Origin of the sequence: Stenotrophomonas sp. HMSC10F06, from assembly GCF_001807865.1 — a bacterium.
GTDB classification, from domain to species: domain Bacteria; phylum Pseudomonadota; class Gammaproteobacteria; order Xanthomonadales; family Xanthomonadaceae; genus Stenotrophomonas; species Stenotrophomonas bentonitica_A.
The window spans coordinates 61,666-174,616 of the sequence record NZ_KV791261.1 but is presented as its reverse complement, the minus strand read 5'-3'; the positions used below and the strand labels follow the sequence as shown (position 1 = coordinate 174,616).

General features: G+C 67.5%; 95 protein-coding genes and 2 tRNA genes (1 of these 97 cut by a window edge). 39 read left to right on the top strand and 58 right to left on the bottom strand.

The window, feature by feature from the left end; genetic code table 11:
- The 4 genes in view from HMPREF3113_RS05610 to pilG are tightly spaced (at most 43 nt apart) and all read right to left on the bottom strand, a layout consistent with a single transcriptional unit that may run on beyond the window.
- Positions 1-856, bottom strand: the beginning of a protein-coding gene (locus HMPREF3113_RS05610; RefSeq protein ID WP_019185136.1) for a methyl-accepting chemotaxis protein. Its footprint begins 1,181 nt before the window's first position; only the first 856 of its 2,037 coding nucleotides appear in the window; its start codon is at positions 854-856; its stop codon lies beyond the left edge, outside the window.
- 43 nt (positions 857-899) lie between these two features.
- Positions 900-1,430, bottom strand: coding sequence for a chemotaxis protein CheW (locus HMPREF3113_RS05605; protein ID WP_070471308.1), 531 nt, complete (start codon positions 1,428-1,430; stop codon positions 900-902).
- Positions 1,430-1,792 (bottom strand): response regulator, encoded by a 363-nt coding sequence (locus HMPREF3113_RS05600; protein WP_019185138.1) that lies wholly within the window; start codon positions 1,790-1,792, stop codon positions 1,430-1,432. Before HMPREF3113_RS05600 ends, HMPREF3113_RS05605 begins: the two co-directional genes overlap by 1 nt.
- Positions 1,793-1,810: 18 nt before the next feature.
- Positions 1,811-2,212, bottom strand: coding sequence for a twitching motility response regulator PilG (gene pilG, locus HMPREF3113_RS05595; RefSeq protein WP_019185139.1), 402 nt, complete (start codon positions 2,210-2,212; stop codon positions 1,811-1,813).
- Between the two features lie 259 nt (positions 2,213-2,471).
- On the opposite strand from pilG, the gene gshB reads away from it, so the two are divergent.
- Both gshB and HMPREF3113_RS05585 read left to right on the top strand, forming a co-directional pair.
- A complete protein-coding gene (gene gshB / locus HMPREF3113_RS05590; protein WP_019185140.1) occupies positions 2,472-3,422 on the top strand; it encodes a glutathione synthase in 951 nt (316 codons plus the stop codon).
- Positions 3,419-4,306 carry an energy transducer TonB family protein gene (locus HMPREF3113_RS05585; protein WP_070471306.1) on the top strand — a complete coding sequence of 296 codons (888 nt, stop codon included), beginning with the start codon at positions 3,419-3,421 and terminating at the stop codon, positions 4,304-4,306. Before gshB ends, HMPREF3113_RS05585 begins: the two co-directional genes overlap by 4 nt.
- Positions 4,307-4,334: 28 nt before the next feature.
- Here HMPREF3113_RS05585 and tsaB read toward each other — a convergent pair whose 3' ends face one another.
- The 4 genes from tsaB to mrcB form a co-directional block, all read right to left on the bottom strand.
- A complete protein-coding gene (gene tsaB, locus HMPREF3113_RS05580; RefSeq protein ID WP_070471304.1) occupies positions 4,335-5,042 on the bottom strand; it encodes a tRNA (adenosine(37)-N6)-threonylcarbamoyltransferase complex dimerization subunit type 1 TsaB in 708 nt (235 codons plus the stop codon).
- A gap of 5 nt (positions 5,043-5,047) precedes the next feature.
- The gene (locus tag HMPREF3113_RS05575; protein WP_070471303.1) at positions 5,048-7,105 is read right to left on the bottom strand and encodes a DNA repair helicase YoaA; all 2,058 of its coding nucleotides are present in this window, start codon (positions 7,103-7,105) and stop codon (positions 5,048-5,050) included.
- A gap of 69 nt (positions 7,106-7,174) precedes the next feature.
- A complete protein-coding gene (locus tag HMPREF3113_RS05570) occupies positions 7,175-7,702 on the bottom strand; it encodes a hypothetical protein (protein ID WP_070471301.1) in 528 nt (175 codons plus the stop codon).
- 15 nt (positions 7,703-7,717) lie between these two features.
- Complete coding sequence (gene mrcB, locus HMPREF3113_RS05565) at positions 7,718-10,159, bottom strand: penicillin-binding protein 1B (protein ID WP_070471300.1); 2,442 nt, start codon at positions 10,157-10,159, stop codon at positions 7,718-7,720.
- A gap of 96 nt (positions 10,160-10,255) precedes the next feature.
- On the opposite strand from mrcB, the gene HMPREF3113_RS05560 reads away from it, so the two are divergent.
- On the top strand, positions 10,256-12,355 hold the full coding sequence (locus HMPREF3113_RS05560; protein ID WP_070471298.1) for a glycosyltransferase: 2,100 nt from the start codon (positions 10,256-10,258) through the stop codon (positions 12,353-12,355).
- On the opposite strand, the gene HMPREF3113_RS05555 is transcribed toward HMPREF3113_RS05560, so the two are convergent.
- Together HMPREF3113_RS05555 and HMPREF3113_RS05550 are read right to left on the bottom strand one after the other, a co-directional pair.
- Complete coding sequence (locus HMPREF3113_RS05555; protein WP_070471296.1) at positions 12,352-13,914, bottom strand: hypothetical protein; 1,563 nt, start codon at positions 13,912-13,914, stop codon at positions 12,352-12,354. The genes HMPREF3113_RS05560 and HMPREF3113_RS05555 overlap by 4 nt on opposite strands.
- 29 nt (positions 13,915-13,943) lie before the next feature.
- Positions 13,944-16,097 carry a bifunctional (p)ppGpp synthetase/guanosine-3',5'-bis(diphosphate) 3'-pyrophosphohydrolase gene (locus tag HMPREF3113_RS05550; RefSeq protein WP_070471294.1) on the bottom strand — a complete coding sequence of 718 codons (2,154 nt, stop codon included), beginning with the start codon at positions 16,095-16,097 and terminating at the stop codon, positions 13,944-13,946.
- Between the two features lie 132 nt (positions 16,098-16,229).
- Here HMPREF3113_RS05550 and HMPREF3113_RS05545 point away from each other — a divergent pair, with 132 nt between their 5' ends.
- Positions 16,230-16,742 (top strand): hypothetical protein, encoded by a 513-nt coding sequence (locus HMPREF3113_RS05545; protein ID WP_070471292.1) that lies wholly within the window; start codon positions 16,230-16,232, stop codon positions 16,740-16,742.
- Positions 16,743-16,787: 45 nt separating this feature from the next.
- On the opposite strand, the gene hrpA is transcribed toward HMPREF3113_RS05545, so the two are convergent.
- Positions 16,788-20,891 carry an ATP-dependent RNA helicase HrpA gene (gene hrpA, locus HMPREF3113_RS05540; RefSeq protein WP_070471290.1) on the bottom strand — a complete coding sequence of 1,368 codons (4,104 nt, stop codon included), beginning with the start codon at positions 20,889-20,891 and terminating at the stop codon, positions 16,788-16,790.
- A 96-nt stretch (positions 20,892-20,987) separates the two neighbouring features.
- Between hrpA and HMPREF3113_RS05535 the strand changes: the two genes are divergently transcribed.
- The 6 genes from HMPREF3113_RS05535 (at position 20,988) to HMPREF3113_RS05510 (ending at position 27,566) form a co-directional block, all read left to right on the top strand.
- On the top strand, positions 20,988-21,539 hold the full coding sequence (locus HMPREF3113_RS05535; protein ID WP_019185151.1) for a Dps family protein: 552 nt from the start codon (positions 20,988-20,990) through the stop codon (positions 21,537-21,539).
- A gap of 160 nt (positions 21,540-21,699) precedes the next feature.
- Positions 21,700-23,505: a DNA helicase RecQ gene (gene recQ / locus HMPREF3113_RS05530; RefSeq protein ID WP_070471288.1), complete on the top strand. Its 1,806-nt coding sequence runs from the start codon at positions 21,700-21,702 to the stop codon at positions 23,503-23,505.
- 94 nt (positions 23,506-23,599) lie between these two features.
- Complete coding sequence (locus HMPREF3113_RS05525) at positions 23,600-23,998, top strand: CopL family metal-binding regulatory protein (protein ID WP_046272672.1); 399 nt, start codon at positions 23,600-23,602, stop codon at positions 23,996-23,998.
- 104 nt (positions 23,999-24,102) lie between these two features.
- On the top strand, positions 24,103-25,896 hold the full coding sequence (locus tag HMPREF3113_RS05520; RefSeq protein WP_070471286.1) for a copper resistance system multicopper oxidase: 1,794 nt from the start codon (positions 24,103-24,105) through the stop codon (positions 25,894-25,896).
- A complete protein-coding gene (locus tag HMPREF3113_RS05515; protein ID WP_070471284.1) occupies positions 25,893-26,954 on the top strand; it encodes a copper resistance protein B in 1,062 nt (353 codons plus the stop codon). The genes HMPREF3113_RS05520 and HMPREF3113_RS05515 overlap by 4 nt, the downstream gene beginning before the upstream one ends.
- A 99-nt stretch (positions 26,955-27,053) precedes the next feature.
- A complete protein-coding gene (locus tag HMPREF3113_RS05510; protein ID WP_070471282.1) occupies positions 27,054-27,566 on the top strand; it encodes a GNAT family N-acetyltransferase in 513 nt (170 codons plus the stop codon).
- Between the two features lie 18 nt (positions 27,567-27,584).
- On the opposite strand, the gene HMPREF3113_RS05505 is transcribed toward HMPREF3113_RS05510, so the two are convergent.
- The gene (locus tag HMPREF3113_RS05505) at positions 27,585-27,881 is read right to left on the bottom strand and encodes a TFIIB-type zinc ribbon-containing protein (protein ID WP_070471280.1); all 297 of its coding nucleotides are present in this window, start codon (positions 27,879-27,881) and stop codon (positions 27,585-27,587) included.
- Positions 27,882-28,033: 152 nt separating this feature from the next.
- Here HMPREF3113_RS05505 and HMPREF3113_RS05500 point away from each other — a divergent pair, with 152 nt between their 5' ends.
- From HMPREF3113_RS05500 to HMPREF3113_RS05490, 3 genes are all read left to right on the top strand, one after another.
- Positions 28,034-28,798 carry a CPBP family intramembrane glutamic endopeptidase gene (locus tag HMPREF3113_RS05500; protein ID WP_083298724.1) on the top strand — a complete coding sequence of 255 codons (765 nt, stop codon included), beginning with the start codon at positions 28,034-28,036 and terminating at the stop codon, positions 28,796-28,798.
- Between the two features lie 124 nt (positions 28,799-28,922).
- Positions 28,923-29,321, top strand: coding sequence for a response regulator (locus HMPREF3113_RS05495; protein ID WP_019185159.1), 399 nt, complete (start codon positions 28,923-28,925; stop codon positions 29,319-29,321).
- A 109-nt stretch (positions 29,322-29,430) separates the two neighbouring features.
- Positions 29,431-30,096: a DUF3011 domain-containing protein gene (locus HMPREF3113_RS05490; protein WP_070471276.1), complete on the top strand. Its 666-nt coding sequence runs from the start codon at positions 29,431-29,433 to the stop codon at positions 30,094-30,096.
- Between the two features lie 21 nt (positions 30,097-30,117).
- On the opposite strand, the gene HMPREF3113_RS05485 is transcribed toward HMPREF3113_RS05490, so the two are convergent.
- Positions 30,118-30,786, bottom strand: a complete 669-nt coding sequence (locus HMPREF3113_RS05485) for a lysozyme inhibitor LprI family protein (protein WP_070471274.1) — start codon at positions 30,784-30,786, stop codon at positions 30,118-30,120.
- A gap of 277 nt (positions 30,787-31,063) precedes the next feature.
- On the opposite strand from HMPREF3113_RS05485, the gene HMPREF3113_RS05480 reads away from it, so the two are divergent.
- Positions 31,064-32,539 carry a S41 family peptidase gene (locus HMPREF3113_RS05480; RefSeq protein WP_083298723.1) on the top strand — a complete coding sequence of 492 codons (1,476 nt, stop codon included), beginning with the start codon at positions 31,064-31,066 and terminating at the stop codon, positions 32,537-32,539.
- A gap of 27 nt (positions 32,540-32,566) precedes the next feature.
- On the opposite strand, the gene HMPREF3113_RS05475 is transcribed toward HMPREF3113_RS05480, so the two are convergent.
- The 19 genes from HMPREF3113_RS05475 to aspS all read right to left on the bottom strand — a co-directional run bounded on the left by HMPREF3113_RS05475 (position 32,567) and on the right by aspS (position 49,191).
- Entirely contained in the window at positions 32,567-33,181 is a 615-nt protein-coding gene (locus HMPREF3113_RS05475; RefSeq protein WP_070471269.1) for a DUF922 domain-containing Zn-dependent protease, read from the bottom strand.
- A gap of 85 nt (positions 33,182-33,266) precedes the next feature.
- Positions 33,267-33,342: transfer RNA gene (locus HMPREF3113_RS05470), tRNA-Lys, on the bottom strand.
- A gap of 72 nt (positions 33,343-33,414) precedes the next feature.
- On the bottom strand, positions 33,415-34,080 hold the full coding sequence (queC, locus tag HMPREF3113_RS05465; protein WP_019185214.1) for a 7-cyano-7-deazaguanine synthase QueC: 666 nt from the start codon (positions 34,078-34,080) through the stop codon (positions 33,415-33,417).
- Positions 34,081-34,155: 75 nt separating this feature from the next.
- The gene (gene queE, locus HMPREF3113_RS05460) at positions 34,156-34,854 is read right to left on the bottom strand and encodes a 7-carboxy-7-deazaguanine synthase QueE (protein WP_046272627.1); all 699 of its coding nucleotides are present in this window, start codon (positions 34,852-34,854) and stop codon (positions 34,156-34,158) included.
- 132 nt (positions 34,855-34,986) lie between these two features.
- A complete protein-coding gene (ybgF, locus tag HMPREF3113_RS05455; protein ID WP_070471266.1) occupies positions 34,987-35,793 on the bottom strand; it encodes a tol-pal system protein YbgF in 807 nt (268 codons plus the stop codon).
- A gap of 3 nt (positions 35,794-35,796) precedes the next feature.
- Positions 35,797-36,312, bottom strand: a complete 516-nt coding sequence (gene pal / locus HMPREF3113_RS05450) for a peptidoglycan-associated lipoprotein Pal (RefSeq protein ID WP_019185217.1) — start codon at positions 36,310-36,312, stop codon at positions 35,797-35,799.
- A gap of 64 nt (positions 36,313-36,376) precedes the next feature.
- Complete coding sequence (gene tolB, locus HMPREF3113_RS05445) at positions 36,377-37,696, bottom strand: Tol-Pal system beta propeller repeat protein TolB (RefSeq protein WP_046272625.1); 1,320 nt, start codon at positions 37,694-37,696, stop codon at positions 36,377-36,379.
- Positions 37,697-37,912: 216 nt separating this feature from the next.
- Positions 37,913-38,974, bottom strand: a complete 1,062-nt coding sequence (gene tolA / locus HMPREF3113_RS05440; RefSeq protein WP_019185219.1) for a cell envelope integrity protein TolA — start codon at positions 38,972-38,974, stop codon at positions 37,913-37,915.
- Entirely contained in the window at positions 38,964-39,392 is a 429-nt protein-coding gene (gene tolR, locus HMPREF3113_RS05435) for a protein TolR (RefSeq protein ID WP_019185220.1), read from the bottom strand. The genes tolA and tolR overlap by 11 nt, the downstream gene beginning before the upstream one ends.
- Before the next feature lie 23 nt (positions 39,393-39,415).
- A complete protein-coding gene (tolQ, locus tag HMPREF3113_RS05430; RefSeq protein ID WP_019185221.1) occupies positions 39,416-40,195 on the bottom strand; it encodes a protein TolQ in 780 nt (259 codons plus the stop codon).
- Positions 40,196-40,205: 10 nt separating this feature from the next.
- Entirely contained in the window at positions 40,206-40,649 is a 444-nt protein-coding gene (ybgC, locus tag HMPREF3113_RS05425; RefSeq protein ID WP_019185222.1) for a tol-pal system-associated acyl-CoA thioesterase, read from the bottom strand.
- A complete protein-coding gene (gene ruvB / locus HMPREF3113_RS05420) occupies positions 40,639-41,679 on the bottom strand; it encodes a Holliday junction branch migration DNA helicase RuvB (protein WP_070471264.1) in 1,041 nt (346 codons plus the stop codon). Before ruvB ends, ybgC begins: the two co-directional genes overlap by 11 nt.
- A 264-nt stretch (positions 41,680-41,943) precedes the next feature.
- Positions 41,944-43,794: a potassium transporter Kup gene (locus tag HMPREF3113_RS05415; RefSeq protein WP_167390318.1), complete on the bottom strand. Its 1,851-nt coding sequence runs from the start codon at positions 43,792-43,794 to the stop codon at positions 41,944-41,946.
- A 123-nt stretch (positions 43,795-43,917) separates the two neighbouring features.
- Positions 43,918-44,508 (bottom strand): Holliday junction branch migration protein RuvA, encoded by a 591-nt coding sequence (ruvA, locus tag HMPREF3113_RS05410; RefSeq protein WP_046274332.1) that lies wholly within the window; start codon positions 44,506-44,508, stop codon positions 43,918-43,920.
- Positions 44,509-44,518: 10 nt separating this feature from the next.
- The gene (gene ruvC / locus HMPREF3113_RS05405) at positions 44,519-45,040 is read right to left on the bottom strand and encodes a crossover junction endodeoxyribonuclease RuvC (RefSeq protein ID WP_019186142.1); all 522 of its coding nucleotides are present in this window, start codon (positions 45,038-45,040) and stop codon (positions 44,519-44,521) included.
- 129 nt (positions 45,041-45,169) lie between these two features.
- Positions 45,170-45,901: a YebC/PmpR family DNA-binding transcriptional regulator gene (locus HMPREF3113_RS05400; protein WP_070471262.1), complete on the bottom strand. Its 732-nt coding sequence runs from the start codon at positions 45,899-45,901 to the stop codon at positions 45,170-45,172.
- An 83-nt stretch (positions 45,902-45,984) separates the two neighbouring features.
- Complete coding sequence (locus HMPREF3113_RS05395; RefSeq protein ID WP_026070240.1) at positions 45,985-46,617, bottom strand: esterase/lipase family protein; 633 nt, start codon at positions 46,615-46,617, stop codon at positions 45,985-45,987.
- Positions 46,618-46,727: 110 nt separating this feature from the next.
- On the bottom strand, positions 46,728-47,261 hold the full coding sequence (locus HMPREF3113_RS05390; protein ID WP_046274331.1) for a GNAT family N-acetyltransferase: 534 nt from the start codon (positions 47,259-47,261) through the stop codon (positions 46,728-46,730).
- Between the two features lie 172 nt (positions 47,262-47,433).
- Positions 47,434-49,191, bottom strand: a complete 1,758-nt coding sequence (gene aspS, locus HMPREF3113_RS05385; RefSeq protein WP_070471260.1) for an aspartate--tRNA ligase — start codon at positions 49,189-49,191, stop codon at positions 47,434-47,436.
- A gap of 171 nt (positions 49,192-49,362) precedes the next feature.
- Here aspS and HMPREF3113_RS05380 point away from each other — a divergent pair, with 171 nt between their 5' ends.
- A complete protein-coding gene (locus HMPREF3113_RS05380; protein ID WP_102788160.1) occupies positions 49,363-50,313 on the top strand; it encodes a DUF3011 domain-containing protein in 951 nt (316 codons plus the stop codon).
- Positions 50,314-50,396: 83 nt separating this feature from the next.
- Here HMPREF3113_RS05380 and HMPREF3113_RS05375 read toward each other — a convergent pair whose 3' ends face one another.
- The gene (locus HMPREF3113_RS05375) at positions 50,397-51,032 is read right to left on the bottom strand and encodes a hypothetical protein (RefSeq protein ID WP_070471257.1); all 636 of its coding nucleotides are present in this window, start codon (positions 51,030-51,032) and stop codon (positions 50,397-50,399) included.
- Positions 51,033-51,194: 162 nt separating this feature from the next.
- Between HMPREF3113_RS05375 and HMPREF3113_RS05370 the strand changes: the two genes are divergently transcribed.
- Both HMPREF3113_RS05370 and ggpS read left to right on the top strand, forming a co-directional pair.
- Complete coding sequence (locus HMPREF3113_RS05370; protein WP_019186136.1) at positions 51,195-52,463, top strand: MFS transporter; 1,269 nt, start codon at positions 51,195-51,197, stop codon at positions 52,461-52,463.
- On the top strand, positions 52,460-54,772 hold the full coding sequence (ggpS, locus tag HMPREF3113_RS05365) for a glucosylglycerol-phosphate synthase (RefSeq protein ID WP_019186135.1): 2,313 nt from the start codon (positions 52,460-52,462) through the stop codon (positions 54,770-54,772). Before HMPREF3113_RS05370 ends, ggpS begins: the two co-directional genes overlap by 4 nt.
- 173 nt (positions 54,773-54,945) lie before the next feature.
- Here ggpS and blaL2 read toward each other — a convergent pair whose 3' ends face one another.
- Positions 54,946-55,848 (bottom strand): L2 family extended-spectrum class A beta-lactamase, encoded by a 903-nt coding sequence (gene blaL2 / locus HMPREF3113_RS05360; protein WP_070471255.1) that lies wholly within the window; start codon positions 55,846-55,848, stop codon positions 54,946-54,948.
- A gap of 205 nt (positions 55,849-56,053) precedes the next feature.
- On the opposite strand from blaL2, the gene HMPREF3113_RS05355 reads away from it, so the two are divergent.
- Positions 56,054-56,914 (top strand): LysR family transcriptional regulator, encoded by an 861-nt coding sequence (locus HMPREF3113_RS05355; RefSeq protein WP_070471254.1) that lies wholly within the window; start codon positions 56,054-56,056, stop codon positions 56,912-56,914.
- A 107-nt stretch (positions 56,915-57,021) separates the two neighbouring features.
- Here HMPREF3113_RS05355 and HMPREF3113_RS05350 read toward each other — a convergent pair whose 3' ends face one another.
- Complete coding sequence (locus tag HMPREF3113_RS05350; RefSeq protein ID WP_070425778.1) at positions 57,022-58,878, bottom strand: ABC-F family ATP-binding cassette domain-containing protein; 1,857 nt, start codon at positions 58,876-58,878, stop codon at positions 57,022-57,024.
- A 344-nt stretch (positions 58,879-59,222) separates the two neighbouring features.
- Here HMPREF3113_RS05350 and HMPREF3113_RS05345 point away from each other — a divergent pair, with 344 nt between their 5' ends.
- Both HMPREF3113_RS05345 and ybaL read left to right on the top strand, forming a co-directional pair.
- On the top strand, positions 59,223-61,616 hold the full coding sequence (locus HMPREF3113_RS05345) for a TonB-dependent receptor plug domain-containing protein (RefSeq protein WP_026070238.1): 2,394 nt from the start codon (positions 59,223-59,225) through the stop codon (positions 61,614-61,616).
- A gap of 259 nt (positions 61,617-61,875) precedes the next feature.
- Entirely contained in the window at positions 61,876-63,579 is a 1,704-nt protein-coding gene (ybaL, locus tag HMPREF3113_RS05340) for a YbaL family putative K(+) efflux transporter (protein ID WP_019186130.1), read from the top strand.
- Positions 63,580-63,585: 6 nt separating this feature from the next.
- On the opposite strand, the gene HMPREF3113_RS05335 is transcribed toward ybaL, so the two are convergent.
- The 4 genes from HMPREF3113_RS05335 to HMPREF3113_RS05320 form a co-directional block, all read right to left on the bottom strand.
- Positions 63,586-64,467 carry an AraC family transcriptional regulator gene (locus HMPREF3113_RS05335; RefSeq protein WP_070471252.1) on the bottom strand — a complete coding sequence of 294 codons (882 nt, stop codon included), beginning with the start codon at positions 64,465-64,467 and terminating at the stop codon, positions 63,586-63,588.
- 191 nt (positions 64,468-64,658) lie between these two features.
- Positions 64,659-65,960 carry an O-acetylhomoserine aminocarboxypropyltransferase/cysteine synthase family protein gene (locus HMPREF3113_RS05330; RefSeq protein WP_070471249.1) on the bottom strand — a complete coding sequence of 434 codons (1,302 nt, stop codon included), beginning with the start codon at positions 65,958-65,960 and terminating at the stop codon, positions 64,659-64,661.
- Positions 65,961-66,084: 124 nt separating this feature from the next.
- The gene (gene clpB, locus HMPREF3113_RS05325) at positions 66,085-68,670 is read right to left on the bottom strand and encodes an ATP-dependent chaperone ClpB (protein WP_046273851.1); all 2,586 of its coding nucleotides are present in this window, start codon (positions 68,668-68,670) and stop codon (positions 66,085-66,087) included.
- A 105-nt stretch (positions 68,671-68,775) separates the two neighbouring features.
- Positions 68,776-70,092 (bottom strand): retropepsin-like aspartic protease, encoded by a 1,317-nt coding sequence (locus tag HMPREF3113_RS05320; RefSeq protein ID WP_083298721.1) that lies wholly within the window; start codon positions 70,090-70,092, stop codon positions 68,776-68,778.
- 114 nt (positions 70,093-70,206) lie between these two features.
- Here HMPREF3113_RS05320 and HMPREF3113_RS05315 point away from each other — a divergent pair, with 114 nt between their 5' ends.
- The gene (locus tag HMPREF3113_RS05315; protein ID WP_070471244.1) at positions 70,207-70,917 is read left to right on the top strand and encodes a glutathione S-transferase; all 711 of its coding nucleotides are present in this window, start codon (positions 70,207-70,209) and stop codon (positions 70,915-70,917) included.
- A gap of 123 nt (positions 70,918-71,040) precedes the next feature.
- Here HMPREF3113_RS05315 and HMPREF3113_RS05310 read toward each other — a convergent pair whose 3' ends face one another.
- The 4 genes from HMPREF3113_RS05310 to HMPREF3113_RS05295 form a co-directional block, all read right to left on the bottom strand.
- Entirely contained in the window at positions 71,041-72,639 is a 1,599-nt protein-coding gene (locus HMPREF3113_RS05310; RefSeq protein ID WP_019186124.1) for a SulP family inorganic anion transporter, read from the bottom strand.
- A 204-nt stretch (positions 72,640-72,843) separates the two neighbouring features.
- Complete coding sequence (locus HMPREF3113_RS05305) at positions 72,844-74,565, bottom strand: ubiquinone-dependent pyruvate dehydrogenase (RefSeq protein WP_019186278.1); 1,722 nt, start codon at positions 74,563-74,565, stop codon at positions 72,844-72,846.
- A gap of 84 nt (positions 74,566-74,649) precedes the next feature.
- Positions 74,650-75,510, bottom strand: coding sequence for an XAC2610-related protein (locus HMPREF3113_RS05300; RefSeq protein WP_070471242.1), 861 nt, complete (start codon positions 75,508-75,510; stop codon positions 74,650-74,652).
- 35 nt (positions 75,511-75,545) lie between these two features.
- On the bottom strand, positions 75,546-76,028 hold the full coding sequence (locus HMPREF3113_RS05295) for a DUF3574 domain-containing protein (protein ID WP_070471240.1): 483 nt from the start codon (positions 76,026-76,028) through the stop codon (positions 75,546-75,548).
- A 246-nt stretch (positions 76,029-76,274) separates the two neighbouring features.
- Between HMPREF3113_RS05295 and HMPREF3113_RS05290 the strand changes: the two genes are divergently transcribed.
- The 4 genes from HMPREF3113_RS05290 to otsA all read left to right on the top strand — a co-directional run bounded on the left by HMPREF3113_RS05290 (position 76,275) and on the right by otsA (position 82,953).
- Positions 76,275-78,725, top strand: coding sequence for a TonB-dependent receptor plug domain-containing protein (locus tag HMPREF3113_RS05290; RefSeq protein WP_070471238.1), 2,451 nt, complete (start codon positions 76,275-76,277; stop codon positions 78,723-78,725).
- A gap of 240 nt (positions 78,726-78,965) precedes the next feature.
- Positions 78,966-79,724 carry a trehalose-phosphatase gene (otsB, locus tag HMPREF3113_RS05285; RefSeq protein WP_070427450.1) on the top strand — a complete coding sequence of 253 codons (759 nt, stop codon included), beginning with the start codon at positions 78,966-78,968 and terminating at the stop codon, positions 79,722-79,724.
- An 86-nt stretch (positions 79,725-79,810) separates the two neighbouring features.
- A complete protein-coding gene (locus HMPREF3113_RS05280) occupies positions 79,811-81,592 on the top strand; it encodes a glycoside hydrolase family 15 protein (RefSeq protein WP_070471236.1) in 1,782 nt (593 codons plus the stop codon).
- Positions 81,589-82,953: an alpha,alpha-trehalose-phosphate synthase (UDP-forming) gene (gene otsA / locus HMPREF3113_RS05275; RefSeq protein WP_070471234.1), complete on the top strand. Its 1,365-nt coding sequence runs from the start codon at positions 81,589-81,591 to the stop codon at positions 82,951-82,953. Before HMPREF3113_RS05280 ends, otsA begins: the two co-directional genes overlap by 4 nt.
- 71 nt (positions 82,954-83,024) lie before the next feature.
- On the opposite strand, the gene pgeF is transcribed toward otsA, so the two are convergent.
- A complete protein-coding gene (gene pgeF / locus HMPREF3113_RS05270; protein ID WP_070471233.1) occupies positions 83,025-83,804 on the bottom strand; it encodes a peptidoglycan editing factor PgeF in 780 nt (259 codons plus the stop codon).
- On the bottom strand, positions 83,804-84,799 hold the full coding sequence (rluD, locus tag HMPREF3113_RS05265) for a 23S rRNA pseudouridine(1911/1915/1917) synthase RluD (RefSeq protein WP_070471230.1): 996 nt from the start codon (positions 84,797-84,799) through the stop codon (positions 83,804-83,806). The genes pgeF and rluD overlap by 1 nt, the downstream gene beginning before the upstream one ends.
- Before the next feature lie 116 nt (positions 84,800-84,915).
- Between rluD and HMPREF3113_RS05260 the strand changes: the two genes are divergently transcribed.
- Together HMPREF3113_RS05260 and HMPREF3113_RS05255 are read left to right on the top strand one after the other, a co-directional pair.
- Positions 84,916-85,800 carry an outer membrane protein assembly factor BamD gene (locus tag HMPREF3113_RS05260; protein WP_026069896.1) on the top strand — a complete coding sequence of 295 codons (885 nt, stop codon included), beginning with the start codon at positions 84,916-84,918 and terminating at the stop codon, positions 85,798-85,800.
- A gap of 141 nt (positions 85,801-85,941) precedes the next feature.
- Positions 85,942-87,162 carry a lipase family protein gene (locus HMPREF3113_RS05255; RefSeq protein WP_070471228.1) on the top strand — a complete coding sequence of 407 codons (1,221 nt, stop codon included), beginning with the start codon at positions 85,942-85,944 and terminating at the stop codon, positions 87,160-87,162.
- Positions 87,163-87,188: 26 nt separating this feature from the next.
- Here HMPREF3113_RS05255 and HMPREF3113_RS05250 read toward each other — a convergent pair whose 3' ends face one another.
- From HMPREF3113_RS05250 to sucC, 3 genes are all read right to left on the bottom strand, one after another.
- Complete coding sequence (locus tag HMPREF3113_RS05250) at positions 87,189-88,823, bottom strand: NAD+ synthase (RefSeq protein WP_019183944.1); 1,635 nt, start codon at positions 88,821-88,823, stop codon at positions 87,189-87,191.
- Positions 88,824-89,159: 336 nt separating this feature from the next.
- Positions 89,160-90,035, bottom strand: coding sequence for a succinate--CoA ligase subunit alpha (sucD, locus tag HMPREF3113_RS05245; protein WP_019183943.1), 876 nt, complete (start codon positions 90,033-90,035; stop codon positions 89,160-89,162).
- 21 nt (positions 90,036-90,056) lie between these two features.
- Entirely contained in the window at positions 90,057-91,226 is a 1,170-nt protein-coding gene (sucC, locus tag HMPREF3113_RS05240; RefSeq protein WP_019183942.1) for an ADP-forming succinate--CoA ligase subunit beta, read from the bottom strand.
- Positions 91,227-91,559: 333 nt separating this feature from the next.
- On the opposite strand from sucC, the gene HMPREF3113_RS05235 reads away from it, so the two are divergent.
- Both HMPREF3113_RS05235 and HMPREF3113_RS05230 read left to right on the top strand, forming a co-directional pair.
- Positions 91,560-93,173, top strand: a complete 1,614-nt coding sequence (locus HMPREF3113_RS05235; RefSeq protein WP_070425791.1) for a sensor histidine kinase — start codon at positions 91,560-91,562, stop codon at positions 93,171-93,173.
- Between the two features lie 70 nt (positions 93,174-93,243).
- Positions 93,244-94,629 (top strand): sigma-54-dependent transcriptional regulator, encoded by a 1,386-nt coding sequence (locus tag HMPREF3113_RS05230; RefSeq protein WP_046273839.1) that lies wholly within the window; start codon positions 93,244-93,246, stop codon positions 94,627-94,629.
- 92 nt (positions 94,630-94,721) lie between these two features.
- Here the strand turns inward: HMPREF3113_RS05230 and pilB are convergent, their stop codons facing one another.
- The gene (pilB, locus tag HMPREF3113_RS05225; RefSeq protein WP_070471226.1) at positions 94,722-96,452 is read right to left on the bottom strand and encodes a type IV-A pilus assembly ATPase PilB; all 1,731 of its coding nucleotides are present in this window, start codon (positions 96,450-96,452) and stop codon (positions 94,722-94,724) included.
- Between the two features lie 134 nt (positions 96,453-96,586).
- Positions 96,587-96,976 carry a pilin gene (locus tag HMPREF3113_RS19090; RefSeq protein ID WP_070471224.1) on the bottom strand — a complete coding sequence of 130 codons (390 nt, stop codon included), beginning with the start codon at positions 96,974-96,976 and terminating at the stop codon, positions 96,587-96,589.
- 361 nt (positions 96,977-97,337) lie between these two features.
- Between HMPREF3113_RS19090 and HMPREF3113_RS05215 the strand changes: the two genes are divergently transcribed.
- From HMPREF3113_RS05215 to coaE, 3 genes are read left to right on the top strand one after another with little or no spacing between them, the layout of a single operon-like run.
- A complete protein-coding gene (locus tag HMPREF3113_RS05215; protein ID WP_070471406.1) occupies positions 97,338-98,597 on the top strand; it encodes a type II secretion system F family protein in 1,260 nt (419 codons plus the stop codon).
- A 7-nt stretch (positions 98,598-98,604) separates the two neighbouring features.
- Positions 98,605-99,468: a prepilin peptidase gene (locus HMPREF3113_RS05210; protein WP_046273837.1), complete on the top strand. Its 864-nt coding sequence runs from the start codon at positions 98,605-98,607 to the stop codon at positions 99,466-99,468.
- Positions 99,469-99,476: 8 nt separating this feature from the next.
- A complete protein-coding gene (gene coaE, locus HMPREF3113_RS05205; RefSeq protein WP_070471223.1) occupies positions 99,477-100,088 on the top strand; it encodes a dephospho-CoA kinase in 612 nt (203 codons plus the stop codon).
- A 58-nt stretch (positions 100,089-100,146) separates the two neighbouring features.
- Here coaE and HMPREF3113_RS05200 read toward each other — a convergent pair whose 3' ends face one another.
- The 7 genes from HMPREF3113_RS05200 to HMPREF3113_RS05170 all read right to left on the bottom strand — a co-directional run bounded on the left by HMPREF3113_RS05200 (position 100,147) and on the right by HMPREF3113_RS05170 (position 106,798).
- Entirely contained in the window at positions 100,147-101,469 is a 1,323-nt protein-coding gene (locus HMPREF3113_RS05200; protein ID WP_026069894.1) for a sensor histidine kinase, read from the bottom strand.
- Positions 101,470-101,473: 4 nt separating this feature from the next.
- Positions 101,474-102,151: a response regulator transcription factor gene (locus HMPREF3113_RS05195; protein ID WP_019183933.1), complete on the bottom strand. Its 678-nt coding sequence runs from the start codon at positions 102,149-102,151 to the stop codon at positions 101,474-101,476.
- A gap of 153 nt (positions 102,152-102,304) precedes the next feature.
- Entirely contained in the window at positions 102,305-102,793 is a 489-nt protein-coding gene (locus tag HMPREF3113_RS05190) for a hypothetical protein (protein WP_254427764.1), read from the bottom strand.
- Positions 102,794-103,043: 250 nt separating this feature from the next.
- Positions 103,044-103,937 carry a 30S ribosomal protein S6--L-glutamate ligase gene (rimK, locus tag HMPREF3113_RS05185; RefSeq protein WP_019183931.1) on the bottom strand — a complete coding sequence of 298 codons (894 nt, stop codon included), beginning with the start codon at positions 103,935-103,937 and terminating at the stop codon, positions 103,044-103,046.
- A gap of 146 nt (positions 103,938-104,083) precedes the next feature.
- Positions 104,084-104,479 carry a YybH family protein gene (locus HMPREF3113_RS05180; protein ID WP_070471221.1) on the bottom strand — a complete coding sequence of 132 codons (396 nt, stop codon included), beginning with the start codon at positions 104,477-104,479 and terminating at the stop codon, positions 104,084-104,086.
- Positions 104,480-104,770: 291 nt separating this feature from the next.
- A tRNA-Gly gene (locus HMPREF3113_RS05175) sits at positions 104,771-104,844 on the bottom strand.
- Between the two features lie 124 nt (positions 104,845-104,968).
- Positions 104,969-106,798 carry an autotransporter domain-containing esterase gene (locus tag HMPREF3113_RS05170; protein WP_070471219.1) on the bottom strand — a complete coding sequence of 610 codons (1,830 nt, stop codon included), beginning with the start codon at positions 106,796-106,798 and terminating at the stop codon, positions 104,969-104,971.
- 206 nt (positions 106,799-107,004) lie between these two features.
- On the opposite strand from HMPREF3113_RS05170, the gene thiS reads away from it, so the two are divergent.
- Genes thiS through HMPREF3113_RS05150 form a run of 4 tightly spaced genes read left to right on the top strand, consistent with a single transcriptional unit; the run spans position 107,005 to position 110,644 of the window.
- Positions 107,005-107,205, top strand: a complete 201-nt coding sequence (thiS, locus tag HMPREF3113_RS05165) for a sulfur carrier protein ThiS (protein ID WP_070471217.1) — start codon at positions 107,005-107,007, stop codon at positions 107,203-107,205.
- Positions 107,206-107,243: 38 nt separating this feature from the next.
- Complete coding sequence (locus HMPREF3113_RS05160; RefSeq protein ID WP_070471215.1) at positions 107,244-108,038, top strand: thiazole synthase; 795 nt, start codon at positions 107,244-107,246, stop codon at positions 108,036-108,038.
- Positions 108,038-108,772 carry a tRNA (guanosine(46)-N7)-methyltransferase TrmB gene (gene trmB, locus HMPREF3113_RS05155; protein ID WP_070471213.1) on the top strand — a complete coding sequence of 245 codons (735 nt, stop codon included), beginning with the start codon at positions 108,038-108,040 and terminating at the stop codon, positions 108,770-108,772. The genes HMPREF3113_RS05160 and trmB overlap by 1 nt, the downstream gene beginning before the upstream one ends.
- Positions 108,773-108,796: 24 nt before the next feature.
- Complete coding sequence (locus tag HMPREF3113_RS05150) at positions 108,797-110,644, top strand: SLC13 family permease (protein WP_019183925.1); 1,848 nt, start codon at positions 108,797-108,799, stop codon at positions 110,642-110,644.
- 196 nt (positions 110,645-110,840) lie between these two features.
- Here HMPREF3113_RS05150 and HMPREF3113_RS05145 read toward each other — a convergent pair whose 3' ends face one another.
- The gene (locus HMPREF3113_RS05145; protein ID WP_070471402.1) at positions 110,841-111,188 is read right to left on the bottom strand and encodes a Rieske (2Fe-2S) protein; all 348 of its coding nucleotides are present in this window, start codon (positions 111,186-111,188) and stop codon (positions 110,841-110,843) included.
- A 180-nt stretch (positions 111,189-111,368) separates the two neighbouring features.
- Between HMPREF3113_RS05145 and HMPREF3113_RS05140 the strand changes: the two genes are divergently transcribed.
- The 3 genes from HMPREF3113_RS05140 to mscL all read left to right on the top strand — a co-directional run bounded on the left by HMPREF3113_RS05140 (position 111,369) and on the right by mscL (position 112,932).
- Entirely contained in the window at positions 111,369-111,644 is a 276-nt protein-coding gene (locus HMPREF3113_RS05140) for a hypothetical protein (RefSeq protein ID WP_019183923.1), read from the top strand.
- A 108-nt stretch (positions 111,645-111,752) separates the two neighbouring features.
- Positions 111,753-112,460, top strand: coding sequence for a fumarylacetoacetate hydrolase family protein (locus HMPREF3113_RS05135; RefSeq protein WP_019183922.1), 708 nt, complete (start codon positions 111,753-111,755; stop codon positions 112,458-112,460).
- Positions 112,461-112,518: 58 nt separating this feature from the next.
- Positions 112,519-112,932, top strand: a complete 414-nt coding sequence (mscL, locus tag HMPREF3113_RS05130; protein ID WP_070471211.1) for a large-conductance mechanosensitive channel protein MscL — start codon at positions 112,519-112,521, stop codon at positions 112,930-112,932.
- Positions 112,933-112,951: the final 19 nt, after the last annotated feature.

Here is a 112,951-nt window from a genome sequence, read left to right as displayed (position 1 = left end):
TGCTGTCGCGCAGCATGTCCGCCGAACCGCCGGTCAGGGCAGCGGCCGAAGACTGCGCGGCGAACAGCTGGCGGGAGCTGGCCAGGATCGCGTCGGCGTCCTGCTTCATGGTGTCCCACTGCTTCTGCGACTGCTCCAGCGCGGCCAGTGCCGGGCCGTTGCGGACCGCGGCGATGCCCAGTTCCTCGTTGCCATTGCGCAGTGCGTCGAGCACCTGGGTGAACACGACCGAGTCGCGGGCGAGCGCATCGCCGGCGGCTGCGGCATTGGCGCCGCCGGCGCGCATTTCCGTCACCCGGCGGGCCATCGAGCCGACCACCACCACCTGCTGCAGCGCGTTGTAGACCTGCGAGGACGGCGCACCGCTGGCCGACATCGCGCGGACCACTTCGTTCAGCTGCGCCTGCAGTGCGGGCACGCCGTTGACGAAGTTGTTGGCATTGCCAGCCAGGGCCAGCACGGCCGGTTCGCTGGCGACCAGCTGGCCGGCGCTCTTGCCGAGCGGCTCCCAGGTCTGGATCAGCGTGTTCAGCGGCCCGGCGACATTGGTTTCGGTCCCGTAGCGACCCTTCAGGCCACTGACGGTGCTTTCGATGTCGCTCTTGGTCAGCTTGAACGCGGTGAACGCCTGGGCGTTGCCCGACACCGCTTCACGGCCCTGGTTGGCCAGCTGCTGCGAGAGCACCTGCAGGTTGGCGGCATCGGTACTGGCACTGGCCAGGCGACTGCCCTGCCAGGTCGCCACGCCGGTGTTGACGCCGAACACGATCATCGACACGGCCAGCAGGCCGAGCCAGAAATTGGTGCCCACCGAACCGAACTTGCCGGCCTTGGCGGATTCCGAAGCAGTACTCATCGTTCAACCTCGATCTTCAATACGGAGAGACAGGCGCCTGCGGTCAGGCCGCGGCCTGCCTGAATTCGGGGGTACGCGACAGCAGCGACAGCGAGAACACGCCCCAGTCATGGCCATCGCCATGGAAGGCGCGATCGATGAAATGTGCGTAGCGGCCGGTGGCCAGATCGCCGGCGACGATGTTCTGGTCCAGCTCGAAGCTGCGCTGGCCGAACAGTTCATCGATGGTCAGCGCCACGTCACCGCCGGCCTGGCGCATGATCAGCACGCGCTGGCCTTCCTGCTGCACGGTGCGCTCGCCTTCCAGGAAGAACTTCAGGTCGACCACCGGGAACAGGTTGCCGCGCAGGTTGCCCACGCCCAGCAGCCACGGCTGCGCGCCGGGCACCGGAGTGACCGGCGGCATCGGCACGATTTCCACCACTTCGCGGAAATCCGACACCAGCCGGCGCTTGCCGACCCGGTAACCGACGCCACGCCACAGGTCCTGCGAGAACTGCCGCTCGGGCAGCTGCACCGCATGGGCCAGGCTGCGCCGCTCATAGCCCTGGAGGATGTCGAAAGGAGAACGCATCAGACCACCAACTGGTTGATCCGCGCGATCAGTTCCTCCTCGCGCGGCGGCTTGACGATGTAGTCGGCCGCCCCCTGGCGCAGCCCCCACGCCTTGTCGGTTTCCATCGCCTTGGTGCTGACGATGACCACCGGGATATGTTTGGTGGCCGCGTCGCGCGCCATCGCACGGGTGGCCTGGAAGCCACTCATGCCCGGCAGGACCACGTCCATCAGCACCAGCTGCGGGGACTGCTCGCGCACGAGCTTGAGCCCGTCCTCGGCGTTGTCCGCTTCCAGGACTTCATGACCGGCCTTGGTCAACCATTGCGTGAACACCGCACGGTCGGTCGGTGAATCCTCGATCAGTACGATTCGAGCCATTGTGCCTTTCCCCCCTGGTCAGGCGTTGACGTATGTGCGGATGGCACCCAGCAGTTCTTCACGCGTGAATGGCTTGGTCAGGTACTGCTCCGAGCCGACGATGCGGCCGCGCGCCTTGTCGAACAGGCCGTCCTTGGAGGACAGCATGATCACCGGCGTGGCCTTGAACAGCTGGTTGCCCTTGATCAGCGCACAGGTCTGATACCCGTCCAGCCGCGGCATCATGATGTCCACGAAGATGATCTGCGGCTGTTGGTCGGCGATCTTGGCCAACGCCTCGAAACCATCGGTCGCGGTCACCACCTCGCAGCCTTCCCGCTTCAACAGGGTTTCCGCGGTCCTGCGGATGGTCTTCGAATCATCGATGACCATCACGCGCAGCCCTGCGAGTTCCCCACCCGCAGCCATGTATTCAGTCATTACCTTTCCCCAAGCTCGCGACGCTTGCGCTGATCCCCGGCGCCGCTGCGAAAGCGTATCTATATCCCAATACCGGCGCGCGCTTCAAGCACACCCACCGCGGCCCCGCCGCGAGCGGCCCCGCCGGTGCGCGGCACGCCCCTTTTGCGCAAACCCGGCCCGTTCCCCGGCCGGGCCGGACACTGCGTTCCGGCCCCCGGGGCAGGCATTGCCGGGCCATTGTCGCTACCATCATCGGCCTGCCCGCCAGGTTGCGACCATGCCGTTGAATGTCATCGTGGTGATGGACCCCATCGCCCATATCAAGATTGCCAAGGACACCACCTTCGCGATGCTGCTGGAAGCCCAGCGCCGCGGCCATGCCCTGCACTACGTCAGCCCCGGTGGGCTGGCCCTGCGCGACGGCCAGGCCATCGCCCGCACCGCCCCGCTGCAGGTGCGGGAGGACAAGAACGACTGGTTCACCCTGGGCGACTTCAGCCAGACCGTGTTCGGCCCCGGCCAGGTCGTGCTGATGCGCAAGGACCCGCCGGTCGATGCCGAATTCATCTACGACACCCACGTGCTCAGCGTCGCCCAGCAGGCCGGTGCGATGGTGGTCAACGACCCGCAGGGACTGCGCGACTACAACGAGAAACTGGCCGCCCTGCTGTTCCCGCAGTGCTGTCCGCCGACCCTGGTCAGCCGCCGCAACGCCGACCTGAAGGCCTTCGTGCTCGAACACGGCCAGGCCGTGCTCAAGCCGCTGGACGGCATGGGCGGCCGCTCGATCTTCCGCAGCGGCACCGGCGACCCCAACCTCAACGTGATCCTGGAAACCCTGACCGACGGCGAGCGCACGCTGGCCCTGGCGCAGAAGTTCATCCCGGACATCACCGCCGGCGACAAGCGCATCCTGCTGGTGGATGGCGAGCCGGTGGATTACTGCCTGGCGCGGATTCCGCAGGGCGACGAATTCCGCGGCAACCTGGCCGCCGGCGGCCGCGGCGAAGGCCGCCCGCTGAGCGAGCGCGACCGCTGGATCGCCGCCCAGGTCGGGCCGGAAATGAAGCGCCGCGGCATGCGCTTCGTCGGCCTGGACGTGATCGGCGACTACCTGACCGAAGTCAACGTCACCAGCCCGACCTGCGTGCGTGAGCTCGACGCCCAGTTCGGGCTGAACATCGCCGGCACCCTGTTCGACGCGATCGAGGCCGGCCTGCCGCGATGAGCGCCAGCGTCGCCCCGGTGCCGACGTGGCAGGCGCGCGAATCCCAGCGGCTGGGCGCGACCCTGACGCTGTCGGTGCTCGTGCACGCCCTGCTGATCCTCGGGGTCGGCTTCGCGGTGAGTGACAGCGCCCCGCTGGTACCGACCCTGGATGTGATCTTCAGCCAGACCCAGACCCCGCTGACGCCCAAGCAGGCCGCCTTCCTCGCCCAGGCCAACCAGCAGGGTGGCGGCGACCACGACAAGGTGCAGCGCCCGCGCGACAACCAGGCCGGGATCGTGCCGCAGGCGCAGGCCGGGCTGTCGCCGGTTCCGCAGCAGCGCCAGGAGGCGGCCAGCGTGCCGCCGCCGCAGACCCGCGTGGTCAACAGCCGCAATGGCACCGACACGGTTGCGGCAGCCCAGCCACAGCCGCTGCCCGAGCAGCCCCGCCCGGATGCGCCGATGACCGCGCGCGAGCAGCGTGACGTGGAGATGGCACGGCTGGCCGCCGAAGTGCACCTGCGCTCGGCGCAGTACGCCAAGCGCCCGAACCGCAAGTTCGTTTCGGCCAGTACCCGCGAATACGCCTATGCCAACTATCTGCGTGCCTGGGTCGACCGCGCCGAGCGTGTCGGCAATCTGAATTACCCCGACGAGGCGCGCGCGCGCCGGCTCGGCGGGCAGGTAGTGATCACCGTCGGGGTGCGCCGCGACGGCACGGTGGAAAGTGCCCGCATCCTGCAGTCCAGCGGCACCCCGCTGCTCGATGAAACCGCGCTGCGCGTGATCACGCTCGCCCAGCCGTTCCCGCCACTGCCCAAGACCGAGGATGCGATCGACATCCTGCAGGTCACCCGCACCTGGGTGTTCCTGCCCGGCGGGGAGCTGCGCGACGACCGCTGAGGGGGCGATAGCCGACCAACGGTCGGCTCTACCGGGCGGCCTTGGCCGCCCGCGCGGCCTGCTGTTCCACCAGGGTCAGCGCCACGTTGTTGCGCAGATACGCCGGCTCCACCAACTCCGGTGCCACGCCTTCGCCGCGCTGGAACGCCGGCACCGCCAGCGCAAGTACGTCCGACGCACGCGGCAATGCCTGCGCGTCCACGCCGGTCAGCTGATCGGCCAGCCGCGTGGCCAGCACGCCCTCGGCCGCACCAAAGCCAGTCCCCACGCCGAACCAGCGCGAGCCCCCGGGCAACACCACCTGCTCGGGCGCGCAGACGATTTCCTCGCCCTGCAACTGCCACTGCCCGTCGATCCGGACATGGCGCGCGGCATAGACCTCGCCCATGCGCGCATCAATGCTGGCCAGCACTTGATCGGCGTCCGCCGGCGCACGCAGCGCCAGCGCCTGCAGGGTGGAGACCGCGATCAGCGGGCGGTCCAGCGCCAGGGCGATGCCCTGGGCGATGGCGATCGCCAGCCGCACCCCCGTGAACGCGCCCGGGCCGCGGCCCAGTGCGATCGCATCCAGCTGCGAACGGGCCACCCCCGCCTCGGCCAGCAGCGCCTCGGCCCAGGGCAGGCTGAGTTCGGCGTGGCGGCGCGGCGCGATCTCGAAGCGCTCAGTGACCTGCCCATCCACATACAGGGCGACGGAGCAGGCTTCGGTGGCGGTTTCAAAGGCGAGCAGTTTCATGGCGGTCAGAACAGGGAAGTAGGAAAGTCATCGGTCGGCGGTACAGCCCGCACGGGCGGCGCAGCGACGGGCGCTGGTGCAGGCGGAGCGCCGAGGACGGGCCATTGTGGCGCAAAGAAGGCCTGCACATCGGCCAGCGAGCGGGTGCGACGGAACGGCGGCAGGGAATCCAGGAAGATCCGGCCATAGCCGCGGCTGAGCAGGCGCGGGTCGCACAGCACCAGCACCCCGCGATCGGTCTCGCTGCGGATCAGGCGACCCACCCCCTGCTTGAGCGCGATCACCGCCTGCGGCAACTGCTCGTCGCGGAAGGGATTGCCGCCATCGCGGCGGATCGCGTCCAGCCGCGCCTCGAACACCGGGTCATCCGGCGCGGCGAACGGCAGTTTGTCGATCACCACCACGCTCAGCGCATCGCCCACCACGTCCACGCCCTCGCGGAAACTGGCCGAGCCCAGCAGTACCCCATTGCCCGACTCGCGGAACCGCTGCAGCAAGGTCGCACGCGGTGCCTCGCCCTGCACGAACAGCGGCCACGGTGCATCGCGCAGCGCCTCGGCGGCTTCGCGCAGCGCGCGGTGCGAGGCGAACAGCAGGAACGCGCGCCCGTGCGAGGCCTCCAGCACCGGGGTCAATGCGCGGATCAAGGCGGTGCCGAAGCCACGCGCGGCTGGATCGGGCAGATCGGTCGGCAGGTAACACAGCGCCTGATGGGCCCAATCAAACGGGCTGGGCTGCAGCAGGCTGACCGGATCATCCAGGCCCAGCCGTTGGGAAATATGCTCGAAACCGCCGTCCACGGTCAGCGTGGCCGAGGTGAACACCCAGGCTGCCATCGAGCGTTGCCGATGCTCGCGCAGCGGGCCGGACACATCCATCGGCGTGCGCTGGCAACGGAAGCCACGCGGGGTCAGCTCGTACCAGAGCACCTCGGCCGGTGGCGGCGCCTGCTCAGGGTCGGTGTCGAAATCCAGCATCGGTGCGTCCTCACCGAGCCAGCGCGACAAGCGGGCGACGGCGTCCATCGCACGCGCATGGCAGGCATCCAGGCCGGGCGATGCTTCACGCACGCCCGCCAGCGCATCGCGCAGCTGCACCAGCGTGCTCATCGCCATGTCGAAGCCATCGCGCACCTGCGGCACGGTCAGCGCACGCCACTGGGTGCCGCGCGGCGGCAGCCCATCCATCGCCACGCGCAGGTCGCGCAGGGTCTGCTCGAGTGCGGCAGCCGGCACCTGCAACGCCGCCTGGGCACCGGCCACGCTGCGGCTCTCGGCCAGGCAGTCGCGCGCCAGTTCCTGCCACGGGCGCATGCCGAAGCCTTCACCGAAGAAGTTGGCGGCCAGTTCCGGCAGCTGGTGCGCCTCGTCGATCACGAACGCCTGCGCACCGGGGAGGATTTCGCCGAAGCCTTCCTGCTTGAGCGCCAGATCGGCCAGCAGCAGATGGTGGTTGACCACCACCACATCGGCGGCCTGCGCCCGCTGCCGTGCCTGCACGACGAAGCAGTCGTCCCAGAACGGGCATTCGGTGCCCAGACAGTTGTCGACGGTGGAGGTCACCATCGGGTACAGCGGCGAGTCTTCCGGCAGCGCGTCCAGCTCGGCCATGTCGCCGAATTTCGTGCGTCCGGACCATGCGAGGATCCGCTGGAACTGTGCGACCTGCTCGGGGGAGCTGAAGCGGGGTTCGCCGCGGGCCTGCTGCAATCGATAGCGGCACAGGTAGTTGGCACGTCCTTTCAGCAGCGCACTGCTGTGCCCCACGCCGAGCGCGGCACGCACCCGCGGCAGATCGCGGTGGTACAGCTGGTCCTGCAGCGCGCGGGTCCCGGTGGAGATGATGGTCTTCAGCCCGGACAGCAGCGCGGGCACCAGATACGCATAGGTCTTGCCGGTGCCGGTGCCTGCCTCGGCCAGCAGCACGTCGCGCTGGTCGAACGCTTCGGCGATCGCCGCGGTCAGGCGCAGCTGGGCCGGGCGCGGCACAAAGGCATCGAGCTGGCTGGCGAGCGCACCGCCCTCACTGAGGGCATCGCGGCTGGCGTGTGCGAGTTGGGACATGACGACAATGATAGAGGCTGCCGGGTTGCGCCCGGCGCTACGCCGTCACGCATCCGCTTTCGCGCTGCATCAGTAACGCATGATGCCCGGCACCGTGCAGCCTTCCAGCTGGGCATGCGCCGAGGCGGCATTCTCTTTTTCACCCCGGGCCAAGCGCGACTGTTCGATCGTCGCCCAATGGCGGCGGCACAGCGGGCCGGTCTTGGAGCCCAGCTCGACCGACTTGCGGGCGAAGGTTTCGGCAGCCGCCCACTCACCCTGCAGCAGCGCGATTTCGGCGCGGTCCTGCAGCACCGATGGATCCGAGGCCATGATCGCCAGCGCCTGGTCGAGCGCGGCCGCGGCGCCGGCCAGATCATTGGCCTGGCGGCGGGCCAGCGCGGCCTGGCGCAGATCTTCCACTTCGCTGTCGCGCAGTGGCTGCACGGCCAGTTCCTTGTCGTCGTTGCCGGCGGCGGCATCCACGGCCGCCAGGCGCTGGGCCGGCGTGGTGGTATCGACGGGCGCCTTCACCACCGGCGGCGGGGTGACGCAGGCGGCCAGGGCCAGGCAGAGCGTGGCCAGCGAAGCGGAACGGATCAGGAATCGGGTGGTCATGCAGGCTGGCCTTGATCAGGGTTGACGGGCGGGGGGGGTGGCCGGTGCATTCTGCGCCGGTTCGGGGGCGGGCTCGGGCTTCTTCTCCAGGCCGAACCAGCTGCGCCAGCCACCGCCTTCGCTCTGCTCGCCGCCCTCGCCTTCGGGCAACGCGCTCGGCGCGGCGCACGGGACGTAGGATGGGGTATACCCCACCACGAACGGGAAACGACGCGCGCCCGGGCAGCCTTCATCGGTGGTGGCGGTACCGCTGGCCTCCACGTACTGCCAGTCCAGGCCCTTGTTGCTCACCTTCAGGGGCGCGCTCGGCAGGCGCTGGAAGATGCCCGACCAGACCCGCATCGAGCCGGTCGCGCCATACAGCCCGGCCTGCTGGTTCTGGTCATTGCCCATCCAGATCACCGCCAGGTGGTCGCCGGTGTAGCCGGCGTACCAGCTGTCGCGACCATCATTGGTGGTGCCGGTCTTGCCCGCCGGCTGCAGGCGGCCCAGCCCATCGGCGTTGAGGCGCTGCGCGGTACCGCTGGCCACGACCTGCTGCAGGCCGATGCTGATCAGGTTCGCGGCGATCGAGTCGCCCTCCTGCGCCGGCGCCGGGGTCTTGTCGTAGCGCTTCATCAGCTTGCCCTGCGGATCGAGCACGCCACGCACCGCATGCAGCGGCTGGATTTCACCGCCGGAGGCCAGGAACTGGTACAGCTGGGCCATCGCATACGGGCTCTGATCGGTGGAGCCCAGGATCACCGCTGGATTGGGGTCGGCCTTGATCCCGGCCAGGACGTGGATCAACTGCGTGACCCGCTCCGGGCCGACCTGCATGCCCACCCGCACCGTGGCCTGGTTGTAGGAACTGGCGAGCGCGTCGATCAGGCGGACCGTGCCGTGGCTGCGGTTGTCCGCATTGCCGGGCGTCCATTGCTTGCCGCGGCTGAGCTGTACCGTCACCGGGGAATCGTCGACCCAGCTGGACAGCGAGTAGCGGTCCGGCTGCGCCAGCGCCAGCAGGTACACGAATGGCTTGAGCAGCGAACCCACCGGACGCTGCGCCTCGATGGCGCGGTTGAAGCCCGGCTCGGACACTTCGCGGCTGCCGACCACGGCAAGCACATCGCCGTTGTGGACGTCGGTCAGGACCAGGCCGGCCTGCAGCTCGGGGCGACGCTTGCTCTCCAGCGATTTGATCGTCTTGGTGACCGCGCCTTCGGCATACGCCTGGGCAGACGGTGCCATGCCGGTCATCACGCTCAGCCCGGCGCCCTGCAACACGGACTCCGGATAGTCGTGGCCGAGCTGGCGCCGGACCAGATCCACATAGGCCGGGAAGCGGTTGGCCGCGATAAGCCCCGGGGTCTTGGGGACACCCAGCGGCGCCTCGACGGCACGCTTGTACTCGGCATCGTCGATCAGATTGGCCTCGCGCAGCTTGCCCAGCACGAAGTTGCGGCGGTCCAGCGCGCGTTCGGGATTGCGGCGCGGGTCGTAATAGGACGGGCCCTTGACCAGGCCGATCAGCAGCGCGACGTGCTCGGTGTTGAGCGAAGCCAGATCACGGCCGAACCAGAATTCCGCACCCGAGGACATGCCATGGATGGCCTGGCTGCCGCGCTGGCCCAGGTAGACCTGGTTGAGGTAGGCCTCCAGGATGGTGCGCTTGTCGTAGCGCGCCTCCATGATCAGCGCGTACAGCACCTCGTTGAATTTGCGGGTGACGGTCTGCTCTTTGCCGATCCCGAGCAGGCCGCTGCGGGCCAGCTGCTGGGTCAGCGTCGAGGCACCCTGGCGGCTCTGGCCGCCGGAGCGCACGGTCACCCACACCGCGCGGGCGATACCGCTCAGATCGATACCGTGGTGGCGGCTGAAATCCTTGTCCTCCACCGCCTGCAGGCCGGTGACCAGCAGCTCGGGGGTTTCCTCGATGCGAACCAGCCGGCGCTCTTCCTGCTTCTGGCCGTACAGCGTGGCGATACGGGCCGGATCCAGGCGCGCGGCCTTGAGGGCCTTGCGGCTGTCGGGATCGCGCAGCGAGGCGATCGACCCACCGGACAGGCTCAGCTCGACGCGGCGCGGGGCGACCCGGCCATCCACATCGTTGTAGCCACGGCTGGAAATGACGAAGCGCCCGCCTTCCTGCGTGTACGTGGCCGGCGACTTGCCGATCCCGTCATCGCGGTAGGCCGACGCCGCCAGCTCGGTCTTGAGCGTGGCCGCATCCATGGCCACACCCGGCGCCAACGCCAGTGGGCGCGCATAGACACGGGTGGGAATCTGCCAGCGCAGCTCGCCGAAGCGCTGGGTGACCTGTTGGTTCAGGTACACGGTATAGGGGATCAGGAAGCCCAGCCCCAGCGCGACAGCCGCCATGCCCCAGGTGATCAACCGGCGCCGCCACAGCGGGCCGCGGCTTTCGGTGTCGTCGTCGAACTCGTCGATGTCGTCGGAATCGTAGCGTCGGGGCACGGGGATGCGAGAATATGAAGTCCGGCGAGTCTAACGCAGCCACCGCGAGCGGCGCGTTCTCCCGGGTTCCCCCGCTTAAGCTGGAGTTGCAACGGGATGTCGATGTCCTTGGCCGATGCTCGCTATTTCCTGAACCGCATGCTCGGCCTGTTCCGTCGCAGTCTGGCCAGCCTGCGCACCCGGGGCTGGCGCGCCACCTGGCAGCGCATCCGGGTCCATACCCAGGCCGTGCCCGCCCCGCGCGGCGCACCGCTGTTCCTGCCGGAGGCCACACCGTTCGCGCCGTTCACGGTCCCGGCCAGCGAGCGCCCGGTGGTCAGCATCATCATTCCGGTCTACAACCATGCCGGCCACACGCTGGCCTGCCTGCGGGCGCTGGCGGCCCACCCGCCGCAGGTCGACTGCGAGATCCTGGTGGTGGACGACGGCAGCAGCGACGAAACCACCGCCTGGATGCCGCAGGTCCGCGGGCTGCGCTATGAGGTGCGGCCAACCAACGGCGGATTCATCGAGGCCTGCAACGATGGCGTGGCCCGCTCGCGTGGCCAGTACGTGGTGCTGCTCAACAACGACACCGTGCCCCAGCCGGGCTGGCTGGATGCCCTGCTCGCCACCTTTGCTCGGGTGCCGCGTGCCGGCCTGGTCGGTGCGCAGCTGCTCTACCCCGATGGCCGCCTGCAGGAATCCGGTGGCGTGATCTTCCAGGACGGCAGCGGCTGGAGCTATGGCCGCTTCGAGTCACCCGAGGATCCGCGCTACAGCGCGCTGCGCGATGCCGACTACTGCTCCGGCGCGGCGTTGATGATCCCCCGCGCCTTGTGGGACCAGCTTGGCGGCTTCGATCTACGTTACAAGCCCGCCTACTACGAAGATACCGACCTGGCCTTCGCCGTCCGCGAAAGTGGCCACCGCGTGCTGGTGCAGCCGGCCAGCCGCGTGGTGCATGACGAGGGCACCAGCAACGGCACCGATACCGGCAGCGGGGTCAAGGCCTACCAGGTCCGCAACCGTGGGGTGTTCGCGGCGAAGTGGGCCAAGGCGCTGCAAGCGCAGCCGAGCGTGGGCAGCGTGCCCTCGCCGGCCCTGCTGCATCGCGCCCAGCGCCAGGTCCTGATCCTGGATGAAGAAGTGCCGCAGCCGGACCGCGACTCGGCCTCGCTGCGCCAGTACAACCTGATCCGGATGCTGCTCGACGAGGGCGTCCATGTGGTGTTCGTGCCGACCCGGCGCGAGCATGCCGGCGCCGCCACCGAGGCGCTGCAGGCACTGGGCGTGGAGGTCTGGTACGCGCCCTACCTCGACGGCGTGGCACCGTGGCTGCGCGCCAACGGCGCCCGCTTCGGGGTGGTGATGATGGTGCGCTACCACGTTGCCCACGAGTGCCTGCCGCTGCTGCGCAGCTTCGCGCCGCAGGCGCGCACCGTGTTCGACACCGTCGACCTGCATTACCTGCGCGAGCGCCGTGGTGCGGAGATCGCCGGCGATGCAGGCCTGCTGCGCAATGCCGAGCGCACCCGCGCACGCGAGCTGGCGGTGATGGATCAGGTCGATGTGACCGTGCTGGTCAGCGCGGCCGAGCGCGAGCAGCTGCGCATCGATGCGCCGGGCGCGACGGTGGAACTGATCTCCAACCTGCATGAAGTTGCAGGCGCGGGCCCCGACTGGGCCGAGCGTCGGGACCTGGTGTTCGTTGGCGGCTTCCGTCATCCGCCGAACCTGGATGCCATGCAGTGGTTCATCGGTGAGGTCTTCGCGCGCATCCGCGCGCAGCTGCCCGATATCCGGTTCCACTGCATCGGCGCAGCCGTGCCCGATGCGCTGCGCGAGCTGGCCGCGACCCAGCCCGGTGTGGACATCCATGGCTTCGTGCCGGACGTGGTGCCGTACATGGACGGCGTGCGCATCGCCGTGGCGCCGCTGCGCTTCGGCGCGGGGGTCAAGGGCAAGGTGAATCTCAGCATGGCGCACGGCCAGCCCGTGGTCGCCACCACCTGCGGCGTGGAAGGCATGCACCTGCGCGATGGCGAGGATGTACTGGTGGCCGATGATGCCGAGGCGTTCGCCCAGGCCGTGGTCCGGCTGTACCAGGATGAGGCCCTGTGGCGCCGGCTCTCCACTGCCGGGCTGCAGAACATCGTGGACCACTTCTCGCTGGATGCCGCCCGCGCCACCGTACAGCGGGTGTTCCTGGCCTAGGCTCCCGCGCCGCCACCGGCACTGCGCAGGCGTTCGGCAAATGCCGGCAGCTCGGGCAGGCCCGGCTGCCAGCGGCGCGCCTGCACCAGCGCCTGTTGCGCGAAGGTGATATCGCCCGAGCCAAGCCGCTCGCTGCCGATCGCCAACCAACGCTGCGCCAGCCGGCGCCTTGCCGCAGCCTGGCCTGCGTCGCTGGAGGACAGGGTCTGCCAGGCCTCCAGACAGGCTCCGGCCCCTAGTACCCGGTTCTCGCGCAGGCGATCCTCGAAACACTGCCGGCTCGCTGGCAACAACCGCTGCGCCGCCGCGCGAACACGCGGGTCCTGCGGCGCAACCCCCTGGGCCTCACGCAGCGCGTCGTAGGCACTGCGGCCGGGGGGATCCAGGAAATTGCCACGGCCCTCGGCCTCTTCCAGGCGCGTGAGCAGGCCCTGCAGCGTGCGTTCGCGCTGCGCCCGCGGCACCGCCGGGGTCTTCAACGCGGCCTGCGAACGACGCGCCTGCTCGATGGCATGCCGCGCCGTCTCCAGCGCGCGCGTGGAAGCGCCCAGCGTTTCAGCCTGCTGCACCGCCTGGGCCGCTTCGTCGAAACGGAAATTGCCGGCCAGCCGCGTCGCACGCGAGAGCTGCGCATCGGCCACCTGCTGCTGGCCGCGGTGTGCGGCAGGATCGTCGGGCAAGGCGGCAAGCACCGCGGCGAAGGCCTCCGCCGCAGCCTCCAGTTTCTGCCGGCGCAGCGCGGCTTCGCCTTCGCGCTGGCGCCGCTCCAGTGCGTTGTTCAGTGCCTCCTGGGTGGCCGGCAGATCGACATGTCCGGCGTCGAAGCCCCGGGCACTGCGCACGCGTTCGGCCGCGCGTGCGACATCGCCGCGCCCGGCCGCCGTGCGCGCCTGCTGGAGGAGGTCGGACAGCGCATCCTCACGCCCTTCCAGCGCACGCACCTGGTTGGGCGAGAGCGTGAGCACCTGCTGGAACAGCGGCAGCGCGCTGTCCGGGCTGCCATCGAGCCGTTGCGCCTGCAGGGCCGCTTCGGCGCGGCCGAGCAAGGCGCCGATCCCCGCGCGTGCCTGGTCGTGCGCGCGCAGCTGCTGCGCCACCGCGTCGGCTTCGCGCTGCGGCACCTGCAGCTCGCGCGCCAGGGCCAGCGCTGTCGTCGCGGCCGCCGGGTCGCCGCGTTCCAGTGCAGCACGCGCCTGCTGCAGTGCCGCCTGGCCGGTACGGGCCAGGCCGGTGCGTGCCTGCAGCCGGTCGTTGTCCAGCGCCAGCGCTGCTTGATAGGACTCACGTGCGCCGCTGCCGTCGGGCAGGGTCAGGCGGCCTGCGGCCAGCGCGCGATCGCCCTGGTCGAGCAGTTGCTCGATCTGCGGTTCATTCCAGAACCAGTTCGCCAGCGGCCGGCGCAACAGCGCCAGGGCCACGAACAGCAGCACGGCGATCAGCAACGCCCAGCGCCAGATGCGCTTGGCGTGGCGCGCCTGCACCCACCACCAGCGCCCCTCGCGGCGCACCCGCCGCAGCGCCTCGTGCGCGGCATCATGCCTGTCATCGTCCCGGCTCATGCCGCGAGCCTAGCGTGGGGCACGTGAGCTCAGCCTAGACGCCGGGCTTCGCTGACGCCGGGCAGTGCGTCCAGCTTGCCCAGCAGGGTGGAAAGCTGCCCGTAGTCGCTGACCTTCAGCCGCAGCCGCAGGTGCGCCCGGCCGCTGTTGCGGACGTTGTCGCTGTGGATGTCCAGGACGTAGGCATCCTCCTGCGCGATCAGGTTCGTGATGTCCTTGAGCAGCCAGCGCCGGTCGACCGCATCGACCACCACGTCCACTTCATAGCCACCGCCGGCCTGGCCCCACTCCACGGGAAGAATGCGCTGCGGGCTGGCTGCGGCCAGCCGGGCCAGCGCCGCACAGTCGGTGCGGTGCACGGTGACGCCACGCGCCCGCGTGAGGTAGCCGACGATCGGTTCGCCGGCCACCGGCTGGCAGCAGCGGGCCAGCTGCACCAGCAGGTTGCCCACGCCCTGCACGGTGAAGTTGGCACTGCGCACGCTGTCGCGCCGCGCCGTGGGCCGCGGCATCGCCGGCACCGCCGGCTGGCTGGCGGCCCGTTCGGCTTCCAGCAGCGCACGGCTGACCTGGTTCGGCCCGGTGTCGCCCAGCGCGACCTGGATATAGAGATCGTCGACGCTGTCGGCGTGGAACTTCTTCAACGCGATGGCAAGGTCGGCATGCTGCAGGCCGAGCCGCTTCAGCTCGCGCTCGAGCAGTTCGCGTCCGGCCTGCACATTGCGTGCGCGGTCCAGCTTGTGGAACCAGCCGCGCACCTTTTCACGCGAGCGGTTGCTGGCCAGGAAGCCACTGGAGGCCAGCAGCCAGTCTCGCCGGGGGTCGGCCTCCTTGCCGGTCAGGATCTCGACGCGGTCGCCGCTGCGCAGCCGGTAGGTCAACGGCACGATGCGGCCATTCACCTTCGCGCCGCGGCAACGGTGCCCGACCATGGTGTGCACGTGGTAGGCAAAATCCAGCGGCGTGGCGCCCTGCGGCAGGTCCATCACCTCGTCCTTGGGGCTGAGCGCGTAGACCCGGTCCTCGGTCAGCTCGGCATCCAGCGCGCCGGCCAGCTCACCGCCGTGCCCCTCCTGGGATTGCTCCAGCAACTGGCGCATCCAGGTGATCTTGCGGTCGAAGGCCTTCTCCGCACCCTTGCTGCCTTCCTTGTAGCGCCAGTGCGCGGCCACGCCGAGCTCGGCCTGGGCGTGCATGTCGTGGGTCCGGATCTGCACTTCGATGGTGCGACCTTCCGGGCCGACCACGGCGGTATGCAGCGAGCGGTAATCATTGGCCTTCGGGCGCGCGATGTAATCGTCGAACTCGCTCGGCACCGGCGCCCACAGCGCGTGCACCACGCCCAATGCGGCGTAGCAGGCGGCCACGTCCTCCACCATCACGCGTACCGCACGGATGTCGTAGAGCTGCTCGAACGCCAGCCGCTTCTTCTGCATCTTCCGCCAGATGCTGTAGATGTGCTTCGGGCGGCCACTGACCTCGGCACGGATGCCCTGCGCCAGCAACTCGCGCGACAGCGCCTTTTTGACGGCCTCGACATAGCGCTCGCGCGCCAACCGGGTTTCGTCGACCTCGCGGGCGATGCGGCGGTAGGTCTCCGGTTCGAGGTGGCGGAACGCCAGGTCTTCCAGCTCCCACTTCAACTGCCAGATGCCGAGCCGGTTCGCCAGCGGCGCGTGGATGTCGCGGGTGAGCTGGGCCAACGCGCGCCGTTCCTCCTCGGGCAGGCGATCGGCACCGCGCATGCGGGCCAGTTGGCGGGCGAGCAGGATCGGCACCACGCGCAGATCGCGGATGATCGACAGCAGCAGGCGACGCAGCCCCTCGCTGTTGCGACCGGCCTCACGCCCGGCATGCAGCGCCCAGACCTGGTCGGCCGCGTCCAGCCCGTCCAGCAGGCCGACCACCACCGGCTTGAGCGCACCGACCGGCAACGCGTCCAGCCCGGCGCGCAGCCACGGCAGATCGAACAGCAGGGTGGCCAGCAGCGCCGACTCGTCGGCCGACAGCAGCGACAGCGCATCAAGCGTGTCGGCCAGCACCGGCCAGCCCGCGCGCATGTCCAGATCGGCCTCGGGCTGCTGCCAGCGCTGCAGCAACGCCTCGCGCAGTTCGGTCGGCAGCGAAGCCACCGAGGGTCGGTTCAACAAGGCATCCAGGCCGGGGGCAGAAGCGCGGTTCACAGCATCGTACAGACAAGACAGAGGCCATCTACACTAGCGCCGCAGCGCCCCCCCGACAATCGCCGTCGCCTGCATGTGCACATGCCCGGGCGCTGGCACTACACTGCGGCCATCCCTAGGAGAGACCCTGCCATGCGCTTTTCCCGTCTGCGGTTGTTGGCCTGCGCGGCCATTGTGATGAGTGTGTCGCTGCCGGCGCTGGCCCAGCGCGTGGTGGAAGGCGATCTGCAGCAGCAGATGTCGCCGGCCGAGTTCAAGGCGGCCGGGCTGGAGAAACTCACACCGCAGGAACTGGCCGAGCTCAACAACTGGCTGCAGGGCAAAGTGGCTGCCCTGGCGGCCGATGCTCGCGAGCAGGCCCGCGAAGAGGGGCGCCAGGAAGTCATCGTGAAGAACCACGGTTTCTTCGATTTCGGCACCAAGGAGCCGATCAAAAGCACCTTGACCGGTGAGTTCCGCGGCTTCGGCAAGGGCCAGCGTTACGTGCTCGCCAACGCGCAGGAGTGGGAGCAGATCGACGACGCCCAGGTCGGTGGCGTCCGCCGCCAATCGCCCGAGGTCAGCATCGCTCCCGGCCTGGGCGGCGTGTGGTACATGCAGGTGCAGGGCGTCAACACCCGCGCCAAGGTCCGCCGCGTCAAGTAATCCGCACCCGGTTCCCCGTGCCGCACCGGCACGGGGGTTGCCGGATCAGGCCTTCTGCAGCGCGGCTACGCGCTGGGCCAGTTTCTTGGCCGAAATGCCGGTACGCGCCCCAAGCTCCTGGGCGAACAGCGAAACCCGCAGCTCCTCCAGGTCCCAGCGCAGGTCCTGCCACTGCGGCCGCTGGCGCAGGCCACGCGCGTCGGCCTGCGCCAGCGCCTCCACGAACGGACGCAGCTCCAGCATGCGCGCCTGATCGCGCGGTGGATCACGCTTGGCACGTTCGGTGCGCAGGATCATCGCGCGCAGATAGCGCGGGTACTGCGCCAACGCGTCGGCCGGCGTGTCACGCAGGAACCCGGGATGGACCAGGGCGGCAAGCTGCTGCTCCATGTCATCGAGGTTGCCACGCGCCCACCCCATCAGCGGCGCTTCCAGCTGTGGTTTGAGCTCGGCCACGTGGGCGAGGATGTTCTCGGCCAGCTTCAGGCGCGCCATCGCCTCACCGAACAACGCCTTGCCCGCCTCGGCACTGCGTTTGGCGAACGCGGCAGGGTCGCGGATATCACCCAGCCCGTCGGCCAGCACGGCATTCATCGCCGCATCGACCAGATCGCCCCGCAGCCGCTCCTGCGATTCGATCGCGGCGTACAGCAGCCCGGTCTTGGGCGGCACCGGCAATTGCTTGCGCGCCTGCTTGGCCTTGTCGGCCAGCGCGATCTCCATCAATCGACGAACCCCGAGCGGATGCTGTTCCAGCGCTTCGTTGCGGTCGGCGAAGATCTTCAGCGCTGCGGTCTCACCCTGATCGACCAGTGCCGGGTACGCCGGCACGCCGGCTTCGCCGGGCACCTGCAGCGGGATCGGGGTAGCCGGGAAATCGCGTAGCCCTTCCGCGGCAAGCGCACGCCCTGCGCGTGCGGCGAAGGCCTCACCGGCCTTGTCGCCGAAGCGGGCACGCAGCGCCTCCAGATCGCGCGAGGTCGCCAGCACCTTGCCGTCGGCATCGCGCAGGCGCAGGTTCATGCGCAGGTGCGGCTCCAGCGAGGCTTCGTCGAAATCGGTTGCGGCCAGCTTGGCACCCGTCGCGCGCGCGAGGAACCGCGCCAGTTCGCCCCGGATGTCATCGGCGGTCGGTTCGGCGAAGGCCTCGGCAAACGCGCGGCCAAAGTCCGGTGCCGGCACATAGTTGCGGCGCATCGCCTTGGGCAGGCTGCGGATCAATGCGGCGGCCTTGTCAGCGACGAAGCCCGGCGCCAGCCACGACAGCCGCGCCGGATCCAGCGCGTTCAGCAGGTGCAGCGGCACCTCCAGCGTCACACCATCGTCCTCGGCACCGGGTTCGAAGGTGTAATGCAGCGCCAGCCGCGCATCGCCCAGCGGCAGGTACCTGGGATAGCGCTCGGCATCGCTGCCTTCGCCCGGCAGCAGATCGGCCAGCGTCCACGACAGCGCCCGGCGCTTCTCCGGCGCCAGTGCTTTCCACCAGGTATCCAGGCCCATCGCCGAATGGATCTCGGCCGGTATCCGGTCCAGGTACCAGCGCGCCTGCCAGCCTTCATCGGCGACGATACCGGCGCGGCGCAGCTTGGCTTCTTCTTCGCGCGCCTGCTGCAGCACCTTGAGGTTGTCGGCCACGAAGCCGGCCCGGGTGTTGATCTCGCCGGTCACCAGGCCCTGGCGCACGAAGATGTCATGCGCCTCGGCCGGCGCGATGCGGCCGTAATGCACCGGTTTTTTCGGGGCCAGCACCAGCCCGAACAGGCTGATCTGCTCCGAGGCCAGCACCTGGCCCTGCGCACGCGACCAGTGCGGATCGAAGTGCTTGCGCAGCAGCAGATGCGGCAGTTCGTTGATGACCCAGTCCGGCTCGATCGCCGCGTTGGTCAGACCCCAGATCTTCTGGGTGTCCAGCAGGGTTGCAGTGAGCAGCCACGGCGGCGGCCGCTTGGCCAGGGCCGAGCCCGGGAACGGCAGGAAGCGACGCTGGCGCGGCGCCAGGAAATCGCCCTTGTCGCTGCGATGGCCGATCTGCGTGGGCAGGCCGGCGATCAGCGCGCAGTGCAGGGTCTGGTACGCCGCGGCGCGCACCTTGTCGCTGAACGCGCTGCGTGCCTCGGGATCGGCACCGTTGCCGGGCGCGGCCTTGTCCTCGGCAGGCGCCGGTTCGGATTTCCCTTCGCGGGCCAGGCGCGCGGCACGGTGCTGCTGGCCACGCGTCGCCTTGATCCTGGCCTCGTCATCGCGCGCCGGCGCCGGTGCAGAGGAACCGGCCAGCAGCGGCGCCAACGAGGTCTCTGCCGGCTCTTCATTCCAGCCCAGTTCTTCGCACAGCACGCGCAGTTGGCGATGCAGTTCCCGCCATTCGCGCATGCGCAGGAAACCAAGGAAATGCCGCCCACACCAGTCGCGCAGCTTGGACTGGGTGAGATCTTCGTGGGCCTGGCGGTAGCCGTCCCACAGGCGCAGCACGCCGACGAATTCCGAGCGCCCATCGGCGAACAGCGCATGTGCGTTGTCCGCGGCGGCGCGCGCTTCCGGTGGCCGCTCACGCGGGTCCTGGATGCCCAGGAACGAGGCGATCACCAGCATCGGCCGCAGGCAGCCCTGTGCCTGCGCGGCGACCAGCATGCGAGCCAGTTTGACGTCCACCGGCAGGCGCGCCATCTGGCGCCCGATCGGGGTCAGGCGGCGCTCGGCATCGACCGCACCCAGCTCACCCAGCTGCTGCCAGCCATCGGCGATGGCGCGTTCATCCGGTGCTTCCAGGAACGGGAAATCCTCGATCCTGCCCAGGCCCAGCTGCAGCATCCGCAGGATCACCCCGGACAGGCTGGAGCGACGGATTTCCGGATCGGTGAACTCAGGGCGCGACTGGAAATCCGCTTCGGAATACAGCCGGTAGCAAATGCCTTCGGAGACACGACCGCACCGGCCCTTGCGCTGGTTGGCGCTGGCCTGCGAGACCGCTTCGATATGCAGCCGGTCCAGTTTCTGGCGCGGGCTGTAACGCTTGATGCGGGCGAAACCGGGGTCGATCACATAGCGGATGCGCGGCACCGTCAGGGAGGTTTCCGCGACGTTGGTGGCCAGCACGATGCGCCGGTTGCTGCCCGGGTTGAACACCAGGTCCTGATCCTTCACCGACAGCCGCGCATACAGCGGCAGCACGTCGGTGCCGCGGTACTTGCGCCGCTCCAGTGCCTGGTGCGCATCGCGGATTTCGCGCTCGCCCGGGAAGAACAGCAGGATGTCGCCGCGCGGATCGATGCGGGTGATTTCATCCACCGCCGCGACCACTGCATCATTCACGGTGCGCTCGCCATCGCGGCCACCGTCGGCATCGCCGCCGCCCTCGCCTTCCAGCGGGCGGTAGCGCACGTCCACCGGGAAGGTGCGGCCTTCCACGCTGATCACCGGCGCATCATCGAAGTGCTGGGCGAAGCGCGAGGTATCGATGGTCGCCGAGGTGACGATCAGTTTGAGATCCGGCCGCTTCTTCAGCAGCTGCTTCAGATAGCCCAGCAGGAAATCGATGTTGAGGCTGCGTTCGTGCGCCTCGTCGACGATGATCGTGTCGTAGTTGGACAGCCAGCGGTCACTGCTGATCTCGGCCAGCAGGATGCCGTCTGTCATGAACTTGATGCGGGTATCGTCACCGACACGGTCGGTGAAGCGCACCTGGTAACCCACGGTGGTGCCCAGTTCGGACTGCAGCTCCTGCGCGACACGCGTGGCCACCGCTCGTGCGGCAATCCGCCGCGGCTGCGTGCAGCCGATCATGCCGGCGGTGCCACGGCCGGCGGCCAGGCACAGCTTGGGCAGCTGCGTGGTCTTGCCCGAGCCGGTCTCACCGGCGATCACCACGACCTGATGGTCGCGGATCAGCGCGGTGATGGCCTCGGCTTCACGCGCAATCGGCAGCTGCTCGTCCAGAGTGATGGCCGGCTGATTCAGCGCACGCGCTTCACGGCGCTGCACGGACGCCTGCAAGGCCTGCTCGAACGCCGCCGCCAGCCCCGCATCCGCCGGTTTGGCCCGCCAACGCGAGAGCATCCCCAGCAAACGACCGCGGTCGCGGCTCATGGCCCCGTTGATCGCGGCCTGCTGCTGGGCCAGGCGTGCTGCATGTGGTTTTTCGATAGCGCTCATCAATCGATTCGTTTAGAACTTTTGTTTACTACTGAAAGGGTAGTCTGATCTATTGTGAAGGCCATCCGATTCATCCCATCCATAAGGAGTTCTCCCATGGCGAAGACGACCAAGACCCCGGCAAAGCCCAAGACGGCCAAGCAGAAACTCGGCGCGGCGGCCCCGTCGGCCCCGAACATTGATATCGGGATCAAGGAGGGCGATCGCAAGAAGATCGCCGATGGACTGTCGGCCTTCCAGGCAGATGCGTTCACGCTCTACCTGAAGACCCACAACTTCCATTGGAACGTGACCGGGTCGATGTTCAACTCGCTGCACACCATGTTCGAGACCCAGTACACCGAACAGTGGGCCGCCCTGGACGACGTCGCTGAACGCATCCGTGCACTGGGCTTCAACGCCCCGGGCTCCTACCGCGAGTTCGCGGCCCTGACCTCGATCGCCGAGGAGCCGGGCCTGACCGACAGCGCGGACTGGCGTGAAATGGTACGCCAGTTGGTCACCGCCAACGAGGCCGTGTGCCGCACTGCCCGGAAAGTGCTGGATGTGGCCGACGATGCCGATGACGCACCGACCGAAGATCTGATGACCCAGCGCCTGCAGACCCACGAAAAGTACGCCTGGATGCTGCGTTCGCTGCTGCAGTAATCCCTCCGGGGGCCTTGCCCCTGCGGGATTTCCAAGGTTGCGCTGCGGCGCGCCCCCCTTGACTCCAAGGGGGGCTGCCTGGTCGAAGGGTGTCCCGCTTACGTTCACATCCGGAATGGGATGACCCGCCCCGGGGCGCCCAGCCCTGTAAACTACGGCGATGTCTTCCCGCCCCGCGCACGACCTGCTCAGCCGCATCTTTGGTTACGACGAATTCCGCGGTCCGCAGCAGGCGATCGTCGAGCATGTCGCCGCCGGCAATGACGCGCTCGTCCTCATGCCCACCGGCGGCGGCAAATCGCTCTGCTACCAGGTCCCCTCCCTGCTCCGCGATGGCACCGGCATCGTCATCTCGCCGCTGATCGCGCTCATGCAGGACCAGGTCGAAGCCCTGCGCCAGCTCGGCGTCCGCGCCGAATACCTCAACTCCACCCTCGACGGCGAAACCAGTGCCCGCGTCGAACGCGAACTGCTCGCCGGCGAACTGGACATGCTCTACGTCGCGCCCGAGCGGCTGCTCACCGGTCGCTTCCTGTCGCTGCTCTCGCGCAGCCGGATCGCCCTGTTCGCCATCGACGAAGCCCACTGCGTCTCCCAGTGGGGCCACGACTTCCGCCCCGAATACCGCCAGCTCACCGTCCTGCACGAACGCTGGCCCGACGTGCCGCGCATCGCGCTGACCGCCACCGCCGATCCGCCCACCCAGCGCGAGATCGCCGAACGCCTGGACCTCACCAACGCCCAGCACTTCGTCAGCTCCTTCGACCGGCCCAACATCCGCTACACGGTCGTCCAGAAGGACAACGCCAAAAGGCAGCTGCTGGACTTCCTCAAGGTCCACCGCGGGGCCGCCGGCATCGTCTACTGCATGTCGCGGCGCAAGGTCGAGGAAACCGCCGAGTTCCTGTGCAAGGAGGGCATGAACGCCCTGCCCTACCACGCCGGCCTGCCGCCCGAGGTCCGCGCCGCCAACCAGCGTCGCTTCCTGCGCGAGGATGGCATCGTCATGTGCGCCACCATCGCCTTCGGCATGGGCATCGACAAACCGGACGTGCGCTTCGTCGCGCATACCGACCTGCCCAAATCGATGGAAGGCTATTACCAGGAAACCGGCCGCGCCGGTCGCGATGGCGAGCCCGCCGAGGCCTGGCTCTGCTACGGCCTGGGCGACGTGGTGCTGCTCAAACAGATGATCGAGCAGTCCGAGGCGGGCGAAGAACGCAAAGCGCTGGAACGCTCCAAACTGGACCACCTGCTCGGCTACTGCGAATCCATGCAGTGCCGCCGCCAGGTCCTGCTGGCCGGGTTCGGCGAGACCTACCCGCAGCCCTGCGGCAACTGCGACAACTGCCTGCTGCCACCCGATGCCTGGGATGCCAGCGTCGCCGCCCAGAAGGCATTGAGCTGCGTCTACCGCAGTGGCCAGCGCTTCGGCGTCGGCCACCTGATCGACATCCTGCGCGGCGGCGACAACGAGAAGGTGCGCCAGTTCGGGCATACCGAACTGAGCACCTACGGCATCGGCAAGGATCTCGACGCCCGCACCTGGCGCAGCGTGTTCCGCCAGCTGGTCGCCTCCAGCCTGCTCGAGGTGGACAGCAGCGCCTACGGCGGGCTGCGCCTGACCGATGGCAGCCGCGAGGTGCTCAAGGGCCAGCGCAAGGTCATGATGCGCCGCGAGACCCCCAAGGCGGCCCGCGAGCGCGATCGCAGCGGCCAGCGCACGGGCCTGTCGGTGCTGCCGCAGGACCTGGCGCTGTTCAATGCGCTGCGGGGCCTGCGCGCCGAACTCGCGCGCGAGCAGAACGTGCCGGCCTTCGTGATCTTCCACGACAGCACCCTGCGCAACATTGCCGAACAGCGCCCCACCAGCGTCGATGCGCTGGGCCGGGTCGGGGGCATCGGTGGCACCAAGCTGGCCCGTTACGGCGACCGCCTGGTCGAGATCGTGCGCGAGGAAGGCTGATGCGCCGGGGCGGCCAGACAGACCTTGCTCCAGAGTTGAACCGCGTGTTCAGCCATAGGTGCGACCGTGCGGATTTGGCAGTAAGGTGAGCCCCATGTCCGCCAGTGGCCTGCTCCTGCGAGTCGTCCTGATGCTCAGCCTGTTGCTCAACGGGCTGAACGTGGCCATGGCCGGCCCGATGGCGCTCGCCCTGGCCGAGCCGGCCACCGCAAGCCGTGCCGCACCGCCCTGCCATGGTGATGCACCGGCGGCCGCCCTCCCGCATGACCACCACGCCATGCCCGGTGCCGCCAGCGGAGTGCAGGCGCCTCACGATGGCGACCACTGCAAGATCAAGGACTGCCTGCGCAGCTGCGCGCAGCAACCCAGCCTGACCGCCCAGGTCGCCTGGCTGGCCACGCCCCCCCCGCTGTCACTCGCCCCGCTGCCGGCCGCGCATCCGTCGCAACCGACACCGCCGCTGGACCGCATCACCCGCCCTCCGATCGCCTGATCCGCAGCGCTCTGCGAGCGCCTGCCTGATGCCCTGCCCGCATGGCCCCGCCTGCGGGCGTTGCCGGCACCCCGCGTGCCATTCGAATCGGATCCGGAGTTGCAATGTCTTTCCTTAAAACACCCGGCACGGGCACCCCGCCCATGCCGTCACGCCGCCTCTTCGTGCAGGGCGTGGCTGCCGGCGGCGTGGTCGCCGGTCTGGCCGCCACCGGCCTGAGCCCACGCGCCTTCGCGGCCGCCGGCCCCGGCCTGGCCGGTGCCCCGCAGGTGCTGAGCAGCCATGACGTGCAGCTGAGCATCGGCGAATCGCTGGCCAACTTCACCGGGCGCACCCGCCCGGCGATCACCGTCAACGGCAGCCTGCCGGCGCCGATCCTTCGCTGGCGCGAAGGCCAGACGGTCAACATCCGGGTGGCCAACACGCTGCAGGGGCACCCCACCTCCATCCACTGGCACGGCCTGCTGCTGCCGGCCAACATGGACGGCGTGCCCGGCCTGAGCTTCAACGGCATCGCCCCCGGCGAGGCCTACCAGTACCGGTTCACCCTCAAGCAGTCGGGCACGTACTGGTACCACAGCCATTCGATGTTCCAGGAACAGGCCGGCCTGTACGGCGCGCTGATCATCGACCCGCTCGAGCCGGCGCCGTACCGCTTCGACCGCGAGCACGTGATCGTGCTCTCGGACTGGACCGACATGGACCCCGGCGCGCTGTTCCGCCGCATGAAGAAGCTGGCCGAGTACGACAACTACTACAAGCGCACCCTGCCCGACTTCCTCCGTGATGTGCGCCGGGATGGCTGGGCCGCAGCCACCGCCGACCGCGGCATGTGGGGCCGGATGCGAATGACGCCGACCGACATCTCCGACATCAACGCCCACACCTATACCTACCTGCTCAACGGCACCGCACCGGCGGGCAACTGGACCGGGCTGTTCCGCAGTGGCGAGAAGGTGCTGCTGCGCTTCATCAACGGTGGCTCGATGACCTACTTCGATGTGCGCATCCCCGGCCTGAAAATGACCGTGGTCGCCGCCGATGGCCAGTACATCCACCCGGTCAGCATCGATGAGTTCCGCATCGCACCGGCCGAGACCTTCGATGTGATCGTCGAACCCAGTGGACAGGATGCCTACACGATCTTCTGCCAGGACATGGGCCGCACCGGCCATGCCGCCGGCACGCTGGCGGTCCGCCACGGCCTGCAGGCGCCGGTTCCCGAGCGCGACCCGCGCCCATTGCTGACCATGAGCGACATGGGCCATGACATGGGCCATGCCGGAAACGGTATGGCGGGTCACGACATGAAGGGCATGGAAGGTGGCTGCGGCGCGAGCATGGGCCACGGCGCGCACGGCGCTGATTCCAAGGCGCCGCGCCACCCGGCCAGCGAAAAAGGCAATCCGCTGGTCGACATGCAGAGCATGGCCACCGACCCAAAGCTCGATGATCCCGGCATCGGCCTGCGCGACAACGGTCGTCACGTGCTGACCTACGGTGCGATGCGCAGCCTGTTCGACGATCCCGATGGCCGCGATCCCGGCCGCGAGGTCGAGCTGCACCTGACCGGCCACATGGAGAAATTCAGCTGGTCCTTCGACGGCATTCCGTTCGCCAGCGCCGAACCGCTGCGCCTGAACTACGGTGAACGCATGCGCATCGTGCTGGTCAACGACACGATGATGCAGCACCCGATCCATCTGCATGGCGTGTGGAGCGACCTGGAAAACGCCGATGGCCAGTTCCACCTGCGCAAGCACACCATCGACATGCCCCCCGGCACCCGCCGCACCTATCGCGTGCGCGCCGACGCGCTCGGCCGCTGGGCCTACCACTGCCATCTGCTGTACCACATGGAAGCGGGCATGATGCGCGAAGTGAGGATCGAAGAATGAGCCGCGCTCCGCTTACCGCGATGCCCACCCTCAGCGCTGCGCTGCTGCTGGCCTTGTCCGCCCCGACGTGGGCGCAGTCGCATGCCGGCCATGCCACGGCACCGATCACGGCCGATGCGCCACCGGCAGATGGCGGCAGCGCCGATCACAGCCAGATGGACCACTCGACGATGGACCACGACAGCGCCGATCACAGCCAGATGGACCACTCGACGATGGACCACGGCAGCACCGATCACAGCCAGATGGACCATTCGACGATGGACCATGGCAGCGCAGATCACAGCCAGATGGACCATTCGACGAAGGACCACGGCATGCCGAAGCCACCCGCGCTCACTGAGCCACGCGAACCGATTCCGGTCGTCACGCCCGCCGACCGCCTCGCCGCGTTCCCTCCGATCGACCACGGTGCGATGGAGCATGCACCGGAGATCCACAGCATGCTGCTGGTCAACCGCCTGGAACACTGGGACGGCCAGCACGGTACCGGCCAGGCGTGGGAGGCCAGCGGCTGGGTCGGTGGCAACATCAACCGGCTATGGCTGCGCAGCGAAGGCGAGCGCGGTGACGGCCGCACCGAGTCGGCCAATCTCGAGGTGATGTACGGCCGCAGCGTCTCGCCGTGGTGGGACGTGCTGGTTGGCGTGAAGCAGGATTTCCGCCCGGCGGATTCGCGCACGTGGGCGGCGTTCGGCATCCAGGGCCTGGCGCCGTACAAGTTCGAGACCTCGGCCACGGCCTACATCGGCGAAGGCGGACAGTTTGCTGCGACAGTGGAAGTGGAGTACGAGCTGCTGCTGACCAACCGCCTGATCCTGCAGCCGCTGGTGGAAGCCACGTTCTCGGCCAAGGACGAGCCGGCGTACGGCAACGGTTCGGGACTCAACAAGGTCGAGGCCGGGCTGCGCCTGCGCTACGAGTTCAGCCGCCGCTTCGCGCCTTACATCGGCATCAGCCACGAGCGGCTGTTCGGCGATACCGCTGATTACCACGAGGTGGCCGGTGAGCGCGCGCGCGATACCCGCTGGGTGGCGGGCGTGCGCGTCTGGTTCTGATCCAGCGGCCGTGACAGGTTCCGGGTACCAAGGTGCCCGGAACCCCTGCCGCCTGCGCCGATGCCGTAAGCTGCCGACCCGCTCTGCCTGCCCTGCGCCATGACGTTGACCCTCCGCCGCGCCACCCTTGCCGATGCCGATGCGCTCTCGGCGATCGCCATCGCCACCTACACCGAGACCTTTGGCGATTCGTACCCGCCGCAGGATCTGCGTGATTTTCTGGACAGCCACTACGCGGTCGAGCCACAACGCCGCGAGCTCGCCGACCCACGCAATGCGGCGTGGCTGCTGGAAGACGGCGCACGTGTGGTGGGCTATCTCGCCGCAGGGCCGAACTGCCTGCCGCATGCCGATGCCGCCGAGGGCGATATCGAACTCAAACGTCTCTACCTGCTCGCCAGCCACCAGGGCGGTGGTCACGGCGCGCGCCTGATGGACGCGTTCCTGGCGTGGCTCGATCAACCGCAGCGGCGCACGCTGTGGGTCGGCGTATGGTCGGAAAATCTAGGTGCGCAGCGCTTCTATGCGCGCTATGGCTGCAGCAAGGTCGGCGAATACGATTTTCCGGTCGGCGACAGTGTCGACCGGGAATTCATCCTGCGCCGCGCCTGAGCACGGCACAGGCGCCTGTCAGAAGTCGAACAGGTCCGACAGGAAGCTTTCTTTTTTCTTCTTGCGGTAGCCGTGCTGGTCGCCGTACGGCTGCTGGCCCAGATGGCGGGTGTCACGGTGCTGCACGGCGGCCGGCGGCGGCGGAGCAGCCGCGCGTACCGGGGCCGGTGCTGCGGCACCGGCCGAGCGCTCGATGATCTTGTCCAGCTCGCCACGGTCCAGCCACACGCCACGGCACTGCGGGCAGTAATCGATCTCGATGCCCTGGCGCTCGGACATCTGCAGCGCTTGGGTCTTGCATACGGGGCATTGCATGGGCAGTTATCCAAGGGGCAAAGCCGCACTCTAGCCGGTCCCACCTGACCGTGGTGCAACGCGGCCATGACCGATGGCCCCCCGACCAATGCCCCATGCTGCCCGGCCTGTCCTCGCCAACAATCCACGCATCCCTGGATATGGAGCGTCCCATGCCGTCCTTCCGCCTGCCCACCTGGCTGGCCGCCTGCGTGGTCGTGCTGACCCTGGCCATCTCGATCAACCTGCGCGACCTTGCCGCGTGGCTGGGCGCACCGATCCCGAAACTGCCGATTCCCTATGGCGGCGCCATCCTCGACAACGGCCTGGGCGTGCTGCTGGTGCTGCTCGTGGCCGCGCTGCTGGTGCGGCCGGGGCAGCGCCTGAGTGCGCTGCTCGGGTTGCGCTGGAATGGCTGGCAGGGGCCGGCCCTGGCGCTGCTGGCGACGCTGCCGTGCTGGCTGGGTCTGTGGTGGCTGGGGGGATTCAATCCGACCCAGGATGTGCTCGCCCTGCTGATGCTCGGCGTGCTGTTTCCACTCGCCGAAGAGATCATCTTCCGCGGTTTCGGTTTCATCTTCGCGCACCGCCAGCAGCGTTGGCCGTGGCTGGCTGCTGCGCTGGTCCAGGCTGTCATCTTCGGCGCCATCCACTGGTGGTCGTTCGGCGGTGGCGGCAGCATGGCCCTGCAGGTGTTCGCCATCACCGGCATCGGTGGGCTGGTGTTCGCCTGGCTCAATACTCTGGACGATTACACCCTGTGGAGCGGGCTGGCCCTGCATGTCTCGCTCAACCTGGCCTGGAACGTGTTCGTGATCACCGAGGCCACGGCCGTCGGTTGGCCGGCTACCGTGCTGCGCCTGTCAGCAGCAGGACTGGCGGTGGCGCTGGTCTGGGCCTGGCACCGCCGCAGGCCCCGGTCCCTCACATCGGCATGAGCCACCCGAAGGCAGGTCACGCGGGGGGGGTTTACCTGGCATTTCGGTGCCGTCCACGGCCTCCTCACCGGCGGCCCGCGATACTTGCGCGCCCCTGTCCGGGGGTAAGCAGGAACCACGCTCCATGTTGTTGTCCAAGCACCATCCCGAACCCCGCGTGCTGTTGATCGAAGACACCGAAGACACCCGCGAACTGAGCCGCATGGCACTGGAAAGCCAGGCCTGCGAAGTCGTTGCGGTCAGTTCGGCGGAAGCCGCGCTGGGGCTGCTCCAGGCCGGCGAGCGCTTCGATCTGGTGTTCACCGATGTCTGCCTGGGCGCGGTCAGCGGCATCGAGGCCGCCCATCGGGTCAAGCAGGAACGGCCCGGGCTGCCGGTGCTGGTCACCTCGGGCCTGGAGCCTTCCGTCGTGGTGCCGCAGCTCGGCCCTGGCATGCATTTCCTGCCCAAGCCGTACAGCATGAGCGAACTGCTCGACGCGATCCGGGCCTGTTTCCAGCAACCGCTGGCGGCCTGCGCCTGAGGCGGCTGATCGGTTTGAACGGCGGGTGATCTTCATCCGGATTTCATGCCCGCGTGCCCATCGTCGGCGTCAGTGAAACGCGCTTCTTTTCCCTGCCGGAATCGACGTCATGCTTTTTCGTACGCTGCTGGCCACGCCCCTGCTGTTGCTGCTTCCGTTCGAGAACGCGCGTGCGGATGATTTCGTCACCTGCGAGAGCCGCGACAACCGCTATCAATCCTGCACCCTGCCCCGCGCCGGCTACGTCACCCTGGACCGCAAGCTGTCCGGTGCGGACTGCCGGCAAGGCCGCACCTGGGACTACGACCGCCGCGAGGTCTGGGTGGATGATGGCTGCCGGGCCTCGTTCCGGGTCCACGGCGGCAGCGACCGTGATGATCGCCACGATGATGACAACCACGACGCCAAGGTCGCCGCCGGCGTGCTGATCGGCGCGGCCATCCTCGGCGCGCTGGCGCACAACGCCAACAAGGATGACGCGCGCTACGACGACGACACCTACCAGGGCGCCCGGCATACCTCCTACGTACCCGGCTGGATGATCGGAGAATTCGAGGGCTACAACCCGACCTTCAATGCCGACATCCGCATGCGCATCGACAGCGATGGCCGGATGAGCGCGCAGACCGGCGGCCAGACGTTGAATGGCTGGGTCAACGGCGGCCAGCTCAACGTCGGCAGCAGCGTGTTCGATATTAGCCAGAGCCGCGACGGGTTCGTCACCACCGAGGTCGGCGACCGGCAGAACGAGGTGCGCTACCGCCGCGTGCGCTGAGCGACGCGGCGGTGGCCGGCATCACCGGGCGATCTGGCACTGCAGCGTGGTGCCGTAGAAGTCCAGGGTGGTCTGGTCGTCGTGGATACGCAGGTCGACGCCCTCCCGGCCCCAGCGGCCGCCATTGTTCTCGTCCTTGCTCACGGGCATCGGGAAGACGATCGCCTGATCGTTGCCCCAGCTGACCACGGCCGCGGTCGGGTCGATGTCGTTGTAGAACACCGCCGTCACCGGCTTGCTGTTGTCGTCGCAGCGGTACTCGACCTTCGCCGGCATCTGGATGCCGCCGCCGTTGATGGTCAGCTCGACCAGACGGGTCTGATAGGACTCGACCAGGCAGCGCTTGGGATCCACCGCGCGCGAACAGGCATCGCGCCCTTTGATCCAGCCACGCTGTTCGGCCGCGATGTCCAGCTCGTCCGGGCTGGTCTGCACGCGCTTGTAGAGCGCGGCCAGCTGACGGTCCAGCGCGGCCAGCCGTGGGTCGACGCACACCAGTTTCTCGGCCTCGGACTGTGCCTTGGCACAATCGAACGACGGGGACTGGGTCGCGGCAGCGGCAGGGTCGGCAGGCTTGGCCGCGGTGGGGGCCTCGGCGGTGGCCGACGGGCCCGCCTGATCGGCGGATTCAGGCTTGGAGCACGCCGCGAGCGCAAGCGCCCCCAGGCTCAGCAGGACGACACGTTTCATGGCACCTCCAACAGCAATCAGCTCAAAGACGGCCTATTGTGCGCGATCGCGTGCGTAGCGGGTGTATGCGGCGCCTCCTCCAGCCGACACGGTCCGCCAGGCGCAAGGATCGGCCCGTGGCGTCCTTCCCTGCGATGCTCATGGCGCTTCTCCGCCTCGACGTGCAGGTGTGCGCAGGGCACCGCTGCCACTACCTGCGAGGCGTCCCCTTGACTAAGATCGAGGGTGGACAGTCACGTGGAAGCCGGATGTGCCGGCCCGACTCAGGGAGGATGTGATGGCAACCATGCGATGGATGGCGGGCCTGTTGGCGGCGGTGGGCACGCTCTCGGCCAGTGGCGTGAGCGCGGCCGCGGCAGTGGATCGGGATGCCTGGCGGGCAGATTACGCGGTGCTCAAAGCAGCATTGCAGAGCGACTACGCGCACCTGGCCTGGATGGCCTCGCCCGAGAGCGGCGTCGATCTGCCGACCCTTGATGCCCGGGCACAGCGCGACCTCGCCGAGGCACGCAATGACGCCCAGGCCACCCAGGCGCTGCGCAGTTTTCTGGCCGGCTTCCATGATGGCCACCTAGCGCTGCTCGACCGGCTGGATGCAGGCGGCACGTCCCAGCCACCACGGGCTGTCGATCCGCGCACGCTGGGCCCGAGTGCCGGTTGCGCCGCGCTCGGGGTCGCCGATGAAGGCCGGCAGGACTTCAGCCTTCCGCTGGAAACACTGCCCGGCTACACCCCCTTGGACGGCCAGGCCGACCCTGCGCTGCGCGCCGGCATCCTCGCGTTGCCCGAGGGACGCAAGGTGGGCGTGCTTCGGCTGCACGAGTTCGATGCGCTGCGCTATCCCGGTCTATGCCACGCGCTGTGGCCACAGCTGCGCCATGCCGATTCCATCGGCGACATGCGCAGCGTGCTGGTGAACGGCTGGGTGGCCATGATCGCCGGCAGCCTGCGCCGGTTCCAGCACGATGGCGTCGATGCCGTGCTGGTCGATGTCGGCGACAACCCGGGCGGGGATGACAGTGGCGACACGCTTGCGCGGTTGTTCACCCCGCGGCCGGTCACGTCGGCCACGCTGCTGGTCAGTCAGTCCGCCGCAGGCAGGCCCTATCTCGACGAACAGTTCGAGCGACTCGACGATGCCCTGCGCCGCCATCATCCGGCCGCCACCGCCCGCCGCCTGCTGACGGCGGAGCGCGCCAGCTTCGATGCTTCGCGGCGTGCACTGAGCCTTCCAGCCTGTGACCTGTCCTGGGTGTGGCAGACCCAGCAGCCATGGAACGGCGGCCAGTGCCGCCGCCTGGTCGCGGCAGGCACCTCCGGTGGCCCGCTGCCAAGCCAGGCGGTGGATACGCTGGACGATTTCCTGATCGCCCACCGTCTCGACTGGGCACAGGACCTGCGCGCCCACTGGGGTGCGTGGGACGGGCCGGTCTACGTCATCACCAATGGCAAGACCGTGTCCTCGGCGGAGATGTTTGCCGCGCGCATGCAGGACAACCGCATCGCGCGCATCGTCGGCACCGGTAGTGGTGGCTACGGCTGCGGTTTCATGAGCGGCGCCCCATCGCGCGAGCTGCCCCACTCACACCTGCGCATGCGTATTCCGGACTGTGTCCGGTTGCGCGCCGACGGCACCGATGAAGTGGCGGGCATCGCGCCCGATCTACCGATCACGCCCCGCGCTGGCGAAGGGGCACGCGCACGCGCGCAACGACTGCTGGAGACCGTTGCCGAGGACATCACGCGGCACTGAGCCGCTCACTGCAGTGCCTCCTGCGCGCTAGAGACGCGCGCCCTGCGTGGCACCATGCTCGGTGATTTCGTCGTACTGTTTGTCGCGCGCGGCGTATTCATCGAGAACCGCTTTCCCGATGCGGTTGAGTTCCTCACCGAGCTGCGGGCAGCGCATCCCGCCGCCAACGGCGGCGAATCGTCGCTGGATGTCCTCGGCAGCCTGATCGGCATGCGCTGCATGGCCGTCTTCATGCACCCGCAGCGCCTGGCTGTAGCGCGCCCATTCCTGTTGCAGCGAGGCGGGCGCCGTGTCCGCGCCGGTCCAGCGCGGCAGCACCATGGTGGCCCTCACCTCCATGCGCACCTTGCCGAGTCTGCAACCTGCACCTCGTGGGGCATAGTCGAAGTTCCACCCCACGTACCAGTCCACGTGGCCGTGATGGCGCACGCCGTCCTTGCCGACGGGACCGTGCGCGTTCAGTGACGTGCGCAGTTCCTGCAGGGTGTCACCCTGCACGTCGTAGTAGGTGATCGTCAGATCCTGCGCGGCGCCCGCATCCAGGGCAATCAGCGCAAGGACCAGTGCAGTGCCACGCAGCAGCGCGTGGGGACGGAAGGTAGACCGGGGATGTGGGAGCTGGTTGTTCACGACGCGTTCCATGCAGAAGGACGGGGCTTGATGCGATCCGGGCCGAACGGGAGGCATGAAAAAGGCGACCTCGCGGTCGCCTTGATCATGGATGCAATGGTGGGCCGTGATGGATTCGAACCATCGACCAAAAGATTAAAAGTCTTCTGCTCTACCAACTGAGCTAACGGCCCATTGCATCCCCGACATGACGCCGGGGGTGCGCATTCTAACGCATCTTCGCGCTCATGCGTACCCGTCCGGCATCACACGTAGTGGGTGGGATCCGGTACGCCGGCATCCGTGAAACCCTGCGCACGCAGGCGGCAGGCGTCGCAGTGCCCGCAGGCGCGGCCCTGGTCGTCGGCGTTGTAGCAGGACACGGTCAGGCCGAAGTCCACACCGAGGCGAACGCCTTCACGCACGATGTCGGCCTTGCTCAGGAACTGCAGCGGCGCGTGGACCTGGATGCCCGCCCCTTCCACACCCGCCTTGGTCGCCAGGTTGGCCAGCGCCTGGAAGGCCTGGATGAACTCAGGGCGGCAATCGGGGTAGCCGGAGTAATCCACGGCGTTGACGCCACAGAAGATGTCGTTGGCGCCCAGCACTTCGGCCCAGCCCAGCGCGACGGACAGCATGATGGTGTTGCGGGCCGGCACGTAGGTGACCGGGATGCCCTCACCGCCCGCTTCGGGGACGTCGATATCATCGGTCAGGGCCGAGCCGCCGATGCTGCGCAGGTCGACGTTGACGGTTTTGTGGGCCACCGCGCCCAGCGCGCTGGCGACCGCCGCGGCGGCATCGAGTTCGGAGGTGTGGCGCTGCCCGTAGCGCACGCTCAGGGCGTGGACGGCGAAACCCTGCTCGCGGGCGATGGCGACGACGGCGGCGGAGTCCATGCCGCCGGACAGGAGGACGACTGCTTTCTTCATGGGGCTGTTTCCGGTGGTTTGCGGGGAACCAGCACGCTGTCCCGCGCCGGGTACATCAGGGAATGCCAAGGCGGCTTATCGGCCCGGCTCGTCATTCCACAGAAGCTTGTGCAGCTGCATCTGGAAGCGCACCGGCAGGCGGTCGGCGACGATCCAGTCGGCCAGCTCGCGCGGGCTGACCTCGCTCTTGCTCGGCGAGAACAACACCATGCTGCGCTCGTTGAGGCGATGCTCACGGACCATGCCACGGGCCCATTCGTAATCTTCGCGGCTGCACAGGACGAACTTGATCTGGTCGCGCTTGGTCAGCAGCGGCAGGTTCTCCAGGCGGTTGCGGGCCATTTCGCCGGAGCCGGGGGTTTTCAGATCGACCACCCGCGATACGCGCGGATCGACGGCGCTGACATCCAGCGCACCGGAGGTTTCCAGCGAGACGTCCAGGCCGGCATCGCAGAGCTTCTCCAGCAGCACCAGGCAGCGCTTCTGCGCCAGCGGCTCGCCACCGGTCACGCAGACGTGGTGCACGCCCTGGGCCAGCACCTCTTCCACGATCGCGTCGATGTCCCACCAGGTGCCGCCATGGAAGGCGTAGGCGGTATCGCAGTACGTGCAGCGCAGCGGGCAGCCGGTCAGGCGCACGAACACGGTCGGCCAGCCGGCGGTATCGGCTTCGCCCTGCAGGGACAGGAAGATCTCGGTGATCTTCAGTCGCGGCAGCGGGGACTGCACGATCTCACTGGGGAGTGCGGCGGCAGCGGACAGGGTCGTGGTCATGGCGGTGATTCTTGGGGGACGGCTTCGGAAACGACAACAGCCGGGCATGGCCCGGCACGGAAGACCGGGCAACGCCCGGTTGGCGATCAATCATTATACCGGGCCCGGCCGCCTCAGCGGCCCGGGGCGGGTTCAGCGGATCTGCTGGCCCAGCCGGATCGACTGCAGACGGTCCTGCGCGGTGCGCGCGGCGTCGGAGCCGGGGTACGTGGACACGACCTGTTCCAGGGTCGCCTGGGCCTGGTCGACCTTGCCTTCGCCATACTGCGACAGGCCGATCTTGAGCAGGCCACCGGACGCCTTGTCATGGGTCGGGTAGCGCGAGATGAGGTCGCGGAACTGCGCCTCAGCCAGCGGGAAATTGCGGGTGGCGTAATAGCTTTCGCCCAACCAGTACAGCGCGTTGGGGGTATAGACACCGTTGGGGTACAGCTCGAGGAAGCTCATGAACAGCTGCGCCGAGTCGTCGTACTTGCCGGCCTTGAGCGAATCGAAGGCGACATTGTAGGCCGTGCGCTCGTCGCCACTGGCAGCCAGGCTGCCGGCATCGCCGTGCACGGAGGGCGGCCGCTCGGAAGCGGCCGTTGCCGGTTTCGGGAGTGCAGCGGGGGCAGTCGCGGCTGCGGCCGGGGCGGCGGGAAGCACGGGGGCTCCACCTTCCAGGCGGTTCAGGCGGCTGTCCAGGTCCAGGTACTGGTCCTTGCCGGTCTGCTTGAGCTGCTCATTGTCGTGCTGCAGCTGCTCGACCTGCGACTGCAGGGCCTGCAACTGGGTACGCAGCTGGTTCAGCTGGTTGAGCATGTCCATGTTGGACTGGTTGTTGTTCGCCTGCTGCTCAAGCGCGCCGACGCGGTCGGCCAGACTCTGGCGCTGCGCATTGGCCGGTGCGGCAGCCACGAGGGCTGCCGCAACGATCATCGATAGAAATCGAAAGCGCATCTATTACTGAGCCGTGTACACGATCTCGACGCGACGGTTCTGCGACCAGCAGGACTCGCCCGACTCGGTGCAGACCGGACGCTCTTCACCGTAGGACACGACGGTCAGCTGCGAAGCCGAACCACCGTTGGCCTGCAGTGCCGAGGACACGCCGTTGCCACGACGCTCGCCCAGGGCCTGGTTGTACGCGCGCGAACCGCGCTCGTCGGTGTGGCCCTGCAGGGTCATGCGCGAGGACGGACGGTCACGCAGGTACTTGGCGTGGCAAGCCATGATGGCCTGGAATTCCGGCTTCACGTCTTCCTTGTCCAGGTCGAAGTACACCACGCGCTGGCGCAGGCAGGAGTCGGTATCCAGATCGCCCGGGCCGTACAGGCCGGAGGTGGACGGGCCGGTCGGAGCGGTGGTGCTGCCGGTATCAACCGGGGCAACAGGCGCTTCCTTGACCTTCTTGGAACAACCGGCCAGGGCGGCCACGGACAACAGGGAGACAAGCAGAACGCGGGTGGTCTTGTTCATGGCGATACCTTTGAGGCTCCTAAAGCCGGATGAGGGATGAATACGGCGAAATCTTAACACTCTGTTAGCGCTTTGTACGGTATGGCGACCAAGAAGGCTCACGAACATCACCGTCGGCCAGAACCAGCCGCTGGCGCACGCGCGCATCGGCCGAAACGGCATACAACACGCCACGACCACCCTCGCGGGCGGCGTACAACACCATGCTCGCGTTGGGCGCAAAGCTCGGCGATTCATCCAGCGACCCTGGCGACAGCGTGTTCCAGCGGGCCGAGCCCGTGCTGCTGTCCATCATCGCGATCTTGTAGGTGTTGCCACTGCCCTGGGCGACCACCAGCTTCTTGCCGTCGTAGGACAAGCTCGGGGTGGCGTTGTAGTTGCCCTGGAAGGTCACGCGCGAAGCGCTGCCGCCGCTGGAGGCCACCTGGTAGATCTGCGGGCGGCCACCACGGTCGGAGGTGAAGTAGACGCTGCTGCCGTCCGGGCTCCAGGTCGGCTCGGTATCGATGGCGAAGTGGTTGGTCAGCTGGGTCAGCTGCTTGCTGCCCAGGTCCATCACGTAGATCTCCGGGTTGCCGCTGCGCGACAGCGACAGGGCCAGGCGACGGCCGTCCGGGGAGAACGAGGGGGCGCTGTTGATGCCGCGGAAGCTGGTGACCAGCTCACGGGCGCCACTGGAGATGTTCTGGATGTAGATCGCCGAGTTGCCGCGTTCGAAGCTGACGTAGGCCAGCTTGTTGCCGTCCGGGCTCCAGCTGGGCGAGAGCAGCGGCTCGGCCGAGCGCACGATGGTCTGCGGGTTGAAGCCGTCCGAATCGGCCACCATCAGCGCATAGCGCATGGCATCGCCCTTGCCGCTGGCGGTGACATAGGCGATGCGGGTCCAGAAGGCGCCGCGGACACCGGTGATCTTTTCGTAGATGGCATCGGCCATCTGGTGGGCGACATCGCGCATGGCGTTGCCACGGGCGGTCATCGCCAGCCCGAGCAGGCGCTCACCCTTGGGCACGTCGTAGAGCTCGTACTCCACGCGGTAGGCACCGGCGCCGGCGTCCATGACCCGGCCGACGACGATGTAGTTCTGCTTCAGCGCGCGCCAGGTAGCGAACTGGATCTCGCTGCCACGGGTCGGTTTTTCGACGATCTGGGCTTCCGGCAGGTTGCGGAACTGGCCGGAACGGTCCAGATCGGCGCGTACCACGGCGGCCACGTCGGTCTGCGGGGCACCGGCCGAACCCTGGTAGGGCATCGGGACGACGGTGATCGGCGTGGCGGAGGCATTGCCGCCAATGATGTCGATATCCAGCCCCTTCTGCTGCGCCATGGCAGCAAAGGGCAACAACAGGGCCGCAACAACGGCAAGCCAGCGAGGCATTTTTTTCATGGAGCGCTCAATAGGGGAGAAACCAGAACGAGGGATAACAGGACCGCGGTGAACAGTTTCGCAATCATGAACCAAGGCAGTGTGAATTCCGAGTCACCGAGCGCACAAATCTCACGGCCCGTTAACCAACCGGCCGGATTCGGCGCGCTCCGCCCCCCAACTTGGCCATGAGCCCCTGTACAGCGTGCCGGCGGAACTTCACCGGACCGCCCGGGATCAATCCTGGGCGGTGAAGGTGAAGTTGATCGTGCGCGCGAACACCGATTCGAAACCGCGGTACGGCAACGGCTGGGCATTCAATACGGCGGCCTCGATCGAGCGGCGGCCGGCTTCGTCGAACGGGCAGCTGCCGCTGACCTTGGCCTGGATGACCTGCCCGCCCGGAATCTGGGTGATCGAGACCTGGCAGCGCTGGCCCAATGGCACCGAATCCGGACGCGTCCACTGCGCGGAGACCTTCTGCTGGATCGCGGCGGCGTACTTGGCGCTCAGATCGTCGCTGGTCCCGCCCGCACCGGCCGCCGGCTTGGCGGCACCGGTGGCACCGGCGGTGGAGGCCGAGGCATTGGCGGCACGCGCGGCGGTGACCTGGCGCAGCTTCTGCTCGGCCAGCTTGGCTTCGTTCTCGGCCTGGGCGCGCTTGCGGCGGATCTCGGCCAGCTTCTTGTCGCGCTCGGCCTCGGCCTTGGCGTCGTTGGCCTTCTGTTCCTGCTCGGCCAGCTTCTTCTTCAGCTCGGCCTCTTCCTGCTGCTTGGCCAGGCGCAGCTTCTGCTCGGCCTGTTCCTGGCGCTTGCGCTCGGTCAGGTCGATCTGTTCCTGGCGGCGCTTGGCTTCCTGCTCCTGTTTGGCCTTTTCAGCCGAGATCGCCAGCGCGTTGACCGCTTCCTGGTCGACCGTGTCGGGCTGGGCGATGCGCTCCTGCGCCTGCGACTGCTGCGGCGTCGGCGCGTCCTGCGGGCGCGGCTCGGGCAACGGCTGCGGCGGCGGCACGGTGTCTTCGGGAATGGGCTCGGGCTCGGCGACCGGTTCGGGCAGGTCCGGCAGCGTCTCGGAGGCGCGCAGGGCCTGGCGCGCGGCCGAGGCTTCGGAGGCGGACAGCTGCAGGCTGGCCTCGATGGCCGGATCGCCGGCGGCCGCTTCGGTGGTGCGTTGCGGCGACCACAACCAGGCGGCAATGAAGATCAGGGCCAGCAGCAGGTGCACGCCGAGCGCCAGCGCGATCGGCAGACCCCACTTCTCTTCAGGCTGACGCTGCGGTGGCAGGGCTTCAGCGTGCATCGGTCGCCAGGCCCACCTTTTCCACGTTGGCGCGCTTGATCACGTCCATGGCCGCGACCACCTTCTCATAGGCCACGGCCTTGTCGGCGGCAACGATCACGCGCAGGTTCTTGTCCTGCGAGGAAAGCGCGGACAGCTGGGCCTGCAGGCGGGCGGCATCCATCGGTTCCGGATCCTTGGCCTCGGGCAGCTTCAGGCTGAGCTGGCCATCCAGGCGGACGGAGACGATCACCGGATCCTGCTTGCTCTCCAGCGCCTTGGCCTGGGAGGTCGGCAGATCCACTTCAAAGCTCAGCGTGAGCAGCGGCGCGGTCACCATGAAGATGATGAGCAGCACCAGCATGACGTCGATGTAGGGCACGACGTTGATTTCGGATTTGAGCTTTCGGCGCTTGCGGCGGCCAATGGCTGCGGTCATGGCAGGACTCCTGTGCTGGGCGCTTACTCGTCGCCCGCGGTCTGACGCTGCAGGATCGAGCTGAACTCTTCTGCGAAGGTTTCAAAGCGCACCGACATGCGCTCCACGCGGGTGGTGAAGCGGTTGTAGGCCCACACCGCCGGGATCGCCACGAACAGGCCGATGGCGGTGGCGAACAGGGCTTCGGAGATACCCGGGGCGACCGAGGCGATACCGGCCTGCTCGCCGCTGTTGATCATGTCGTGCATGGTCACCATGATGCCGAACACGGTGCCGACCAGACCCACGTACGGGGCGGTCGAGCCGATGTTGGCCAGCAGCTCCAGGCTGCGCTCCATCTGGTCCACTTCGCGGGTATAGGTGGTGCGCATGGCGCGCTGGGCACCTTCCAGCTGGGCGCGGCCATCCAGGCGGCGCTTGTCGCGCAGGCGGGTGAACTCGCGGAAGCCCGATTCGAAGATCGCTTCCAGGCCACCGACCTGGCGGTTGCGGTCGGTCGCCGAGCTGTACAGCTTGCCCAGGTCCGCACCGGACCAGAAGCGGCTTTCGAACTCGTCGGCAGCGCGGTTGGCGGCGTTGAACACGCGCGCCTTGCGGAAGATGATCACCCAGCTGATGAACGAGCCGGCCAGCAGCAGCAGCACGATGATCTTCACCGGGATGCTGGCCTTGACCATCAGGTCCAGGTAGTTGATGCCACCGCCATGCGCGGCTTGGGCGACAGTCTGCGCCGCGGCGCTGGTGACTTCCTGCGGCAGCGCTTCGGTCACCGTGGCCTGCAGGGCCAGGAGCATTGCGATCATCCGTTGTTCCTCAGTATGCGGATTCTGGAAATTCGAGGTGTTTCAGCGCGGCATGCAGTGCATCGTCCATGCCACGCGGTTTGAAGGTGGCTGCATCGAGCGCGGCGATCTTCACCTGCGCGGTCAGCAGTGTTTCCTCGCCCCGGCACACGGCCTGGGCGAACACCATGCTGGCACGCTTGCACTGCACCAGCGTGGCGGTGACCGCCAGCGCATCGTCCAGCCGCGCCGGCTTGAGGAAATCCATGGTCATGCTGCGCACCGCGAACACCAGGCCATGGTCGCAGCGCATGCGCTCCTGACCATACCCCAATGCGCGCATCCATTCGGTCCGCGCCCGTTCCATGAAGGCCACGTAGCGGGCGTGGTACACGACCCCGCCAGCGTCGGTATCTTCCCAGTAAATGCGTGTCGGCCAACTGAATCGGGGCTCAACCCGGGGATCAACCGACATCCGGGACCTCCGCGAACAGGTCGGCCGGCGGATTCTTCGGCTTCAGGCCCATGTGCCGGTAAGCCTTGTGCGTGCACATGCGGCCCCGGGCGGTGCGGATCAGGAAGCCCTGCTGGATCAGATAGGGTTCGACCACGTCTTCCAGCGTGCCACGCTCTTCGGAGAGCGCGGCGGCCAGCGATTCGATCCCGACCGGACCGCCGTCGAAGTAATCGACCATGGTCCGCAGCAGGCGCCGATCGAGCTCGTCGAAGCCCTCCGGGTCGACCCTGAGCATCTGCATGGCGGCCTGGGCCACGTCCTGGTCGATGTGGCCGGCCGCCTTCACCTGCGCGAAGTCGCGTACCCGGCGCAGCAGCCGGTTGGCGATACGCGGCGTGCCACGCGAGCGCCGGGCGATCTCGGCCGCCCCTTCGGCGGTGCAGTCGATGTTGAGGATGCTGGCCGAGCGCCGGACGATCTTCGTCAGCTCTTCGGGCGTATAGAACTCCAGCCGATGCACGATGCCGAAGCGGTCGCGCAGCGGCGCGGTCAGCAGGCCGGCACGGGTGGTCGCACCGATCAGCGTGAACGGCGGCAGATCGATCTTGATCGAGCGGGCCGCAGGGCCCTCGCCGATCATGATGTCGATCTGAAAATCTTCCATCGCCGGGTACAGCACTTCTTCGACGACCGGCGAGAGGCGGTGGATTTCATCGATGAACAGCACATCGTGCGGCTGCAGGTTGGTCAGCAGCGCGGCCAGGTCACCGGCCTTCTCGATCACCGGCCCGGAGGTGACGCGCAGCGCGACCCCCAGCTCGTTGGCGATCACGTGGCTCAAGGTGGTCTTGCCCAGGCCTGGCGGCCCGAAGATCAGCACGTGGTCGAGCGCGTCGCCACGCGCCTTGGTCGCTTCGATGTAGATCGACAGCTGCTCGCGCACCGGCGCCTGGCCCAGGTAATCGGCCATGCGCTTGGGGCGGATGCTGGCGTCGGTGCCCTCGTCTTCGCGGGTGGCACCGGCACCGATGATGCGGTCGTCTGTCATGCGGCAATTATGCGGCAAAAGGAGCGCGATCCGCGTTCCAGGTAATGCCGGCCGCTGGCCGGCTCCGCACGATGCACGCTCCAGGTAGTGCCGGCCGCTGGCCGGCTCCACGCGATGCAGGGGTCACCGGGAGCCGGCCAGCGGCCGGCACTACCGGTTACGCATCGGAGGGGCACACCGAAGGTGCGGGGTTTTAAGTGGAAGGCGCCCGGGTCCCAAGGTCTGCGCAGCAAACCTTGGGCCGCAAGGGGCGATCCGGCGCAGTCAGATCTCCACCTGCGCGCCCAGTTCCACCAGCCGATTCCCCGGAATCCGGAAGAACCCGGTCGCCGGCGCCGCGTTGCGGTGCATCAGCGCGAACAGCTTGTCGCGCCAGATCGGCATGCCGCGGTTGGCCGTTGCCACGATGGTCTCGCGGCTGGCGAAGAAGGTGGTGTCCATCGGGTCGAAGTAGATCCCGCCGTGGTCGCACGAGCGCATCAGCGCCAGCGGTACGTCCGGGGTCTCCATGAAGCCGAAGCGCACGTAGATCCGATAGAACTCATCGCCCACCGACTCGATCTTCAGGCGCTGGCCCGAAGGCGCGTACGGCACCGGCAGGGTCACCACGTGCAGGAACACGTTGCGCTCGTGCAGCACCTTGTTGTGCTTGAGGTTGTGCATCAGCGCGTGCGGGGCCACCGAGGGGTCGGCGGTCAGGAACACGGCGGTACCCGGCACCCGCACCGGCGGGGCCAGCATCAGGCCCGGCAGGAAGGTGTCGATCCGGATGCCGTCCTTGCGGATCTCATCGCGCAGCAGCTCGCGGCCCCGGCGCCAGGTGCGCATCATGGTGAACAGCACGATGCCCAGCACCACCGGGAACCACGCGCCCTGCAGCAGCTTGGCGCCGTTGGCGATCACGAAGCCCAGGTCGATCACGAAGAAGATCACGCACAGCGGCAGGATCCAGTTGCGCGCCTTCGGCCACAGCGCGCGGGCGACCAGTGCCAGCAGCAGGGTGTCGATGAGCATGGTGGCCGACACCGAAATGCCGTAGGCCACGGCCAGGTTGGAGGAGCTGCGGAAGGCCAGCACCAGCCCGATCACCATCACCGCGATGCCCCAGTTGATGCCCGGGATGTAGATCTGGCCGATGGTGTCGTGCGAGGTGTGGGTGATGCGCATGCGCGGGATGTAGCCCAGCTGCATGGCCTGGCGCGAAACCGAGAACGCCCCGGTGATCACCGACTGCGAAGCGATCACCGCCGCCATCGTGGCCAGCACGATCATCGGGTACAGGCCCCACTCCGGCACCGCCTCGAAGAACGGATTCTTCACCGCTTCGGGGTGCTTGAGCACCAACGCGCCCTGCCCCAGGTAGTTCAGCACCAGGCACGGCAGCACGAAGTAATACCAGGCGTGGCGGATCGGCCTGGCGCCGAAGTGGCCCATGTCGGCATACAGCGCCTCGCCACCGGTCACCGCCAGCACCACCGCGCCGAGGATGAAGATGCCGTGCCAGCCGTGCTCCATGAAGAAGCGCAGCGCCCACATCGGGTTGAAGGCCTTGAGCACTTCCGGCGCATCGACGATGTTCCAGATGCCGATCGCCGCCAGGGAGATGAACCAGATCGAGGTGATCGGGCCGAACAGCTTGCCGATCTTGGCCGTGCCGAAGCGCTGTACGGCAAACACCGCCAGCAGCACCACCACGGTGATCGGCACGATGAAGTTGTGCAGCCCCGGGGCCGCGACCTCCAGGCCTTCGACCGCACCCAGCACGGAGATGGCCGGGGTGATCACGCCGTCGCCGAAGAACAGCGAGGCGCCGAAGATGCCCAGGATGCCCACCACGTAGGCCGAGCGCGAGCCGTTCCGCAGCGTGCGCTGGGTCAGTGCCATCAGCGCCATGATGCCGCCCTCGCCGTCGTTGTCGGCGCGCATGATGATGGTGACGTACTTGAGCGTCACCACGATGTTCAGTGCCCAGAACGCCAGGGACAGCACGCCCAGCACGGTGTCATGGTCGCTGTTGAGGCCGTAGTGCGGGGAGAACGCTTCTTTCAGCGTATACAGCGGGCTGGTGCCGATGTCGCCGAACACCACGCCGATGGCGCCGATCATCAGCGCCATGCCGCCGGCCGCCGGCGCGTGGCCGTGCGGGGCCTGGCCGTCGCTGTGCTGGGGGGAAGTGGTGGACATGAGGCTCCGGGCGGACGCGGTCGGTATCGGATCAGGAACAGGCGGGCGCGCGGCTCAGCGCAGCGCAGCCTGCAGGGCTTTGCGGATGACCGTGGCGACATCGTCGCCTTCGGCGTTGGCGTCGCGCGCCATGCGTGCAGCCTCGACCGGCTTGTAACCCAGCTGCTGCAGGGCCACGGTCGCCTCGGAGACCGGATCGGTGGCCGGTGCCGCGCCGGCGATGGGTGCCCCGCCGCCGCCGAAGTTGGCCGCGCGGTCGCGCAGCTCCAGCACCATGCGCTCGGCGGTCTTCTTGCCGATGCCCGGGATGCGGGTCAGCGCGGTGATGTCGCCGGCCTGCAGCATGCGCGCGAACTCGTCCACGCTGACGCCGGAGAGCACCGCCAGCGCGATCTTGGCGCCGATCCCGCTGACCTTCTGCACATCGCGGAACAGGCGGCGCTCACCCTCGCGCAGGAAACCGTACAGCGAGACGCTGTCTTCCTTCTGCGCGTAATGGGTGAACAGCGTGACCTCGCGGCCCAGCTCGGGCAGGTCGTAGAAGGTGCTCATCGGCGCCTCCAGTTCGTAACCGACGCCATTGACGTCGACCATGAGCCACGGCGGCGCCTTGTAGGCCACGATCCCGCGCAGACGACCAATCATGCAGTTTTCCTCATTTCCGGCTCCAGGCCTGGCGCGCATTGACGCCCAGGCGCAGCGCCGTGGCCCGGACATGGGCGTGGGTGATCGCCACGGCCAACGCGTCGGCGGCGTCGGCCTGCAGCTTGGTTTTCAGGTTGAGCATGAGCCCGACCATGTGTTGGACCTGTTGTTTTTCCGCGCCACCGCGGCCGACCACGGCCAGCTTGATCTCGGTGGCCGCGTATTCGCTGACCGGCAGGTCGCGCATCACCACGGCCGAGATGGCCGCGCCGCGGGCCTGGCCCAGCTTCAGTGCCGAATCCGGGTTGCGTGCCATGAACACCTTTTCGATGGCCACTTCGTCGGGGCGGTACTCCTCGACCAGGGCGGTCAGGCCCACCACCAGCAGCTTCATCCGCTGCGGGAAGTCGTCCGCGCCCAGCAGCACCAGCGGCAGGTGGTGGACATGCACCACCCTGCCGGCGGCGTCCACATCAATGATGCCCACCCCGGTGCGCTGCGAACCGGGGTCGATGCCGAGGATGCGTGTCATGCGGCACGCACACGGCCGCCCGCGGCCCGGAAGGGACACATGCGGCGGGGATAACAGGGAACGGCTGGAGTCATCATGGTCCGCATTGTCCGCTCACCGGTCGCGCAAAGCGACCGGTGAAGGGCCCGCTCAGGCGTAGGCGTCCGCGCCGAGATCGGCGTTGGAGAACACGTCCTGCACGTCGTCCAGGTCTTCGAGCATGTCCAGCAGCTTCTTGACCTGCAGAGCGGTGTCGCCCTCGACCTTGATGTCGTTGTCGGCACGGAAGGTGATTTCGGCATGGTCCGGCTTGAAACCGGCTGCTTCCATCGCGTCCTTGACGGCGTGATAGCTGTCGGCCGCGGTGAGCACATCGATCGCCCCATCTTCCGAGTAGACCACGATGTCGTCCGCACCGGCCTCGATCGCCGCTTCGGTGACGGCTTCTTCGTCCGCACCGGCGGCGAAGTGCAGCACGCCCAGGCGCTTGAACATGAAGGCCACCGAGCCTTCGGTGCCCATGTTGCCGCCGCACTTGCTGAACGCATGGCGGACATCGGCCACGGTGCGCACGCGGTTGTCGGTCAGGCAGTCCACGATCACGGCCACGCCACCGGGGGCATAGCCCTCGTAGCGGATCTCTTCGTACTCCACGCCTTCCAGCTCACCGGTCGCCTTCTTGATGGCGCGCTCGATCACGTCCTTGGACATGTTCGAGGACAGGCCCTTGTCCATGGCAACGCGCAGGCGCGGGTTGTTGTTGGGGTCGCCTCCACCGCCGCGCGCGGCAACGCCGATCTCGCGGATGATCTTGGTGAAAATCTTGCCGCGCTTCGCGTCAGACGCGTTTTTGCGGTTCTCGATGGAGGGGCCTCTACCCATGGGGTGACTCTCGTGCTTCTGTCAGGAACAGGGCGCGAATTCTACCTGATCCGCCGCCCCGCCCGTGTCACCACCCCGCCCGCTCAGGCGGCGTGGGCCGCATCATCGCGCCGGAACCGGCCATCGCGCAGGAAGGCGGCGGTCTGCCGCGCGGCATCGGGCGAGAACACCAGCCCGCTGTGGCTGGCCGGGATCACACAGTGGTCGGCCAGGCCCGGCAGCTGGGTCTCATCCAGCGCCACGGTGCCATCGGAGGCCTCGCCACAGGCGCCCAGCAGGCTGCCCAACCCATGCGGGACCGAGCCGGCGATCAGGCCGACCTGGGCCCTGCCCTCCCAGGCCGGCAGCCCATCGAGCAGCAGTTCCGAGCTGCGCCCCAGCGCCAGCGACCAGCCGTGATCGCTCAGGGAGCGGGCGGTCACGCTGCCGCGCAGTGGCGAGCCCAGGCAGACCACGCGCGACACCGGCAGCTCCGGGGCGCGCCGCAGGGCCTCAAGGGCGACCAGCCCGCCCAGGCTGTGGCCGACCAGCGAGACCGGACCACTGTCCTTGAGCCGCTCCAGCAGCTGCGGCACTGCCACCTCGGGACCACCGAACACGCTCGAATACCCGAAGGTATCCACGGTGAAGCCACGGGCGCGCAGGCGCCAGGCCAACGGGCCGACCCAGGCGCGTGCGTTCCAGATGCCATGCAGCAGTAAAACGGGGGGATTCATGATGTCAGCCTCGCCCATTGGGCGGGGCGCCTGCAGAAGGAAACAGCGTCATTAGACAAATGGGCCAGCCAACGGCAGGTGAAGCCGCTGCGGCCATGACGATGTCGTGCTCAGCCCGCCGTGGGCGGGCGGCGCAGGATGAACTCCAGGTCGCGCACGCTGCCGACCGGGAACTCGTAGGTGCCGACCTTGCTGAAGCCATAGCGGGCATAGAACCGCTGCGCGCCGAAGTTCTCCGACCAGACGCCCAGCCACAGCGTGCGCGGGCCTTCCCGTTCCAGCCAGGCCAGCGCGGTTTCGAACAGGCGGCTGCCCCAGCCGCAGCTCTGCTGGTCCTTGATCAGGTACAGCCGCTTGAGTTCGCCATCGCCGGGCTGCACCTCGGCATGCGGCAGGCCACAGGGGCCGGCGGCGGCATGGCCCACGGCGACGCCATCGAGCTCCAGCAGCCAGACCGCGTAATCGGGGTGTTCGAGGATGATGCGCTGGCGCTGCGCCGGGTACGCCTCATCCAGGAAGGCCTGCAGGTCTTCGGGCGGGTACAGGGAGCCGAAGGTTTCCACGAACGTGCGCGTGGCCAGCACCGACAGGGTCTGGGCGTCGTCCGGGGTGGCGCGGCGGATGGTATAGCGGCCTGGAGTCACGGCGGGAGCATCGGCATCGGCAAGAACCGCCAATTTACCTGAACGTGGCGGCGATGGCGCCCCCACCACCCACGAACCTGTCGATCCTGGTGGGCAGGATCCGCAGCAGGTACCGACCACCGGTCGGTACCTGCCACGTGTCGACGCCGACCGGGGGCCGGCGCGTCCCGGCTTATTCCTTGACGGCGCGCGGGCGGACCTGCACGTGCACTTCGGCCAGCTGCTCGTCCGGGATCGGCGACGGGGCGCCGGTCATCAGGCACTGCGCGCCGGTGGTCTTCGGGAACGGGATGACGTCGCGGATCGACTCGGTACCGGCCATCAGCGCGGCGATACGGTCGATGCCGAAGGCGATGCCACCGTGCGGCGGCGCGCCGAAACGCAGCGCATCGAGCAGGAAGCCGAACTTGCCCTCGGCCTCTTCGGCACCGATGCCCAGCAGTTCGAACACCGCGCTCTGCATGTCCGAGCGGTGGATACGGATCGAGCCACCGCCGATCTCGTTGCCGTTGAGCACCATGTCATAGCCACGCGACACGGCGGTCTTCGCATTTGCGCGCAGGTCGGCGATGTCGTCCACCGCCGGGGCGGTGAAGGGGTGATGCAGGGCGACGTAGCGCTGGGCTTCGTCGTCGTACTCGAACATCGGGAAATCGGTGACCCACAGCGGTGCCCAGCCGTCGGCGACCAGGTTGAAGTCCTTGCCGGCCTTCAGGCGCAGGGCGCCCATGAAGTCGGAGACCTTGTTGTAGCCACCGGCGCCGAAGAACACGATGTCCCCGTTACCGGCGCCGACATGGGCGACCAGCGCGGCGAAGGCTTCTTCGCTGAAGAACTTGGCGATCGGCGAGCTGACTTCGCCGCTCTCGCTGATCTTGATGTAGGCCAGGCCCTTGGCACCGTACTTGGCGGCATGCGCGGCGTACTCGTCGATCTGCTTGCGCGACAGGCTGGCACCGCCCGGGATGCGCAGCGCAGCCACGCGGCCGTCGACATCGTTGGCGGCCGCGGTGAACACCGGGAACTCGCTGGTCCTGACCAGTTCGGCCACGTCCACCAGCTCCAGCGCGATGCGCAGGTCCGGCTTGTCCGAGCCATAGCGACGCATCGCCTCGGCCCAGGTCATGCGCGGGAAGCTGGCGGCCAGCTCCACGTCCACCACTTCCTTGAAGATGGCGCGGATCATGGTTTCCACGAAGTCCTGCACATCGCGCTCGCGCACGAAGGCGAATTCCATGTCCAGCTGGGTGAATTCCAGCTGGCGGTCGGCACGCAGGGCCTCATCGCGGAAGCAGCGCGCGATCTGGTAGTAGCGGTCGAAGCCGGCCACCATCAGGATCTGCTTGAACAGCTGCGGGCTCTGCGGCAGGGCGTAGAACTCGCCCGGGTGCATGCGCGCCGGCACCAGGAAGTCGCGGGCGCCTTCCGGGGTGGCCTTGGTCAGGATCGGGGTTTCAATGTCCTGGAAACCGGTGGCGTCCAGGTGACGGCGCAGGGCCTGCACCAGCTTGATGCGGGTGCGCTGCATGCGCTGCATTTCCGGGCGGCGCAGGTCCAGGTAACGGTACTTCAGGCGGGTTTCCTCGCCCGGGTTCTCGTGCGCGTGGAACGGCAGCGGCTCGGCCTTGTTGAGGATGGTGATCGACGTGGCGATCACTTCCACGCTGCCGGTGCGGAGTTTGTCGTTGGCCGCATGCCGCGCACGCACCACGCCTTCGACCTGCAGCACGTCCTCGTAGCCCAGGCTGGCGGCCACGGCGAACACGGCTGCGTTGTCGACTTCCACCGTCACCTGCACGATGCCTTCATGATCGCGCAGATCGATGAAGACCACGCCGCCCTGGTTGCGGGCAACGTCGGTCCAGCCGGCGAGGGTAACGGTTTGGCCAATCAGGGTCTCGTCGACCAGGCCACAGAAGTGGGTACGCATGGGGGTAAAGCTCCGCAGGAGAGTGCCGGCGCCAAGCTGCGCCGGAAAGCCCGTTATTCTGCGGCCGCCAGCCCGGCGGGGCAAATCCGGGCGCCGCGGCCCGGCATCACGCGCTCTGAACCGGGGGCGTTCCTATAGTCCGCGCACCAACGACCGCACGGGGATGTCGCCATGCAACGCCGTCTGAGCACCGTTTGCCTCACCCTTGCCCTGGCCTGTATGGCCCCGGCCCTGCACGCCCAGATCAGCACCCGGGCCTATGCCCCGGAGAATCTGTCGCAGTTGTCCTCCTCCGACCGCAGCCGGGTCATCACCCAGGAATACGCCGACCAGTCCAATGGCCGCCGGATCCCGGATGACCAGCTGCGCTTCTACCTGGCCCAGGTCAACTCGGGCTGGAGCTTCTCACGCATCAAGCAGGACATCGCCACCTCGCTGCGCGGCAACGGCAACGGCGGCGGCTGGAATGGCGGCGGCAACGGATCCGGCAACAACGGCACGGTCCGCTGCGAAAGCCAGGACAACCGCGAGCGGGTCTGCAACACCGGCTGGCGCAGCGCCCGGCTGTCCCGGCAGATTTCAGGCACGACCTGTACCGAGGGCCGCAACTGGGGCTCGCGCAATGGCACCGTCTGGGTCAGCGGCGGCTGCCGGGCCGAATTCGTCGAGGGACGCGGCAATGGCGGCAACTGGGGCGGCGGTAGCGGCACCGGGGCGACCATCCGCTGCGAGAGCCAGGACAACCGCGAGCGGACCTGCAACACCGGTTGGCGCAACGCGACCCTGGTCCGCCAGATCTCCGGCACGGCCTGTGTCGAAGGCCAGACCTGGGGCGTGCGCAATGGCGCGGTGTGGGTCAACCGCGGCTGCCGCGGCGAGTTCGCCGAGGCGCGTGGCAACAGCGGCGGCAACTGGGGCGGCGGTGGCAACAGCAACTACAGCGTGACCTGCAGCAGCAACGACAAACGCCAGCAGACCTGCGCGTGGGATGACCGCCAGGGGCGCCCGGCACTGGTCCAGCAGCTGTCCGGCACGGCCTGCGTGGAGGGCCGCAGCTGGGGCTACAGCAATGGCAGCCTGTGGGTCAGCGGCGGCTGCCGCGCCCGCTTCGGAGCGCGCTGAGCGGCCCGGCCCTGCACCCGGTGCCGACCGTGGGTCGGCACCTTGCGGCGCCGGCCACCTGCGGCCGGCGTCGGGAGACCGGGTTACGGTGCCGGCGTCTCACTGCCCCACGGCGCCGGCGGCAACGCCACCGGCTTGGTCAGGTCGAACACCACCTGGAAGTGGCGCCCGCCCGGCCGGGTGAGCTCGTAGACGAAGCGCTGGTCGGGGTCTACTTCCATCGCCCAGGTGTTCTGCACGGAGGCCAGCATGTCGGCCTTGCGGAACATCGCCACCGAATCCGAATCCACCGGGAACGACTGGCGCTGCGCGGTCCCCGGCGGCTTGCTGTCACCACCGTACATCGTGACCGCATCCGGGCTGCCATCCTCGTGGCGGTGATCATGCTTCAGGCGCAGGCCGTTCTCGGTGCGGCTCAGCACCCAGGTGCGCGAGTGGTCGTCGCCGACATGGAACGGGATCCGCAGCTCGTGTGCCGGATCCTCGCAGCCACGTACATGCATCACCAGGCGCTTGCCCTCGAAGGGATCGGGCGCATCGGTGCGCGGTTCGTTGACCGCGATGCGGCCTTCGAACGCCTTGCCGCAGTGCGCGGCTACGGCGGACATGAAGGCATCGGACGGTGCCATCGACACCTCGTGCCCGACGGTGTCATTGGTGCCGCTGCAGGCGGTGATCGCCAGCGCAGTGACCAAAGGAAGAAGTTTGACTGCGTTCATGCCCCCACCCTAACGGGCGCGAGCGGGCAGCGCAAACCGCGCGCTTGATGCGACAGACAGGGTTGCCAACGCATCCGCGCCGCTGCAACCAGCGCTTCATTGCCCCTGTGTTATGGTCGGTCACGTGATTCGTTCGCCTTCTTCCCCACGAAGGACGCACGCGTGTTGCGGCTGACCGCCCTGCTCACCGGTGTGGCGCTGTTGCTGACCGGCAGCGGCCTGCTCGGGACATTGCTGGCGGTGCGCGGTGGTGAAGCCGGCTTCGGTGCCGGCACGTTGGGGTTGGTGATGTCCGGCTATTTCGCCGGGTTTTTCATCGGCACCTTCTTCGCCCCCTCGCTGATCGGCCGCATCGGCCATATCCGTGCGTTTGCCTTCTTTGCCGCCCTCGCCGCCATCGCGGTGCTGCTGCACCCGCTGTGGATCAATCCGGTGGGCTGGGGCGTACTGCGCATCCTCACCGGCATCGCCCTGGTCGGCCTGTACACGGTGATCGAGAGCTGGCTCAACGCCGAGCCCGACCCCCGGCTGCGCAGCCGCGCCTTCTCGCTCTACATGGTGGTCAATCTCTCGGCACTGGCCCTGGGCCAGGTGCTGCTGATGCTCGGCGACGCCGGCGCGACCTCGATGTTCATGCTCACCGCCATCCTGGTCTGCGCGGCGGTGTTGCCGGTCACCGCCACGCGGCTGCGCCCGCCGGAGATTCCCTCGGTGCCGCGCCTGAAACTGGCGCGCCTGTACGCGATGGCGCCGGTGGCGACCGTTGCCGCCGGCCTGTCCGGGCTGGCGATGGGCGCGTTCTGGGGCCTGCTGCCGGTGTACGCCGGCGAGGTCGGCCTGGATGGCAATGGCGTGGCCCTGTTCATGCTGACCGCCATCGCCGGTGGCGCGTTGCTGCAGTGGCCGCTGGGCCATATCAGCGACGGGCATGACCGCCGCACCGGGCTGGTCGCCCTCAGCCTGGCTGCGGCCGGCATCGCCGTCGTGGCGTCGCTGCCGATGATCCAGCTGCAGACCCATCTGCTGTTCGGCCTGTTCTTCTTCTACGGCGGGCTGGCCTTCGCCCTGTATCCCTTCGCCGTGGCGCACATGCTCGATTACCTGCCACGCGAAGACCTGCTGTCCGGGTGCTCCAGCCTGCTGCTGGTGCATGGCGTGGGCGCTGCGCTTGGCCCGGCACTGGCCGGTGCGGCCATGCAACGCTTTGGCGCGCCTGCGCTGCCGTTGTACTTCGCGGTGGTGCTGATGCTGCTGGCGTTGTTCACCACCGCGCGCCTGCTCAGTTTCCAGCGCCTGCGCACGCATCCGGTCGGGTTCCGGCTGATGCTGCGCACTACGCCCTCGGCCCTTGAGCTCATGCCCGAGACCGACACCGCACCGCCGGATCCCGATACCCCCCTCCCCTCTGACTCCGATAAGGAAGTGCATTGACTGTTTCGACACCGACCTCCCTCACTCCAACCCGTACACCGCCGGCGCCGCCGGCACCGCAACTGATCCTTGCCACCGATCTGGATGGCACCTTCCTCGCCGGCGATGCCGCCGCGCGCCATCGGCTCTACCGGCTGGTCGACCAGCACCCCGGCATCCGCCTGATCTTCATCACCGGCCGCGGCCTGGAAGCGGTGATGCCCCTGCTCTCCGATCCGGCCATTCCGCGCCCGGACTACGTAGTCTGCGATGTCGGCGCCACCGTCGTCGATGGCCACACCCTGCAGCCGCTGCAGCCCCTGCAATCGATGATCGACGCGCACTGGCCGGGTGAGCAGGTGGTCGCCGCGGCGATGCGTCCGTTCACCGCGCTGCAGCGCCAGGACGTGCCGCAGGAACGCCGCTGCTCTTACTTCTGTGATCCGGACACGCTGGCGCCACTGCGCTCGCAGATCCAGGCGGCCGCACAGGCGCTGGGCTGCGATGTGCTGTATTCGGCCGACCGCTATCTGGACATCCTGCCGCCGGATACCGACAAGGGCCGCACCCTGGCCGCGCTTGCGCGCCTGCTGGAACTGCCGCGCGACCGCATCCTGGTCGCCGGTGACACCCTCAACGACCTGTCGATGTATACCTCCGGTTTCCGCGGTGTGTGTGTCGGCGATTCCGAGCCGGCACTGACCGCCGCCACTGCCGATCTGGACCACACCTTCCACGCGCAGGCACCGGGGTGTGGCGGCATTCTCGAAGCGATCGAACATTTCCACCTGCTTGCCGATGACGATCCCTTCCTGCGCCCGCCGGCGCAGGCACGCGCAGACGGGGCGGACCTGGTGATGGTCTACCACCGCCTGCCCTTCGATGAAGTCATGGAAGACGGCGTGCTGGTGCAGCGCCCCCCGCGTTCGCCGAACGGCATCATTCCCTCCCTGCTGAGCTTCTTCGAAGGCGGCCAGAAAGGCTCATGGGTGGCCTGGGGCATCGATGAGCCCAAGCGCGGCCCGTTCCAGACCCACCTGCCGGTGGATGCCGAGCGCTACCCGACCCTGACCGCCGCGCGCGTGCCGCTGAGCAAGCAGGAAGTGGACATCTTCTACAAGCGCTTTTCCAAGGAAGCGTTCTGGCCGATGCTGCATGTGTTCTGGGAGCGCGCCAAGTTCCGCGAGGAAGATTGGCAGGTGTTCCTGAAGGTCAACCGCAAGTTCGCCGAGGCCACTGCCGCCGAAGCCGCGCATGGCGCGACGGTGTGGATCCACGACTACAACCTGTGGATGGTGCCGGCCACGCTGCGCGAGCTGCGCCCGGACCTGAAGATCGCTTTCTTCCACCACACCTACTTCCCCTCGGCCGATGTGTTCAACGTGGTGCCGTGGCGCCGCGAGATCATCGGCAGCCTGCTCAGCTGCGATTACATCGGCTTCCACATTCCGCGCCAGGTGGAAAACTTCGTGGACGTGGTCCGCGGTGCGATGCCGGCCGAGCGCCTGGCGTGGGAAAGCTGCGCCCCGCGCTTCCTCACCTACGGGTGCGCGGTTGGCCTGGACACGATGACCACGCGCCTGCGTGTGGGCGATCGCGAAGTCGCTCTGGGTGCACATCCGGTGGGCACCGACCTGCGCCGCATCCACAACGTGCTCGCACGCAGTGACGTGCGCAACGACATCTTCAAGCTGCGCCGCGAGATCGGCGCGCGCAAGCTGGTGCTCTCGGTGGAGCGCCTGGATTACACCAAGGGGACGCTGGCCAAGCTGGAGGCGTTCGAGCGCCTGCTGGAACAGCATCCGGATCGCCAGGGCAAGGTCACCCTGCTGATGATCTGCGTGCCGGCCGCGCGCGAGATGACCATCTACCGCACGCTGCAGAACCAGATCGAACAGGCGGTCGGGCGGATCAACGGCCGCTTCTCGCGGCTGGACTGGACGCCGGTGCGGTTCTTCGCCCAGGCGCTGCCGTTCGAAGAAGTGGTGGCCCATTACGCCGCCGCGCAGGTGATGTGGATCACCCCGCTGCGTGATGGCTTGAACCTGGTGTCCAAGGAGTTCGTCGCTACGCAGGGGATCGAGGGCAGCAACGGCGTGCTGGTGCTCAGCGAATTCGCCGGTGCGGCGGCCGAGTTGAAGGGGGCGGTGCTGACCAACCCGCATGACCCGGCCGACCTCACCGCTGGCCTGCTGCAGGCGTTGTCGATGCCCGACGAGGAAGCCACCGGACGCATGCGCCAGCTGTTCGGCAGCGTGGAGTACTACGACGTGGATCGCTGGGGCCGGGAGTTCCTGGAGGCCGTGCGCACCAGCCAATCCGAAGGCTGACGCGGGAACGGTAGTGCCGGCCGCTGGCCGGCTCCAAGCGGTGCCGGCTGCGGGCGATGCCGGCTTCATGGGTTGCCGGCCAGCGGCCGGCACTACGGCGTGCGCACCGACCAACGGTAGGTGCCTACCCTGTTCGCGCCGACCAACGGTTGGTGCCTCCCGGGCGGTATCGCCTACCCGGCCTGCCGCATGATGCCTTCGGCGATCACGGCCACCTGCCGCAGCACATCGTTGCGGCCGGCATCGTCCACCGTCGCGCCCTGCAGGTAGCTGGTCAGCACCCACGGCGCACCGCCGGCGAGCGGCCACAGGATGGCGATGTCGTTGGTGGTGTCCTCCCCGTTGCTGCCGGTCTTGTCGCCGACCCGCCACGCCTTGGACAAACCGGCACGCAGCCGCGCATCGCCGGTTTCGTTGTCGATCAACCAATCCGCCAGCTGCTGCCGCGAGGCAGGCTTCAGCACATCCCCGAGCACGAAGCGCTGCAGGCTGGCCGCCATCGCGGCCGGGCTGGTGGTATCGCGCGGGTCGCCGGGAGTGAAGCGGTTCATCTCCGGCTCGAGCCGATCATTGCGGGTCACCGCATCGCCATTGGCACGCAGGAACGCGGTCACCCCGGCCGGTCCACCGACCACCCCCAGCAGCAGGTTCGCGGCAGGGTTGTCGCTGGTGATCATCGTTGCCCGGCACAGGTCGCGCACGGTGACATCCTTGCCGATGTGTCGCGTCGTCACCGGCGCATGCGAGAGCATGTCCTGCTGGCGCACGGGGATGCGCTGGTCCAGCGGGAGCCTGCCCTGGTCGGCCAGATGCAGCACCGCAGCGGACAACACGAACTTGAACGTGCTGCACATCGGGAAGCGCTCGTCCTGCCGGTTGCCGGTGCGCCAGCCGGTGCCGGTGTTGAGCAGGGTCACGCCCAGGCGACCGCCGCTGGCCGCTTCCAGCGCCGCGAAATCCTTCGCCGCGACGGCAGGTTGCGGCGAGGGCAGCGGCGTCTTGGCGAAGGCGGTGGCGGCCAATGCAGAGGCGGCAGCCGCGCCGGTCCATTGCAGGAACTGTCGTCGAGCGATCATGGGGTTCTCCTTGGCGAAGGCCCGAGTATTGGCAGGTTGCGCGCCGGCCACCAGCGAGGATTTTCATCGGGAGCCATCAGCTCACCTAATACCACCGACTGAAGCACGCCTCCCAACCCCACGAAATCCGGTGTATCCGTGGTGATTGGCGTGCCGGCACCGCCCCGCGGTGCGATGATGCATCATCCCTGCTCACGGCTCGCCCATGCTCCGCCCCCAGCTGCCGCTCAATGCCCTGCGCGCCTTCGAGGCCGCTGCCCGGCACCAGAACTTCACCCGCGCCGCGCTGGAGCTGTGCGTCAGCCAGGCTGCGCTGAGCCATCAGATCCGGGCACTGGAGGACCGGCTCGGGGTGTCGCTTTTCACCCGCCTGCCGCGTGGCGTCGCACTGACCGACGAAGGCGCGCGCCTGTATCCGGTGCTCAACGAGGCCTTCGACCGTATCGCGGTGAGCCTGGACCGGTTCGTCGGCGGGCATTTCCGCGAGGTGCTGAGCGTGGGGGTGGTCGGCACCTTCGCCACCGGCTGGCTGCTGCCGCGCCTGGGGGATTTCAATGCGCGCCATCCGGATATCGAGCTGCGCCTGCAGACCCACAACAACCGCATCGACCTGGCCGGTGAAGGGCTGGACCTGGCGATCCGGTTCGGTGATGGCGATTGGCAGGGGCAGGTCAGCGAACCCGTACTGGATGCACCGTTCGCGCCACTGTGCGCGCCGGCGCTGGCACGTACGCTGCGGCAGCCGCGCGATCTGGCCAGCGTGCCGCTGTTGCGCTCCTACCGCAGCGATGAGTGGCCACGCTGGTTGCAGGCGGCAGGCGTACCGGAACTGGACGCCCGCGGCCCGGTGTTTGATTCGTCACTGACGCTGGCCAGTGCCGCCGCCGCAGGCGCCGGCGTGGCGCTGTTGCCGTTGAAGATGTTCGAGCAGGATCTGGCCCACGGCCGCCTGATCCAGCCCTTCGCGCAGACGCTGGAGCTGGGGCGGTACTGGCTGACGCGGCTTCGCTCGCGGGCCGAGAGTGATGCGGCGCGGCGGTTCCGGGAATGGCTGGCAGCCCGGTAGATCCACGCCATGCGCGGATGGCCGAACGTCGGAACGCACCTCATCCACGCATGGCGTGGATCTACACGGGATGCGGCACGACCAGCGTGCCGCATCGCCCGCCCCGATCAGGCGTCCAGCAACTCCATCCACGTCTGCTCGGCCTTGCTGAGCAGGGTGGCAGTGGCTTCGCGATCACGCCCAAGCACGGCCATGCGGGTCGCATCGGCGTAGTTCGACGGATCGGCCAGCTGGCGGTCCAGGTCGGCCAACAGCGCCTCCAGCTCGCCCACCTTGGCTTCCGCGGCGGCCAGCTTGTGCGGGTTGGCGGGCTTGCGCGCGGGCAGCGGCGGGGTCGGCGGTGCCGGCTCCGGAGCCGCCGCGGCCATCTTCTGCTTGGTGCCCTGCGCGGCGGGACGCGACCGCAGCCAGGCCGCGTACGCATCCAGGTCGCCATCGAACGGCTCGACCACGCCATCGGCCACGCGCCAGAAGGTATCGCAGACCAGGCCGATCAGATGGCGGTCATGGGAGACCATCACGATCGCGCCTTCGAAGTCGGCCAGCGCTTCAGCCAGCGCTTCGCGCATTTCCAGGTCCAGATGGTTGGTCGGTTCGTCGAGCAGCAGCACGTTGGGCTGCTGGTAGGCGATCAATGCCAACGCCAGGCGCGCGCGTTCGCCACCGGAGAATCCATCCACCGGTTCGAAGGCGCGGTCACCGGCGAAGTTCCACTTGCCGAGGAAATCGCGGAAGGACTGGTTCGGCGCGTCCGGGGCAAGGTCGCGGAAGTGCTCCATCGGCGACTGCCCTTCGTGCAGCGATTCCACCGTGTGCTGGGCGAAGTAACCGATGCGCAGGTCCGGATGCGCGGCACGCTCGCCACTGATCGGGTCCAGCTCACCCACCAGGGTCTTCACCAGCGTGGTCTTGCCGGCGCCGTTCGGGCCGAGCAGACCGATGCGCTGGCCGGCCTCCAGGCCGAAGCCCACGTTGTGCAGGATCACCGAATCGGCGCCGTAACCGGCCTCGACATGGTTCAGGCGGATCAGCGAGAACGGCAGCTTGGCCGGCGGGGCGAATTCGATGCGGAATTCGCGCTCGGCGCGCACGGCCTCGGTGCCGGCCAGCTTGGCCAGGCGCTTCATGCGGCTCTGCGCCTGGGCGGCCTTGCTGGCCTGCGCCTTGAAGCGGTCGATGAAGCTCTGCAGATGCGCGCGCTCGGCCTGTTCCTTCTCGTGGGCGAGCTGCTGCTGGCGCAGCTGTTCGGCGCGCTGGCGCTCGAAATCGGTGTAACCGCCAACGTACAGCTTGGCGCCGCCACCGTGCAGGTGCAGGGTGTGGGTGGCCACGTTGTCCAGGAACTCGCGGTCATGCGAGATCAGCAGCAGGGTGCCCGGGTACTTGAGCAGCCACTGCTCCAGCCAGAACACCGCGTCCAGATCCAGATGGTTGGTCGGCTCGTCCAGCAGCAGCAGGTCGCTGGGCATCATCAGCGCGCGTGCCAGGTTCAGGCGCACGCGCCAGCCGCCGGAGAACGAGGAGACCGCACGCGAGTGCGTCTCGGCCGGGAAGCCCAGGCCATGCAGCAGCTTGCCGGCGCGCGCTTCGGCGTCATAGGCGCCGATCTCGGCCATGCGCTGGTGGGCGGTGGCAACGGCTTCCCAGTCTTCACGTGCCGCGGCCGCAGCCTCTTCACGCATGACGGCGGCCACCTCGGTGTCGCCTTCCAGCACGAACTGCAGCGCCGGGTCGGGCAGCGACGGGGTTTCCTGGGCCACGCTGGCGATGCGGATCTTGCCGGGCAGATCGACGTCGCCCTTGTCCGCCTCCAGCTCACCCTTCACGGCGGCGAACAGGCTGGACTTGCCGGCCCCGTTGCGGCCGACCACGCCCACGCGGTATCCCGCGTGCAGGGTCAGGTCGACATTGGACAACAGCAGCCGCTCGCCACGGCGCAAGGCGAAGTTACGAAGGGAAATCATCTTGGGGGTCCATATAACGGAATGGAATGTGCTGGTGAGCACCTTTCCTGCGACGTAATTCTAGCGTTAACGAATACTTGACGGGCCCCGGGATGCGCGGCAGGCCTCGTTTCTCTCTCCCACGACCCTGCCCGCGCTTCCCCGGGACCCTCCTGTCAAATCCCCCGCCTCACGTAAATGGTTGCTGCTGCAACGTTTTTTGCGAAAACGGCAGACATTTGACAAGTGATGAATATCCCGTTAATCCGTCTATTGCGCACCGCAACAACCGCCTTCGCAGACCCGATCCTCGATGTCGTGATGTCGCTTTGGTGCAGCACCGCCACTACCGGAGCCACATCCTGATGAACCGCAAGACCAGTACGCTCGCCGCCGCCGTAGCTGTCGCGCTCGGTATGTCCAGCTTCGCCGCTACCGCCCAGGATGCGCCCGCCCGCACGGCGGCCAACACCCTGGACACCATCATCGTCACCGGCACCCGCGTGGCCGACCGCACCGTGGCCGAGTCGCAGTCGCCGATCGACATCATCACCCCCGAGGCGCTGCAGTCCACCGGCACCACCGAACTGGCCACGGCCCTGGCCCGCGCCCTGCCCTCGCTGAACTTCCCGCGCCCGGCCCTGACCGACGGCACCAGCGGCATCCGCCCGGCGCAGCTGCGCGGCCTCTCCCCGGACCAGGTGCTGGTGCTGGTCAACGGCAAGCGCCGCCACACCTCGGCCCAGATCAACGTCAACGGCAGCATCGGCCGCGGCTCCTCGGCGGTGGACATCAACGCGATTCCGATCGCCTCGATCGAGCGCGTGGAAGTGCTGCGCGACGGCGCCTCGGCGCAGTACGGCTCGGACGCCATCGCCGGCGTGATCAACATCGTGCTCAAGGGCTCGTCCTCCGGCGGCAGTCTGGCGCTGGATGCCGGCCAGTACTCGGCCGGTGACGGCAACAAGTACCAGCTCTCCGGCGATACCGGCATCGGCTTCGCCGACGGCCGTGGCAGCGTGCACGTGGCCGGCCAGATCATCCAGCAGGACGAAAGCAACCGCGCCGGTCCCTACCAGGGCACCACGCCGAACACGAGCAACTTCCCCAGCATCGGCCAGACCACCTTCGTGGTCGGCGATCCGCAGGTGGATGCGACCGCCGCCTCGGCCAACGCCAGCTTCCAGTTCAGCGACCACGTCTCGGCCTACGCCACGGCGATGGCCAGCAACCGTGACATCACCTCGTTCGCGTTCTACCGCTCGCGCAACCACCTCAGCCAGGGCGCGCTGCTGGCGCAGACCTACCCGGACGGCTTCGTGCCGGAAATCAACCAGTACTCCAAGGACCGCTCGCTGGTCGCCGGCGTCAAGGGCGATACGGACAGCGGCTGGAACTGGGATGTCAGCTACAACTACGGCGCCAACAAGATCGATTTCCACACCCGCAACAGCATCAACTACGCGCTCGGCGTAAACAGCCCGCGCTCGTTCTACGACGGCGCGCTGGAGTACACCCAGAACATCGTCAATGCCGATGTGACCAAGACACTGGACTGGGGCCTGGCCTACCCGGTCACGCTGTCCTTCGGCGGTGAGTACCGCAAGGAGAAGTGGGAGCAATCGGCCGGTGAACTGAATTCCTACACCGGCAGCGGTGCGCAGGGCTTCGGCGGCTTCACCCCGCTCAACGCCGTGGACGCCGACCGCGACAACTACGCCGTCTACGCCGGCCTGGAAGCCGACCTCAGCGACAAGTTTTCCGCCGGTGTCACCGGCCGCTACGAGGACTACTCGGACTTCGGCGACAAGTTCTCCGGCAAGCTCTCCGCACGCTACGCCTTCACCGACAAGGTTGCCCTGCGCGCCACGGCGTCCAGCGGCTTCCGCGCGCCGTCGCTGGCCCAGCAGAGCTACCAGGCAGTGACCAGCACGATCGTCAACGGCGTGTTCGTCGAACGCGGCACCTTCCCGACCACCAGCCCGGCCGCGCAGGCGCTGGGCGCCAGCCCGCTGAAGGCCGAGAGCTCGACCTCCTACAGCCTGGGCCTGGTGCTGCAGCCGGTGGACCGGCTGTACCTGACCGTGGATGCGTACCAGATCGACATCGATGACCGCATCGTGCTGTCCACCAACATCACCACCAATGACGCCGCCAATGCGCTGCTGTCCAACCTGGGGCTGCCGGGCGTCACGGCGTTCTCCTACTTCACCAACGGCGTGGACACCCGCACCCGCGGCGTGGATGCGGTCTCCAGCTACACCATCCCCTTCGCCGCCAGTTCGCTGGAACTGACCGCGGCCTACAGCTACAACGAGACCGAGGTGAAGAAGTTCATCGCCTCGCCGGCGGTGTTCGGCGCGCTGGGCATCACCCAGTCGCTGATCGGCCGCGATGAGATCGGCCGCATCGAAGACAGCTACCCGCGCGACAAGACCATCCTCAGCGGCACGTGGCGTTCGGACCGCTGGGACCTCAACCTGGCCGCCACGCGCTACGGCTCGTTCACCGTGCGCAACTCGGCCACCGCCCTGCGTGACCAGACCTACGACGCCTCGTGGGTGCTCGATGCCTCGGCCAGCTACAAGCCCAGCGAGAACTGGACCCTGACCCTGGGTGCGGACAACATCCTGGACGAGTACCCCGACCGCACCGTGGACCTGCAGAACTCCACCTGGGGCATGCTGCCGTACAGCAACTACTCGCCGTACGGGTTCAATGGTGCCTACGTGTACGGGCGCGTGACCTACAAGTGGTAACAGGGTAGTGCCGGCCGCTGGCCGGCACCACCGAACATCGCGGTCACCGCCTGAAAAACGCACATGCCCCGGTCCCCCGGGGCATGTGCGTTTGGGCCGCCGAAATGCCGGGATCTGCGCATTCATCGCAGCGCGCCTTCGCTGTCCCGGACAGCACATGACCTGACCACGGGGACATAGCAGCATTGCGGGCAAGGATGTTTGCCCGGACCGGCCGCATCGGTGAAAATCGGGGCACCCCCCATCTTTGCGAGCCCCGATGCACCATGACACCGACCTGATCAACATCGTTGCCGTTGGCCTTGGGCTCGCCTTCATCTTCGGCGCGCTGGCCAACAAGCTGCGTTTGTCTCCCCTGGTCGGTTATCTGATTGCAGGCATCTGCGTAGGCCCGTTCACCCCCGGCTTCGTTGCCGACCAGGCCCTGGCCAACCAGCTGGCCGAGATCGGTGTGATGCTGCTGATGTTCGGGGTCGGCCTGCATTTCTCGCTGAAGGACCTGATGGAGGTCAAAGCGATCGCCATCCCGGGTGCGATCGGCCAGATCCTGGTCGCCACGCTGCTCGGCTGGGGCCTGGCCGCGTTGATGGGCTGGCCGGTGATCTACGGCGTGGTGTTCGGTTTCTCGCTGGCCACCGCCAGTACCGTGGTGCTGCTGCGCGCGATGGAAGAACGGCGCCTGCTGGAAACCACGCGCGGCAAGATCGCGATCGGCTGGCTGATCGTGGAAGACCTGGCCTGCGTCCTGGCCCTGGTGATGATGCCGGTGCTGGCCGGCGTGTTCGGCCCCGATGCGGCCAATGAAACCCATACCGTCGGCAGCGTGCTGGCCAGCATCGGCTGGACCTTCGTGCAGCTGGGCCTGTTCGTGGCGGTGATGCTGGTGGTCGGGCGCCGGGTGATCCCATGGATCCTGGAACGCATCGCCGGTACCGGCTCGCGCGAGCTGTTCACCCTGGCCGTGCTGGCGATCGCGCTGGGCGTGGCATTCGGCTCGGCGATGCTGTTCGGCGTCTCCTTCGCGCTGGGCGCGTTCTTCGCCGGCATGCTGCTCAACGAATCGGAGCTGAGCCACAAGGCCGCCAACGATTCCCTGCCGCTGCGCGATGCGTTCGCGGTGCTGTTCTTCGTTTCGGTCGGCATGCTGTTCAACCCGGCCATCCTGATCGAGCACCCGTGGCAGGTGCTGGCCACCGCTGCGATCATCATGTTCGGCAAGTCCGCGGCCGCGTTCGTGATCGTGCGGGCCTTCGGTCATCCCACGGGTACCGCGCTGACCATCTCGGCCAGCCTGGCGCAGATCGGCGAGTTCGCCTTCATCATCGCCGGCCTCGGCGTGACCCTGAAGATCCTGCCGCCGACCGGCCAGGCCCTGGTACTGGCCGGCGCGCTGATCTCGATCATGCTCAACCCGCTGGTGTTCGGCCTGCTCGACCGCTGGCTGCTGAAGAACCAGGAAACCACCCCCACTGCGGTGGAGACCGAGCTGCCGCCCGGCCCCTCGCTGGACCTGCACGACCATGCCATCGTGATCGGCTACGGCCGCGTCGGCAGCGCGCTGGCGCAGGTCCTGCGCGACCGTGGCGTGCCGGTGATGATCATCGACGACAACAAGGAGCACGTCGCCGAGGCGCATGCGGCCGGCCTGCCGGGCATCCGTGGCAGCGCGGCCTCTGATCGCGTGCTGGCCGAAGCACACCCTGAGCGCGCCAAGATCGCCGTGCTGGCGATTCCGCAGCCGCTGGAAGCCGGTGAGACCCTGGCCAAGCTGCGCGCGCTCAATCCGGGCCTGACCCTGCTGGCGCGCGCACACAGCGATGCCGAGGTGAAGCACCTGCTCGCCCACGGCGCCGATGGCACGGTCATGGCCGAGCGCGAGCTGGCCTACTCGCTGGCCGAGATGGTGATGTCCACCCCGCCGTACCGCACGATGGGGCAGCAGCACAGCATTCCGGTGGTCTGACCGCCGCTACCCCACCGGCACGCAGATATCGGCGCGCAGGATGGCGTCGGGCACCTGTTCGGGGTCATCCAGGTAGTGGTAGTACAGCTCTGCATCGCGCAGCGTGTGACCACTGTCGGGCAGCCAGTCGCGTAGCAGGGCATCAGTGGCCGCTTCCAGGCCCGCGTAACTGCCCACATGGCGCAGCACGGCATACGAGCCGCCGCCCAGCGTCAACGCACGCAGCGGGGTCGGTAGCGCCTGCGGCGTGCACCCGAAGCCCATTGCGCAATCGAATACGCATTCCTGCGCCGGCGCATCGCGGTGGTCCGTCCGGGCGATGCCGATCAGCTGCTGCAGCTGTTCGACCCAGCCCTGCTCGGCGGCCCAGGTGAAGATCTCGCCGAACGCCTGATCCAGATCATCGAAGGCCCCTTGCGTGCGCAGCGCCACCACATCGAAGGGATCCAGCGTGGTCACCGTGACCTGCAACGGCACCGTCCCGTCTGCGTGATCGCCCGCCGGCAGCGCCAGCCGCTGCTGCCAGTGGCTGCGCAGCCCGGCATTCTCGCGAAGGCTGCTCGGCGTGGTATCCAGCGCCTGGCGACAGGCGCGGGCCAGCGCCTGTGGGCTTTCATAACCGACGTTCAAGGCCACCTCGGTCACCCGGCTGTCCGCCTGGCCGAGCAGCTGCAGCGCCTGCAGCAAACGCAGGCGCGCCACGGTGCGCCCGGGCGTTTCGCCGGTCAGCGCGCGGTACAGGCGATGGAAATGGAACGGTGACTGGTGCGCGATCGCAGCCAGTGCCTCCAGATCCGGCAAGGGATCGCCAGCACGCAGGCAGGCCTGCAGATGGGCGATGACGCGATCGATACCGTGGCGCTGGCGGACCTGGGCAATGCGGCGCATGGCGGGCTCCCTCTCTAGGTGACGCTCAGCGTGCGTCGTTCCACAGGCGGCCGCGTGGCCGATCTTGCGCAGTTGGGCGATCGTCGGCCGATCCTAACCCTGCCGGGAGAGCCACGCCATGGCAGAGAATCCCATGGCCAACGAAAAACCCCACGGCGGCCGGCCCGCACCGGCCGCCATGGGTCCTGCCACTACGCCTTGGCCAACGCCTGCTCCAGATCGGCGAGCAGGTCGTCGATGTGTTCGATGCCCACCGACAACCGCACGGTGTCTTCGCTGACGCCCGCCTTCTCCAGCTCGGCCGCATCCAGCTGCCGGTGGGTGGTCGAGGCCGGATGCGTGGCCAGTGACTTGGCATCGCCCAGGTTCACCAGGCGGGTGAACAGCTGCAGCGCGTCCAGGAAGCGCGCGCCGGCCGCGCGGCCACCGGGCAGGCCGAAGGTCAGCACGCCGGAACCGTGGCCGCGCAGGTACTTCTGCACCAACGCGTGCTCGGGATGATCGGGCAGCGCGGCGTAGTTGACCCACGCCACCTTGGGATGGCGCTGAAGGTGTTCGGCCACCGCCAGCGTGTTGGCGTTGATCCGGTCCAGGCGCAGCGCCAAGGTCTCGATGCCCTGCAGGATCAGGAAGGAATTGAACGGTGAGATGGCCGCGCCGGTATTGCGCAGCGGGACCACCCGCGCGCGGCCGATGTAGGCGGCCGGCCCGAGGGCGTCGGTGTAGACCACGCCGTGGTAGCTCACGTCCGGCTCGTTCAAGCGGCGGAAGCGCTGCTTGTACTCCGCCCAGGGGAAGCGCCCGGAATCCACGATCGCCCCGCCGAGGCTGGTCCCATGACCACCGAGATACTTGGTCAACGAATGGACCACGATGTCCGCGCCGAAATCGAACGAGCGCTGCAGGTACGGCGTGGCGACCGTGTTGTCCACGATCAGCGGGACGCCGTGCGCATGCGCGATCTTGGCCACCGCCTCGATATCGGTGATGTTGCCGCGCGGGTTGCCGATCGATTCGACGAACACCGCCTTGGTGCGGTCATCGATCAGCGCCCCGAACGCCTGCGGATCGCGGTAGTCGGCAAAGCGCGTTTCGATCCCGAACTGCGGCAGCGTGTGCGCGAACAGGTTGTAGGTGCCGCCGTACAGGGCACTGGCCGAGACGATGTTGTCGCCCGCCTCGGCGATGGTCTGGATCGCGTAGGTGATCGCGGCCTGGCCCGAGGCCAGTGCCAGTGCACCGATCCCGCCCTCCAGCGCGGCGATGCGCTGCTCGAGCACGTCCGTGGTCGGGTTCATGATGCGGGTGTAGATGTTGCCCGGCACCTTCAGGTCGAACAGGTCCGCGCCGTGCTGGGTGTCATCGAAGGCGTAGGCCACGGTCTGGTAGATCGGCACTGCCACCGCGCGCGTGGTGGGGTCGGGCCGGTAACCGCCATGCACGGCGATGGTCTCCGCGCGCCACTGTGATTCGGGACTGCCGTGTTCGGACATAGCGCATCGCCTCCAGGTGAATGCCGACGATACCGAACAAAAAACCCCCGCCGAGGCGGGGGTTCATGCCGAACACGCATGGTGTGAGGCTCAACGGTTATCAGGCCGCCGGTGCGCGCGGGGCTCAGCCCTTCACGAACACCAGCTTGCCCTCGGCCGCATCGACCCGGATCACATCGCCGTTGAGGAACTCGCCGGACAGGATCTTCTGCGCCAGCGGGTTCTCCAGCTGCGACTGGATCGCACGCTTGAGCGGACGCGCACCATAGACCGGATCGAAGCCGACGTTGCCCAGCAGCTGGAAGGCCTCGTCGCTGACCTCGATGCGCAGGCCGCGTTCGGCCAGGCGCTTTTCCAGGCCCTGCATCTGGATGCGGGCGATCTGCTTGATCTGCACCTTGTCCAGCGGGTGGAACACCACGATGTCGTCCAGGCGGTTGATGAATTCCGGGCGGAAGTGCGCCTGCACCACGCCCATCACCGCGGCCTTCATCTGCGTGTAGGCCTCCGGGCTGTCATCGCTGCTCATGTCCTGGATCTGGTGCGAGCCCAGGTTGGAGGTCATCACGATGACGGTATTGCGGAAGTCCACCGTGCGGCCCTGGCCATCGGTCAGGCGGCCATCGTCCAGCACCTGCAGCAGGATGTTGAACACGTCCGGATGCGCCTTCTCCACCTCATCGAGCAGGATCAGCGAATACGGGCGGCGACGCACCGCTTCGGTAAGGTAGCCACCTTCTTCGTAGCCCACGTAGCCCGGGGGTGCACCGATCAGCCGCGCGACGCTGTGCTTCTCCATGAACTCGCTCATGTCGATGCGGATCATCGCGTCGGCGCTGTCGAACAGGAACTCGGCCAACGACTTGCACAGCTCGGTCTTGCCCACGCCGGTCGGCCCCAGGAACAGGAACGAGCCGCTGGGACGGTCCGGATCGGACAGGCCCGCACGCGAACGCCGCACCGCATCGGAGACCACCTTGATCGCCTCCTCCTGGCCGACCACGCGGTTGTGCAGCACCTCTTCCATGCGCAGCAGCTTGTCGCGCTCGCCTTCGAGCATGCGGTTGACCGGGATGCCGGTCCAGCGCGAGACCACTTCGGCGATCTCCTCGGCGGTCACCCGGTCCTGGACCAGCTTGAACTCACTGGTTTCCACTTCCTGCGCGGCGGCCAGCTGCTTTTCCAGCTGCGGCAGCTGCCCGTACTGGATCTCGCTCATGCGGCCGAAATCCTGGCGGCGCTGCGCCGATTCCAGCTCCAGCTTGGCCTGTTCGATCTGCTCCTTGATCCGGGTGGCACCCTGCAGCGTCGCCTTCTCCGACTTCCAGATTTCATTGAGGTCGGAGAATTCGCGCTCCAGTGCATCGATATCGGTTTCCAGATCGGCCAGGCGCTGGCGCGAGGCGTCGTCCTTCTCCTTCTTGAGCATTTCGCGCTGGATCTTGAGCTGGATCACGCGGCGTTCCAGGCGATCCAGTTCCTCCGGCTTGGAGTCGATCTCCATGCGGATGCGCGAGGCGGCCTCGTCCATCAGGTCGATGGCCTTGTCCGGCAGCTGGCGGTCGGCGATGTAGCGGTGCGACAGCGTGGCCGCCGCGACGATCGCAGGGTCGGTGATTTCCACGCCATGGTGCACGGCGTACTTTTCCTTCAGCCCACGCAGGATGGCGATGGTGTCTTCCACGCTCGGCTCGCCCACCAGCACCTTCTGGAAGCGGCGCTCCAGCGCGGCATCCTTCTCGATGTACTTGCGGTACTCGTCCAGCGTGGTCGCACCGACGCAGTGCAGCTCTCCGCGCGCGAGCGCCGGCTTGAGCATGTTGCCCGCGTCCATCGCGCCATCGGCCTTGCCCGCACCAACCATGGTGTGCAGCTCGTCGATGAACAGGATCACCTGCCCCTCGCTCTTGGCCAGGTCGTTGAGCACGCCCTTCAGGCGCTCTTCGAACTCGCCGCGGAACTTGGCGCCGGCGATCAGCGCGCCCATGTCCAGCGAAAGCACGCGCTTGCCGCGCAGCCCTTCGGGTACTTCGTCGTTGATGATGCGCTGGGCCAGGCCTTCCACGATGGCGGTCTTGCCCACGCCGGGTTCGCCGATCAGCACCGGATTGTTCTTGGTGCGGCGCTGCAGGACCTGGATGGTGCGACGGATTTCCTCATCGCGGCCGATCACCGGATCCAGCTTGCCGCTCTCGGCACGCGCGGTCAGGTCGATGGTGTACTTCTCCAGCGCCTGGCGCTGGTCTTCCGCATTTTCCGACTGCACGGTCTCGCCGCCGCGCACCTTGTCGATGGCGGTTTCGATCTTCTTCCTGTCGGCACCGGCGGCGCGCAGCGCCATGCCCAGGGTGCCGCCATCGTCCACCGCGGCCAGCACGAACCACTCGCTGGCGATGAAGGCATCGCCGTGCTGCTGGGCCAGCTTGTCGGTGTTGTTGAGCAGCCGGTTCAGATCGTTGCCGATCGACAGGTTGCCTTCCTGCCCGGAGACCTTGGGCAGGGCCTCCAGGGTTTCATTCAAACGTTCGCGCAATACCGGCACGTTGACGCCGGCCTGGGCCAGCAGCGGGCGCGTGCTGCCACCCTGCTGGTCCAGCAGCGCGCTGAACACATGTACCGGTTCGATGATGTTGTGGTCGCGGCCCACGGCCAACGACTGCGCGTCGGCCAGCGCCTGCTGGAAACGCGAGGTGAGCTTGTCCATCCGCATGTTCTTGTCCTCGATGTAAACGGGGCTGGCCGTGCCAGCACTGTCCCTGAGATGCGGTTACGGGGGCGTGTTTCAAGGGTGGATGAGATGCCGATTCAGGCTTCGTCAGGCCCCTGGCGGGCGGCCCAGCAGGGGCGGTTCGGGCGGCAATGGCACCAGGCAGCCGATGCCGGCCGGCAGGTCCAGCGCCACGTCGTAGCCGCCGGTGACGCCGTAGCCGACCCGCCACGACGAGGGAAACAGATCCGGCGACTGGAAGGCGATATCCACCGGAATGTTCGCCAAGGTATCGGCCACCTGCAATGGCGTGCTGGCAGGCGCGTACTCGATGTCCTCCGCCCCGCGCGTGGTGATGACATTCTTGCGCTGGATTGCGGCGGCCGGCACCGACGAGCGTGGCGCACCACGCATCTGGAATGCCCCATTGAAGCCGGTGTCGACCAGCATGAGCGTGTTTTCGCGACCGCGGATCGGGTAGCGGGCCTGCTGGAACGGCCCCCACAACGAGGAGGTGAACACCATCCGCCGTGTGCAGGCGGCTGGAGTCTGCGTCCCGAGCAGGGTCAGCGTGTCACGGGAAAGGCGGACCCGTCCCAGCGCGCGCAGCACATCCAGGCCGATCAGGTTGAGCTCGCGCGTGGCTTCGCTGTTGAACGAGACATCGCGCACCCGCTGCCCGCCCAGCTCGATATCGATCGGTGCAGCCAGCCCCGCCTGCTGGATGTCGCCGTCGATGATGCGTGAGACCACGAAGTTTTCGGTCACTGTCAGGCCCAGCGATTCGGCCAGCGCGCGCGTGATGTGCGAACGCGGGGCGCCGGTATCGACGATGAAGGCAGCCTCCTGGCTGACGGGATGGCCGTCGCGCTTGCCGTGCAGGGTAAGCGTGACCGAGGGCAGCTCGTTGCTGAACTGGATCGGCACCGCCACCTCCTGCTCGCGCTCGGCAACGGGCGGCGCACTGCGCGGCCAGTCGGTGAACGCCGCGAATGCCGGGCGGGTGACATCGGGCACCTCATCGCCGGGCTTGAGCATCGGCACGATGGTGCGCTGGTAGTCCTCGCGCACGCGCAGCATCAGGCTTGCCCATCCAGCGATATCGCCCTCGATCAGCGCGTTGCCGGCCAAGGTGGATTCGCACAGGAAGGCCAGCCCCTGCAACGCAGGCGGCGCGTCACGGGTTTCGTCCAGGCACTGGCGTGCAGCCCGATTGGAGGCGGCCAGCTCACCACGGACGCGGTGATAGCCTGCCGCACCCAGGTGCCGGCGTGCGCCGGATACCCCGCTCATCTCGCGCAGCGTCGTCAGTTCCGCACGCAGCACTGCATCGCTGTAGCCGAAGCCATCGTGCAGGGCCACCGGGTCGGCCGCTACGGCAGCCGGCAACATCGCCACGCACACGCCCATCGCCCACATCCGCATCGCCTGCTCCCATCGACATCCCCGCCCGACCCTAGCACGGGAACCACGCTGTGCTCACGCCTGCTTTCGGCTGCGCGGGCCATGCTGGCCACCGGTTCCGCACGGAGTGGCTGCATGCATTACGAACTGTATTACTGGACCGGCATCCAGGGCCGCGGCGAGTTCGTGCGGCTGGCGCTGGAGGATGCGGGCGCGGGCTACACGGATATGGCGCGGGTCCACGGCGATGCCGTGATGCAGCCGTATCTGGACGGCAAGGTCGAGGGCCTGCAGCCGTTTGCCCCAACATTCCTGCGCACTGGCCGGCAGGTGATCGCCCAGGTCGGCGCGATCCTGGATCATCTGGGACCGGAACTCGGCCTGGTGCCCGATGCCAGTTCACGGCGGCAGCAGGCCCTGCAGTTGCAGCTGACCATCGCCGATCTGGTGGCCGAGGTGCATGACACCCACCACCCGATCGCGGCCTCGAAGTACTACGACGACCAGAAACACGAAGCCAAGGCGCGCGCGGCGTCGATGCGCGCCGAGCGCATGCCCAAGTTCCTCGGTTACTTCGAGAACGTGCTCAAGCACAACGGTGGGCGTCATCCGCTGCGCGAGCACTCCTATGTCGATCTGTCGCTGTTCCAGCTGCTGAGCGGGCTGGAGTACATGTTCCCGCGCCGCATGCAGGCCCTTTGGCCGACGCTGCCGCAACTGCGCGCCCTGAAGGACCGGGTGGAAGCCCGGCCCAACATCGCCGCCTATCTCGCCTCGGAACGACGCCTGGCGTTCAACACCAACGGCATCTTCCGGCATTACCCGGAGCTGGATGGCGAGCAATGATGCCGGGCCGGCCGCTGGCTGGCTGGCTGGCTCCGCAGCAGACTCGCCCCATTCGGTAACTCACGACCGTTGGTCGTGAGCACAATGAAACGCAGCCGGCCAGCGGCCGGCACTACGAGAGCGCTACGTGCGTTCTGAAGGCTGCTTCTGCAGCGACAACAGCGCCAGCAATCCGGCCAGTGCCACGTACGCGCCAGTGAACTGCCAGCTGATGATCTTCGGCAGGCCCTCCAGCTGCCACGGCAGATAGATGCCACCGCGCGGATCCACCGAGTGGATCAGGCCGAACAGGGTCAGCACCGCCGCCACCAGCAGGAACCCGGAGGCGCGCAGCAGCTTCCCATCGATCATCGCCACCACCGCCGCGATCCACAGCATCGAGGTGATGATGAAGCCGTTGCCCAGGGTGAAGATCACCGCCAGCTCCGGCAGGCCATGCCCGTCCAGCGTAGTGGTCATCGCCGCGAGCTGTTCCGGGGCTATCCAGCCCGGGGCCTTGATCGCCAGCAGGTAGGCCACCGAAGGCAGGAAACCGAGCACCATCGCGCCGGCGTGCTCGCGCGGCGTGGCCTGGAAGGCCTGGGTGGTGATGTCGATCGCCACGTACACGATGATCGGCGCCAGCACGGCCAGCGGCAGCCACTGCACCAGCCCGGAAATCACCCCCAGCATGCCGCCGATGCCGACGAACAGACCGGTCAGCAGCGTGTAACCGCTGCGCGCGCCCATGTGCTTGTAGGCCGGCTGACCGATGTACGGCGTGGTCTGTGCGACGCCGCCGCAGAACCCGGCCACCAGCGTGGCGACGGCCTCCACCAGCAGGATGTCGCGGGTGCGGTAATCATCACCGGCCGCACGCGCGCTTTCGGAAACGTTGATGCCACCGACCACCATCAGCAGGCCGAACGGCAGCAGCAGCGGCAGGTAGGTGATCGCGGTCGGCAGGCCGTCGATGAACCCCAGTGTCGGCCAGGGCAGCACCACCTGCGGCGGTACCCACTCAGGCACCTTGAAGCCCGGCGCACCCAGGCCGGCCAGGCCGAGTCCGTAATACAGGATCGTGCCGAACACGAAGGCGACCAGCACGCCGGGCGCGCGGATCGGCAGTTTGCGCTTGGCGATCAGCACGTACAGCAGCAGGCCCAAGGTGACGAAGCCGACGACCGGCGAGCGCAGCGTTTCCAGCAGCGGCAGGAAGCCCATCAGCACGATCGCGATGCCGGCGATCGAGCCGAGCAGCGAGGCGCGCGGCAGCGCGCGGGTCACCGCCTCGCCGAAGAACGACAGGATCACCTTGAGCACGCCCATGATCACCAGCGAGGCCATGCCCAGCTGCCAGGTGGCGATGGCTGCATCGTGCGGGGCCAGGCCCTGGCCCTTGAAGGCGAGGAAGGCCGGGCCGAGCACCAGCAGCGCCATGCCGATGCTGGTCGGCGCGTCCAGGCCGAGCGGCATCGCGGTGACATCATCGCGACCGGTGCGCGCGGCCAGGCGGCGCGCCATCCAGGTGTAGAGCACGTTGCCGACCAGCACGCCGAAGGCGGTACCCGGGAACATGCGGCCGAACACCACATCCGCGGGGAACTGGAAAATGCCGACCAGGGCCATCGCGATGAAGCCGAGGATGGACAGGTTGTCGACCACCAGGCCGAAGAAACCGTTGAGATCGCCGGCGACGAACCAGCGGGGGCGTCCGGTGGGGACGGGAGCGGAGGCGGACATGCGCGGGGGCGGCCATGGGGAGGGGGTAGCCGATGGTAGGGCCTCGCCGCCCCCAGTAACAGGCACACCGATGGAACGCCGGGATGTATGGCTCATCGCATACGCGATTGCCTCCGGGCAGAGCCGGCCGCGGGCCGGCTCCTTCAGAATGCTTCGGGCAATGGCGGGAGCCGGCCAGCGGCCGGCACTACCGGAGCGTGGGGATCAGGGCTTGTTGAGGAAGTTGTTCGCCAGCAGGTCCCGTACATCCCCGACCCGCCCGCTCAGCAGCGCCTTGGCCGCGTACAGGGCAGTACCGGCCACCTGCTTGGCTTCCACCTGCGGCGGCATCACCAGCTCGGTCGGGCTGGTGTGCACGTCCAGCAGCGCCGGGCCGGGATGGGCCAGGATGTCCTGCACGGCCTGCTCCAGGTCTTCCGAGCGGGTCACGGTGCGGCCGTAGAACCCGATCACCTCGGCCAGGCGGCCGAAGTCAGGGTTCTTCAGGTCGGTGTAGTTGTCCAGCAGGCCTTCGACCTTCTGCTCCAGCTCGACGAAATTCAGCGAGCTGTTGTTGTAGACCACCACCTTGATCGGCAGGTTCTCCTGCACGGCGGTGAGCAGGTCGCCCAGCAGCATCGCCAGGCCACCATCACCGGACAGCGAAATCACCTGGCGGCCCGGGTAGGCCTTCTGCAGGCCCAGCGCCTGCGGCATCGCGTTGGCCATCGTGCCGTGCAGCAGGCTGGTCAGCGTGCGGCGGCGCCCATTGACGCGGATATGGCGCAGGATCCAGACCATCGGCGAGCCGCCATCTGCGGTAAAGAGCGCGTCGTCGGCAGCGTGGCGGTCGATCAGGGCGGTGAGATGCTGCGGGTGGATCAGCTCGCCCTCGCCCGGCTGCTCTTCCTTGGCCCGCGTGGCCAGCGCCTTCTCGCGGTGCTCCATGCACTCATCCAGGAAGCTGCGGTCCTCGCGTTCGGGCAGCAGTGGCAGCAATGCCTCCAGGGTCGGGCCGATATCCCCCACCACGCCCAGATTCACCGGATGCCGGCGGCCCAGATGGCTGCCATCGCGGTCCACCTGGATCAGCGTGGCCTTGTCCGGGTAGTACTGGCCCCACGCGAAGTCCGCGCCGAGCAGCAGCAGCGTGTCGCAGGCCATCAGCGTGTGATACCCGGACTCGATGCCGAAGATGCCGGTCATGCCCATGTTGTACGGGTTGTCGTACTCCACGAAGTCCTTCGCGCGCGAGGTATGCGCGATCGGTGCCTTGAGCCGGGCACCCAGCGCGACCAGGGCATCATGCGCATGTTCGCAGCCCGCACCTGCGTAGATGCCGATGCGCTTGCCCTCGCCGATCAACGCGGCGATGCGCTGCAGTTCATCGTCCGACGGGCGCAGCACCGGCTGGGTGTAATGCACCGAGAACGGCACATCGTGCTTGACCTCCGCTTCGCTGATGTCGGCCGGCAGGATCACCACCGCCACACCGCGGCGGCTGATCGCCGCCTGGCACGCCAACGTCACCACGCGGCGCGCCTGCTCGGCGCTCTGCACCTGCTCGCAGAACACGCTGCAGCTGCCGTACACCGCCTTGAAATCGACTTCCTGCGGGAACTCCATGCCCAGCTCGGCGGTGACCACCTGGCTGGCGATCAGCACCATCGGCGCGCGGTTGCGGTTGGTCTCGAACACGCCATTGATGAAATGCAGCCCGCCCGGGCCGCACGAGCCGGCGCAGGCGGTGAGCTGCCCGCTGATCAGCGACTCGGCACCGGCGGCAAACGCGGCCACTTCCTCATGCCGCATGTGTACCCACTCGATCTCGCTGTGATGGATGGCATCGGTGACGTAGTTGAGGGTATCGCCGACGATGCCGTAACAGTGACGGACACCGGCGGCCTGGAGGGTCTCAACCACGATCTCGGCAACGCGCTTGCTCATGACATGCTTCCACGACGAGGGGGAAGCGTCAGCCTAGTCCCGGGCAAGTGACACTCGTGTGGGCTTACGCGTGCCGGCGCTGGGTCACGGCTGCGTGTTCACCCAGCCCAGCACCGCGCCGCGCGTGGGGTGGTCATAACTTACCTGCACCCAGCCATCGCGCTCATCGAGCAGCTCCACGCGGTCATCGCGCACCAGATACCGCGGGGTCGTGGCATCACCGGGCTGGCGGTACAACGGCAGCCGCGCCACCATCACATGCCCGGAAATGCGCAGCAGCGGCGAGCCGGCGCGCGGTGCCTCCAGACCATCGCCGATCGCGGTCTCCAGCACGTTGCCTTCAGGATCGAAGGTGCTCCAGACCGCCAGGGGACCGCTGTCGGCGGTCTGCTTCACGAACACGTACGGCTCGAGCAGATCGTCGAGCATCAACATGCGCTCGGCGCGGTACAGGTACAGGCGACCGCCGTCGTAGCGGTACTGATCCACGTACCACATCGGCCCGCTGCGGCAGCTGCTGCTCAGGGTGCGGTTGTCTGCCTCCACCGTCAGCCCCATCAGGTCACCGCACTGCGCGCGGTCGTTCGCGATGGGCGCCAGCGCCACCAGTTCCTGTCGCGCCGGAGCGTAGCGGTACACCGCGACCGCTTCGTTGACCATGCCGACCGCGGCGCGCGCGACCAGCTCCGGGTGACCATCGAAATCGACATCCTCGGCGGACAGGCGTGCGTTGCCGTCCGCGTCGGTCACCCCCGGCAGCACCTGACGCTTGCCCGACGGGGCCAGTACGACGGCAATACCGCCGTCGTCCTGCAGCGTCGCCTGCACCTGCACGCCGCCAGCCACCTCGAGCAGAAGCCGGGCCCGGGCGCCGTCCTGCGCGTGCGCGGACGCTGCCGCCGCGCCCATCAACACCGCGGCCAGCATCGCATTGCCGTGTTTCATCATCGCTCCGTGCAGCGCCGCTACGGCGCCCTGGGTCAGAACGATACTTCAACCGCCTGCTGCGCCCACAGCACCGACTGGTGGCCGGTGGCCTGCTTCCATGCCAGCCGGATCGCTTCGATGTCGGCGCGGCGCTGCGGGGTGTTCTCGTGCAACACCACCAGCACCTTGGTGCGCAGGCGGTTCGGTTCGGCGGCGCCACGGAACAGCCACTGGCCGTAGGCATCGAACACGGTCAGGCCGTCCGGGAAGCGCGGGGTGACTTCCTTGTCGAGGAAGGCGCGCCACTGCGCGTCACTGATGCCCTCGGTCTGCGGGCGGTCGGCCACGCCGGTTTCTTCGCCCACGCCGAAATACAGCTCGCTGCGGACCCAGCCGGCCGCAGCGTCCGGGCGCGCGGCGTCGCCCTGCAGGGTCGCCGTGGCGGCGGCTGGCGGAGTGGGTTTGGCGGCCGGGGCAGCGGTGGCACAGCCGCTGGTGGCCAGGACCAGGGCAATCAGGATGGCGCGGAACGACATGGACAACTCTCCGGAAACTCGGGGACAGGCAGGGGGAAGGAGCGTGCCGGACATCCCGGTCCGGCGCAGATCGCCAATCGCTATCTGCTGATAACCACCCCGATGGGACTTGCGTCACACAGGGACATCACGCGAAGATAATATATCGCTTCATCCGGATGGATTGGTAGTGCCGATCGTGGATCGGCAACGCCGGCTCCTCCCCCCTCCCCCCGCCCCTCCCCTCGTCGTCCCGCTGGAGTCCGCATGTCCCGTCCGTCCGCGTCGCGCCTTGGCCTTGCCATCGCGCTCGTCCTTACCTCCCCCCTGCTCGCCCAGGACGTACTTGCGCAGGACGCGCCGAACACCGCCAAAACGCTGGACACCGTGATCGTCACCGGCACCCGTGCCGTTGACCGGACCGTGCTGGAATCCACCTCGCCAGTGGATGTGCTCACCGCCGAGGACATCCGCAAGGCCGGCGTGGTCAATGGCGAGCTGGGCAGCGCCCTGCAGGCGCTGCTGCCCTCGTTCAATTTCCCGCGCCAGTCCAACTCCGGCGGTGCCGACCACATCCGGGCCGCCCAGCTGCGCGGCCTCTCGCCCGATCAGGTGCTGGTGCTGGTCAACGGCAAGCGCCGCCACAGCAGCGCCCTGGTCAACACCGACAGCAAGATCGGCAAGGGCACCACCCCGGTCGATTTCAACGCGATCCCGGTCAGCGCGATCAAGCGCATCGAAGTGCTGCGCGATGGCGCCGGTGCGCTGTACGGCTCCGATGCGGTGGCCGGCGTGATCAACGTGATCCTGGATGACGCGCCGGAAGGCGGTGCATTCGAAGCGAGCTTCGGCGCCAACCACACCGACCTCAAGCCGATCGACCGCACCCTCACCGACGGCCAGACCAGCTACGCCAGTGCCAAGGTCGGCACCCGCCTGGGCGATGAGGGCGGCTTCCTGCGCGTGGGCCTGGAGCTGAAAAATCATGAAGGCACCAATCGCGCCGGCTTCGACCAGATCCCGCCGTGGGACCAGACCCCGACCAACCTTGCGCTGCAGGGCAAGCGCAACTACGTGCTCGGCGATGGCAAGACCAAGGACCTGAACGCCTGGTACAACGCGCAGCTGCCGTTCGGTGAAACCTCCACGTTCTACAGCTTCGCCACCTTCAACCAGCGCGACAGCGAAGGCGCGAACTACTTCCGCTATCCGGACAGCGACGCCAACTGGGCGCAGATCTACCCGAACGGCTACCGCCCGATCTCCGAGGGCGAAAACCGCGACGTACAGGCCGTGGCCGGCGCGAAGGGCCAGTGGGGCGAGTGGAACTACGATGCGAGCCTGGATTACGGCATCAACACGTTCACCTACCGCCTGCGCAACTCGCTCAACGCCTCGCTGGGCCCGACCAGCCCGACCCGGTTCAAGACCGGTGATTACCGCAATGAGCTGACGGTCGCGAACGTCGACCTCGGCCGTGTCTTCTCGCAGGGCGAGAGCATCACCCACAGCCTTGGCCTGGGCCTGGAAGCGCGCCGCGACCACTACCAGACCCGCCCGGGTGATCCGACCAGTTATGCCGCGGGTCCGTTCACCGATCGCCCGACCGGCTCGCAGGCCGGTGGTGGCCTGACCCCGCAGGATGCGACCTCGCTCTCGCGCGATGTCGCCAGCGCCTACGCCAGCCTGTCCAGCCAGTTCGGTGAGCATTTCTCAAGCGATCTGGCCGCACGCTACGAGCACAGCGATGATTTCGGTGGCGAGCTCACCGGCAAGCTGGGCCTGCGCTACGAATTCACGCCGGCCTTCGCGCTGCGCGGTGCGATCTCCAACAACTTCCGTGCCCCGTCGCTGGCACAGATCGGCTACGAATCCACGTCCACCGGCTACAACGCGGCCGGCCAGCTGGTGCAGGGCCGCGTGCTGTCGGTGAACAATCCGATCGCGCGTGGCCTGGGCGCCACCGACCTGAAGCCGGAGAAGTCGCTCAACACCAACCTGGGTTTCACCAGCCGTATCGGCGAGCACTTCGATGTCTCGCTGGACTTCTTCCAGATCGACATCGATGACCGCATCGCACTGTCGGAAAGCATCACCGGTGATGCCCTGACCGACTACGTGCAGCAGCAGTTCGGCGTGGCCGGCCTGCAGAGCGCCAGCTTCTTCGTCAACGCCGCCGATACCCGCACCCGCGGCGCGGAACTGGTGAGCAACTGGCGGCAGTCGCTGGGCGATGGCGAGCTGGTGCTGACCGGCACCTACGCCTACACCAAGACCACGCTGAAGAACGTGCTCGCCACCCCGCCGGGACTGCTCGCGCTGGACCCGGACTACGTGCTGTTCGGCGTGGAAGAGACCAATACGCTGACCGATGCCACCCCGCGCACCCGCGCCGCGCTGGCCGCCAGCTGGGCCGATGATCGCTGGTCGCTGAGCAGCCGCCTGAGCCGCTATGGCAGCGTCACCCGCGTGTTCAACTTCGGTGATGGCTATATTCCGCGCCAGACCTACGGGGCCGAGTGGCAGCTGGATGCCGAGGTGGAATACAAGATCACCCCGCAGTGGAGCGTGGCGCTGGGCGGGCAGAACCTGACCGACAACTACTCGGATCTGTCCAACGACGATATCTACTACTTCGGCAACCTGCCGTATGACGTGCTGTCACCGATCGGTAGCAATGGTGCGTATTACTACGGGCGCGTGCGGTATACGTTCTGACGAGGTGCAGCCGACCAACGGTCGGCTCTACCGGGTTTGTGCAGCCGACCGACGGTCGGCTCTAACGGGTTTGTGCAGCCGACCAACGGTCGGCTCTACCGGGTTGGTGCAGCCGACCGACGGTCGGCTCTACCGGGTTGGTGCAGCCGGCTGACCGTCGGCTCTACCGGTGGTGAACGGGAGGATGCGTGGGTGATGCCATGACCTGGCGATCACATCCACGCTGGCATGTTGGTCACCATGGCCAACGACTTCCCCCAACGTCCGCCGCCGCCGCTGCTGGACGATGCCTGTGCGCTGTTCCTGGACGTGGATGGCACCCTTATCGAATTCGCGGACGACCCCGAGTCGGTCGCGCTGCTGCCGGATGTGCGTGAGGCGATCGGGCGCATCAGCGACCGCCTGGATGGCGCGGTCGCGCTGATCAGCGGCCGACCGCTGGCGCAGCTGGACAAGCTGTTTGCGCCCCTGAGCCTGCCCGCCGCCGGCCTGCATGGCCACGAGCTGCGCAACCACGAGCAGCGCGCGCAGAGCAGTGATCCCTCCGCCGATACCAGTGAGTGGCTGCACGCCCTGCACCAGCAGGCGATGCGGTTCGCGCACGGCTACCCCGGCGTGCTCGTTGAAGACAAGGGCCGCAGCCTGGCCCTGCATTGGCGTGGTGCTCCGCATGCCGCCAATGACGTGCGTGCGTTTGCCGAACGGCATATCCGCGGGCATGGCGGCTATCGGCTGCAGCCGGGCGACCATGTGATCGAATTCCTGCCTGAGGGCAGCGACAAGGGGCGTGCGATGCGGCAGCTGATGCTGCAGCCGCCGTTCCGTGATCGCATGCCGGTGTTCGTCGGCGATGACCTCACCGATGAATTCGGCTTCGGCGCGGCCAATGACCTGCATGGCTGGAGCGTGCTGGTCGGTGCGCGCGAGCCGAGCGATGCGGTGTTTTCGCTGCCGACGATACGCAGCGTCCACGCCTGGCTTCGCGAGAATGCCTACTGATGCCTTGACCCCAAGGCCCCCTGACGCCGCGCGCAGGTCTCCCCCACCGGTGTGCCGCCGCGGCATGACACGAGACTTCCTGCATCATGAGCGAACCCGATCTGAATCTGGGCGTGGTCGGCAATGGCAGCTTCGGCGCGCTGATCGACAAGCACGCGCGCGTCGTCTGGAGCTGCCTGCCGACCTTCGACGGCGACCCCACCTTCTGCGCCCTGCTTGGCCCCAATCAACAAGAGGGCGGTGACTTCGGCATCGAGCTGGAGGACATGGTCGAGAGCGAACAGAGCTACCTGACCAACACCGCCATCCTGCGCACCGTGCTGCGCGACAAGCATGGCGGCGCGCTGGAAATCATCGATTTCGCGCCGCGCTGGCGCCAGAACGACCGCTTCTACCGGCCGGTCAGCCTGATCCGCCAGGTCCGCCCGCTGTCCGGCAACCCGCGCATCATCGTGCGCGCCCGGCCACTGGCCGACTGGGGCGCGCGCGTTCCCGATTCGACCTGGGGCAGCAACCACATCCGCTGGGTGCTGCCCGACCACGTGCTGCGCCTGACCACGGATGTGCCGCTGCGCTTCGTGCGCGACGGCCTGCCGTTCGTGCTCAACCACCCGGTGCACCTGGTGCTGGGGGTGGACGAATCGCTCAACCGTTCGCTCAGTGGTTACGTGCAGGAATCCTTCCAGCGCACGCGCGACTACTGGCGCGAATGGGTGCGCTATCTGTCCATCCCGCTGGAATGGCAGGACGCGGTGATCCGCAGCGCGATCACGCTGAAACTGTGCCAGTACGAAGACAGCGGCGCGATCATCGCCGCGATGACGACCTCCATTCCCGAAGCGCCCGGCAGCATCCGCAACTGGGATTACCGCTATTGCTGGCTGCGCGATGCCGCCTTCGTGGTGCGTACGCTCAACCGCCTCGGCGCCACGCGCACGATGGAGCAGTTCCTGGGCTACATCTTCAACCTGGCCACCGCCGATGGCAGCCTGCAGCCGCTGTACGGCATCAGCTTCGAGGCCAAGCTGGAAGAAAGCGAAGTCCCCTCGCTGTCCGGCTACCGCGGCATGGGGCCGGTGCGCCGCGGCAACCTGGCCTGGGTGCAGCGCCAGCACGATGTCTACGGCAGCGTGGTGCTCGCCTCCACGCAGCTGTTCTTCGATCGCCGCCTGCAGGACCCGGGCGATGCACACACCTTCGCGCGGCTGGAGCCGCTCGGCGAGCAGGCCTTCACCCTGCATGACGTGCCCGATGCCGGGCTGTGGGAGTTCCGCGGCCGCACCGAAGTGCATACCTACACCAGCGCGATGTGCTGGGCCGCCTGCGACCGCCTGTGCAAGATCGCGGTGCGACTGAAGCTGGATGATCGCGCCACCTACTGGCGCGAGCGAGCCGACATCATCCATGCGCGGATCATGCGCGACTCGTGGAGCGAAGCGCTCGGGCACTTCACCGATACCTTCGGTGGCCACCGCCTGGATGCCTCGTTGCTGCTGCTGGCCGACATCGGGTTCATCGACGCCACCGACGCACGCTTTGTCGCCACCGTCGAGGCGATCGGCCGCGATCTCAAACATGGCAACGCGCTGTACCGTTACGTGGCGCCGGATGACTTCGGCGAACCGGAAACCAGCTTCACCATCTGCACCTTCTGGTACATCGATGCGCTTGCCGCGATCGGTCGCCTGGACGAAGCGCGCGAGATGTTCGAGATGCTGCTGGAGCGCCGCAATCACCTGGGCCTGCTCTCCGAAGACCTGGCCTTTGACAATGGCGAGGCCTGGGGCAACTTCCCGCAGACCTATTCGCACGTGGGCCTGATCACCGCCGCCATGCGCCTGTCGCGCAGCTGGCAGGAGGCATCATGAGCCGCCTGGTCGTCGTGTCCAACCGGGTCGCCGTTCCCGGTGAATCCCGCGCCGGCGGCCTGGCGGTCGGCCTGCTCGCCGCGCTCAAGGAACGTGGCGGCCTGTGGTTCGGCTGGAGCGGCAAGTCGGTACGCGACAACAGCGGCACGCTGCACGAGCAGGTGGACGGTGACATCCGCTACGTCACCATGGACCTCAACAAGCGCGACGTGGACGGCTACTACAACGGCTTCGCCAATCGCACGCTGTGGCCATTGCTGCACTTCCGGCTGGACCTGGTCGACTACGACCGCGGGACGCGCGAAACGTACCGCCGGGTCAACGCGCTGTTCGCCGAGAAGCTCGCCCCGCTGCTGCGCGAAGACGACATCGTCTGGATCCACGATTACCACCTGATCCCACTCGCCTCGCTGCTGCGCGAGCGTGGCATCGGCTGCCGGATCGGCTTCTTCCTGCATGTGCCGATGCCCTCGGCGGACCTGCTGCAGGCCATGCCCGACCACCTGCGGTTGTTCTCCAGCCTGTACGCCTATGACCTGGTCGGCTTCCAGACCCAGCGCGATGCGGACCGTTTCCAGTCCTACGTGCGCCTGTTCGGTGGCGGCCGGGTGCTGCCCGATGGCGAGCTGGAAGCGCCCGGTGGCCGACGCTTCCGCGCCGCGGCCTTCCCGATCGGCATCGATACCGAGTTCATTGCGCGGCAGGCCAAGGCCGGGGCGAACAAGCCAGCGGTCAAGGACCTGCGCGGCAGCCTGCGCAATCGCCAGCTGGCGATCGGCGTGGACCGGCTGGACTACTCCAAGGGCCTGCCCGAACGCTTCCAGGGTTTCGAGCGGTATCTGGAACGCCACCCGGACCAGCATGGCTCGCTCACGTATCTGCAGATCGCCCCGGTATCCCGTGGCGATGTCACCGAGTACCGGCAGCTGCGCGGCCAGCTGGAACAGATCGCCGGCCACATCAACGGCGGGCATGCCGCGCCGGACTGGACCCCGCTGCGCTACGTCAACCAGAACTTCACCCATGCCACCCTGACCGGCTTCTACCGGGCGGCGGCGGTGGGCCTGGTGACCCCGTTGCGCGACGGCATGAACCTGGTCGCCAAGGAATACGTCGCCTCGCAGGATCCGGAGAATCCGGGCGTACTGGTGCTGTCACTGCTGGCCGGCGCTGCCGATGAACTCAAGCAGGCACTGCTGGTCAATCCACATGACCTCGATGGCGTGGCCGATGCGATCGCCACGGCCGCGACGATGCCGCTGAAGAAGCGCGTGGAGCGCTGGCAGGCGATGATGGACCACCTGCGCACCTACGACATCAATCATTGGCGGCAGACGTATCTTCACGCCCTGGAAGGGTGATGCCGCCGGGCTACCGGACGCGCGTACGGTAGTGCCGGCCGCTGGCCGGCTCGTCACGATCGTTCAGACGGTCACGGCGCGATCCACCCCAGGGTCGCCATGCGCCCGGTGCGGCGGTCGCGCCGGTGCGAGTAGAACCGCTGCGGATCGGCCAGCGTGCAGTACTGCCCGCCACTGATGCTGGCCGGGTCCAGCCCGGCGGCCTGCAGGCGCCGGCGGGCCAACGCGTACAGGTCGACCTTCCAGTGCCCCGGCCGTGTTGCCACGAATGCCGCCGCAGCGCCCTCGTCGCGCTCCGCGAAGGCCTCGAACACGTCCTCGCCGATCTCGTACAGCGCCGGCCCGGCGGCCGGCCCGAGCCACGCCTGCAGCTGCGCGGGCGGGGTCTGCAGGGCGGCCACGGTGGCCTCCAGCATCCCATCGGCCAGCCCGCGCCACCCGGCATGGGCGGCGCCGATCTCACCGCCATCGCGCGCGGCGAACACCACCGGCAGGCAGTCGGCGGTGAGAATCGCCAGCACCACGCCCGGCACCGAGGTCACGGCGGCATCGGCAGTCGGTTCAGCCTCCACACCCGTGGCGGTCGGCGGCGCGGTGAAGCGGCGCACGCCGGTGCCATGCACCTGGCGCAGCCAATGCGGCGCCGAGGGCAGGCCCAGCCCGGGCACCAGCAGGTCACGGTTGCGCTGCACCTGCGCCGGGTCGTCACCATCGGCCGAGTACCGGTTGCCCATGTTGAACTGGTCGAACGGCGCCACCGAACCGCCCGCGCCGAAACGCAGGGTGGTCAGCGCATGAACCCCGCTCGGGGCCTGCCAGTCGGCGCGCAGCACGGGCACGGTGGCGTCCATCAGCGGCGGTTGCGTTCCTGCTCGGCGAAGCGCTTGCTGTCTTCGCGCAGGGCGTGCAGCAGGGCCTGCATGTCAGCCGGCGGCGGCGCGCTGTTGGTAATCTTCTCACCGGTGATCGGGTGCACGAATTCCAGCGTTTCAGCGTGCAGCGCCTGGCGCTTGAAGCCGCGCAGCTCGGCGACCAGTTCATCGCTGGCGCCCTTGGGCAGCTTCAGCGCACCGCCATACAGCTGATCGCCGATGATCGGGTGACGCAGGTGCGCCATGTGCACGCGGATCTGGTGGGTACGGCCGGTTTCCAGGCGGCACTCCAGCGCGGTGTGCGCACGGAAACGCTCGCGCAGGCGGTAATGCGTGATCGCTTCCTTGCCGTCTTCGCGCACGGCCATGCGGATGCGGTCGCGCGGGTGGCGGTCGATGCCGGCGGTCGCGGTGCCGCCGGAGACCAGCGCACCCACCACCACGGCCAGGTACTGGCGGTGCACTTCACGGGCGGAGAGCTGCTCCACCAGTGCGGTCTGCGCCTGGATCGTGCGGGCGATCACCATCACGCCGCTGGTGTCCTTGTCCAGGCGATGCACGATGCCCGCGCGCGGCAGCACCGACAGCGAGGGGTTGCGGAACAGCAGCGCATTGACCAGGGTACCGGTCGGGTTGCCCGCGCCGGGATGGACCACCAGGCCGACCGGCTTGTTGATCACGAACACGTGCTCGTCCTCGTACAGGACCTCCAGCGGGATGTCCTCCGGCTCGGCATGGGTCTGGGTGTCGAGCACGACATGCAGGCTGGCCACCTCGCCGCCGCGCACCGGGTCGCGCCCGCGCACGGTGTCGCCGTCCAGCAGGACGTCCCCGGACTTGATCCACTCGGTCAGCTTGGACCGGGAGAATTCGGGGAACAGCTCGGCCAGGACCGCGTCGAAACGCCGGCCGGCGGCGGTATCGGGCACGATGGCCTGGCGGGGGGAATCGGAATCAGCAGGGGTATCGGACATGGGGGAACACCGCAATAGGGACAATTTTGGGGTCCGGCCGACCAGTTTCAGTCGCGGGACAGGCCACTAGGCTATCATCGACCCTTCGTATTCCAGCCGCGTCCCGCCCTGACCCCATGATCCGACGCTCCGTTATGCTGTCCGCGCCCGTCCGCCTCGCCGCCCTGATGCTGGTGCTGCTCTTCGTCGCCACCGGCTGTCACCGCGGCACCAAGGGCAAGAATCCGGATGAAGGCCTGCCGGTCGAAACGCTCTATGAGAAGAGCCACAAGCTCATGGAAGGGGGGAACTGGAGCGGTGCCGAAGCCAGCTTCCGCCGCCTGGTAGCCCAGTACCCGTATGGCCCGTACACCGAGCAGGCCATGATCGAGAGCGCCTACGCGCAGTACAAGGCCGGCAAGCACGATGACGCGGTGTCCAGCGTGGACCGCTTCATCCGTACCTACCCGACCCACCGCAACATCGCCTACATGTACTACCTGCGCGGCCTGGCCAATGGCAACCGCGACACGGTCTTCCTGCGCCGCGTCTGGTCGCTGGACCCGAGCCGCCGCGACCTGTCGAGCCCGCGCCAGGCCTATGCCGATTTCACCATCGTCACCGAGCGCTACCCCAACAGCCGCTACGCCGCCGATGCGCGCCAGCGGATGATCGCCCTGCGCGACGTGTTCGCCCAGTACGAGCTGGACAACGCCCTGTACTACCTGCGCCGCGAGGCCTACGTCTCGGCCGCCGGCCGCGCCAACTTCCTGCTGGAAAACTACCCGCAGAGCGCGTTCCAGTACGACGCCGTGGCCGCGCTGGGCGAGGCCTACACCCGCCTGGGCAACAAGACCCTGGCCGACGATGCCCGCCGCGTGCTCGAGCTGAACCAGCCCGACCACCCGTGGCTGCAGGGCAACTGGCCGAAGTACCCGTGGATGGTCCGCAAGCTGAACCCGTTTGCCGGCGAGAAGTCCGCCAGTACCGGCGAACGCAACGCCACGATGAATCGCAAGTAAGACAAAAAAGGCCCCGAAAGGGGCCTTTTCCGTCAAGGGACGTTTCCCAAGCCGCTCCTTCTGGGACTGGCATCTCAGCGCCAACGATCCGCGCTATTCAGACTGACACCTCACGGCCACACCCGCCCGCAAGGAGTCTGCATGATGCTCAAGATCGTCCATCTGCGCGCCGCATCCCTCGTGTTCGTCTCCGCCACCCTCGGCCTCGCCGCCGGTGCAGCCGGTGCAGCCGGTTCCACTGCGCCGTCGCAGGCAGGCGATCTCATCTCGGCCGAGTCCTATCAGGCCAGTTGGGTGCCTTCCCGGGCCGCCCGTGCCTACAAGCTGAGCTATCGCACCCCCGACCACCACGGCCACCTGGCCCAAGGCACGGGTCTTCTGTACCTGCCAGCGGGCACTGCACCCCCCGGTGGCTGGCCGGTCGTCTCCTGGGCGCATGGCACCCAGGGCGTTGCCGATCACTGTGCGCCATCGGTTTCCGGTCCCTTCCAGCCCGAGCGCGATGGCCGCTTCCTCGACCAGTTCCTGGCCCGGGGCTACGCCGTGGCAGCCGCCGACTACCAGGGGCTGGGCAGCCCCGGCGAGCATGCTTATCTCCACGTCGGGACCGCTGCGCGCAACACCATCGACATGATCAAGGCCAGCCGTCAGTACCTCGGCCCGGCGACCCTCGCCCCGCGCTGGGTCTCGGTGGGCCACTCCCAGGGAGGGGCGGCCGCGCTCGCCGCCGGCCATATCGGGCCTGGCTACGGCGGCCCGTCGCTGGAGTACCGGGGCAGTTTCACCACCGGCACCCCCACTGCCGTGGAACTGACCGCACTGGTGATGAAACCTGACAACCTCACAGCCAATCCCGGCGCGCTCAATGCGTACCACGCCTACCTGCTGGACGGTCTGCTGCAGCTTGCGCCACACATCGACCAGGTACTGTCCGAACACGGGCGCGCACGCGTCGCGTTGGCCCGCCAGCACTGCCTGGGTGCCCTGAGCACGCTGCTGGAAGGCGCCAATACCGGCGACATGTTCAGCGCGCCGCTGTACACCGTGCCTGGCATCTGGACGCTGCTGCACGATTATCTGGGCGTGCCACGGCGCGGCTTCAGCCAGCCATTGATGCTCGGCCACGGGCGCCAGGACCGCGATGTGCCCTATGTCACCACGCTTCTGTACGCCGCTGGCCTGGCGCTGCGCGGGGAACCGGTCGCGTTCCGCGCCTACCCGGTCGATCACCGCGGCACGCTGGACGCAGCGGCAGCCGATGGCCTCGCCTTCGTGCGCGCGCGCCTGGAGGCCGGCGCGCCGGCCTACGACGCGTTGGAAGAAATCACCGCACTGGAAGCGTTGCTGGATACGTCACCGTAGCCGGCAATCGCTCCTCGCCAGGCAGCTCAGCCCTTGTACCCGTTACTGATCGGGTACCGCCGCTCACGCCCGAACGCCCGGCGCGAGACCTTCGGCCCCGGGGCTGCCTGGTGGCGCTTCCACTCGCTGGTGCGCACCAGGCGCAGCACACGGTCCACCACCTCGGCGGCGTAGCCGGCGGCCACGATCTCCTCGCGTGACTGCTCCTGGTCCACGTAGCGGTACAGGATGCCGTCCAGCACGTCATAGGCCGGCAGCGAATCCTGGTCGGTCTGGTTGGCGCGCAGCTCGGCCGAGGGCGGGCGGGAAATCACCGCCGGTGGGATCACCGGCGCACCGCCTACGGTGTTGCGCCACTTGGACAGGCCGAACACCTCGGTCTTGTACAGGTCCTTGAGCGGCGCATAGCCACCGCACATGTCGCCGTAGATGGTGGCGTAGCCGACCGCATACTCGCTCTTGTTGCCGGTGGTCAGCAGCAGCCCGCCGAACTTGTTGGACAGCGCCATCAGGATCACGCCGCGGCTGCGCGACTGCAGGTTCTCTTCGGTCACATCCGCCGCCTGCCCCTCGAACATCGGGCCCAGCGCGGCCATCAGGCCTTCGAACACCGGCTCGATCGAGACCGCTTCCAGCGTCACGCCCAGCGCGCGGCACTGTTCGGCCGCCAGGTCGTTGGACATATCCGCCGTGTAGCGCGACGGCAGCCGCACCGCGGTGACGTTGGCCGCGCCCAGCGCGTCCACCGCCATCGCCAGCACCAGCGCCGAATCGATGCCGCCGGACAGGCCCAGCCAGACCTTCTTGAAGCCGTTCTTGCGGCAGTAATCCTGGATACCGCGGGTCACCGCACGCCAGGCCAGCGCGTCCATGCTCTCGTCGCCATCGTCGATCCACTCGCGCGGCAGGAAGCGGCGCGCACCCGCGTCGTAATCCACGACCAGCCACTGGTCGGTGAAGGCCGCGGCGGCCGGGTGCACCGTGCCATCCCCATCGGCGACCACCGAGGCGCCATCGAACACCAGCGCGTCCTGGCCGCCCACCACGTTGAGGTAGGCGATCGCGGCCCCGCTCTCACGGGTACGCTCGGCCAGCAGCGCGTCGCGCTGGGCGTGCTTGCCGCGCTCATACGGGGAGGCATTGGGCACGACCACCAGCTGTGCGCCGGCGCGGACGGTATCGGCCAGTGGTTCGGCGAACCACAGGTCCTCGCAGACCAGTACACCGACCGGCACGCCCTTCAGTTCGAACACGCAGCTGCCGCCGTCCGGATCGACATCGAAATAGCGGCGCTCATCGAACACCGCGTAGTTGGGCAGCTCGCGCTTGCGGTAAGTGTGCTCGACCTTGCCGTCGCGCAGCACGCTGGCCGCGTTGTAGACCACCGCGCCGGCTGCCTGGGGCCAACCGACCACGGCCGCGATCCCCGTGGTGGCCGCCGCGATGCGCTCCAGCGCCTGCTGGCAGTCGTACAGGAAGCCCGGGCGCAGCAGCAGATCCTCCGGCGGGTAGCCACTGATCGCCAGCTCGGGGAACACCACCAGCTCGGCACCGTACTCATCGCGCGCCTCGGCGATCATCGCGATGATGTTGTCGGTGTTCTGCGCCACCGCGCCAACCGGGAAATCGAACTGCGCCAGGGCAATGCGGAGCGACGTCATGGGGTTCCAGCCTGTAGGTGTACTGCGCTCATTGTAGTGCCGGCCGCTGGCCGGCAACCACGCATTCGGCGGCAGCACGATGCGGCGCCGGCCAGCGGCCGGGACTACGTGGTGTGCGTACCGAACAACCGTGGGGACCTATCGTCACGGTGTCGCCTTGAACGCAGAAAGGCCGCCCGGAGGCGGCCTTTCTGGTTGGTGCAGCCGACCAACGGTCGGCTCTACCGGTAGCTGACCAACGGTCAGCTCTACGGGCAGCTGACCAACGGTCAGCTCTACCGGCGGCTGACCAACGGTCAGCTCTACCCACGAGTCGGCCGCGGTGCGGCCGGCGTTTTATTTCACCAGCTTGGCGATGGCAGCGCCCAGGTCGCCCGGCGAACGGACGGTCACGACGCCAGCAGCTTCCATGGCAGCAAACTTGCCTTCGGCAGTGCCCTTGCCGCCCGATGCGATCGCACCGGCGTGGCCCATGCGCTTGCCGGCCGGAGCCGAGGCGCCCGCGATGAAACCGACGACCGGCTTCTTCACGTGGTTCTTGATGTACTCGGCACCGGCTTCTTCAGCGTCACCGCCGATTTCGCCGACCATGATGATGCCTTCGGTCTGCGGATCTTCGTTGAACAGCTTCAGGCAGTCGACGAAGTTCAGGCCGTTGATCGGGTCACCACCGATGCCGATGCAGGTGGACTGGCCCAGGCCGACTTCGGTGGTCTGCTTGACCGCTTCATAGGTCAGGGTGCCCGAACGCGACACGATGCCGATCTTGCCCGGCTGGTGGATGTGGCCCGGCATGATGCCGATCTTGCACTCACCCGGGGTGATGACGCCCGGGCAGTTCGGCCCGATCAGCACGGTGTCCGGATGCGAACGGGTCAGCACGTTCTTGACGCGCAGCATGTCCAGCACCGGGATGCCTTCGGTGATGCACACGATGACCTGGATGCCGGCAGCCGCCGCTTCCAGGATCGCATCAGCCGCGTACGGCGGCGGCACGTAGATGACCGAGGCATTGGCGCCGGTGCTCTGCACGGCGTCGGCAACGGTGTTGAAGACCGGCAGGTCGATGTGGGTGGTGCCGCCCTTGCCGGGGGTCACGCCGCCAACAACCTGGGTGCCGTACTCGATCATCTGAGTGGCGTGGAAGGTGCCCTGCTGGCCGGTGAAGCCCTGCACGATCACCTTGGTGTTCTTGTTAATCAAAACAGACATGGGAATTCCTTGGTGTCGGGATCAGGCGGCGTTCTTGACAGCTTCAACGATCTTCTTGGCGCCATCGTTGATGTTGTCAGCCGGGATGATGGCCATGCCGCTGTCGCGCAGCAGCTGCTTGCCTTCTTCCACGTTGGTGCCTTCCAGGCGCACCACGACCGGAACCTTGACGCCCACTTCCTTCACGGCCGCGATGATGCCTTCGGCAATCATGTCGCAGCGGACGATGCCGCCGAAAATGTTGACGAAGATGCCTTCGACCTTGTCCGAGGACAGGATCAGCTTGAAGGCTTCAATGACACGCTGCTTGTTCGCACCGCCGCCCACGTCCAGGAAGTTCGCCGGCTCGCCGCCGTTGAGCTTGATGACGTCCATGGTGGCCATGGCCAGGCCGGCGCCGTTGACCATGCAGCCGATGTTGCCGTCCATGGTGACGTAGTTGATGTCCAGCTCCGAAGCGATCACTTCGGTCGGATCTTCCTGGGTCTTGTCGCGCATGGCGACCAGGGCCTTCTGGCGGAACGCGGCGTTGTCGTCGCTGTCGAACTTGCCGTCCAGCGCGTACAGGTTGCCGTCGTCCAGGATGGCCAGCGGGTTGATTTCAACCAGGGCCAGGTCCTTTTCGTTGAACAGGCGGTACAGGTTCACCATGATGTTGGCGAACTGGCCGGCCTGCTTGGCGGTCAGGCCCAGCTTGAAGCCGAAATCACGGCCGTGGTAACCCTGCACGCCTTCAACGAAATCAACGTTGAGCGAGTGGATCAGCTCGGGGGTTTCAGCGGCGACCTGCTCGATCTCCACGCCGCCTTCCGAAGAAGCGATGTAGGTGATGGTCTTGGTGCCACGGTCAACCAGCACCGACAGGTACAGTTCCTTGACGATCTCGCCAGCGGTGGTCACCAGCACCAGGTTGACCGGCAGTTCAACGCCGGCGGTCTGGTAGGTGGCCATCTTGGTGCCGAGCATCTTGGCCGCAGCGGCCTTCACGTCGTCGGTGGTCTTGCAGAACTTGACGCCGCCAGCCTTGCCGCGGCCGCCAGCGTGGATCTGCGCCTTGACCATCCAGGGGCCCTGGCCCAGGGCGTTGGCAGCGTCAACCGCTTCGTCCGGGGTAGCCGCGACCTTGCCGGCCGGAACGGGAATGCCGTACTCGGCAAGCAGCTGTTTTGACTGGTATTCGTGGAAATTCATGCGTCACCGTGGGAATAGGAACGACCGCACGCATCTCCAAGGCTCCCTCACGGGGGCGCCGGTAAGGACCGCGGCGGGCCCACTATTGTGGACGACCCGGCGCGCAGGCGCAAAGAAGCCAGTGGCAAGACACCGGCCAGGCACCGTTTTCAGCGCAATTTCAGACAGTTGCGGCAGGTGCCGGAAACAGCCACCCGGGTCGCCCGCGGCACGCCCGCGCAGCCTGCAGGCACCCGCACGCGGTCCGGCCTTCACACACCCCACCCCGGCCACTGGCCCCCAAACCCGGCCGGACCCCCTACACTGCCCCCATGCCAGAAGGGGAGTTCCGGCGTGTCACCCAGTGCTTCATTGATCGACCGCATCGAATCGATACCGCGGCGCGAGCTGTATTTCTTCGCGCTGTACCGCCTGCTGATGGCCACCGTCATCGGCGCGCTGCTGTTCAGCCCGCTGAGCGGCCTGGTGGGAACCGCCGACCACCCCCGGCTGGCCACGTTCGTGGCCAGCGGCTATCTGGCGGTGGCGGTGCTGGTGCTGCTGTTCGGCCGCAACGAGCGCTGGCTGCGCACCATCGTGGTGTGGAGCGTGGCCGCCGACATCATCGCCGCCACCCTGCTCGCCCATGCCCTGCCCGGGGCCAGCGCGGGCATCTCGATGTCGTTGCTGTTCAATATCGCCGCCGCCGCGACGCTGCTCCCATTGAGCATGGGGCTGGGCCTGGCCGCGGCCGCCAGTGCCGCCACCGCCGGCGAGTATCTCTGGAAACAGATCGAAGGCGGCGACCCGACCCGCACGCTGGCCGAACTGGCCATGTTCGTCACCAGCTACCTGGCCATCGCCTTCATCAGTTACCAGGTCGGCAACCGCGCCCGCATGAACCAGCAACTGGCCAACCAGCGCGGCGATGAAGTGGCCAACCTGTTCCAGATCAACGAACTGATCATCCGCCGCATGCGCACCGGCGTGATCGTGGTGGACGGGGCCAACCGCATCACGCTGGCCAACGAAGCGGCCTCCACCCTGCTTGGCGATGCCGACGGCAACAGTGGCAGCGGCCGGCTGGAACTGGGCAGTGCCGCGCCCGAGCTGAGCCGCCGGCTGCTGCGCTGGCGCAATGGCTGGACCAATGAAGAGATGCCCCTGCAGCTCTCGCCGGACCAACCCGAAGTGCAGCCACGCTTCGCCCGCCTGCTGGCCGGCAGCGACCTCACCCTGGTGTTCCTGGATGACTCGACCGTGGTCTCGCGGCGTGCCGAGTCCTTGACGCTCTCGGCGATGGGACGCTTCTCGGCCAGCCTGGCCCATGAGATCCGCAACCCGCTGGCAGCGATCAACTACGCCGCGCAGCTGCTGGAAGAATCCACCGATATCGGCGACACCGACCGCCGCCTGCTGCAGATCATCAACCAGCAATGCCAGCGCACCAACGGCATCGTCGAAAGCGTGCTCGGACTGGCGCGGCGCGAACGCGCCAACCCGGAGAACGTGGACCTGGCCGCGTTCGTGCGCCGCTTCGTACTGGAGTACAAGCAGGGCCTGTCGCTGGAAACCGACAGCGTGGAACCGATCATCAGCGAGACCTCGGTGCACGCGCTGGTCGACCCGCGCCACCTGCACCAGATCCTCACCGTGCTGGTCCACAACGCGCTCAAATACGGCCGCGTGGCCGATGAGCCGGCCCGCGTGCGGCTGCGCGTGGCGCGCCAGGAGCGCACCGCCATCATCGATGTGATGGACCGTGGCCCGGGCATTCCCGAGACGGTCGCCAGCCAGTTGTTCCGTCCCTTCTTCACCACCTCCGAGCACGGCACCGGGCTGGGCCTGTATATCGCCCGCGAGCTGTGCCGCGCCAACCAGGCACGGCTGGAGTACGTCTCGGTGCCTGCCGGTGGCGCCTGTTTCCGGCTCGTGCTGGCCGGCCCGCACACGATGATGGCCGGATGAGCGGCGCATACCCGGTCGCCTCCGTCAAACATTTGTCGCCAATGACCGCCCTCGGCTATCTTCCTTCCTTATGAATGACACCCGCAGCGCCCTCGTCGTCGATGACGAGCGTGACATCCGCGAACTGCTGGTACTGACCCTGGGCCGCATGGGCCTGCGCATCAGCACCGCGGCCAACCTCGCCGAAGCCCGTGAACTGCTGGCCAGCAACCCGTACGACCTGTGCATCACCGACATGCGCCTGCCCGACGGCAACGGCATCGAGCTGGTCACCGAGATCGCGCAGCACTACCCGCGCACGCCGGTGGCGATGATCACCGCCTTCGGCAGCATGGACCTGGCGGTGGAAGCCCTGAAGGCCGGCGCCTTCGATTTCGTCAGCAAGCCGGTCGACATCTCGGTGCTGCGCGGCCTGGTCAAGCACGCGCTGGAACTCAACAACACCGAGCGCCCCGCCCCCGCACCGCTCGCGCCGGAACAGGCCGCACGCCTGCTCGGCGACTCACCCTCAATGGATGTGCTGCGCGCCACCATCGGCAAGGTCGCGCGCAGCCAGGCGCCGGTCTACATCCTTGGCGAATCCGGCGTCGGCAAGGAACTGGTCGCGCGCACGATCCACGCGCAGAGCGCCCGTGCGCCCGGCGCCTTCGTGCCGGTCAACTGCGGCGCCATTCCGTCGGAACTGATGGAGAGCGAATTCTTCGGCCACAAGAAAGGCAGCTTCAGCGGCGCGCATGCCGACAAACCCGGCCTGTTCCAGGCGGCGCATGGCGGCACCCTGTTCCTGGATGAAGTGGCCGAACTGCCGCTGCAGATGCAGGTCAAGCTGCTGCGCGCGATCCAGGAGAAATCGATCCGTCCGGTCGGCGCCGCCACCGAGGTGCCGGTCGACGTGCGCATCCTCTCGGCCACGCACAAGGACCTGGGCGAACTGGTCGAAGATGGGCGCTTCCGCCACGACCTGTATTACCGCATCAACGTGATCGAACTGCGCGTGCCGCCACTGCGCGAACGCCGCAGCGACCTGCCCGCACTCGCCGCCTCGATCCTGGCCCGGCTGGCCCGGACCCACGGCCGCCCGACCCCGCTGCTGGCGCCCTCGGCGCTGGACGCCCTGGCCCAGTACCACTTCCCCGGCAACGTGCGCGAGCTGGAGAACATCCTCGAGCGTGCCCTGGCGCTTGCCGAGGAAGACCGCATCGGTGCCAGCGACCTGCGCCTGCCCCAGCACGCGCCGCGCTTCGGGGCCGGCAGCGCGCCCGCCACCCAGGAAGAAGCCGTGGTCGACCTGCCGGCCGGCAACGGCGCCCTGCCCTCCTATATCGAACAGATGGAGCGCACCGCGATCCAGAAGGCGCTGGAAGAAAACCGCTGGAACAAGACGCGTACCGCAGCCCAGCTGGGCATCACCTTCCGCGCGCTGCGCTACAAACTGAAAAAGCTCGGCATGGAGTAGCGCCACCCCATGGGTGGCGACCCAGCATCCGCCAGCCCAGAACCAGAAAGGCCCGCTTGCGCGGGCCTTTCCGTATCAGCCAACCGCGCTGATCAATCCTTGGTGACCCGGTTGATCTCCGCCAGACCCGTCACCCCGGCGGCGGCCTTGGCCAACGCGGACTGGCGCAGATCGTTCACCCCGGCCTGCTGCGCGGCCTCGGCGATCTGCAGCGCATTGCCACCGGCCAGCACGATCGTGGAGATCTCGTCGGTCATCGGCATCACCTGGTAGATACCGGTACGGCCCTTGTAGCCTTCGGTGCACTCATCGCAGCCGACCGGCTCGAACAGCTTGATGCCCGCGTCCAGCTGGGCCTGGGTGAAGCCCTCGGCCAGCAGCGCGTTGGCCGGCAGCTCCACCGGGCGCTTGCAGTGGTTGCACAGCCGGCGCGCCAGGCGCTGGGCGATCACCAGGGTCACCGAGCTGGTGATGTTGTACGGCGCGATGCCCATGTTCATCAGGCGCGCGATGGTCTGCGGGGCATCGTTGGTATGCAGCGTGGATAGCACCATGTGGCCCGTCTGCGCCGCCTTGATCGCAATCTCGGCCGTTTCCAGGTCGCGGATTTCGCCGACCATGATGATGTCCGGATCCTGGCGCAGGAACGAGCGCAGCGCCGCGGCGAACGTCATGCCGCGCTTGACGTTCTGCTGCACCTGGTTGACGCCGGGCAGGCGGATTTCCACCGGATCTTCGGCGGTGGAAATGTTGCGCGTCTCATCGTTGAGGATGCCCAGCGCGGTATACAGCGAAACGGTCTTGCCCGAGCCGGTCGGGCCGGTGACCAGCACCATGCCGTACGGCTTGTGGATCGCATCCAGGAACAGCTTCTGCTGCGCCGGCTCATACCCGAGCTTGTCGATGCCCAGTTTGGCAGCGCTGCCATCGAGGATACGCAGCACCACCTTCTCGCCGAACAGGGTCGGCAACGTACTGACGCGAAAGTCGATCTGGCGGGTCTTGGAGAGGTTGAGCTTGATGCGCCCATCCTGCGGCACGCGCTTCTCGGCGATATCCAGCTGCGCCATCACCTTCAGGCGCGCGGCGATGCGCTGGTTGAGCTTGACCGGGGCCTTGGCCACGTTCTTGAGCAGACCATCGATGCGCAGGCGCACGCGATAGTCGTCTTCGTAGGGTTCGAAATGGATATCCGAGGCGCCCTTGCGGATGGCGTCGATCAGGACCTTGTTGATGAATTTGACGACCGGGGTGTCATCGCCCTTGGCGTCGATCCCCGCATCGGTGGTACCGCCTTCTTCGTCGCCGGCCGAGACATCCAGGTCGCCCATGTCATCGTCGCCGCCGCCCAGCGCCGAGCCCAGGGTGTCCTGGGTGGTCTGCCACTGCTCCAGCGTGCGGCGGATCTGTTCCTCGTCCACCAGGATCGGCTCGACCACCAGGTTGGTGTGGAACTTGATCTCATCCAGCGAATGGGTCGGGTTGCTGGTGCCCACGAACAACCTGCCACCGCGCTTGAACAGCGGCAGCACGTGGTGCTTGCGCAGCAACTCCTCGCTCACCAGCTTCATGGCGTTGTGGCTGCTGTCGAACGCGGACACGTCCAGCAGCGGCATGCCGAACTCCAGCGCATTGGCGGCCGCCAGCTGTGCGGCGGTGACGAGCTTCTTCTCCGCGAACCACTGCGGCAGCGGCTGCCGGGCGGCAGTGGCGTCGGCCATGGCGGTGCGGGCGGCGGCTTCGTCCAGCGCGCCGTCCTGGACCAGGCGGCGGGCGATGCCGGTGATGCCGACGAGGTTGGCGGTGGCGGCGACAGTGTTCATGGGATGGGCTCGATCAGGTCGGATCTAGAGTAGCAACACAGCAACCTCGATGGTCGCAAATAAAAATGCCCGCGATTGCTCGCGGGCATTTCATAAAACGTAGGCACGGACAGTCGACAACTCAGCCCAAAGGGTCAGTCCTTCTTGGCCTCGCCTTCCAGGTCCGCGCAGTTCTTACCGTTGTAGACAGCAGATGCAGTGACCTTGCATTCCCAAGTGATGGGATCAACACCGGTGGCATCGAACTTAGGTGTCAGAGTTACGGTCGTCTTCGTGTCACTCGAAACGCCGGTCAGGACGCCTTCCTTGCAGATCGTTGCATTGACGTTAGTGCAAAGATCGCGCTCAGAGCTGTGGTTCTCGGCAACCTTGATCTTCTCACCAGCAACATTGCCGATGGCCTGGGTGACCTTCGACTTGGCAGTGTAGTTGCGGTACTGCGGCAGCGCGATGGCGGCCAGGATCGCGATGATCGCCACGACGATCATCAGTTCGATCAGGGTAAAGCCCTTCTGCTTCTTCATGTGTACATCCCCTAGAGATAGATAAGGTGTAGGGCACTGGGCCGTCGCCATGCCGGCAAGCCGGTTGAGCGGGGCGGGCGCCCTGTGCGGGTGGATCGAAGCAGGTTGCATGCCAACTGGACCAGCAATGCTCCCCAGCATTCCCCGGCGCAATGATGGCAGCAATCCTCCGGATTGGAACCCCCCGCGCAACAAATTGCGACGGACCCGGCAATGTGACCGGCTGCGTCACCTTCTGACCCACCCGGTCCGGCCCGCCCATCGCTTCGGGGCACCCCGAAGGACTGCCCAGCGCCAACGGAACCGGCTACCATGCCGCGAGATAGCCCGCCTGGGGATGGCGTGGCTGGGGAGCCAGAAAATGTCTGTCAGCCGTAGTGCGATCAAGAAAGAGCCCGTGGTCCGCAACACCATGGAGCTGCAACCGTTTGTCTGGGTGGGGACCGACAAACGCGGCGTCAAGATGAAAGGCGAGACGCCGGCCAAGAATGCGAACCTGCTGCGCGCCGAACTGCGCCGCCAGGGCATCACGCCCAACGTGGTCAAGCCCAAGCCCAAGCCCCTGTTCGGGGCGGCCGGCAGTGCGATCAGCACCAAGGATATCGCCTTCTTCAGCCGCCAGATGGCGATCATGATGAAGTCCGGCGTGCCGATCGTCAGCTCGCTGGAGATCATCGGCACGGGACATAAGAACCCACGCATGCGCAAGATGGTGGAGAGCATCCGCACCGATATCGAGGGCGGCTCCTCGCTGCACGAGGCGATCAGCAAGCACCCGGTGCAGTTCGACGAGCTCTATCGCAACCTGGTCCGGGCCGGCGAAGGCGCCGGTGTGCTGGAAACGGTGCTCGACACGGTGGCCAACTACAAAGAGAACATCGAGGCCCTGAAGGGCAAGATCAAGAAGGCGCTGTTCTACCCGACCATGGTCATCGCGGTGGCGCTGATCGTCAGCGCGGTCCTGCTGATCTTCGTGGTGCCGCAGTTCGAAGACGTGTTCAAGAGCTTCGGTGCGGACCTGCCCGCCTTCACCCAGCTGATCGTGGCTGCCTCGCGCTTCATGGTGGCGTGGTGGTGGTTGATCCTCTTCATCGTCATCGGCGCGGTCGTGGGGTTCTTCTTCGCCTACAAACGCTCGCCCTCCATGCAGCACGGCATGGACCGCTTCATCCTGAAGGTGCCGGTGATCGGCCAGATCATGCACAACAGCTCGATCGCCCGGTTCGCCCGGACCACGGCGGTGACCTTCAAGGCCGGCGTGCCGCTGGTGGAGGCGCTGGGCATCGTGGCCGGCGCCACCGGCAACAAGATCTACGAGGAGGCCGTGCTGCGCATGCGCGACGACGTGTCCGTCGGCTACCCGGTCAACATGGCCATGAAGCAGGTCAACATCTTCCCGCACATGGTGGTGCAGATGACCGCCATCGGCGAAGAGGCCGGCGCCCTGGACACGATGCTGTTCAAGGTGGCCGAGTACTTCGAGCAGGAGGTCAACAATGCGGTCGATGCCTTGAGCAGTCTGCTCGAACCGATGATCATGGTCTTCATCGGTGTGGTCGTCGGCGGTATGGTGGTCGGCATGTACCTGCCCATCTTCAAACTCGCCTCCGTGGTTGGATAATCAATAAATGGCATTTCTCGACCAGCATCCCGGCCTCGGCTACCCCGCCGCGGTCGGGCTGGGGCTGCTCCTTGGCAGCTTCCTCAACGTCGTCATCCTGCGCCTGCCCAAGCGGCTGGAGTGGGAGTGGAAGCGCGATGCGCGCGAAGTGCTGGAAGAGCCGGACATCTACGAGCCACCACCACCGGGCATCGTGGTGGAGCCCTCGCACTGCCCGCACTGCAAGCACAAGCTGTCCTGGTACGAGAACATCCCGCTGTTCAGCTGGCTGGTCCTGCGCGGCAAGTGTCGCCATTGCCATGCCCCGATCTCGATCCAGTACCCGCTGGTGGAGCTGCTGACCGCCGTGCTGGTGGCCGCCAGCGTCTGGCAGTTCGGGTTCGGCTGGCAGGGCTTCGGCGCGATCGTGCTGAGCTGCTTCCTGGTGGCGCTGTCGGGTATCGACCTGCGCACCCAGCTGTTACCGGACCAATTGACCCTGCCCCTGATGTGGCTGGGCCTGATCGCAGCCAGCGACAACCTGTACATGCCCGCCAAACCGGCCCTGCTGGGTGCCTTGGCGGGGTATCTGTCGCTGTGGTCGGTGTGGTGGCTGTTCAAGCAGCTCACCGGCAAGGAAGGCATGGGCCACGGCGATTTCAAGCTGCTGGCCGCGCTGGGCGCCTGGTGCGGGCTCAAGGGCATCCTGCCGATCATCCTGCTGTCGTCCATCGTGGGCGCGATCGTCGGCTCGATCTGGCTGTACTCGCGGGGCCGCGACCGGGCCACGCCGATCCCGTTCGGCCCCTACCTGGCCATTGCCGGCTGGATCGTCTTCATGTGGGGCGAGCCGTTGATCAACGGCTACCTGAGCTACGCCGGCCTGCGTTGAGGGCCGCGATGAGCCGCTTCGTGATCGGGCTGACCGGCGGCATTGCCGCCGGCAAGAGCGAGGTCAGCGGCCGCTTCGAGGCGCTGGGCATCACCGTGGCCGACGCCGACCTGGCCGCACGCGCGGTGGTGGCGCCGGGCAGCGAGGGGTTGGCGCGGATCGCCGCCCACTTCGGAGACACCATCCTGCAGGCCGATGGCCAGCTGGACCGTGCCGCGCTGCGAGCCCGCATCTTCGATTCCGCGCAGGCGCGCCAGGCGCTGGAGGCGATCACCCACCCGGCGATCCGCCAGCTGCTGCGCGAGAGCTGCGAGCAGGCCGAGGGACCGTACGCGATTGCCGCCATTCCCCTGCTCACCGAGGCCGGCGGCCGCCAGCAGTACCCCTGGCTGGACCGCATCCTGGTGGTGGACGTGCCGGTAGCCGTGCAGCACGCGCGGCTGATGCAGCGCGATGGCATCGATGCCGCGCTGGCCGATCGGATGATTGCCGCCCAGGCCAGCCGCGAGGCGCGCCTGGCGTTGGCCGACGACGTGGTGGTCAATGATGGGCACCCGGACCACCTGCAGGCGCATGTGGAGCGGCTGGATCGGGCTTATCGGGAGTTGGCGGCGCGGTAGAACTACAGGAGCCGGCCAACGTCGGTGGGGGAGCCGACCAACGGTCGGCTCTACCGTTTCAGGCGGGGGAGAAGGTCAGTGTGGCGATGACGCCGCGCCCGGCGCCCGGCCGCACGTTGACCTGCCAGCCGTAGAGATCGCACAGGCGGCTGACGATGGACAGGCCGATCCCCCCACCCTGCGAATGACCCGCATGCGTGCCGCGGTAGCCGCGCTGGAACAGCTTGGCGGCGTCTTCCTCGCTCAGGCCGGGGCCGCTGTCGATCACCTCGACCGCGTTGTTGCCCACCCGCACGCGCACCGCCCCTTCCTTCGAATACTTCACGGCATTGCCGATCAGGTTGCCCAACGCGACCGAGAGCGCCGATTCCGGTGCATCGATCACCAGGTCGTGGTTGCCTTCCAGGATCAGTTCGAGCGGCTTGCCGCCGAGCTGGGCGCGGTGAGAATCCAGCAGCTGCTCGGAGACCCGCGCGACATTGCTGCTGCCCTGCCCGCGCTCGTTGCGCGAGAGCAGCAGCAGCGCGCCAATCAGATCGGTACATTGCTGCTCGGCGCGCTGGATGCGCTGCAGGCGCTGCAGCACCTTGGGATCGAGATCCGGGCGGGTCAGCAGCAGCTCCGTAGCACCGCGGATCACGGCCAGCGGCGTGCGCAGCTCATGGCTGACGTCGGCGTTGAACTCGCGGTCGCGCTGCACTACTTCGGTCAGCCGCGCGGAGTAGTCATCCAGCGCTTGGGCCAGCTGGCCTACCTCATCGTCCGGGAAGCGCGGTGCCAGCGGTTCGGGCTCACTGGTGCCACCGCGATACGCACGCAGGCGGGCGGCCAGATCGGAGACCGGCTTCATCACCTTGGAGGCGGACCACCAGCCCAGCACCAGGGACAGGGCGCTGAACACCAGCACGGAGAAGAACAGCGCGCGCTTGAGCTGCTCCTCGCCGCGGATGCTCTCGGTCATGTCATAGGCGAGGAAGAACCATGCATCCGGCGCTTTGCGGACGGCCAGCTTGTAGGAGAACGGATCGTTGTGCTCGTCCACGCCGCTGAGCTTGTAGTTGCCTGTGGCAAACGCCGCCCACTCCGGCCGCTCTTCGCGCACGCGGTCGAACTTGTCGCTGGGATAGGCGAAAGCACGGATCTGCTGCACGGGGACGGCGGGATTGCGCCCCGGGCTCTCGTAGAACCGGCGCGCGAACTCATCGATGTTGCGGTTCATCACGTCTTCGACGAGCTGGTTCTCCACCCGGGCCCGCGCCCAGTTGGTGGCAAACGCAAACAGCGTGGTCAGGCAGAAGCCCAACAGCACGAACGAGACGATGATGCGGCTGCGCAGCCGCCGCCGATATGGCGCGCGGCGACGCTCCCCCTTCCCCGTCACCGGATCAGGCTTCCGGCGCGGCGATGCGGTATCCGATGCCATGGCGGGTCTGGATCATCGGGACTTCGAAGGGCTTGTCGACCACGGCGCGCAGGCCGTGGATATGCACGCGCAGGGAATCCGAATCCGGCAGCTCTTCGCCCCAGACGCGGGTTTCCAGTTCCTGGCGGGTGACGACGGCCGGGGAGGCCTCCATCAGCGCCTGCAGGATCTTCAGCGCGGTCGGGTTGAGCTGCAGCAGCTTGCCCTGGCGGCGCACTTCCAGCGTGTCCAGGTTGTATTCCAGATCGCCGGTTTCCAGCACGCGGGTCTGCACGCCCTTGCCGCGACGCGACAGGGCGTTCAGACGCACCTCGACTTCCTGCAGCGCGAACGGCTTGATCAGGTAGTCATCGGCGCCGGAGTCGAAGCCGGCCAGCTTGTTGTCCAGCGAATCGCGGGCCGTCAGCATCAGCACCGGGGTCTGCTTGCGCGCCTCGTTGCGGAGCTTGCGACAGACCTCGATCCCGTCCATGCCGGGCAGGTTGAGGTCCAGCACGATCGCGTCGAACTCATGGACGACCGCCAGGTGCAGGCCGGTGACGCCATCGGCGGCGAAGTCGACGGTGTGACCGCGGTCTTCGAGGTAATCGCCGAGGTTGGCGGCAATGTCGCTGTTGTCTTCGATGACGAGAATTCGCACTGGGACCTCTGATTCGTGGGGGTTCAACGGAAAGAACGGAGCCGCAGGGCAGCGATGGGAACGGGACTGCGCGACCTCACGCTGACCATACAGCGTCGATTCTTAACATTAGACACCGTCGAATGCTGGCGCAGCGTCAAAACACAGCGGTGATCACCTGTCATCTTTGGGTTCGGAAATCCGAAGCTCACGCTTCATCTGCCGGGCGTCTTCCGTCGCCTGGCGGCGCTGGGCCACCGTCATGCAGGTGCGCTGGGGGCGGTTGCTGCCGATCGGACGTTCGCTGCGGCAGACCATGCGACTGTCTTCCTTGGCGTTGGTCATCAAGGTATTGACCACTTCCTGGTCGTTGAAGACCTCTACTTTCTGCGGCGGGGTGAGCTGATCGAATCGCTCACGGCCCGCCATCCTGGTGCGGATACGGTCCAGAGCGGCCTGGACGCGGCTCTTGTCGGCCACGCTCAGCTCACTGTAATCCTCACTGTGCAGCGCGCGCTCGACCTTGGCCAGCTGCTCGGCAACCGGCGCATCGTCGGCAAGCGCCATCGCGGCCTCATCGGGGTTCGCCGGCGGCTTGGCATGGGCACCCAGCGAAAGACAGCCGAGCAGCGCGACAGCGATGATTCGATGCATCTGTGACATCTGCGACTTCCTTATCCACATGAATGAACACCAACTCTACGAGGATGCACTGGGCCCGACAAGTTACTCATGGCAGGGGCCGCAGGCCCTGCGCGGGCAGAAAAAGGCCCGGACAGACGAAGCTGGCCGGGCCTGAAGGTGTTTCCCGATTACCGATCCTGCTGAGGAGGGCAGAGCTGCGGTTCGACAGAGCCTACGCCGGGGTCGATTAAACCGATGTTAAGACCTCAAGCGGCATTGAAATACCCGGTCAACCCTTTGTATTTGAAGGCTTTTTCAACGAAGCGACGTGGTCGATGATGCGCCCGGCCAGGTCGGCCTGGCAGATCGCCTCGATCCCCTCCAGGCCGGGGGTGGAGTTGACCTCCAGCACCAGCGGGCCGCGGCTGGAGCGGATCAGATCCACGCCGGCCACGCCCAGCCCGAGCGCCTTGGCCGAGCGCACCGCCACCAGCTGCTCGGCCCGGCTGGCCTTGGCGGCGCGGGCGCTGCCGCCGGCATGCAGGTTGGAGCGGAAGTCTCCCTCCGGCGCCTGCCGTTGCATCGCCCCGACCACCTGGTCACCCACCACCAGGCAGCGCAGGTCGGCGCCCTGCGCCTCGCCGATGAACTCCTGCATCAGGAAGTTGGCGTAGAGCCCGCGCAGCGCCTCCACGATGCCGCGTGAGGCGCTGGCCTTCTCGGTCAGGATCACGCCGCGGCCCTGGGTGCCCTCGTTGAGCTTCACCACGTGCGGCGGCGGGCCGAGCATCGAGAGCAGATCGACGGTGTCGTCCGGGTTGTCGCCGAACACCGTGACCGGCATGTCGATGCCCTTGGAGGCCAGGATCTGGTGTGCGCGCAGCTTGTCGCGGGCACGCAGGATCGCGTCGGAGGGGTTGGGCGTACGGGCGCCCATCATCTCGAACTGGCGCAGCACGGCCGTCCCGTAGCGGGTGACCGAAGCTCCGATGCGCGGGATCACCGCGTCCACCCCGGTGATCGGCCGGCCCTTGTAATGCATGGTGAAACCATCCGCGGCGATGCGCATGTAACAGCGCAACGGATCGAGGATGCGCACGGTATGGCCCCGCGCACGGGCGGCCTCCACCAGGCGACGCGTGGAGTACAGCTTGCTGTTGCGGGACAGGATGGCGAGTTTCATCGCGGCGCAGGGGCTGGAAAGCGCGAAGCATAGCGCGTGGCGTGTAGGCCGCGATGACGGACCGCGCTCGCGATCCAGCTGCCCGCATCCGGCACTTTCCCGCTGTTAATGGGCTGAGTGCACGCCGCGAGACCGGGGCGCCGTCTTCAACTATCAAGCAGAGCAGTGCCGTACGAGTTGTCTACAGCGCAAAGCCAGTTGCCGTCCGGTTCCCGACGAAACACGTAGGTGGCCCGGCGAACCGTCGAGATCGGAGCGCCCTCTTCATCGGTGGTATCCAGCCAGGTTTCCATGACAACCAGCGCCGTTTCTCCGCCCTCAATCACTTCCATCTTGCCTTGGCGGACCTTCAGTGTGCCGTCGAAGTAAGAAGAGATTGCCTCGAATGCGCTTTTGATCTGGTCCTTGCCCCTGGCGTACATGCCCGGCTTCACCACCAGGGTGGCGTCATCTGTGTAGAACCGCATCAGGCCATCGAAGTCCTTCGCCGATATGGATCGGTCTGCGGCTTCGATAAGGGTCTTCAGGGGATGATCGGACATTCTTGACTCCAAAAATGGCCGCGGCGGAAAAACAAAACCCGCCTCGCGGCGGGTTGCGTTGTCTGAAACAAGACGCGCTCTACCCACCCTTATGGAGGGTGGCAATAATCAACGTGCGGGCGCGTACAAGTGGCATGCAGTGACCGTATCACTGGCGTCGAAAACTGGCAAACCCGCCAGCAAGCTCCAGCTGAAGGCCGGATCGAGACACAGGCCTGACCTGAGCACGAAAATTGCGGAGGGGATCGGAGGGTGCGGAGCGGCCTGAAACCCCATAAGCACTGGAGGATATGGAGCGGGTGAAGGGAATCGAACCCTCGTCAGTAGCTTGGGAAGCTACAGCTCTACCATTGAGCTACACCCGCACGGCGCGGCGTAAGTCTATTCGGGCGGGGCCCTCAAACGCAACGGGCGGCACTGGGCCGCCCGTTGTTTCACGCTTTCCGGCGCCGTGCGCGGCGCCCGCGAATGGGCACTGCGCACGTTGGATCAGAAGCTGCCGCCGAAGCTGGCGAACAGCGACACGTCACGTGCACGCTTCTGCATCGTGGTGGTGCTCATGCCGATGTTGCTGCTCAGGCCCCACAGGTTCAGGCGCGCGCCCAGCACGGCGGTGGCGTAGTTCTTGTCGAACTCCAGGCCCGGCACCTTGTACATGCCCACGTCCGGCATGGACTGCAGCCAGGCGCTGGCCTGCTTGGTGTCCTCGAACTCATGATCGTAGGTGACCTGCACATACGGCTTGACGTTGCCGCCGTCGAAGCGGGCCTGCCAGCCGACGCGGCCGACGGTGGAATCCGTGTCCTGGTCGCCATAGCCCAGCGCCGAGGCGCTCGGGTTGGACTCGGTGTAGCCGTCCAGCTTGACCTTCTGCCAGATCACCGCGGCGACCGGACCGTGGCGGAAGCCGCCCTCGGTGCCGAACTCGTAGCCGGCGTTCAACGCGGCGGTCAGGTTGCTGCCTTCCGGCGAGCCCTTGTGGATACGCGTGGCCGGGCCGAGCTGCAGCTTGCGGGTCACGTCGTAATCCAGCCAGCTGTAGCTGAGCTGGCCGTTGACCCAGGCGCGGTCGCCGTACCAGCCGGCGAACAGGCCCAGTGTGGTGTCGGACTGGGTGAAGTCACCCTTGTTGTTGCCGAAATCGGCGTCCATGCGGCCATAGCCGGCGAAGCCGCCGACAACCATGCCGTCACGCGCCCAATCCACACCGAACAGGCCGGCCGGGGCCATGCCGTCGTACAGATCGGCGTGGGCGTAGCGCTGCATGTCACCGCGCAGGTTGCCCCACCAGCTCAGGCCGTCGGCCGGACGGCCATCGACGTGCCAGCTGACCTGGTCGGCGCGCGAGCGGCCGATGGTCTGCGCCGAGTGGGTCAGGACCTGCTGGTTGCGCGGGGCCTCCAGGATCGACAGGGTGTACTGGCCCAGCATCTCGTGGGTGGCGGTGGTCGGGTGCACGCCGTCGGCGAACACGTAGCTGTTGGCAGCGTTCGGGGTGGCGTAGCTGGTCGGGTTGCAGGTCAGCGACGACGCCGTGGTGCAGGCCGGGCTGGTCACGTTGACGAAGCCGTACTGGCCCGGGTTGGCGACGATTTCCTGCAGGATGTGGAAGGTGTCGACCGGGATCACCTGCAGGCCGGCGGCTTTCAGGCCACCGAACAGGGCGTCGTTGTACGCCTTGGCCAGCGCGGTGCCGGCAGCCATGCCGGCCGGGCCACCGGCACGGGCGCCCGGGGTCAGGCCGACGTCCGGAATGGTCGGCACCACGATGTATTCGGCGCCAGCGCCCTTCAGGGTGCCGACGATGCCGACCTGGTCGCGCACCGCATTGGTCAGCGTGGAGACCAGCGGCGCGCCGGCCTGGATCGCGAACAGATCATTCGCGCCGCCCCACACGGTGTACAGCGCGTTCGGATCGGCCTTGCCGCCGTTGGCCGCCAGGTACTGCGCGGTCTGGGTCTTGAGCGAGTACACCGGGATGGCCGGGGTACCGGCAGCCAGCACCTGGCTGGTGTCCACGCCGACGCGGGCGCCGCCGATGGCGTAGTTGTCACCGTTCTGGCCGTTGCCGTGGGCCGCACCGTTGGTGCCGTAGTAGTTGGCCACGTGCTGGGCCCAGGTCCAGCCCGGGTTGGTGGTGAACTGGCCGGTCACCGGCTGCACCGAGGCGGGCAGCAGCGGACGGAAGTAGCCGGCATCGGTCAGGCTGTCGCCGATGAAGACGGTCTTGGTATACGGCGACTGCGCCATGGCCGGCGCTGCCGCCAGGGCAATGGCCACGGCCATGAGGGAACGGATCGGGCGTTTGCTGAGCAACATGGAAACTCCTTGCAGGTGGGGAAGACGGCGGGACGTACGCCGGCGCACGGTGCCATGTTTCCACTGCACCCGGCCCGCATCACGCTGCGCTGCGGCATGAACGCCCCAGCCCCGCCGCCCGGCCATCGTTGGCCTGGCGCTCGCGGCACTGTTGACGCGCGGCGCACAGGGTACGCACTGACGGGTGATTGAAGGACAATAGCGTCATGAACATCCAGCTCAACGGCGAGAACCGCCAGCTTCCGCACACCGCCACTGTCCACGACCTGCTGCGCAGCGAGGACCTGCTGGAGCGCCGCGTCGCGGTCGAAGTCAATGGCGAGATCGTCACCCGTAGCCAGCACGCCAGCCACTCCCTGCGCGAGGGCGACGTGGTCGAGATCGTGCATGCACTGGGCGGCGGCTGAGGCAGCATCGTGACGCGCGATAGGCGATAATTCGGGCCATGAATGCACCTGCCCCCACTGACTCGCTGGTGATCGCCGGCAAGACCTATGCTTCCCGCCTGCTCACCGGCACCGGCAAGTTCAAGGATCTGGAAGAAACCCGCCTGGCCACCGAGGCCGCGGGCGCCCGGATCGTCACCGTGGCGATCCGCCGCACCAACATCGGGCAGAACCCGGGCGAGCCGAACCTGCTCGACGTGCTGCCGCCGGACCGTTACACCATCCTGCCCAACACCGCCGGCTGCTACACCGCCGAGGACGCCGTGCGCACCTGCCGGCTGGCCCGCGAGCTGCTGGACGGCCACAACCTGACCAAGCTGGAAGTGCTGGGCGACCAGAAGAGCCTGTACCCGGATGTGGTGCAGACCCTCAAGGCGGCCGAGCAGCTGGTCAAGGATGGCTTCGAGGTGATGGTCTATACCTCCGATGATCCGATCCTGGCCAAGCGCCTGGAAGAGATCGGCTGCGCCGCGGTGATGCCGCTGGCCGCGCCGATCGGCTCGGGCCTGGGCATCCAGAACAAGTACAACCTGCTGCAGATCATCGAAGACGCCAAGGTGCCGATCATCGTCGATGCCGGCGTGGGCACGGCCTCCGATGCGGCGATCGCGATGGAGCTGGGCTGCGATGGCGTGCTGATGAACACCGCCATCGCCGGTGCACGCAACCCGGTGCTGATGGCCAGCGCGATGCGCAAGGCCGTGGAAGCTGGCCGCGAGGCTTTCCTGGCCGGCCGCATTCCGCGCAAGCGCTACGCCAGTGCGTCCTCGCCGATCGACGGGTTGATCGGCTGATGACCAATCCTTTCGACAGCGCCGGTGCCAAGGCACCGCCCAAGCCCTTCACCATCACCGAAGGCCGCCGCGAGGTCCGCAGTTTCGTGCTGCGCCAGGGCCGCTTCACCCCCGCCCAGCAGCGTGCGTTCGACGACCGCTGGCCGCGTTTCGGGCTGGACTTCACCGGTGAGCCGCGCGATCTGGATGCCACCTTCGGGCGCGATGCGCACAAGGTACTGGAGATCGGTTTCGGCAACGGCGCGGCGCTGCGTTTCGCCGCCCAGCAGGACCCGAGTCGCGATTACATCGGCCTGGAGGTCCACGCGCCCGGCGTCGGCCGCCTGCTCAACGCGCTGGCCGACGACAACGCCGACCACGTGCGCCTGTACCACCACGATGCCGTGGAAGTACTGGAAAAGGAAATCGCCGATGGCGCGCTGGATGAAGTGCGCATCTATTTCCCGGACCCGTGGCACAAGAAGCGCCACAACAAGCGCCGCCTGATCCAGCCCGGCTTTGCCGCGCTGCTGGTACGCAAGCTGCGCATCGGTGGCCGCCTGCACTGCGCCACGGATTGGGAAGACTATGCCGAGCAGATGTGGGAGGTGCTCGACGCCACCGCCGGGCTGACCAACCGGGCCGGCCCGCGTGGGCAGGTGGAGCGGCCGGAATGGCGCCCGCAGACCCATTTCGAAACCCGTGGCCAGAAGCTCGGCCATGGTGTGTGGGACCTGTTGTACGACCGCACCTGATCCGACTAGGAACCGCGCCACCCCATGGATACCGCGCTGACGCTGACTACCGACATGAAGCTCGTCCTGGGGCTGGTCGGCTTCACGATGGCGATGTTCCTGTTCGAGCGCATCCGCGCCGATGTGGTGGCGCTGGTGGTGCTGGTGGTGCTCGGCGTCACCGGCCTGATCGCCCCGGAAGAAATCTTCGGGGGCTTCTCCGGTAACGCGGTGATGAGCATCATCGCCACCACCATCCTCGGCGCGGGCCTGGACCGCACCGGGGCGTTGAACCGGTTGGCGGCGTGGCTGCTGCGGCGCGGGCATGGCGTGGAGACGCGCCTGCTGATGATGACCACCGCGATCGCCGGCTTGAACTCCTCGTTCATGCAGAACCCCTCGGTGATGGCGCTGTACCTGCCGGTCGCCTCGCGCCTGGCCGCGCGCACCGGGCTGACCCTGCAGCGCCTGCTGCTGCCGATCGCCGCGGCCATCGTGATGGGCGGCGCACTGACCATGGTCGGCAACTCGCCGCTGATCCTGCTCAACGACCTGCTGGCCTCGGCCAACAACAACCTGCCCTCCGGCCTGGCCACCATCGAACCGCTGCGCATGTTCGCGCCGCTGCCGATCGGCGTGGCGCTGCTGATCGCCTCGCTGCTGTACTTCCGCTACTTCGGCGACCGCAAGCTGGTCGAGGAAGAGACGCTGGCCAACGATGGCGTCACCCCGTCGCGCACGGAAAGCTACTTCGCCAAGACCTACGGCATCGAAGGCGATGTGTTCGAGCTGGTGGTCACTGCCGAAAGCCCGCTGGTCGGCATGACCCTGGGCGAAGCGGAGAACGTGCACGACGCGCCGCTGCTGCTGGCACTCAAGACCGGCAACGACACCCGCCTGGCGCCGCCGGCGGAGATGCGCATCTGGGTGGGCAGCGTGCTCGGCGTGATGGGCGCGCGCCAGCAGGTCAGCGATTTCGCGCAGAACCAGTTCCTGCGGATGTCCTCGCGGCTCAAGCACCTGGGCGATCTGTTCAACCCGAGCCGCGCCGGCATTTCCGAAGCGGTGGTGCCGCCGACCTCCGATGTGATCGGCAAGAGCGCCTCGGACCTGCGCCTGCGCAAGCAGCGCGGCATCAGCCTGCTGGCGATCAACCGCGACAAGCAGGTGATCCGCGAGGACGTGCGCAACGTGGCGCTGCGCGCCGGTGACATGCTGGTCTTCCACAGCATCTGGACCGACCTGGCGCAGGCGGCCAAGAGCCGCGACTTCGTGGTGGTCACCGACTACCCCAAGGGCGAGCAGCGCCCGCACAAGTTCAAGATCGCGATGAGCATTTTCGCCATCACCATCCTGATCGCGCTGACCTCCAAGCTGCCGGTGGCGCTGACCCTGATGACCGGCGTGGCCGGCATGCTGCTGACCGGCGTGCTGCGCATGGATGAGGCCTATGCCTCGATCAACTGGAAGACGGTGTTCATGATGGCCGGGCTGATTCCGCTCGGCTGGGCGATGGACAGCAGTGGCGCGGCGGCGTGGATCGCCGGCCACACCATCGACCGCCTGCCGACCGGCATCCCGGTCTGGGTGCTGGAGATCGCGCTGGCGTTGTTGACCACGATGTTCTCGCTGGTGATCAGCCATGTAGGCGCGACGATCGTGATGGTGCCCATCGCGGTGAACCTGGCGCTGGCGGCCGGGGGCAGCCCGACCGCGTTCGCGCTGATCGTGGCGTTGTCGGCCTCCAACAATCTGATGACGGCCTCCAACCCGGTGATTTCGATGATCACCGGCCCGGCCAATTACACCCCGCGCGAGCTGTGGCGCGTCGGCGCCCCGCTGTCGTTGATCTATACGGTGGTGGTGGTGCTGATGATCAACCTGATGTTCTAGGGAGTGCCGGCCGCTGGCCGGCTCTCGCAATGCACCGGGTAGTGCCGGCCGCTGGCCGGCTCCCGCAATGCACCGGGCAGTGCCGGCCGCTGGCCGGCTCCACGTAGCTTGGCCATCAAGCGCAGCCGGCCAGCGGCCGGCACTACCAGATGGTGGGTGGTCGGCCGTCAGATAATGAGTGGCCGGCCGTTCATCGTCATCTCAACCAGACCTGCCCATCGCGCACCTGCACGGGCACCGCGCGCAGGCGATCACCGCGGCACGGTCCGGCCACGCAGTCGCCGTTGTCCAGGGAGAACGAGGCCCCGTGTGCCGCGCAAACGAGGTGGCCTTCCCTGCTTTTCAGGAACTGACCCGGGGCCCAGTCCAGCCGGCGGCCGGCGTGCGGGCAGATGTTCAGCCACGCGCGCACCTGGTCGCCCTGGCGGTACAGCACCACCGATTCGCTGTCGCCCTCGATGCTGGCGTCGACCTCGGCAAAACCCCCGTCGGCAATGGCCTGCAGGGTGATCAGGGCGGTGGCGGTGGTCTCGGGCGGGGACATGGCATCCAGCAGCAGGCAACGGAAACCGTAGTGTCTCACGCGCTCATGTCACTGGCTCCCGGATGAATACAAGTCATTGATTTGCAATGTGTGCGGGGTACGTTTAACGCTTTTTTCACTCAGTCACAAAGGCCAGCACGGATACTCATCCACTGCTGACCTCAGCCAAAAAAGAGTGCCATGTACAGCCGCATCTTCCAGTTCAACCAGTTCCGCACCCTGTTCGCGCCGCGCAAGCCGCGCCACCCGCTGGTGCGCGTCGCGGTCGGTCTGTTGGGCCTGGCGATCCTGGCCGCGCTGGTGTTCGTTGGTGTATTCGTGGGCGCGGCGATGATCATCGCCGGCCTGGCATGGAAGCTGCTCGCCCAGCGCAAGAATGCGCGCACCGCTCCGTCGCAGGTCGTGGACGGTGAATACCGCGTGGTCCGCAAGCAGGCCTTGCCGATGTCGCGTTGATCGACGCGCTTCCCTCCTGATGACGGCCGCGCCCTGCGCGGCCGTTTCTGTTTGTGGGAGCAGGAAAACGCTCTAGACTGCGGCGAAACCTCTCCACAGGACGCGCGCATGACCGATGTAATCCCCACGCCCGAGCAGCCCCGCATTCCGGTCGCCGGCGGCGGTACTTTCCCGGTGCGCCGGATCTACTGTGTGGGCCGCAACTTCGCCGATCACGCGCGCGAAATGGGCGCGGCCGTGCCCGCCGCCGATGATCGCGGCCGCCCGATGTTCTTCAGCAAGCCGGCCGATGCGATCGTGGTCGGGCATGACGATGTGATCCCCTACCCGCTCGCCACCCAGGACCTGCACCACGAAGTGGAGCTGGTGGTGGCGATCGGCAAGGACGCGCCTGCCGGTGAACTGCCGGTCGACCAGGCCGAAGCGCTGGTGTTCGGTTACGGCGTCGGCCTGGACCTGACCCGCCGCGATCTGCAGGCGCAGGCCAAAGCCAAGGGCCACCCGTGGGACCCGGCCAAGGGCTTCGATCAGTCCGCCCCGGTGAGCGAGCTGGTGCCGGCCGGCGAAGTCGGCGATCTGGCCGCGCTCAACCTCTCGCTGGAGATCAATGGCGAAGTGCGCCAGCAGTCGCTGCTGGACCAGATGATCTGGAACGTGCCGGAAATCCTGCACGAGCTCTCCAAGCTGTGGGCGCTGCGCGCGGGCGATCTGGTCTTCATGGGGACGCCTTCGGGCGTGGCCGCGTTGAAGCCCGGCGACCGTTTCAGCGCACGTCTGGAAAACGTGGCCGAGCGCCACGGCATCATCGCCGGATGACAATGGCTGCGTTACGCTGCGGCGTCATTTGATTCCCCCACTACGACAGGAGAGCCCGATGGGTGTACTGACTGAGTTCAAAGAATTCGCCATGCGTGGCAACGTCATCGACCTGGCGGTCGGTGTGGTCATCGGTGCGGCGTTCGGCAAGATCGTCACCGCGCTGGTGGACAAGATCATCATGCCGCCGCTGGGCTGGGTGATCGGCCGCGTGGACTTCTCCGAACTGGCGTGGACCCTGGCCCCGGCGCGCATTGCGCCCGATGGCAAGGAGATCCCGGCGGTGGTGATCGGCTACGGCGACTTCCTCAATACCGTGGTGCAGTTCGTGATCGTGGCCTTTGCGATCTTCATGGTCGTGAAGTTCATCAACCGCCTGGCCCGCAAGAAGCAGGCCGAGCCGGCCGCCCCGGCGGCACCGAGCGAAGAAGTGCTGCTGCTGCGCGAGATCGCGACAACCCTCAAGCAGTAAGCCCCCCCCCGGTAGTGCC

What these genes read in the sequence shown, in the direction of transcription:
- HMPREF3113_RS05140 (WP_019183923.1), top strand. Translation starts at nt 111,369, where the DNA reads ATGTACAGCCGCATCTTCCAGTTCAACCAGTTCCGCACCCTGTTCGCG.
- trmB (WP_070471213.1), top strand. Translation starts at nt 108,038, where the DNA reads ATGACCAATCCTTTCGACAGCGCCGGTGCCAAGGCACCGCCCAAGCCC.
- HMPREF3113_RS05305 (WP_019186278.1), bottom strand. Translation starts at nt 74,565, where the DNA reads ATGAGCAAGCGCGTTGCCGAGATCGTGGTTGAGACCCTCCAGGCCGCC.
- pilG (WP_019185139.1), bottom strand. Translation starts at nt 2,212, where the DNA reads ATGACTGAATACATGGCTGCGGGTGGGGAACTCGCAGGGCTGCGCGTG.
- HMPREF3113_RS05570 (WP_070471301.1), bottom strand. Translation starts at nt 7,702, where the DNA reads ATGACCACCCGATTCCTGATCCGTTCCGCTTCGCTGGCCACGCTCTGC.
- ruvA (WP_046274332.1), bottom strand. Translation starts at nt 44,508, where the DNA reads ATGATTGGTCGTCTGCGCGGGATCGTGGCCTACAAGGCGCCGCCGTGG.
- tolQ (WP_019185221.1), bottom strand. Translation starts at nt 40,195, where the DNA reads ATGATCGCAATGCTCCTGGCCCTGCAGGCCACGGTGACCGAAGCGCTG.
- ruvB (WP_070471264.1), bottom strand. Translation starts at nt 41,679, where the DNA reads ATGACAGACGACCGCATCATCGGTGCCGGTGCCACCCGCGAAGACGAG.
- HMPREF3113_RS05355 (WP_070471254.1), top strand. Translation starts at nt 56,054, where the DNA reads ATGCTCCGCCCCCAGCTGCCGCTCAATGCCCTGCGCGCCTTCGAGGCC.
- HMPREF3113_RS05290 (WP_070471238.1), top strand. Translation starts at nt 76,275, where the DNA reads ATGTCCCGTCCGTCCGCGTCGCGCCTTGGCCTTGCCATCGCGCTCGTC.
- HMPREF3113_RS05215 (WP_070471406.1), top strand. Translation starts at nt 97,338, where the DNA reads ATGTCTGTCAGCCGTAGTGCGATCAAGAAAGAGCCCGTGGTCCGCAAC.
- tolA (WP_019185219.1), bottom strand. Translation starts at nt 38,974, where the DNA reads ATGCACGCTGAAGCCCTGCCACCGCAGCGTCAGCCTGAAGAGAAGTGG.
- HMPREF3113_RS05315 (WP_070471244.1), top strand. Translation starts at nt 70,207, where the DNA reads ATGCATTACGAACTGTATTACTGGACCGGCATCCAGGGCCGCGGCGAG.
- gshB (WP_019185140.1), top strand. Translation starts at nt 2,472, where the DNA reads ATGCCGTTGAATGTCATCGTGGTGATGGACCCCATCGCCCATATCAAG.
- hrpA (WP_070471290.1), bottom strand. Translation starts at nt 20,891, where the DNA reads ATGAGCGCTATCGAAAAACCACATGCAGCACGCCTGGCCCAGCAGCAG.
- aspS (WP_070471260.1), bottom strand. Translation starts at nt 49,191, where the DNA reads ATGCGTACCCACTTCTGTGGCCTGGTCGACGAGACCCTGATTGGCCAA.
- HMPREF3113_RS05330 (WP_070471249.1), bottom strand. Translation starts at nt 65,960, where the DNA reads ATGTCCGAACACGGCAGTCCCGAATCACAGTGGCGCGCGGAGACCATC.
- HMPREF3113_RS05170 (WP_070471219.1), bottom strand. Translation starts at nt 106,798, where the DNA reads ATGTTGCTCAGCAAACGCCCGATCCGTTCCCTCATGGCCGTGGCCATT.
- HMPREF3113_RS05190 (WP_254427764.1), bottom strand. Translation starts at nt 102,793, where the DNA reads ATGTCACAGATGCATCGAATCATCGCTGTCGCGCTGCTCGGCTGTCTT.
- HMPREF3113_RS05560 (WP_070471298.1), top strand. Translation starts at nt 10,256, where the DNA reads ATGTCGATGTCCTTGGCCGATGCTCGCTATTTCCTGAACCGCATGCTC.
- HMPREF3113_RS05395 (WP_026070240.1), bottom strand. Translation starts at nt 46,617, where the DNA reads ATGAATCCCCCCGTTTTACTGCTGCATGGCATCTGGAACGCACGCGCC.
- HMPREF3113_RS05520 (WP_070471286.1), top strand. Translation starts at nt 24,103, where the DNA reads ATGTCTTTCCTTAAAACACCCGGCACGGGCACCCCGCCCATGCCGTCA.
- HMPREF3113_RS05260 (WP_026069896.1), top strand. Translation starts at nt 84,916, where the DNA reads ATGATCCGACGCTCCGTTATGCTGTCCGCGCCCGTCCGCCTCGCCGCC.
- HMPREF3113_RS05535 (WP_019185151.1), top strand. Translation starts at nt 20,988, where the DNA reads ATGGCGAAGACGACCAAGACCCCGGCAAAGCCCAAGACGGCCAAGCAG.
- thiS (WP_070471217.1), top strand. Translation starts at nt 107,005, where the DNA reads ATGAACATCCAGCTCAACGGCGAGAACCGCCAGCTTCCGCACACCGCC.
- tolR (WP_019185220.1), bottom strand. Translation starts at nt 39,392, where the DNA reads ATGACCGCAGCCATTGGCCGCCGCAAGCGCCGAAAGCTCAAATCCGAA.
- HMPREF3113_RS05555 (WP_070471296.1), bottom strand. Translation starts at nt 13,914, where the DNA reads ATGAGCCGGGACGATGACAGGCATGATGCCGCGCACGAGGCGCTGCGG.
- HMPREF3113_RS05505 (WP_070471280.1), bottom strand. Translation starts at nt 27,881, where the DNA reads ATGCAATGCCCCGTATGCAAGACCCAAGCGCTGCAGATGTCCGAGCGC.
- sucD (WP_019183943.1), bottom strand. Translation starts at nt 90,035, where the DNA reads ATGTCTGTTTTGATTAACAAGAACACCAAGGTGATCGTGCAGGGCTTC.
- pgeF (WP_070471233.1), bottom strand. Translation starts at nt 83,804, where the DNA reads ATGGACGCCACCGTGCCCGTGCTGCGCGCCGACTGGCAGGCCCCGAGC.
- otsA (WP_070471234.1), top strand. Translation starts at nt 81,589, where the DNA reads ATGAGCCGCCTGGTCGTCGTGTCCAACCGGGTCGCCGTTCCCGGTGAA.
- HMPREF3113_RS05335 (WP_070471252.1), bottom strand. Translation starts at nt 64,467, where the DNA reads ATGCGCCGCATTGCCCAGGTCCGCCAGCGCCACGGTATCGATCGCGTC.
- HMPREF3113_RS05230 (WP_046273839.1), top strand. Translation starts at nt 93,244, where the DNA reads ATGAATGACACCCGCAGCGCCCTCGTCGTCGATGACGAGCGTGACATC.
- ybgC (WP_019185222.1), bottom strand. Translation starts at nt 40,649, where the DNA reads ATGTCGGTTGATCCCCGGGTTGAGCCCCGATTCAGTTGGCCGACACGC.
- pilB (WP_070471226.1), bottom strand. Translation starts at nt 96,452, where the DNA reads ATGAACACTGTCGCCGCCACCGCCAACCTCGTCGGCATCACCGGCATC.
- HMPREF3113_RS05585 (WP_070471306.1), top strand. Translation starts at nt 3,419, where the DNA reads ATGAGCGCCAGCGTCGCCCCGGTGCCGACGTGGCAGGCGCGCGAATCC.
- HMPREF3113_RS05545 (WP_070471292.1), top strand. Translation starts at nt 16,230, where the DNA reads ATGCGCTTTTCCCGTCTGCGGTTGTTGGCCTGCGCGGCCATTGTGATG.
- ruvC (WP_019186142.1), bottom strand. Translation starts at nt 45,040, where the DNA reads ATGACACGCATCCTCGGCATCGACCCCGGTTCGCAGCGCACCGGGGTG.
- HMPREF3113_RS05300 (WP_070471242.1), bottom strand. Translation starts at nt 75,510, where the DNA reads ATGAAACACGGCAATGCGATGCTGGCCGCGGTGTTGATGGGCGCGGCG.
- HMPREF3113_RS05380 (WP_102788160.1), top strand. Translation starts at nt 49,363, where the DNA reads ATGCAACGCCGTCTGAGCACCGTTTGCCTCACCCTTGCCCTGGCCTGT.
- clpB (WP_046273851.1), bottom strand. Translation starts at nt 68,670, where the DNA reads ATGCGGATGGACAAGCTCACCTCGCGTTTCCAGCAGGCGCTGGCCGAC.
- HMPREF3113_RS05160 (WP_070471215.1), top strand. Translation starts at nt 107,244, where the DNA reads ATGAATGCACCTGCCCCCACTGACTCGCTGGTGATCGCCGGCAAGACC.
- HMPREF3113_RS05510 (WP_070471282.1), top strand. Translation starts at nt 27,054, where the DNA reads ATGACGTTGACCCTCCGCCGCGCCACCCTTGCCGATGCCGATGCGCTC.
- sucC (WP_019183942.1), bottom strand. Translation starts at nt 91,226, where the DNA reads ATGAATTTCCACGAATACCAGTCAAAACAGCTGCTTGCCGAGTACGGC.
- ybaL (WP_019186130.1), top strand. Translation starts at nt 61,876, where the DNA reads ATGCACCATGACACCGACCTGATCAACATCGTTGCCGTTGGCCTTGGG.
- HMPREF3113_RS05475 (WP_070471269.1), bottom strand. Translation starts at nt 33,181, where the DNA reads ATGGAACGCGTCGTGAACAACCAGCTCCCACATCCCCGGTCTACCTTC.
- rluD (WP_070471230.1), bottom strand. Translation starts at nt 84,799, where the DNA reads ATGTCCGATACCCCTGCTGATTCCGATTCCCCCCGCCAGGCCATCGTG.
- HMPREF3113_RS05400 (WP_070471262.1), bottom strand. Translation starts at nt 45,901, where the DNA reads ATGGGTAGAGGCCCCTCCATCGAGAACCGCAAAAACGCGTCTGACGCG.
- HMPREF3113_RS05515 (WP_070471284.1), top strand. Translation starts at nt 25,893, where the DNA reads ATGAGCCGCGCTCCGCTTACCGCGATGCCCACCCTCAGCGCTGCGCTG.
- tsaB (WP_070471304.1), bottom strand. Translation starts at nt 5,042, where the DNA reads ATGAAACTGCTCGCCTTTGAAACCGCCACCGAAGCCTGCTCCGTCGCC.
- HMPREF3113_RS05415 (WP_167390318.1), bottom strand. Translation starts at nt 43,794, where the DNA reads ATGGCGCTGATGATCGGCGCCATCGGCGTGGTGTTCGGCGACATCGGC.
- HMPREF3113_RS05350 (WP_070425778.1), bottom strand. Translation starts at nt 58,878, where the DNA reads ATGATTTCCCTTCGTAACTTCGCCTTGCGCCGTGGCGAGCGGCTGCTG.
- blaL2 (WP_070471255.1), bottom strand. Translation starts at nt 55,848, where the DNA reads ATGATCGCTCGACGACAGTTCCTGCAATGGACCGGCGCGGCTGCCGCC.
- HMPREF3113_RS05295 (WP_070471240.1), bottom strand. Translation starts at nt 76,028, where the DNA reads ATGTCGTTCCGCGCCATCCTGATTGCCCTGGTCCTGGCCACCAGCGGC.
- queE (WP_046272627.1), bottom strand. Translation starts at nt 34,854, where the DNA reads ATGACCACGACCCTGTCCGCTGCCGCCGCACTCCCCAGTGAGATCGTG.
- HMPREF3113_RS05525 (WP_046272672.1), top strand. Translation starts at nt 23,600, where the DNA reads ATGTCCGCCAGTGGCCTGCTCCTGCGAGTCGTCCTGATGCTCAGCCTG.
- HMPREF3113_RS05600 (WP_019185138.1), bottom strand. Translation starts at nt 1,792, where the DNA reads ATGGCTCGAATCGTACTGATCGAGGATTCACCGACCGACCGTGCGGTG.
- ybgF (WP_070471266.1), bottom strand. Translation starts at nt 35,793, where the DNA reads ATGCGCTTTCGATTTCTATCGATGATCGTTGCGGCAGCCCTCGTGGCT.
- HMPREF3113_RS05280 (WP_070471236.1), top strand. Translation starts at nt 79,811, where the DNA reads ATGAGCGAACCCGATCTGAATCTGGGCGTGGTCGGCAATGGCAGCTTC.
- HMPREF3113_RS05320 (WP_083298721.1), bottom strand. Translation starts at nt 70,092, where the DNA reads ATGCGGATGTGGGCGATGGGCGTGTGCGTGGCGATGTTGCCGGCTGCC.
- HMPREF3113_RS05485 (WP_070471274.1), bottom strand. Translation starts at nt 30,786, where the DNA reads ATGAAACGTGTCGTCCTGCTGAGCCTGGGGGCGCTTGCGCTCGCGGCG.
- HMPREF3113_RS05135 (WP_019183922.1), top strand. Translation starts at nt 111,753, where the DNA reads ATGACCGATGTAATCCCCACGCCCGAGCAGCCCCGCATTCCGGTCGCC.
- HMPREF3113_RS05490 (WP_070471276.1), top strand. Translation starts at nt 29,431, where the DNA reads ATGCTTTTTCGTACGCTGCTGGCCACGCCCCTGCTGTTGCTGCTTCCG.
- HMPREF3113_RS05210 (WP_046273837.1), top strand. Translation starts at nt 98,605, where the DNA reads ATGGCATTTCTCGACCAGCATCCCGGCCTCGGCTACCCCGCCGCGGTC.
- HMPREF3113_RS05500 (WP_083298724.1), top strand. Translation starts at nt 28,034, where the DNA reads ATGCCGTCCTTCCGCCTGCCCACCTGGCTGGCCGCCTGCGTGGTCGTG.
- HMPREF3113_RS05575 (WP_070471303.1), bottom strand. Translation starts at nt 7,105, where the DNA reads ATGTCCCAACTCGCACACGCCAGCCGCGATGCCCTCAGTGAGGGCGGT.
- otsB (WP_070427450.1), top strand. Translation starts at nt 78,966, where the DNA reads ATGGCCAACGACTTCCCCCAACGTCCGCCGCCGCCGCTGCTGGACGAT.
- HMPREF3113_RS05310 (WP_019186124.1), bottom strand. Translation starts at nt 72,639, where the DNA reads ATGTCCGCCTCCGCTCCCGTCCCCACCGGACGCCCCCGCTGGTTCGTC.
- HMPREF3113_RS05495 (WP_019185159.1), top strand. Translation starts at nt 28,923, where the DNA reads ATGTTGTTGTCCAAGCACCATCCCGAACCCCGCGTGCTGTTGATCGAA.
- HMPREF3113_RS05345 (WP_026070238.1), top strand. Translation starts at nt 59,223, where the DNA reads ATGAACCGCAAGACCAGTACGCTCGCCGCCGCCGTAGCTGTCGCGCTC.
- mscL (WP_070471211.1), top strand. Translation starts at nt 112,519, where the DNA reads ATGGGTGTACTGACTGAGTTCAAAGAATTCGCCATGCGTGGCAACGTC.
- HMPREF3113_RS05150 (WP_019183925.1), top strand. Translation starts at nt 108,797, where the DNA reads ATGGATACCGCGCTGACGCTGACTACCGACATGAAGCTCGTCCTGGGG.
- HMPREF3113_RS05180 (WP_070471221.1), bottom strand. Translation starts at nt 104,479, where the DNA reads ATGTCCGATCATCCCCTGAAGACCCTTATCGAAGCCGCAGACCGATCC.
- tolB (WP_046272625.1), bottom strand. Translation starts at nt 37,696, where the DNA reads ATGAAAAAAATGCCTCGCTGGCTTGCCGTTGTTGCGGCCCTGTTGTTG.
- HMPREF3113_RS19090 (WP_070471224.1), bottom strand. Translation starts at nt 96,976, where the DNA reads ATGAAGAAGCAGAAGGGCTTTACCCTGATCGAACTGATGATCGTCGTG.
- HMPREF3113_RS05480 (WP_083298723.1), top strand. Translation starts at nt 31,064, where the DNA reads ATGGCAACCATGCGATGGATGGCGGGCCTGTTGGCGGCGGTGGGCACG.
- coaE (WP_070471223.1), top strand. Translation starts at nt 99,477, where the DNA reads ATGAGCCGCTTCGTGATCGGGCTGACCGGCGGCATTGCCGCCGGCAAG.
- queC (WP_019185214.1), bottom strand. Translation starts at nt 34,080, where the DNA reads ATGAAGAAAGCAGTCGTCCTCCTGTCCGGCGGCATGGACTCCGCCGCC.
- HMPREF3113_RS05250 (WP_019183944.1), bottom strand. Translation starts at nt 88,823, where the DNA reads ATGACGTCGCTCCGCATTGCCCTGGCGCAGTTCGATTTCCCGGTTGGC.
- pal (WP_019185217.1), bottom strand. Translation starts at nt 36,312, where the DNA reads ATGAACAAGACCACCCGCGTTCTGCTTGTCTCCCTGTTGTCCGTGGCC.
- HMPREF3113_RS05145 (WP_070471402.1), bottom strand. Translation starts at nt 111,188, where the DNA reads ATGTCCCCGCCCGAGACCACCGCCACCGCCCTGATCACCCTGCAGGCC.
- HMPREF3113_RS05255 (WP_070471228.1), top strand. Translation starts at nt 85,942, where the DNA reads ATGATGCTCAAGATCGTCCATCTGCGCGCCGCATCCCTCGTGTTCGTC.
- recQ (WP_070471288.1), top strand. Translation starts at nt 21,700, where the DNA reads ATGTCTTCCCGCCCCGCGCACGACCTGCTCAGCCGCATCTTTGGTTAC.
- HMPREF3113_RS05605 (WP_070471308.1), bottom strand. Translation starts at nt 1,430, where the DNA reads ATGCGTTCTCCTTTCGACATCCTCCAGGGCTATGAGCGGCGCAGCCTG.
- HMPREF3113_RS05375 (WP_070471257.1), bottom strand. Translation starts at nt 51,032, where the DNA reads ATGAACGCAGTCAAACTTCTTCCTTTGGTCACTGCGCTGGCGATCACC.
- rimK (WP_019183931.1), bottom strand. Translation starts at nt 103,937, where the DNA reads ATGAAACTCGCCATCCTGTCCCGCAACAGCAAGCTGTACTCCACGCGT.